Genomic DNA, 111172 nt, shown 5'->3' on the forward strand with positions numbered 1-111172 from the left:
GCATACCTCCCCGCCATCGGGTGATCGGTCTTCGATCCTATGCCGCCGCAGCCGCCCTCGCCTCGAGCTTGCACCCCGGCTGACGATTGACGTATACGTCAACCCGCGATGAACCCAGTCACCGTCGACCGCCGCCATTTCGAGGATCTCGTCGTCGGCGAGACCATCAATCTCGGCTCTATCCTCGTGACCAAGGAGATGATCATCTCCTTTGCCCGCGAGTTCGATCCGTTTCCGTTCCACCTCGATGAAGAAGCCGCCAAGCGGTCGCTGCTCGGCGGGCTCGCCTCCTCCGGGTGGCAGACCGCGGCACTGACCCTGCGCCTGCTCGGCGACAATTTCCTCAGCAAGATCGCCTCGGCCGGCGGACTCGGTTTCTCCGACCTCAAGTGGAAGAAGCCGGTGATGAAGGGCGACACCATCTGGGCCACGGCCACCGTCGCCGAGCTCCGCCGGTCCCGCCACCACCCGCAATGGGGCATCGTCGCCATCGACCTCGACGTGAAGAACCAGAAGGGGCAGCCGGTGATGACCATGCGCCTCGCCAACCTGGTCGAGTCGCGCGACCCCGAGGAAGGCACCCAAGCCCAACCCGAGCAGCCTTATGACGTCGAACACGGTGGACCTGCATGACCCGCTGGTTCGAAGACATCACCATCGACGAGCCGTTCCCGCTCGGCAGCCACACCTTCACCGAAGCCGAGATCCTGAGCTTCGGCCGCGAGTACGATCCGCAGTACTTCCATCTCGATCCGGCCGCGGCCGCGCATAGCCATTTCGGTGGCGTCATCGCCTCGGGCTGGCACACGGTCCTTGTAGGGCACCGCAAGATGGTCGATGCGCTCGATGCCGAGGAAGTCCGTCTGCGCGATCTCGGCCAGGAACCGGGCGTTTCCGGCCCCTCCCCCGGCGTCAACAAGATGGAATTCAAGTCGCCCGTTCGCCCTGGCGACACCGTCACCTACACGCTCACCGTCACCGGCAAGCGGGCGTCCAACTCGATTCCGGGCTGGGGCCTGTTGTTCAACAGCCTCGATGCGGTGAACCAGCGGGGCGAAAAAGTCTACCATGCGGAACTGGTCGGCTTCTCCAAGCTCCGCGACTACAAAATGCCGCCACACTTACGGGTTCTTGAGGCGTTGACCAAAATCCCCGGATTGGGGAAGTTGCTGACCCAACGGAGTTGAGTCACCCAATGCGCCTCACCATCGCTTTTGCCGCCCTCGCGTTCCTCGCCGCGCCCGCCGCTGCGCAGTCGCTGACCGGCGTCGGCGTCGAAGGCAACTGGGGTTGCCGCGCCATTATCGACGGCACCCGCGCCGGGCTACTCACCATTTACGCCGGCTCCTACGGCTACGCCTCGGCCAATTACGGCAGCACGGCCTCGGGCAGCGGCACTGCGGAGATGGCTTCGAACGGCGTCACCTTCCTCGATGGCAATCTCGTCGCCGGCGCCGGCATCACCAGCGCGATCCTCGGCTTCGACGATGCCGGCCGGGACGTCCTGCAGCTCTTCACCGCAGAAAAGAACGTCCTCACCTGCACACCGCGCGGTTGATGCCCAAGGCCACCGGCGTCTCGGAGATCGCCTTCTCCCCTTGTGGGAGAAGGTGCCCGAAGGGCGGATGAGGGGTTCTGTCCGCGCACTCTGTCGCTCGTCGCTTCGCTCCGATCGCGCAACCTTGGGGTTGCGGGTCCCCTCATCCGGCGCTGCGCGCCGCCTTCTCCCACAAGGGGAGAAGGCAAGTGGCGCCGGCCCACCACCCTCCAGCTTGACCTCGCGGCCCTCCAGCGCTAAACAACGCGCCTTCCAGAGGAGTACTGCCCGAAAATGATCTGAGCACTGTTGCGGACGCCCGAGCTATCCCCTCCCTCGCATCGCGAGCGGCGGATGATGCGCGGATGCCGGTCTCAACAACGCTCCAGATGATGGGCTGACTCTGTCCGACGTCCCTGGCGTCCAATCTCCAACTGAACTTCATCGCTAACCTGTGGCAGGTCCGGAGCATTGCTTCGTTGCGCGCCACAACTTGAGCCCGTTCGCGCGTAACTGTCGCGGCGGGCAAGGAGATTGTTCATGCCCAAGTTCATGACCTACCAGCGCCCTACCCCAGTCAACAAGGCCGGCTGGAGCGGCAGACCGGCGGCCAATCCGTACCAGCCGGAGCGCAAGCCCGGGGCGTCGCACGCGGCCCACGAGCGGCAGAAACCGGTACTGCCGATTCTGCCGACGAGCTTCAAACTGCTCTGACCAGGAGCGCCCCGACCAAGCGGCCGGGGCGTCTCATCAGGAGAAAATTGTAACCGAAGATTGCCGCCCCCGGCGCCGGAAAACCCCGGACACCGGGGCTTCATCCCCTTAACGCCCGGTTAACTGCCGCAACGCCCTGCTCATTTGCGGCCGGTCTTCGGCCCGACAATGGAGGTCACACAATGTCGATCAGTGGGGTGGGAAGCGGCGCTGCGTTCATGCGTCCGCTTCAGCCGCCCAGCTTCAGTTCCATCGATAGTAACTCGAGCGGCGATATCACGCTCGATGAGTTGAAGGCCGGCGCGCCCGGCGGCGCCAGCGACACCAAGAGTGCCGCGCGCGCCGAAAAGCTCTTCGCTGCCATGGATGCCGACAGCAACGGCTCCGTCACCAGCGACGAGAAGGATGCGTTCGACGGCAAGCTCGCCGAACAGCGCCAGGCCATGCAGTTCATGACCCAGCTGATGGCGGGCGGCAACCAGCCGCCGAGCAACGAAGATGTCTTCGCGGCTACCGACACCGACAGCTCGGGCTCGGTCAGCCTCGAAGAGTTCTCCTCGAGCGACTCCGCCGAGGGCGTTTCCACCGACGAACTCGCTGAGCTGTTCGCCACCATCGACGCCGACGGCGATGGCGCCATCACCGAGACGGAGTCCTCCGACTTCCTCGATACCCTCAAGTCCGCCATGGGTGACCGTCCGATGGGTCCGCCTCCGGGCGGTCCCGGTGGTCCGGGTGGTCCGCCGCCCGGTGGTCCCCCGCCCGGCGGCAAGAGTGACGAAGCCGAGACCGAGGACGACGATTCGACCCTCGCGCTCGATCTGCTCGCCGCCGCCAAATCCGCCTACTCGGCTCAGTCCAGCAGCGACGACCTGCTCACGACGCTGTCGAAAATCCTCGACGAAGCCGCATGAGTTGCGCGCGGGGTGGCTCATCCGCCCCGCCGCCTCAGGCCGGGGTGGTCCCACCCGAAGCGACCCCGGTCTAGTCGGCAGGTGGCGTGGCTAATCGCAGCCGCACCACCTGCCGCAGCCCGCTCTCCGGCCGGTTGCTGATCTCGATGCTGCCCGCGAACCGCTCGATGATCTCCTTGGCAATCGCGAGGCCGAGCCCAGCCCCCTTGGTGGTCTGCGTCCGCCCCGGATTGACCCGGAAGAACGGTTCGAACACCCGGGGGATCAGTTCGTCAGGAATGCCTGGTCCGTTGTCTTCGATGACCACCCGCGCCTCGCCGGCATCCACCTCGAGTCGCACCCGCGCGCCGCCGCCATGCGTCGCTGCGTTGGTGATGAGGTTGCGCAGCGCCCGCCGCAGCGCCAATGGCCCGGCCGTCACGGTTGCCGGCACGATCTGGCCCAATTCCACCGGCAACCCGGCCTGCGCCAGCTCCGCCGCAGTCTCCTCCACCAGCTTGTCGAGATCGACCTGCCGGCGATCCTCGCCGGCGCCCTCCTCCTTCACCAGCCGGATGGCGCTGTCGGCAATCGCGTCGAGCTCGTCGAGGTCGTTCAGCCAGGCCGCACGCTCCTCCTCAGGGATGAACTCGGCCCTGAGCCGCATCCGCGTCATCGGCGTCCTCAGGTCATGCCCGGCAGCCGCCACGAGCCGCATCCGGCTTTCCATCGCGGCTTTCAGCCGGTCCGACAGCGCGTTGAGCGCCGCCGCCGTCTGCCGCGCCTCACTGCCGCCCGTCTCCGGCACATGCGGCAGCACTCCATCAGGCCCCACCGAGCCGATGGCGCGTTCGAGAATCGCGAAGGGCTGTGTCGCGCGCCAGGCCAGCGCCAGCACCGCCCCCATCACGCCGATCACCACCAGCGCCAGCCAGGCCAGCAGCGCCAGCCATATCTCCGGCGGCGGCCCCATCTGCCGCGGAAACGGGAACAGCATGTAGCGCCCGTCATCGAGCCGCTGCGCCGCCACCCGCTCGCCGCCACTCCGCTCGATCACCTCTACCGTGCGCAGTTCTCCCTCATGCGCCAGCGCGCGTTGCAGCGCCGCTGCCAGCTCCGGCCGCGCTGTTCCGACGGGTAACGCGTCGACCACCTTGTCCAGCTCGTGCGGCGGCTTCGGCGGCGGCTTGTCGCCCTTGGGCGGCCTGCCCTCCGGCCCCGCCGCGATAATGTCGTTGGCGATCGCCATGTGCCGCGCCATCGGTCCCATCAAGCGGTCGGTGTCGCCGACGCTGAGCACCAGCGCCGTGATGGCGGTGGCAACGAACACCACCGCCAGCACCGAGCCGACGAAGATCAGCGCCAGCTTGACCCTCAGGCCGTGCATCAGTCCGGCTCTCCGGCTTCGACCCGCGCCACCAGTTGGTAGCCGCCGTTGCGCACCGTCTTGAACAGCGTCTCGTTGGTCGCCGCGCCGAGCTTGCGACGGATGCGGCTCATCAGCACGTCGATCGACCGGTCCAGCGGCCCAGCCTCTCGCCCCTGCGTATGGCCCAGCAATTGTTCACGCGACAGCACGCGCCCCGGCCGGTCAAGGAACACCCGCAGCAGCTCGAACTCGGCGCCGGTCAGGTCGATCAGCGCGCCATCGGCCGTCGCCACGCTCCGTGACCCGGCATCCGCGAACAGCCCAGCGAACCGATAGTTCGCCCCGGTGGTCGCCCCGGCGGCTCCGCCCGCCGAGCGGCGCAGCACGGCGCGCATCCGCGCCACCAGTTCGCGCGGATTGAAGGGCTTCCCGATATAGTCGTCGGCCCCGATCTCGAGCCCGATGATCCGGTCGACCTCTTCCTTCAGCGCCGTCACGAGGATCACCGGCACGTGCGGGGCGCGCTGCCGCAGGTAGCGGCAGAGATCGAGCCCCGACCCATCCGGCAGCAGCACGTCGAGCACCACGATATCCAACCGCTCGGTCGCCACCCGCTCGAGGAACTCGCGCTTCGAGCCGGCCAGCGACACCTTGAAGCCCTGCTCGCCGAGATAGCGGCCGAGCAGCTTGCGGATTTCCTGGTCATCGTCGACGACCAGCACGTGCGGGGGAGCAGACATAACGGCACAATCCCTTCCGCAAACGCATCTGACAAGCGCGCCTGGAGCACAGATTTGCGGCTGAGTTTTTCCCGATCGGATCGCGGAAACATTGGGCAATACGTCGGATTCCAACCGGCGATGCAGCTGCCGCCCGCAGCGCTGGCCAAGCCGGCTACACCCTATTAACCGAAACAACCGAACAGCTCCCGGCCTGCGGGCACGAATTCCCGCATCCCGGCAGATAACGCGTGGGTAACGCGTATGAGCCGCTAGGCTTTCTATTCAACCCTTTAGTGCTTCGTTATGCGCCCAGGCGCACAATTCGCCTACGACATCTGTTGCCTCACCCGCTAAGCGAGGTCTGCCCGGTATGGAGTCGCCCTGGTATAGCCTGATGACCAATGTGGCCGTGGTCGCATTCTTCGTCAGCGCCTGGACACAACTTCGCGACGTCTTCGAGCGCCTCGGGCCACGTGCCGTCGAAGTCGCTTTCGGCGTCGTCATGGGCCTGGGCGCCGTCACGACCATGCTGTTCCCGGTGTATTTCGCACCAGGTATCTTCTTTGACCTGCGGACCTGCCTGCTCGCCCTTGCAGCCTTCTTCGGCGGCCCCATCTCCGCCGTGATCGCCACTACCTTTGCCGTCGCCTATCGCCTCTCGATCGGCGGCGTGGGCGTGCTTGTAGGCCTCACAGCGATGGGCTTGGTCACCATCACGGCGCTGCTCGCCCATTTGGTCCGCCGCCGGCGCGGTCTCCGCCTCGCTCGCTGGCACTCGCTTGCCCTTGCCCTGTCCACCGCGGGAATAGCCATTGCGGTCACTATACTGGCGCCGACGAGCGTCCGGGCCGCCGACTGGCCGCTGATCGTCGGCGCGCAGAGCCTGTTGCTTCTCCTGGCGGTGCTGTTCTCCGGCCTCGCGCTGACCCACGAGGAGGAACTGCGCGCCGCCAGGCGCGACAACCAGACCTATCGCCAGGTGATCGACGAGTTGCCCGACAGCATCAGCGTCAGCGATCTCGAGGGCCGTTTCGTCGTCGCCAATCCCGCCACTGCGCAGTTGCTGGGTGTTTCCGGACCGGCCGCTCTCATTGGCCATTTGAGCGATGAATTCGGCGCCCGGCCGCCGGCGGGACACTCCCCTGCCACCGGCGGACCCTCGGAGTACCAGCGGGCCGTGGAACACCCTGACGGCACCACCAGTTGGTTGCAGACACTCGAGGTACCGCTCAACGACAGCCGAGGACAGCCGTTCGGCCTCATCACCCACAACCGCGACATCACCAAGCAGAAGCAGCTCGAGATCGAGCTCGACGAGCGCCAACGCGTCCTCTCCTTCGCCATGGCGCAGATGTCCGATGGCGTGGCGATGTTCAATCGCAACGGGCGGCTGCTGTTCTGCAACGCGCAGTACCAGCAGCTCTTCCCCCTCACCTCCGATGTACGCGTCCCGGGCGCCCATATCCGCGACATCCTCGCCGCGGCTGTCGAGCGCCGCGAGCAGCAGGTGGGCGCTTCGACCGCCGACGTGGCCGCCTGGACCGATGAGATCGCCGCCTCGCTCTACCGCGACTCCGAAGAGGAGGTGCACCTGTTCGACGGCAGCTGGCTGCGCGTCTCCACCCGCCCGTCGCCGGATGGCGTATCGATGGTGGTCGTCTCCGATATCACGCGGCTGAAGCGCACCGAACTGGAGCTGCTCGATGCCACCGAGCGGCTCCGCCAGGAAGCCACCACCGACGCCCTCACCGGCCTGGTCAATCGCCGTGCCCTCGATCAGCGGCTCGAGATCGAGATTGCGCGGAGCCTCCGCGCCAATACCGCGATCAGCGTCATCCTGCTCGATATCGATCACTTCAAGGCCTACAACGACACTTACGGCCACCTGGCGGGCGATGCCTGCCTCAAGGCGGTCAGCGAGTGCCTCGGCCAGATGTTCCGCCGCCCGGCCGATCTCGTGGCCCGCTATGGTGGTGAAGAGTTCCTGGTCGTTTTGCCCGAAGTCGATTCAGACGGCGCCGATAGCCTCGCCAACGACTATCGCGATGTCCTCGCTGCGCTCGCCCTGCCGCACGAAGCCAGCAGCACCGGCAGGATTACCGTCAGCCTCGGTATCGCCAGCTATACACCAGGCGAAACCGAGCGCAGCGCCGCCGAACTGATTGGACGCGCCGACGAAGCCCTCTACGCCGCCAAGACCGCCGGGCGCGACCGCGTCAGCGCCTGGCGCCGCCGCTTCCGCGTCGTCCCGCGCAGCCTGCGCGTCGTGCACTGAGAGCTAGTGCCCCTCGAACGGGATCAGGGCCTCGACCTGGACCCCGGTGGCGCGAAGCTTGTCGGCGCCGCCCAGGTCGAACAGGTCGATGACGAAGCCCGAATGCGACACCTCGGCACCCGTCCGCCGCAGCAGCGACACCGCCGCCACCGCCGTGCCGCCGGTCGCGATCAGATCGTCGACCAATAGCACCTTGTCGCCCGGGCCGATCACGTCGGCATGGATCTCGATGGTGTCGACCCCATATTCCAGCGCATAGTTCTGCCCGATGGTCTCGCCGGGGAGCTTGCCCTTCTTGCGCACCGGAATGAAGCCGACGCCGAGCGCAATCGCCACCCCCGCCCCGAAGATGAAGCCACGCGCCTCGATCCCCGCGACATGGGTGATCCCCAGGTCCTTGTGCAGGCCGGCCAGCCGGTCGACGCTCTCGCGGAACCCATCAGGGTCCTCGATCAAGGTGGTGATATCGCGGAACAATATCCCCTTCTTGGGATAGTCGGGGATCGAGCGGACGAGCGATTTGAGGTCGAGCATATGGGTGCTGCGGCTTGTTGGAAAACGAGGGAATGGGTGGTCCGATGCGGACCGGGAACGATTAGCGCCTGGTGCTGTCGACGATCTTCCGCGCCAGCTGCCCGGCCTTGTAGGCCGTGCTGAGGGTCACGTCCTTGGCGGCGGCCTTCACCTTGGGCGTCAGCAGCAGCGGCGCCGCGGCAATGCCGGCGCGCACCATCGGATGGGCGATCACTATGCGGGCAAGGGCGGCGGCCGTGGCGGCGCTGCGAATGATCGACATGTGGGGCCTCCTGCAAATACTGCACCGGCGAATATCAACGATGCGGCTGGTGATCGCAAGGGCTCCGCCGGCCGGAACGACAGAGGGCCCCGCGGGGCCCTCTGGAATTCATATCGTGCGTCGGATCAGTGCTCGATCCTGGACCACAGCTTGCGCTTGACCAGGTACATCAGCGTCGCAAACACCAGGAGGAACGCGATCACCTGGAAGCCCGCTTCCTTGCGCGCCACGAGGTGCGGCTCGGCCACCCACATCAGGAACGCCGCAACGTCGCGCGAATACTGGTCGACCGTCAGCGGCACACTGCCGCTCTCGCTTTCCTCGTAGGTCACGGAGCCGTCGCTGAGCGGCGGCGCCATGCCGAGGAAATGCCCCGGGAAGTAGGTGTTGTAGTGCTTGCCCTCCGGCACCTCGATACCCTCGGGAGCCGGGTCCACGTAGCCGTTGAGCAGCGCATGGATATAGTCCGGGCCGCCTTCCGAGTACGCGGTGAAGTAGTTGAGGATCCACCACGGGAACGGCTGGGTCGTGCCGCGGGCCTTGGCCAGCACAGACATATCCGGCGGAAGCGCACCACCGTTGGCGTCGCGCGCGTCGCGGTCATTGGCGAACGGCGACGGCCAGCGATCCGCTGCAATGCCCGGGCGCTTGCCGCCCTCGGCGTCCGCATCGGCGATCTCGTATTCGGCGGCCAGCGCCTTCACCTGGCCCTCGGTGAACTCGGGACCACCCGGCTCGCTGAGGTTGCGGAACGCCAGCAGGCGGGCCGAATGGCAGCTCGAGCAGACTTCCTTGAAGATCTGGAAGCCGCGCTGCAGCTGGTTGCGGTCATAGGTGCCGAACGGCCCCGCAAAGCTCCAGGCTTCCTTGTGGATTTCCGGGGTGGCGTGCCCCTCCTGCGCAACGGCCGGAACCGCCGCAAAGAGGATGCTCACCAGCAGGGCGCCGATAATGGTTTTGGTCTTGATCATTGCCGTTGGGCCCCGGGTCAGTGCGTCGTCGACGCTGTTGCGGCGGTCGCCGCGACAGGCGCTGCGTGCTTGGCCAGAACCGACTCGGTGATCGAGGTCGGCAGCGGCCGCGGCGTCTCGAAGCGTCCGAGCAGCGGAAGCACGATGATGAAGTAGGCGAAGTAGTACGCGGTGGCGAGCTTCGACAGCAGCACGTAGATGCCCTCGGCCGGCGCCGAACCGAGCCAGGTCAGGAACACGAAGTTCAGGACGAACAGCCAGTAGAACCACTTGAAGATCGGGCGGAACGTGCCAGAGCGAACCTTCGACGTATCGAGCCACGGCACGAAGAACAGCACCAGGATCGCGCCGGCGAAGAAGATCACGCCGCCGAGCTTGGAGTCGATGAACAGGATGTTGAAGTCGATGGCGCGCAGGATCGCGTAGAACGGCAGGAAGTACCATTCGGGCACGATGTGCGCCGGGGTCACCTGGCTGTTCGCCATGATGTAGTTGTCGGGGTGCCCCAGGATATCCGGCGCGAAGAAGGCGAACCACGCGAAGGGGATGCAGAACACCACCACCGCGAACAGGTCCTTCATCGTGTAGTACGGATGGAACGGCACTGCCTCGCGGCTCGACTTCACCTCGACGCCGATCGGGTTGTTGTTGCCCGGCACGTGCAGCGCCCAGATGTGGAGCACCACCACCGCAGCGATGATGAACGGCAGCAGGTAGTGCAGCGAGAAGAAGCGGTTGAGCGTGGCGTTGTCGACGGCGAAACCGCCGCGCAGCAGCTCGAGGATCGGCGTGCCGAGCACCGGGATGGCGCCCAGGATGTTGGTGATCACCGTCGCGGCCCAGAAGCTCATCTGGCCCCAGGGCAGCACGTAGCCCATGAAGGCGGTGGTGACGACCAGCACGAACAGCACGACGCCGAGGATCCAGAGGATTTCGCGCGGTGCCTTGTACGAGCCGAAATACAGCCCGCGGAACATGTGGATGTAGATCGCCGCAAAGAACATCGAGGCGCCCGTGGCATGCACGGCCTGGATGATGCGGCCGCCGTTCACGTCGCGGCGGATGTGCTCCACCGAGTCGAAGGCGAGGCTGACATGCGGGGTGTAGTGCATGGCGAGGATGATCCCCGTCACAATCTGCACGCCGAGCATGAAGGCGAGGATGGCGCCGAACGTCCACCAGTAGTTGAGGTTCTTCGGCGTGGGGTAGTCCATCAGGTGTTCTTTGGACCACCGGATGATCGGCAGGCGGTCGTCGATCCACTTTTCGACGACGTTACCGGGGACGTAGCTGGATTCGTGAGCCATCTGGTCGGGTCCCCTTAACCGATCTGCACAAGCGTGTCGGTGACGAATTCATAGGGCGGCAGCACCAGGTTCTTGGGTGCGGGGCCTTTGCGGATGCGGCCGGCAGTGTCGAACTGCGAACCGTGGCACGGGCAGGCCCAGCCGTCGTAGTCACCCGACTCGCCCACCGGGATGCAGCCCAGGTGCGTACAGTTGGCGATCATGATCAGCCACTGCTCGTGGCCCGGCTTGGTGCGCTGCTCGTCGGTCTCGGGATCCCTGAGATCCGACAGCGGCACCGCCTTGGCCTCGGCGATCTCGGCCTCGGTGCGGTTGCGCACGAACACCGGCAGCCCGCGCCACTTGATGGTGACCGACTGGCCGGTCTGGATGCTCGACAGGTCGAACTCGATGCTGGCAAGGGCCAGCACCGAGGCGTCGGGGTTCAGCTGGTTGATCAGCGGCCAGGTCACCCCGGCTACGCCAACCGCGCCCACGGCGCCTGCCGCGATATAGAGAAAATCGCGCCGTCCCGGATTAGGGGCGTCCTGATGTGCCAGATTGGATTGCGTCGCCAAGGTAAGCTTCCGTCTGTTGTGTCTTGATCAGCGCCTCGGTGCCTGTTGGCATCAGGCACATAGCCAAAGCCAACCCCCGCCCTCAACAGCGCGTGATTTGGGCGTTCTTTTGACACTATGAATGGGGCTTGTCCAGCCGGAGACAGGGTGACTTTCCCCCGATGCGACACTATAGCAACCGCCAAAAAGCTTACCATGGAGGTCAGGAATGATGACGGTCGATCTGGCCCTCTATCAGCCGGATATCGCGCAGAACACCGGCACCCTACTCCGGCTCGGCGCCTGCCTCGGAGTGATGGTGCACATCATCCACCCGACGGGCTTCCAGTTCTCGCCCCGCTCGATCCGGCGCGGCGCCCTCGATTACCTCGAACACGCCCGCTTCACCGAGCACGACAGCTATGCCCATTTCGACGCCTGGCGCCGGGCCGAGGGGCGCCGGCTGGCGCTGCTGACCACCAAGGGCAGCACCTCGGCCTATGAGGTGACCTACGAACCCAACGATGTCCTGCTCCTCGGCCGCGAGTCCGCAGGCGTCCCGGAGGAGGTCGCGGCGGACGCAGACCTCCGCGTCCGCATCCCCATGCGACAAGATATGCGCTCGCTCAACGTGGCCGTCGCCGGCAGCCTCGTGCTAGGGGAGGCGCTGCGACAGACCAATGGTTTTGCAGCCCTGACATGACATTACCCGCCGACATTGAATCAAAGCAGCAACTCGCCACCGCCTGGTTCAGGAGCTTCCGCGACCAGCTCTGCGCCAGCCTTGAGGCCGTCGAGGCCGATGTCACGGGCCCGCATGCCGATCGCCCGGCCGGCAAGTTCGAGATCGAACCCTGGACCCGCGAGGCCGGTGGTGGCGGCGAGATGGGAATGCTGCACGGCCGGGTGTTCGAGAAGGCCGGCGTCCACATCTCGACCGTCCACGGCCACTTCTCCGAGGATTTCGCCCGCCAGATGCCGCATACCGAGGCCGGTGCCGAGTTCTGGAGCGCCGGCGTCTCGGTGATCATCCATCCCTGGAACCCCAACGTTCCGGCCGCGCACATGAACACGCGCATGATCGTCACCGGCAAGTGGTGGTTCGGCGGCGGCGGCGACCTGACCCCCGTGCTCGATCGCCGGCGCACGCAGGACGATCCCGACAGCCTCGCCTTCCACGCCGCCTACAAGGCCGCCTGCGACGCCCACGGCGTCGACTACGCCGCTTACAAGAAGTGGTGCGACGAGTACTTCTACCTGCCCCACCGCAAGGAGCCGCGCGGTATCGGCGGCATCTTCTACGACAACCACAATACCGGGAACTGGGACGCCGACTTCGCCTTCACCCAGGATGTCGGCCGTGCCTTCCTCGACGTCTACCCTGCCCTCGCCCGCCGCAACTTCGAGACGCCCTGGACCGAGGCCGACCGCAACGAGCAGTTGATCCGCCGCGGCCGCTATGTCGAGTTCAACCTGCTCTATGATCGCGGCACCACCTTCGGCCTGAAGACGGGCGGCAACGTCACCTCGATCCTCTCCTCGATGCCCCCGGAAGTGCGCTGGCCCTGACCTCGCGGCGGGCTCTTGCCCGTCCTTGCGCCTTACCAACCTTGCCGAAGCTTAAGCCGCCGGAAACTACCCCCGGCGCGGAGGCACGCCTAGGTTTCAGGGGCCGGTGCAAATGCACCCCCGAACGGTTCCAGCCAGCGCAACGGAACCGCGCTTAGCCCCGCTGTCTGAGGAGTTCCAAATGAACAGAGTTCTCAAAGGCCTGGGAGCCACGGCCATCACCGCAGCCGTTATCTTGGCCGCCGTCCCGGCGTTCGCATCGACGCCCGCATTCAACACCGCCAAGGCGGGTAGCGGCATGTCCGTCGACAACTTTGACCCGCAGGTGCAGATCTTCAACCGCGCCGAAGTCGCGGACCTGCTGCACGCGAGGAACGTCTCGGTGGTGAAGTTCGACACGGCCTGGGCCGATGGCGGCGACGCTTCCAAGGCGTTCGACGCAGTCGATGCCAGCGACCAGTCGATCCACCTGCTGCGCGACGCCCTGAAGGCCGACCCGGCCGCCATGCGGCTGCTCGCCCAGAACCATATCTCCGTCGACCGGGTCATCGACATCACCCCGACCGGTAACGGCGCGGTCCAGCTCTACGTTTCATGAGGCCACAAGCGGTTCGCGAGACCTCTCGCGGACCGCTTCAATCCATCAGCCGGCCGCGCTACATCTGCCTAAGGGCACGAGGGAGCCGGCCGACCGATGACGCTGACCGATGTCGAGATCAAGGGCTTCCGCTCGGTCCGAAAACTCCGCTTCCCGCTCCGCCAGCTGACCGTCCTCATCGGCGGCAACGGCGTCGGCAAGACCAACCTCTACCGCTCGCTCGAACTGGTGCACTCCGCCGCACGTGGCACCCTCGCCGATGAAATCGCCCGCGAAGGTGGCCTCCGGTCGATCTTCTGGGCCGGTGGCAAAAACCTCACGGCCGATGGCAGCTTCAACCCGATGCATCGCACCGACGGCTACCGCGTCCACGAGGGCGGCAACCGGCTGACGCTCGAAGCCCGCCTCGAGCTCGACGACTTCGCCCCGATCTACCGGATCGAACTCGGCTTCCCCGGACCGGACTCCGCTGCCTTTTCCACCGAGGCACAGATCAAGCAAGAAACGATCGAGCTTCGGAAGGGCACTAGGGGCGTCAGCTTGCTCGAGCGGCGCAACAACGCCGTCTTCGCCCGCGGCGCTGACGGTCAGCGCCAACTCATCGATGAGCGAGCGCTGGCGAGCGAAACCGCGCTGTTCACGGTTCGCGGCGGCTATCCCGAGATCGCCGTCGTCCGCCAGGAACTCAGCAACTGGCGCTTCTTCCACGGCTTCCGCACCGACGTCGACTCGTCGCTCCGCCGGCCATCCCGCGCCGTCACCTCTCCAATGCTGACCTCCAACGGCAGCAACCTCGCCGCAGTTTTCGCCACCCTGCGCCATATCCGGCAGGAGACGGTCGACCTCGACGCCGCCATCGAGCTCGCCTTCCCCGGCGCCGAACTGGTCGTGCCGCACCCGGAGGAATTCGCAAGCTTCGGCATGATCTTCCGCGAAACCCCCAAGCGCACCTTCTGGGCACACGAGCTCTCGGACGGCACGCTGCAGTTCCTCACCCTGATGGGCGTCCTGCTCTCCTACCGCCTGCCGCCCTTCATCGCGCTCAACGAGCCCGAGACCAGCCTCCATCCCAGCCTGCTCCCTGCCCTCGCCCGCACCATCGTCAAAGCCGCCGAGCGTGCACAGATCTGGGTGGTCACCCACTCACAGCCGCTGGCCGACGCGATCGCCGAGGAGAGCGGCATCATCCCGCGCGAAGTCATCCGCACCGAGGACGGCACGGCCATCCGTGGGCTCAGCTCGCTGGGCGTGTTCGACGATGATTGACTAGAGCCGCGGTCGGGCGCCGGAGAATCCGCGCACCACCTCGCCGAACGCTGCGGGCAACCCGATGCCGAAGCTCCCGGCCAGCGTCCGCACGGCGGAGTAGTCGACCTTGCTGCTGATCGTCATGTCGACCAGCATGGTCACGGCCTCCTGCGGCGTCCGTGTCTCCTTGTACGGCCGCGTCTCGACCAGCGCCGCGAAGATGTCGCACACAGTGAGAATGCGGGTCAGCGGCGTGATCTGCTCGCCGCGCAGCCCGTCCGGATAGCCGCTGCCATCCAGGGCCTCGTGATGGTGGCGCACCGCGTCGAGGATCATCGGCGATACGCCGCCCTGTTTGCTCAGGTAGTCGAAGCCTGCTCCTGGGTGCAGCTTCACCGCCTCGAACTCTTCCGGCGTCAGCTTGCCGGGTTTGTCGAGGATGTGACGCGGGATCACCGCCTTGCCGACATCGTGCAACAGCGCCGCATTCATCAGCGCGCCCGCCTGCCCGCCACCGAGCTTGCTGCCGCTGGCGTATCCCGCGGCAACGCCGGTCACCAGCAGGCAGTGCTGGAACGTCCCCTCGTGATGCTTGCGCACCGAGGCCAGCCACGCGTCCGCCCCCACGGCCTTGACGGTCGCCAGAACGCCTGCCGCTACCTCGGATACACCCTGCATCGACAGCGGCGCGTCATCCAGCATCCCCTCGAACAGCAATGCTAGCGAGCGTTCCGCCTCAAGGATCGAAACGCCCCCGACATCGGCACGAACCGTTGCTTCCGCCGCCGAGCTCCGGCGCGCCCGCCCGGTAATCGAGTACTCCCGCCGCAACTCCGCCAGCGCGAACTTGCGCATCATGTGACGCGTCGCACCCAGCGCATTGGCCTGCACGCGCAGCAACCGCTCGCCGCGGCCTTCGTCGATCAGGAAAGTCCTGGATTTGATCGCCGGCACGCGGTCGAGTGCATGCTTCAGCTGGCCCACCGACGTCATGTCGCGGAGATCGGCATCGACGACGACCTGCTCGGCATCGGCCAGGTCATCGAGAGTAAGTTCCGAAATCAGGTGAACGGGCGCACCGAGTTGTCCGCCTAGTGCCTTGCCGTGCTCCTCGCAATGCGAGTCGCAAACGAACACGATCGTTCCCCGATCCGTTCGCTCCGACACTTGTGCGTTCTGGTCCATCAACTGGAGTGTAGACGTGATTTCGCTCAACACATCTACGCATCACATTCGTAGATGTTTCGTAAATCACCGAGTAAATTGAATCGATGGCAAGGCCCCGTTCTCGGCCCAGCCCTCGCCGCATTCCCATGGCTTCATATCCTGCCACCAACGATGGAGCAAAGACCATGAAGTCGTTCGAATGTGGCACCCTCGTTCCCGGCTGCACTTGGCACACCCAGGCTGAGGATACCGCGGAAGTCGTCCGCCGCGCCGCGGATCACCTGCGCACCACCCATGGCGAGGAAATGATCCGGCCCAATATGGTCGATGAGATCAAAGCCCGCGTGCACGAAAAGGGCGAGGCGGTACACTAACGCCGCGGCACCGCCATCCCGAGTAGCGCCTGCCGATCGAGGGCGAAACCGCTCTCGATCCAGGCGCGTTCGAGCCGCTCCAGCTCCACCCCAAGCTCGCGCCCCGGCACCATGCCGAGGCCAACCAGGTCGTTGCCGCGCAACGGAAACTGCGGCACGTCCATGCGCTGCAGCTGCTCGACGACGGCGAGCTTGCCCGCATCACCCCAGTTCGACAGCGCCGCCGCTACGTCGATCCCATCGGCCAGCGCCCCTGGGTGGCGGTACGCCGCCTCGTTCAAGTGGAACTCCGCAATCAATCGCGCCGCGGCCAGGATGGCTTCGGCCGTTCCGATGTCGTCATTGGAGAGCCGCCACATCTCCTGCAGCCGATCGGCGCCCAACTCGGACACGAGGATCGCCAGCCGCGCGCTGTATTCGGGCTTCCGCACGCGCCGCTCATAGCCATGCAGCAGCCGCACCGCCGTCTCCGGCAGCGGCAGGATCTCGGCCTCGCGCATCGCCTTGAGCGTATTGGCGACGCGCGGCAGCGCCAGCATCCGTCGCATCTCGGCGCCTACCCGCTCCGCTGCCAGCCGTCCCAGCGTGCCGGCAGCCGCGGTACAAGCCGCCAACCCATCCACGTCGAACTGCTCGCTCGCGTGGCTCGCCGAGAACCGGAAGAACCGGTAGACCCGCAGTCGATCCTCAGCGATCCGCTCCGCCGCCTTCCCGATGAACCGCACCTTGCGTGCGAGACAATCCTCCACCCCGTGCAGGGGGTCGAACAGCGTGCCGTCCATCCCGGCATAGAGCGCGTTGAGCGTGAAATCGCGCCGCATCGCATCGTGCTTCCAGTTGGTCCCGAACTTGACCACCGCATGCCGCCCGTCGGTTTCGACGTCTTCGCGCAGCGTCGTCACCTCGGCAGTGAGCGTGTCGAGGCGCAGCGTCACCGTGCCGTGCTCGATGCCGGTCGGATAGACCGAAAGCCGCGCCCGCTCGGCCCTGAGCGTTACCTCCTCGGGCAGCAGTTCGGTCGCCATGTCGATGTCGGAGTTCTCGCGCGGCAGCTCCAGCAGAGTGTCGCGCACGATGCCGCCCACCACCCGCGTGCGGCCGTCCGCGCCATCGAGCAAAGCCAGGATGCGCTGCGTTTCCGGTCGCATCAGCCACTCGGCGCGCTTCAGGCGATCGTCGATTTCCCCCAGCTTGCTCAACCGGTCTCCGGGCTCCAATCCGTTTCTGGGCTCAACGCCAGATCGTGGAAGCGACGTGTAAGGTTCGCTGTTATCCCCCAGATGACAAGCCCGCTATGTTCGATTTGCCAGGTGCTGTGCTCCTGGCCGTTCCGCTTGATGTGGAAGGTTGAATAGCTGTCGGGCGTCATCAGGTAGTCGAGCGGCACCTCGAATACCGAGCGCACCTCGCCCGGATTGGGGATGAACGGCCGCGTCGGTTCCACCACCGCCACCACCGGGGTGATCAGGTAGTTCGTGCCGGTATAGTAGAGCGGCATGAAGCCCAGTACCCGCGCCTCGGTGCGGTCGAGCTGCACCTCTTCCCATGCCTCGCGCAGCGCCGCGTCCGCCGCATCCTTGTCGGTAGGGTCGACCTTGCCGCCCGGAAACGCGATCTGCCCCGAATGCGAGCGCAGGTCCGGCGAGCGCTCCGTGTAGAGAATCGACAGCCCCTCGGCCCGCCTGACGAGCGCAATCAGCACGGCGGCCGCAACCGGTGGCCGGCCTGGCGGAGTCTCGGGCACCCAATCCGGCCGCAACCCCGCCGCAGCCGTGATCGGCTCGGGTTCACGCAGCAGCCGGCTGGCGATTCTGGTAATAAGCGCGTCGTCGGCCAGGACCGGCACTCCAAAAAGGCTCCCGCCGAAAAATCGCAGACTTTTCAGCCAAGGTCATGCGGCAAATCGGCAAGGGCGCAGATGCGGCTACTTCGCGGATCGTAGAAACGTCCCCGGCAACCAACTTCTCGGCGGACCGGCCGCGTCCGCCGCACGAAATCGAAAAGCTCGCTGAAGTTGGTCTGGCAGCGCGCCGCGCCAGCTACGAACGCATGCGCGCGCCGAACGCCTTGATCGGCCCGGCAAGCCGCACAGCCATCGTCGGATCGTTCGAGTAGACCAGCACGCGGGTCGGATCGACCGGGCCGGGGAACTGGACAGCGCCAAGCTGCGTCGGCACCCAGCCGAGCGGGCAATAATAGTCCCGGTCGCCGACGAGCAGCACGAAGCTGCCCTGGCCGCGCTCCAGCGCAATCCGCGCCACTTCCTTGGCGAGGAGCTTGCCGGCGCCGCGCTTGCGGAAATCCGGATGCGTCGCCAGCGGGCCAAGCATGTAGCCGTCGATGCCGCCGACGCTGATCGGGGTCATCCAGACCGAACCGCAGGCCGTGCCGTTCACTTCGGCAATGAGGCTCAGCGAGGGGTCGATGGGAAACTGCTCGCGCACGCGGAACGCCGTCCGAGCAAAGCGGCCCGGGCCGAAGGCAAGCGCCTGCAGGTCCTCGACGAACTGGTCGTCGGCGGCGGTTGCGAAACGAACGGTGGGCAGGCCAAGTTGCGGAGGCGCTGCTTCAGCAGCGACGGAGACGGAAGGCGCGATCATGTGACTGGTCCAGGAACGAAGAGACGAGGACAAACGTGCCGGCCAACGAAGCCAGCTGCCGACCGATTACGGTCGTCGGGTCACCTGAAAAGCCTTCTCCATCCTGGGCGCCTCCTGACGCCTGAAAAGCGCATTAGCATCACCGCGGCCAATGCGTCCACGCAAAATTATGGACCTGCAGTCGAATTTCAAGACCGCCTCCTCCGATTTTGCCCGCCCGGTCCTCAACGCGTTCTGTGCACAGGGCTATTGGCAAGTCGTGGTGATTTCGAGGCGACCACGCTTGAGGAGGCAGGGCGCGGCCCGGTGGTGGGTCAGAACTGTCCGCCCACCCCTGCTCGCAAGGCGTGCGACTGGCCGGTCGTCGCGATGTGTCCGTCATAGCTGACCGACAGATCGAGGCCGCTGCCGAGGTCCAGGTCGAAGCCGGCCTCGAGCAGCAGGGAGTCGGCGGCGGCGGGGGTGGCCGCAACAGTGAATGGCGAGCCGCCGATAAACCCGAGTTGCGCGGTGGGCGCCTCGCCAAAGCCGCGACGCCAGCCGATGCCACCGCTGAATGTCGCAAGACCACCCTGGCCCACCACGAATTGATACGCGCCACGCAGACCGAGCGTAGCGAAGGATTGGTTCACGACGTCGGCCTCGCCCGAAAGCGCTGCGCCACCGCCGTTGCCGGTCTCCTCGTAGGCATCCGTCGCCTGGACGAGATGGCCCACCCGTGCAAAGGGCGTCAGGCTCGCAGCGCCGTTGTCGAACTCGTGCTCGAGTTCGGCAACCACCTGGCCGGTGGTCGCGCCGTAGTCGGCGGTCAGCGTCTCATTGAGACCAAGGCCCACCTCGCGGGTGATCGAGATGGCGTGCTGCGTCGCCGTGCCGGCGACCGAGAACCCGGTGTCGCCCCACGTCGTCCCGGCATAGAACCCGGCGCCGAGATCGGTGGTCGTCGCGTCGGTTGCGCGGTCGGCAATCGATACGTGGGTCTGCCCAGCCTGCGCAGCGAGACCAATCTGCCAATCTCCAACGGCGGCGTCGGCGCCAAGCAGCAGCCCGCCCGACGACGAGGCGGCGTCCGCCGCGTTGCCGTCGCTGGCCCGATCGCCAAGGCCGCCGTAGAACTGACCCCAGATCGCGTTGCTGCCGCCGTCTTCCGGCAGCGTCGGCAGGGCGGCATACCCGCTGGTGACGCCCGAGGTATCGAGCGTCCGTGCCGCATCCAGCCGCTGCAGCAGCGCGTCCGACACCAGCCCTGCATTGTCCATCAGCACGCCCTTGAGCGTCGCGTGACCTTCACCCGAGAGCGCATCGAACATCGCCTGCGCCTCGGCTTCGTTGAGGCCGAGGATGGTGTTATGGGCAGCGTTGTTCGTGCCCAGTGCCTCGAGCGCCCCGGCGGCGCTCGCCTGGTTCGCGGTCTTGGCGACATCGGCGAACGCCACGTCGTTGCGATTGAACTCGAGCGTCAGCAGGTCGCTGAAGCCATCCGAGCCAAGCTCGAGCTCGGGCGCGACGAAGGCATAGTCCGAGATGACCTCGCCAAAGCTGCCGTAGAACCCGTCTTCCGCGCTGAGGATGATGTAGCCGGCGCCAAGCGCAATTGGCCCCGTGCCGCGCTTGATGGCGATATCCGCACCATCGACATAGGCAATCCCCAGTACCTGGATCAGGTCGCTGGAGCCGGAGTCGATTTCCACTTCGTAGGTCGAACCCGGGCCCATGTAGAGGTTCCCCTCCATTGCCAGTGTACCGATCCCATCGTGACCGGGCGCGATCACCCCGCCGCCAATCACGCTGACATTGCGTACGATGCCGATGCCACTCAGCCGGCCCTTCGAGGTCATGTCGCCGCCGAGCCAGCCATCAACCATCAACTCGCCGTCGAGCAAGCTGATCTCACCGTAGAAGTCGCGGCTGATGCCGGTCAGCAGCGTTCTGCCAGGGCCGAGCAGCTCAATTATCCCGACGCCGTCAATGTCGGCATCGAACGTGTAGTCGGCATCCGTGTGGTTGAAGACGAGCCGCGCGGTGGCAGAAGCCAGGTCTATGCTGTCCGTGACAAGCGTGCCCGCCGCAACTGGCACATCCTCTGGCGCCGCGCCGATGACCAGCGCGCCCGTATCACCGATCGCCACGGCGTCCGCACTGACCGCCGCCCCGTTCGCGATGATCAGACTGCCGCTGCCCTGGTCGCCGATCGTCAGTGTGTGGGCGACGGTCCAGCTCGATCCGACCCCGTCGACGAGCACGCTTCCCGAGGACCCCGCGACTTTTCCAATAAGGGCGGCCGTGCTGCTGACGACGCCCCCATCGGTCATCTCGATCGCGCCCTTGCCTTCCCGCCCTACGGTCAGGTCACCGGTGGACCAGCTCGACCCGGCGCCGTCCACCACGACTTTTCCGTCCCCGTCAGGCAGGAAACCGACATTGGACCATTCAGCGCTCAGCGTGCCCCCGTCCGTGACCTCGATCGTGCCCTTGCCGCTAAAGCCCACTGCGAGGGACACGGTATTAAGGACCGACCCCGGGCCAGTCACCGTAACGAGACCGGTGCCGCCCATGGCACTGTCGTAATTCTGGCCGACAAAGGCCGTGTCGCCGACGCTCACGACGCCGCCGCCGCTGATATCAAGCGTACCGAGGCTATAAACGCCCAGATAGATATTGTTCAGGACCGTGAGGGTAGACCCGGAGCCGCTCACCTCGACGGCGCCGCTGCCACCACCCGTGCCTATGATCACATGGTTGCTCACAGCGTCGTCGCCGCCCGTGACCTGCGCCTTGCCACCATTGTCCACGTACGGGGTCTCGTCCGAGGTCGGAATGCTGCCGTGGTCCCAGTTCGCCGGGTCCAGCCAGTTGCCCGAGCCGGGATTGACCCACCGCACGGCGCTCGGGTCCACGGCGCTCGCCGGCGACGCGCTCAACGCCGTCGCCGCCAATAGCAGCGCCCGCAAGCTGCATAGCCGCCGCGATGCGCGCACCATCCCGGCGTTGCCGGGTGCCGGCCCCCGAGCCCTGTCAGAACGCACCAGTGAGGCCCACACTTGCGACAGCCGATTGGCCGAGTTGATCGTCCAACCGCAACTCGAGGTCACCGAACAGGCTGTCGCCTCCAGCGAGCGCGTAGTCGAGATCGACCCCCGCGAAGCCGCGATAGGTAGTGCCAGCTGCAGCGGAGGCAAACGTGATGTCCTGCCCCAGCAGCTCGGCGCTGACGTCGCCGCGGCGATCGATGGCGTCGGCGCCGGCCCTGAGCGTCCAGGAAGCTTCGCCGGCTTCCGTCGCAACGGGCGTCAGCGCAAGCGCCGCCTGTGCCCTGATCTCCAGCTCGTGCACCGTGCGGGCGTCGACCGCGAGCTCGTCGCCAGAGCCGGCTTCGGCATAGCCGTCGAGCTTCAGCGCGGTATAGCGCAGCCTGAGGCTGGGCGTCAGGATGCCGTTTGCCGTGTCGAGGTCAGCGCCGATGGTGACGGCGGGGTTGAAGAAGGTGCCACCCTCGGTGGCGCTCGCTGTATACAACCCGCCGTCGATCGAATTGTTGGCGACCGTCCGTTCGCTCTCGGTCTCGAGCATGCCCACCGCGGCATAGAAATCGACGAAATAGCCGTCACGCGCGAAGCCGGCATAGCCGCCGGCCACGCCGCCGGAGAGCGCCGTCTCATCTGCCGTGCCGGCGCTGCCGCGTGCCCCTGCGCCACCGATGAACAGGCCGCCGGTGAAGCCGTCTCCCGGCGAGAACTCCACCCCTGCCAACGCCCCACCGTGCCCATATGCGGATGCGACCGAGCTCTCGTCGCCCTCCCGTCCACCGAAACCGCCGAAACCAGCGAGCCAGGCCGTTGTCGAGCAGTCCTCGGCCTCGCCGGATGGCGTACCATCCGCCGCGAGGCAGGTGGTGGTGCCGCGACCAACGGCGCCGGCGATATCGCCGGCCAGCGACAGCGCCATGTCCTCCTTGAGGGCGAAGCCGGTCCGGTCGAGCACGGCGATGGTGTTGCCGTCTATGGCGAACGGGTTGCCGCTGGTCTCGATGGTTCCGGGGATCCCGGCGCCGGTGAAGGTCATCACCGCATTGAGGCGGGGGCCGAAACTCACCGTGTTGCCGGTGCCGGAGAAGAACAACGAGCCCTGTATCGCGCTTCCGCTCAGCAGCTTGAGCGTAGCGTTGCCCTGGCTAAATCGGATCGCCTCGTAGGCGATGATGCTGCCCGAGTTGATAACCGTGGCATCGGCGCCAGCGGCATTGATGCCAGTGCTGATCGACCCCGTTGCCGCGATGCGGCCGGAGTTGGTGATCGTTGCGTTGGCGCCATTAGAGTAGATGCCGTCGCCTACAGCCCCCGTTGTTGCGATGTCGCCGGAGTTGGTGATCGTGGCATCGGCGCCAGCGGAGAAGATGCCGTAACCGAAAGACTGCGTTGTCGCGATACTGCCGGAGCTGGTGATCGTGGCTCCGGCGCCAGCCGAGAAGATGCCATAGCCGAAGGCATCGGCAGTTGTGATGCTGCCGGAATTGTCGATCATGGCGTCGACGCCGAGGGAGTAGATGCCGTAGCCGAACGCTCCCGTCGTCGCGATGCTGCCGGAGTTGTCGATCGTGGCATCGGCGTTTTGGGAGTAAACGCCGTAGCCGAAAGCGCCGGTGGTCGCGATGCTGCCGGCGTTGTCGAGCATCTGGTCGACGGCGCCCATGATGACGCCAGTCTGGCCTGCCGCCGGGCTTACGGTCCCGCCCAGTTCGATCACACCGCTGTCGCCGACATTGAGCATTACCTGCTGGCCGGTCGTCTGGCCGTCGACGACAGTGAAGCTCTGCGCCACGGCTGTGCCAGGCTGCAGTGCCAGGCCGACCACCAGCACAAGCGCAAGAGCCCCGAGACCAGCCAGTGACAATCCTCGGCTGCCAATCGGCAGCCCCATCCCATCAACAGTCACGACATCACCCCCAGAACCCATCGTCAGCCTTGCCGATGCCTGCCCCGCCGCGTCGCGGCTGCGGCGGCGAAGCACCGGCGTCACAGCTTCATCTCATTGCCCACGAGCCAAGTCCTGAAAGCGCCGGGGTGGCGTTCTGAAATTTTTCTGAAATTCGTGTCTTTCGCTCCGGGCGCTTGAATTCCGTAGGGCGCCGGGGCATCGAGAACGCCGGGGGGCCCAGGGGCATGACGGTGTTCCGGTTTGCCGGATTTGAGCTGGACGAAGAGCGCGCCGAACTGTGCGGTCGCGATGGCACGCCTATCCGGCTGCGCCCCAAGACCTTCGAGATGCTCCGCCTGTTCGCCGCCAATCCCGGCCGCGTGCTGAGCAAGCAGGAGCTGATGGAAGCGGTCTGGCCGAACATCCATGTCGGCGAGGACGGGCTGTTCCAGTGCATCCGCGAGATCCGCACCGCGCTCGGCGACGAACAGCGCCAGATGATCAAGCTGGTCTCCGGCCGCGGTTACCTGTTCGCCGCCGAGGTGTCGACCGCCGACGCCGGCCCAGCGGACCTCATGTCGAAAGGCGGCAGCTCGCCCGCCCCCACGCGGTCCGCCTCCCTGTTCGGTTTGCGCAAACCGGTTACCATCGGCACCCTGGCGATCATCGGCCTCGCGGTCGCGGCCTCAGTCTTCGCGCCCGGCCAGACGCTGCAGCGAACACCGCGAATAGTCGCCGTCGTGCCCATCGTCGATGCGAGCGGCGATCCAGGGGGCGGCGCGATGGCCGCCGGCATAACCGCCCGCCTGGTCGACGGACTGGCGAGGATCGACAATATCAGCGTCGTGGCACCCCGGCCCGCCGAAGCCGCAGCCGCAACGCCCTCGGACTACGTGGTACAGGGCGAGCTGCAGAAGGGGCCGCAATCCTGGACGCTCGAAACCCGCCTGCTCAAGACCGCCACCGGCGAAGTCCAGTCCGTCGCAACCGTCTCGGTCGAGGCCGCCCTGCCGGATGTGCAACTGCAGCGCTCGCGGCTCGCCGCCGGAACCGGCGACCCGCTGGCGCGCCAGCTCAACGCGGTGCTCGAGGCTGGCGAGGACCGGCTCGTCTCGGTCGACAACAAGATCGACGTGGTCGTCCAACAGGCCCTGGCCTCGATCAACCACACTACGCGCGAGCGATTTGCCACGGCGCAGACGATGCTCGAGGGCGCACTCGCCGCCCGTCCGGACAACGTCGATGTGCAAGTCGCGCTCGCCGGGCTGCAGCTGCGCGGCATCCAGATGACCTGGTACAGCGAGGCGGAGCGCGCCGCGGCGGAAACCCGCGCGCGGTCGCTGCTGGAGCAGGCGCTCAAGCAAAAGCCCCGCTACATCCCGGTCCTCGAATCCTATTGCCGGCTGCTCTCTGCCACCAACGACTTCGTCGGCAGTCTCGTGGCCTGCGCCAATGCCTTGAGCTTCGATCCATGGAACGGCTCGGCCCTCTACCTCACCGGGCTCGGCCAGCTTCATCTGGGGCGCTTCGAAGAGGCGCTGGCGACCTTCGAGCAGGCGGATCAGTTCGATACGCCGCTGGTCTCGCGCTGGACCTGGCTGCTCGGCGCCGCCTGGGCGAACGAGCTGCTTGGCCGCTACGAGGCGGCGGTGCCCTGGCTGCAGCGGTCGATCGCCATAACGCCGGCGTCGGGGCGCAGCCACCTCCTCCTGGCTGCGGCCTACCAGCAGCTGGGCCGGCACGACGAGGCAAAGGCCGCACTCGCCAAGGCGCTGGACCTGCGTCCTGGATCGACCGCCGTCAACATAAGATCACCGGACCGCAACGCCAGCCCGGTATACATCGCGCGGAACAACCAGATCGTCCAGGCCATGGTCGACGCCGGCCTGCCAGCGCGCTGACCGGCCCCGCTACGCGCCCGGCATCGGTTGAGCGCCGTTGCCCGAAAGGTTCGAGACGAAGCGCTTGGTGCGCTCCCGCGAGGGAGAACCGAACACCTGCCGCGCCGGGCCGGCTTCGACCACCTCGCCGTGATCGAGGAACACCACGTCCGTCGCAATCGTCGATGCCAGCCGCAGGTCATGCGTTGCCATCAGCATTGTGGTGCCTTCGGACGCCAGCTTGGCCAGCACTTCCACCACCTCCGTCGCGAGTTCGGGATCGAGCGCCGAAGTCGGCTCATCACAAAGCAGGACCTTTGGAGCCGGCGCCAGCGCGCGGGCAATGGCGACGCGCTGCTGTTGCCCGCCGGAGAGGTTGGCGGGCCAGGCATCGGCCTTGGCCGACATCCCGACTTTGTCCAGCAGTTCCCTCGCCCGCTCCTCTGCCCTGCCCCGCGGCCATTTCAGCACGGTGACGAGGCTCTCCATCACGTTCTCCAGCGCCGTCAGGTGCGGAAAGAGCTGGAAGTTCTGGAACACCATGCCGGTCTTGCGGCGCAACTCCAGCACCGCGTGGCGCGTCGGCTTTGCCGCAGCCGAGAACTCGATCACTGCATCGTCGATCTCCACCCGGCCCGATTGCGGTCGCTCCAGCAGGTTGACGCAGCGAAGCAGCGTGCTCTTGCCGCTGCCCGAGGGGCCGATCAGCGCGGTGACATTGCCCTCGGGAACCCTCACGCTCACGCGCTTGAGGACCTGCAGGGCATCGAAGCTCTTCTCGATGTTCTCGAGCGCGATCATGACGCGGCCTCGATGTACCCGCCGTAGCGGGAGAGCCGCTTTTCGACGCGCGTCTGAAGGGCCGAAAGCACGGAGCTGACGACCAGGTAGATCAGCGCCACCTGCACGTAGAGGATCAGCGGTTCATAGGTGGTGGCGACGATCCGCTGCCCTGCCCTGAACAGCTCGGGCACCGTGATGGCCGCGGCGAGCGAGGTGTCTTTGACCAGCGAAATGAAGGTGTTGGAGAGCGGCGGCACGGCCACGCGGCCGGCCTGCGGCAGGATGATGCGGCGCATCGCCTGCGCCCAGGTCATGCCGATCGAGTATGCGGCCTCCCACTGCCCCTTCTGCACCGACGAGAGCACCGCTCGAATGATCTCGGAGGTGTAGGCACCGACATTGAGGGTGAAGCCGATGAGCGCCGCCGGGAATGCGTCGAGCACGATGCCGACGCTGGGCAACCCGTAAAAGATCAGGAAGAGCTGCACCAGCAGCGGCGTTCCCCGGATGATCCATACGTAGAACCGCACCAGCATGGCAACGGGAGCAGGAGCGAACAGCCGCGCGAGAGCCGCGACAAATCCGAGCCCCAGGCCGAGCGCGAAGGAAAGCACCGTCAACGGCACCGTGAACAGCACGCACGCCCATAACAGCGAGGGCAGAGACTCGATCATCAGAGAAAGCCAGTGCGGCATGGGGCGGGGTTCCGTCGGCCATGAAAAAGGATCGGCCGAAGCTTCGGCCGATCCACGCGGTTAGTCCAGTGAGGCGGCGTTTACTGCGAAACGTCGGCGCCGAAGTACTTCTGCGAGATTTCGGCGTAGGTGCCGTCGTCCTTGATCGCCTTGAGCGCCTCGTTGATCGCGGCGAGCAACTCGGGCTTGCCCTTGGCGAGCAGCACCCCGGAGAAGTCGGCCTCGGGCTGGGTGGCGGCGATCTTCACGTCGGCGTCCGGCTTCTGCTTCTTGAAGTCGAAGAACGACAGGCTGTCATTGATCGTCGCATCGGCCCGGCCCTGCAGCACCAGGGTGATCGACTGGTCGAATCCCTCGGTGGGGACGATCTCGGCGCCGTACTTCTGCGCGAGCTTACCGAAATTGCTGGTCAGCGTCTGCGCGGAGCGCTTGCCGGAGAGATCCTCGAAGGCCTTGATGTCCGCATTGTCGCCCTTGACGACGAGGGCGGCCTTGGAGGCGATGTACGGCTCGGAGAAATCATATTTCGCCTTGCGCTCGTCGTTGATGCCGACCTGGTTGATCACCACGTCGTAGCGGTTCGCGTCGATCCCGGCGATCAGCCCATCCCACGGCCCCTCGACGAACTCGGCCTTCACCCCGAGACGCTCGGCGATCTGCTGTCCGATCTCGACGTCGAAGCCGACCAGCGTGCCGGTGCTGTCGTGGAAGGTGAAGGGTGCATAGGTGCCCTCGGTGCCGATCCGGAGCGCACCGGCCTGCTTGATCTGGTCGAGCGCCGACTGCGCGAGCACCGGTGTTGCCAGCGCCAGCTGCACGAGGCCGATCGCGGCCAGCCACTTTGAGATCTTCATTCTTGTTCTCCTTGTTGGCCAGCTTGTGCGGTAGGAGCAGCAAACCGGCGTTCGGGCCGCGAAAACTGCCCCTTCCGCCTGAGCGCATCAACTAGCTGGTAGAATCTTTTACTAGCCCGGTGTCGCCGCGATACGGACAACTCCACCTCTCCCCCGCAGTAGACGACAATTACAGGAACGCCGGTCGGGACGGATCCGATCCATTCGGCCTGCCGCCAGAGACAGGCCCGGCCCTGCGCCGGCTGGCGTCGATCACAATCGCGCCCATCGCGTGGCGCCTTCGGCCTATACCTGCTACTTTCGCTTCCTCTGACGAGCAGACCACCCAGTAGATACGAGGCCCGGCCAGCCCAATTCGCACCGATACGGAGCGGAACAACAGAATGGCGAGGCACATCTCCAGTGCACCTGCTTTCTCTCGTCGCCGAATTCTGGCGACCGTCGCCGTAATTTGTGCTGCCGTCTTGTTCGTTGGAGCAGAGGCGTCGTCGAATACGCCCCCCGGCGTGCCGCCGCGACTGCTGTCCGAGACCGGGCTTTACGCCGACGCCAGCGATCTCGTTGTCGATCCGCGTAACCTGCCCTTCTCGCCCCAGTACCCGCTATGGACCGATGGCGCGACCAAGAACCGATGGGTCCGGCTGCCGCCGGGCACCACGATCGACGGTTCCGACCCCGACGCCTGGAAGTTCGCGGTGGGCACGCGATTCTGGAAAGAATTCGCCTTCGGTGGCCGCCGGATCGAGACGCGTTATATGGAGCTGCTGCCGACCGGCCAGTGGCTCTACGCGGCCTATGAATGGACGCCCGACGGGCGTGAGGCGGTGCTCGCCGACGAGAGGGGCTATCGCAACGCCTTCGCCCTCGGCCACGGCCGCTTTCACGCCATTCCGGGCACCACCGATTGCAAGGTATGCCACCAGGGCGGACCAGCCGAGGTGCTCGGGTTCAGCACCTTGCAGCTGTCGCCGGCCCGCGACCCGCATGCCCTGCACGCCGGCAGCGTGCCGGGCGTAACCCTCGATTACCTTATCGGCAACCGGCTGATCGACGGCTACGAGCGCTGGCCCTCGCGCGCTCCGGTAATCAAGGCGGCTACCGAAACCGAGCGGCTGGTGCTGGGCTACCTCCACGGCAATTGCGGCCATTGCCACAACAGCCGGGCACAACTCGCCAATCTGGGCCTTTTCCTGCGCCAGGAGCTGTTGCTCGGGAAGCAGGCCGCCGTCGAAACCACGGTGCGGCAGCCGGTCAAGAAGAGCGCGCCGGGCCAATCGGCCGATGCGCTCTTGCGTGTCGATCCCGGCCACCCGGAACGCAGCGCGCTGTTCGAGCGCGTGTCATCTCGCTACCCGGCGCTGCAGATGCCGCCACTGGGCACTGCGCTGGTCGACGATGAGGCGGTGGCGGTGGTGAGAAAATGGATCATGGAGCTTGGGGCCGATGACGGCCGATAACCAGGGAGGACCAACGATGAAGTGCTTGTTCGGACTTGTAATCCTGTTGCCTATGATGGGGGTGGCGGTCGCCCAGGACGCCGCCAACGCGGACCTCGTGAAGCGCGGCGAGTATCTCGTGAACGCCATGGGATGTCACGATTGCCACACGCCGTTCAAGATGGGGCCGAGTGGCCCCGAACCCGATATGACCAGGGCCCTCTCCGGCCACCCGCAGGACATCGTGATAAGCGCCCCTGCGGCCTTGTCCGATCCCTGGATGGGGGCGAGTTCGGCAACGAACACCGCCCACTCCGGACCATGGGGCGTAAGCTTCACGGCCAACCTGACCTCCGACCCGGAAACCGGTGTCCTGCGCGATTACACCGAAGCCCAGTTCATCCAGATGATGCGCACGGGTCGCAAGCAGGGACAGGGACGGGCCATCCTGCCGCCAATGCCCTGGCCGCCCTTCGGCCACCTGAACGATGACGACCTCAAGGCGATCTTCGCCTATCTCCGGCAGGTCCCGCCGATCAACAACAAGGTGCCCGCTCCACTTCCGCCGACGCAGTAGCGCACAAGCGGCTCCGGTGGCGCGATGCGCGACATCGCGCGACCGGAGTGCCAGCGCCGGACCAGACCCACTGTAGCGACTCGAGCCTGCACGAACTCGCGCTCACCAAAGCGCGGGCACATCCTTCGTTCCGGCCGCGATCTCCGCCACCCGGCGCGCCGTTCCCGGCTGCGTCTCCTCGGGCAGCGCATCGAAGGCGAACCAGCCAATCTCGGCGATCTCACCGTTGGGACTGAACGGCTTCACCTGCCGGAAGGACCGGCCTACGTACACCGCCACATGATCGCGGTTTGTCGCCTCGTGCTTCTGCAGGTACAGGCCCAGCAGCGTCATGGGCCCTTCGACCCGAAGCCCGCTTTCTTCCTCGGCCTCGCGGCGCGCCGCTTCCTCCGCCGTCTCGCCCGGCTCCACCCCGCCCCCGGGGAAGTGCCAGCCCGGCATGTAGGTGTGCCGCAGCAGCAGCACCCTGTCGCCATCCAACAATGCGGCGCGGGCGCCGAGCACCATGCGCCTTCGCACGCCGACCACAAATAGGTGCGCGGACGTCCGTACCCGCTGCCAGCGGCTCATCTTCATGGTGGTCCTCCCGCTAACCTTCAATTGGCCACGGCGCCATTTAGGGCATTTTCTTGCCGCGCGCCGCATGGCATTACGCCCGGCAATGATTACTCTTGCCCACCTATCCGACGTTCACCTGGCCCCGCTCCCGCCCGTCCGGGCGCGCGACCTCATGAACAAGCGGATCACCGGCTTCCTCAACTGGAAGATCAAGCGCGAGCATACGCTCTCCGGCGACAATCTGACCAAGCTCGTCCGCCACATGCGGGAGCAGAACCCGGATTTCACCGCGGTCACCGGCGATCTGGTCAACCTGGCGCTCGATGCCGAGATCAACACTGCCTACAACTGGCTCGAGACAGTCGGCCCGCCCGAGCAGGTCTGCGTCTCTCCCGGCAACCACGACGCCTACCTCAAGGGCCAGTTGCAGAAGGCGATCGATCGCTGGGACGGGTACGTCATGGGCGAGACCGTCGACGACAATGCCTTCCCGTTCGTCCGCCGCGTCGGCGACGTTGCCGTCGTCTCCTGCAACAGCGCCGTGCCCACCGCTCCCTGGATGGCGTCGGGCCGCTTCGAGGAGGACCAGGCGGCGCGCCTCGCCCGCTGCCTCAAGCTGCTCGGCGACGGCGGCTATTTCCGCGTCATCCTGATCCACCATCCGCCCAACCAGGAACAGGCCCACCCGCGTCTCGGGCTCTATGGCGCCAAGGCGTTCCGCCGCGTCATCGCCGAACAGGGTGCCGAACTGGTATTGCATGGCCACACCCATCAGTCCTCGATCTTTGCCATCCCTGGCCCGCACGGCGACGTCCCGGTGGTCGGGGTAGCAGCGGCCGGCGCGGCCCAGGGGGAAACCGGCGGGCACGACCCCGCCCGCTACAACCTGTTCTCGATCCAGCGCCTCGGCACCGCCTGGCAGTGCACCTTGCGCGAATTTGGCTTTCAGCGCCTCTCGACCGATATTGTGCTGAGATTGAGCCTCAGGATCTACTGATCGTGACCGAAGCCTTCACCATCGATCGCCCCGCCTTCGACGCGACGACGGGCGTCGCCACCTTCGGCTATGCCGTTGGCGACCTGGCCTTTACCGAAATCTTGAGGTTCCCCGCCATCAGCGACCCGACGGCGGCCGAAACCTCCTCGTTCGGCAAGCTCCTCGACCTCGCCGCCCTCGTGCTGGGTGTCAGCTACTACAAGCTGCGCGCCCCCTACCTCATTCGCGTCGCCTTTCCGCTCACCACGAGCGAGCGAGGCTTCGCGCTGGATGTCTACGAGAACGGCCTCGGCGAGTTCTACGCGCGCAACGACCTCAAGCGCTTCGGCCTGATCCATATCGAGGCGGAAGAAGACACCCGCGCGGACTTCGTGCCGCCGGTGCTCGACGATCGCGCGCTGCTGCCGATCGGTGGCGGCAAGGATTCGCTGGTCAGCCTGCAGCTGCTGGAGGCCGCGGATGTCGATTTCACTCCGTTCGCCGTCAACCCCAAGGGCCCGATCATCGGCTCGGTGGACAAGATCGGCCGCCCACCCCTCTACGTCACGAGGACGCTCGATCCCGAGATGATCCGGCTCGGCAAGGAGCCCGGCTACTACAACGGGCACGTTCCCTCGACCGCCATCAACTCGATGATCGCGGCGCTGACCGCACTGCTCTTTTCCTACAATCGCATCGTGCTCTCCAACGAGCGCTCGGCGAGCGAAGGCAATGTCGAGTTCGACGGCCGCGAGGCCAACCACCAGCATTCCAAGTCGCTCGACTTCGAAAACCTCATCGCAAAGGTGCTGGAGCACGCTACGGGCGGAAGTTTGAGCTACTTCTCCCTGCTTCGCCCGTACTCCGAGGCACGGATCGCTGCACTTTTCAGCCGAGTCCAACGCTTCGACCACGTGTTCTCGAGCTGCAACGAGAACTTCAAGCTGGCCGGCCACACCGGCCCGCTCTGGTGCGGCAGATGCCCCAAATGCCACTTCGTCTTCCTGATCTTCGCCCCGGTGATGGACAAGCAGCGGCTCATCGGCATCTTTGGCCAGAACCTCCTCAGCCAGCCCTCGCACGAGCGCTCGTTCCGCGAACTCACCGGTCTCGCCGGGCAGAAACCGTGGGAGTGCGTTGGCGAAATCGAGGAAGCAGCGGCCTGCCTCTGGGCCCTCACCAAGCTGCCGGAATGGGCAAATGAGCCAATCGTTTCAATGCTCAAGCCGGACCTGCTGACTCAGTATGGCAGCCAGCGGCTCGAAGATGCTCTTGCCGAACTGCTGATCGATAGCCCAGAACACCTCATCCCGAAGGACATCTTCGAGCGAGTCGCCCCGCATGCGCTTTGACGAACCCGTCCTGCTCTACGGCGCCGGCCGCGAGGCCCGCTCCACCCGCGCCTTCATCAAGGCCAGGTCCCCGCAAGCAAAGGTGTACGTGACGGTCGACAGCGGCGAGGCCGACATCGACGACGCGACCTTCATTGCCCCGGCCGATCTGACGCAAGCCATTGAATCCCGGCTGTTTTCGACCATCGTCAAAAGCCCCGGCGTGTCGCGTTACCGGCCGGTTTTCGCCATGGCGCGGGAGGCCGGGATCGTCGTCACCTCGAACCTCAACCTGTGGGGCGAGGCCTATCGCGAGGGTCGGAAAGTCATAGCAATTTCAGGCACTAAGGGTAAATCGACGACTGCCACCCTGGTGCACCTGATGCTGACCGAGTCCGGCCTCGATGCAGGACTTGCGGGCAATGTCGGGCTGGCGCCATTGGAGATCGCCGACAAACACCAGATCGTGGTGTTCGAGCTCTCCAGCTACCAGACCGCCGACATGGCGTTCACGCCGGATATCGCAGCAATTACAAACCTTTCGCCCGAGCACACCGACTGGCACCGCAGCGTCGAGCGCTACTACCAGGACAAGCTCAACCTGATCGACCGCGATGCCCCTTTCACGGTAGCGCTGGGCGTCGGCGCCCTTGGGCATCCGCTCGTGATGGAGGCCCTGCGCGACCCCAAGCGGCTGATCTCACCGCTCGCGCCGTTCATCCACGATCGCATAGCCTCGGCAGCGACGCGTTCCCGCCTCAAGGGCGAGCACAATCTGAACAACGCGCTGCTGGCGGCTGCCATTGCCATGAAGGCCGGCGCCGATCTCGAGGGCGTGGTGCGCGGCATCGCCAAGTTCGAGCCCCTGCCGCACCGGCTCGAAGAGCATCGGGTCGGCGACACCACCTTCGTCAACGACTCGATCTCGACGACGCCGGAAGCCACCAAGGCCGCCCTCGCCGCCTATGAGGGCACCCGCATCGCGCTGATCGCCGGCGGCCACGAGCGCCACCAGGATTACTCCGAGCTGTCACAGCTTCTGGGTCCGCGTGGAGTCACGGTGCTGGTCTGCCTGCCGGTGACGGGCGACCGGCTGGCGACGCTTACCTATGCCGCAGCGCCCGAGATCGAGGTCATTGAGGCCGGGACGCTCGAGGATGCGGTGAAGGCTCTCGCCGGGCGGCAGGCCAAGTTCGAGACGGTGATCCTCTCCCCCGGCGCCCCGAGCTACGGCCAGCTCGAAACCGCCGGCAAGGTGTTCAAGAACTTCGAGGAGCGCGGCGCCGCCTTCGTCCGCCTCGCCGGCAAGTATTTCGGGGCAGCGGCGTGATCGCCTACCTCTATCTGGGCGTCGCCATTATCGCTGAGGTCATCGCCACCACCGCGTTGCGGGCGTCCGACGGCTTTACCCAGCTCTGGCCGTCGGTGATCTCGATCGCCGGCTACGTCGTGGCGTTCTACTTCCTGTCGTTGACGCTCAAAACCATGCCAGTCGGCGTGGCCTACGCCATCTGGTCCGGCGTCGGCATCGTGTTGATCTCGCTCGCCGGCTGGCTAATCTACAAGCAGTTGCTGGATCTGCCGGCAATCATCGGCATGGGCCTGATCATGGCCGGCGTCGTCGTCATCAACCTGTTCTCGAAGTCGACCGTGCACTGACCCTCAGGTCGGCGGGTCGCGGGGATTGACGATCACCCGTCCGGCGATCTCGCCCTTCAGCATCTGGTCGGCCAGTGCCGGCAGGTCCTCGAGCCGCGCCTCGGTGAGCATCGGCTCGAACGCCGCTGGCACGAACAGCGTCGTCAGCCGGTCCCAGGCCGAGCGCCGCGCCTCGAACGGTTGCATCACCGTATCGATTCCGCAGAGCGAAATGTTGCGTAGGATGAAAGGGATGACGCTGGCATCCCAATTGCGCCCGCCGGCATTGCCGATCGCCGCCACGGTGCCACCGTAGCGCACCTTCTTCAGCAGTTCGCCAAGCAGCGGACCGCCGACGGTATCGACGGCCCCCGACCAGGCTTCCTTGTCGAGCACTTTGCCGGTCGGCTTCAGCACCTCGTCGCGCGACACGATCCGCGTCGCGCCCAGCCGCGTCAGCCGCTCGGCCAGCTCGGCCCGCCCTGTGAGCGCCGCAACATCATAGCCCAGCCGGCTGAGCAGCAGCACCGAGATGCTGCCGACACCCCCGCCGGCCCCGGTGACCAGCACCTCGCCCTCACCGGCTCTGATCCCCTCGGCCTGCAGCCGGTTGATCGCCAGCATCGCTGCGAGGCCTGCGGTGCCGATCATCATCGCGGTGCGGGTGGAAAACCGCTTCGGCAACGGCACAAGCCAGTCGGCGCTGACCCGGGCCCGCTGCGCGTAGCCGCCCCAGTGAAGTTCACCGACGCGCCAGCCGGTGAGGATCACCGCCTGCCCCGGGTGATAGCGCACGTCGCTGCTCTCGATCACTCGCCCGGCAAAGTCGATGCCGGCAACATGCGGATAGCTCCGCACGAGCCCCGCCTGTCCCGTGAGGCACAGCGCATCCTTGTAGTTCAGTCCGGCCCATTCCACCGCCACCAGCACCTCGCCTGGGGGCAGCTGTTCTTCCGGCAGTGTATTGATGCTGTTGCGCAATTCACCGTCGGGGAGCCGTTCGGTGACAAGGGCGCGGAAAGTCATGAGAACTCCGAGACTACAAAATCTGGCCGGTTCAATAAGGCCCGTTAAGGGCAGTCGGATCAATTCCCGCTGCGGCAAGTGCATTGCCGATCTCGGCGCGCAGATCGGCATCGCCCAGCCGCTGGCGAAGCACCGGCAGGATACCGAAACGACGGAACCGCGTCACTTCCAGTAACTGCGCAATATAGCGGTTGAGCACATCCTCCGAGCCCAGCCGATAGGCAGCGACCGCCGCGATGGCCGAAGCCAGTTCGGCGTCCCCTACCGCCAGTACCTCCGACTGCAGCAGCGCTTCGGCATTGTCGCCGTTCCGCAGCGCGTTGACCGCCGGGGCCTCGTGATACCAATAGGGCGGCACCAGCGCGCGACGCAGCGCTTCGGCTGCCATCGCTTCACCCTTCTGCGACTTGCCGCGCAACGACAGCAGCCGCGCGTATCCGGCATATGCATCGAGATTGGACGGATTGAGCTGCAGCGCCGAGATATAGGCGGCCTCAGCCTCCCCAAGCCGGCCGACCGCCTCGAGAAAGAACGCGTACTCCCGCCAAACCGGGCTCGACGTCGGCGCCAGCTTCAGCGCCTCGCCGATCTGCCGCCCTGCCTCGGCAATCGGTTCGGGGTCCTGTCCGCTGGGAGGCTGCGTCCTGAGGGCCCTGTCGAACAGCAGCGTGCCGTTCATCACGAGCGCTACCGCGGATTTTGGCTGCGCGCGCAGCAGGCCGGTCACGCAGAGCCGAGCCCGTTCCCCATCGTCGGCCCGACCGCTCTCGCGATAGCGCGTGAACAGCAGGCCACACAGGTACTCGGTCTCGTTACCAGCCAACTCGGTATTGGTGGCGAGCCATTGAATCGCATCGGCATGCAACGGCCCATCCGTCGCGCCGAGTTGATCCGCAAAGGCCTGGGACAGCCGATCGATGCTGGTGGGGAACTCGGCGGCCGGGATCTTCTGGGTCATGCTCCACACCGCAGCATCCGAACCAGCCCGCTTCAGGCTGGCGGTGATCTGCATCTCGCTGCCTTCCGTCCGAGCTATCCCCGAGAGCTCAAAGGTGGCTCCGTCCACCTGTTGGCCCGTCTCTTCGGAGCGTTGCAGGTAGACTGCATCGATGAAGGGGAACAGGCCTAGGTCGGTCGTCAGTTCCACCGCGAGGCCAGCGACACTTGCGCTTGGCTCCTGGCCCGCGGCTACCGACGTGAACTCGCTGACCGACACCCTAGGCGGTTGCGGCACCACTACGCGCACTGGCCGAGGCAACAGAACCTGGGTCATCACTACCGCGATACCCAGCGCCACGAACACCAGCACGACCAGCAACACGATGTCGTCGAGGCGCGCCAGCCACGACCGCTCCCGCGTTCGGACGGTTGTCCCGGAAGGACCAACGGGCGCTACCGATTCATGCGGGGCCCTTGCTGCATCGTCTTCCGGCGGCCTGAATTCGGGGATGTAACGTCCCACGGGGAGGTAAAATCTGACGGTCTCCGCCGCCCCGTCGCCGGCATAATATTCTTCCAGCGCTGCACGTAGGCGGCGCGCCTGTACACGCACGATCGGATCGCTCTGCGGATCGAAGCTTTGCGGCCGCCCCAGCACGTCCACGGCGATGGAGTAGGCCTTGATTCCGGCCTCGTTTCCGTCGAGCCGCGCGGTCACTATGTAGTTGAGAAACCTCGCGAGTTGCGGCGAACGAGCCAGCCCAGGCCACTCCTGGATTCGCTCCAGGGCCGCCTCGATCTCCGCTCTGGGCGGCATCGTCTGTGACGATGGTTCCCCCACGCGGGCACCTCCTGCCGCAACCTGTGCGATTTACATGTTAATCGCAAGGTGGGTTACGGCGTTGTTACATGCCTTTGCCTACCGCCAGTGTCATCGAACCATCATATGGCCGCTTGTCGCAGCACAGTGCAGTCAGCCTCGAGTGGTTTCGAGGTGGTGAGGGGGAAGCAGCGTGGCTCCCCCCAGCGCTTCCAGGGCCGGCGACGAAATACCGACTTCGTTTCGAGTTTTCGGCCATTGCCACGGCAACGCGGCAACAAGGAACCATCATGGACGCTCTTGGTACCGGCCAGCCCTTCATGGCACTGGTCGACGACGACTCACATTCCGCCCGGCTGATGATCCGGATGCTGCTCGCCCATGGCGCGCCCTCCGTGAGCTGGCTGAACGGCGAACCCTTGGCGGCCGCTGAGATCCACCGACTGCTCGAGGATGATCGGGCGGTTATCCCGGGTCTCGTCATTGTCGATCTCAAAGCCTCGTCCAATGCCACCCTGGACTTTATCGCCAAGCTCCGCGGCATGCGCGACGGGCGCTCGCTGCTGATTGCGGCCATTGCCCCGACGCTCGATCGCGAGCCGCGAGAGGCTCTCCTTTCTGCCGGCGCCGACGCCGTGTTCGAGCGGCACGCCGATATCAATTCCTACCGTCGCGAAGCGGCGGCCATCGTCAGCTTCTGGGTGCGCAATCAGCACCTCGATGCGGTTGGCACGTAATCACTGCGTCCACAGGTTACGTGCCGGACGGGGAGCGCGTTGCATTGAGGCAGGCCACTGCCGATTGCATTCCCAAATGTGCTCCCCGTCTATCCTGACTGGTGGGACCCGACGGGTCCCATGACTGAGCTACCGTCCGGCCGCCGATATCCCTGCGGCGAACTGGGCGGTTCCGGGCCGGAGACCCCAAGCTCCGGCCCAACCGGCGGCTCGTCGCGTTCCCTCACGCGGCGGCCGCCATACGACGGAAAGACGGGGCGCGACCCTCCTGACGCTGCCCCGCCTTCCCGTTCGGTGTTTACCCCAGTTGCGGCGGGCCTCTGGGGCCAGCAGGCAGAGGCGCGGTTGCGGAGACTCTCCCGCCGCAACCACGCTTCGCCTGACCAGCGCGCGCTTGACCGCCAAGGGCGGATCACCGCACTCTCCCGCCTCCCCTGCAGGAGGCCCTCATGCTCAAGATGTCGATGTTCGTGGCCGCCATGATCGGGCTGCTTGCTACCCCTGTGCTTGCGCAGGACGAGGAGGCCGTAGACAACTTCGTGCTGCCCGCCTTCAACGGCATCGCCGTGTCGCAGGCGCCGGAGGCCGGGCTTGGCGTCTGCTTCGGTCCATTCGCCACCGACGCGATGGATTGCGCCGTTGCCCAATGCGTTCAGCAGAGCGGCCTGGGGCCAGAGGACTGCGCCCCCAACCTCTGGTGCTATCCGCACGGCTGGGTCGCCGATATCTTCATGCAGCACAATGAAGGCCCGCACTGGCACAAGTTCGTCTGCGACCAGCAAGATCAGGCGAGCCTGGAGGCGATCGTGAAGACCGAGTGCGCCAAGGATTTTCTCATGAGCTGCGAAGTGGTCCGCATCTGGGACAATGAGGGCCAGCAAATCTTCGGCGAGGGCGCCGATCCGCAGCTGCCGGCGCCCCCTACCGCTATCGAATAGCTAGTTCCTGGTTTCCTTCTTGTGTTCGGGCAGACCCTTACGCTTGGTCTCGGCGAACTCCTCGAGCTGCTTCTCGCTCATCGATTTGTACATCGACTTCGAGGCGCCCTTGAGCTCGCCCACCTTGGTGTCGCCGCGCTTGGCCGACAGGGCGGCGCCGGCCGCCTTCTGTTGCGCCTTGGATGTTGAGGGCATCGCTTCCTCCTAGGGTTGGATGAGGAATCAACGATCCTTCGCAGGCTCCGTTCCCTAGTGAGGCGCCGGTACCGTCAGCTCACGTAGGTGTCCCTGCCCTTGCGCATCAGGCGCCGCGGTCCGGTACCTTCCTTGCTCAGGTAGTCCTCGTGGTTCATCAGCGGGCAACTGATCGTGGACAGGCACCCGCAGCCAATGCAGCCGTTAAGCTCGTCGCGCATGCGCGTCATCAGCACGATTCTCCTATCGAGCTTTTCGTGCCAGACCTCTGACATGGCTCGCCAATCATCCGCCGTTGGGATGTGGCCCACCGGCACATGCTCCAGCGCCTCTGCCACTTCGCTGAGCGGAATGCCGAGCTCCGTGCCCATGCGGATGATGGCCAGCCGCCGCAGCACGTCGCGGTCGTAGCGCCGCTGGTTACCCGAGGTGCGGTGGCTGCGGATCAGCCCCTTCTTCTCGTAGAAATGCAGCGCCGACACCGCAAGGCCGCTGCGCTCGGCCACCTGGCCGACCGAAAGTTCACGCGACATTCTGCAGAATACCTCTTTACCTCAACCACACTTGAGGTTGTAAAGCCTCACCGACAATTTGAACAGCCCAGCAGGATTCGACATCATGACGACCACTCAAAACGGCTGGCGCGACCTGTTCGCGGATGGCCGGGCCCTCGCCGTGACCGTGTTTATCGGCGGCGTCGGCATGAACGCCATCGAAGTCTATATCGGCTCGACCCTGATGCCATCGGTGGTGGCCGAGATCGGCGGGCTCGACCTGTTCGCCTGGGTGACGACGGTGTTCATCGTCGCCTCGATCATCGCCTCGATCTTTGCCGCGGTGCGGCCGTTCGGGCTCGGCCCGAGGCAGAACTACCTGATCGCCACGGGCATGTTCGCCCTGGGCAGCCTGATCTGCGGACTGGCGCCATCCATGCCGGTGCTGCTGCTCGGCAGGGCGCTGCAGGGCTTTGGCGGCGGCCTGCTGGCGGCACTCACCTTCATGATGGTCCGGCTGGTGTTCCCGCAGCACCTGTGGGCCCGGGCCTTCGCGCTGGCTTCCGCCATCTGGGGCATCTCCACGCTGGTCGGCCCATCCATTGGCGGGATCTTTGCCGAGCTCGGCATCTGGCGTTGGGCCTTCTTCATCCTCGTCCCCTTTGCGGGGCTGGTCGGCCTGCTGGCGGTCAAGGTGGTGCCGGCGAGGAGCAGCGAGGCGGGCATGAGCAGCCTGCCGGTCCGCCAGATCGGCCTCATGGTGGTCGCAGTGCTGCTACTGTCGACCGCTGGCGCGGTGTCTGGCGACGTGATGCTGGCGGCCGGCCTGACGGTAGTCGCGATTCTCGCGCTGATTGCGCTTGCGATGATCGAGCGGAGCGCCACGCAGAAGCTCCTGCCGACCGGGACCTTCCGCTTCGGCACGCTGCTCGCCTCGCTGTTCGGCGTCATGGTGCTGCTGCAGATGGCGATCACCAGCGACATCTTCATTCCGCTGTTCCTGCAGACGCTACACGGCATGGGCCCGCTCGCTGCCGGCTACATGGTGGCGCTGGTCGCGGTTGGCTGGAGCTCGAGCTCGATGCTCACCGCCGGCTGGACGGAAGGCCGGGCGCGCCTCGTGATCTCCGGCGGGCCATTGCTGGTGCTTGTCGCAGCGGTTGGCCTGGCGCTGTCCGTTGGCCACGCGAACCCATCGGGAAGCCTCGCCTTTATCGTTCCGATCGGCCTGTCGCTGCTGGTCATGGGCGTCGGCATCGGCACCGCCTGGACCCAGCTCACGCCGCGCGTGATGCAGGCCGCGCCAGATGGTGAGCACGATGTCACGTCGGCGGCACTGAGCACCATCCAGCTCTTCGCCTCGGGCCTTGGCGCAGCCCTGGGCGGCCTTATCGTCAACCTCGCCGGCCTCGCCGGCGCGACCCCGACACCTGTCGCGGCGGCCAACTGGCTCTACGGCCTGTTCATCATCGTCGCGATTGCGGCGGTGCCGATCGGCTTCAGCATCGCGAGGACGGAGGCGCGGATCGCGGCCGTGCCACAACCGGCGGAATAGCCGGACTGACGGAATTTGCTACCGACTGGCGCCCCGGCGCCTCCTCGGCGGCATCCATCCTGACCGGCGGAGCGATGCTGCCTGCTCCTCCGGTCGGACTCGCGGTGCCGGCGATCATCGCGCTGGGCGTGATCGACCGGCACCGCGAAAACCAATTGCTCCACCACCCGCGGAGCCTGCATGGCGGGTCACATCTTCTTGTAACTCAAAGCCTTTTGGAACCAGCCGGCTGCCATGACGTTCGATAGGGACTGGTCCCTGACGGGATCGCTTCTCTTGGAGGCTCGAATGGAAGGACTTGGTTGGATCCTCAGCATCGTCATCGGTGCTTTGGCCGGTTGGATCGCCGAAAAGATCATGAAGACGAACCAGGGACTGCTGATGAACATCGTCCTCGGTATCGTGGGTGCAATCGTCGGTAACTTCCTCCTGATGTTGATCTTCGGCGCTACCATGGGCGGCATCGTCGGTCAGTTGATCGTCGCGGTAATAGGCGCCTGTCTGCTCATCGCCATCGTCCGCGCGTTCCGCGGCCGGCGCACGGTCTGATACCTCCGCGAGGGGCGCCGATTGGCGCCCCTCGCGCTCACACCGTCTTCAGCCAGCCGCCATCGACGAAATAGGTCGAGCCGGTCGAGTAGCTGGCCTTGTTCGAGCACAGGAAGATGAAGAAGTTCGCCATCTCCTCGGGGGTGGCGAAGCGCTTCATGCCCCCCGCTTCGTCGGCAACGCTCTGCAAATGGGCCTCAAACCCGTCTTCGCCCGCGAGCTGCTTGGCGGTTTTCACCCAGTCGGGCGTCCGCACCAGCCCGGGGTTCACGGTGTTCACCCGGATATTGTCGCCAACCACCTCGTTGGCGAGGGTCTTCGAAAACATCATCAGCGCCGCTTTGGTGGTGTTGTAGATCGGCTCGTACCACAGCGGCTGCACCGCGCAGATCGAGGCGTTGTGGAGGATCGCGCCGCCGCCATGGGCCTTCATCTGGGGCACCAATCCGCGACCGAGCCGCACCGCGGCCATCACGTGCAAGTCCCAGTAGTACTGCCACTTGGCGTCATCGGCCTCGGCGATCGTCTCGTTCGAGCCGGTACCGGCATTGTTGACGAGGATATCGGCGCCGCCGAGCCGCTCTGCGGCTGCGATCACGCGGGCGCAGCCCTCAGCCGTCGCGACATCCGCCGCAACGCCATGGGCCTCTACGCGGTACTTCGCACCGATCCGCGCCGCCTCGGAATGGAGCCGCTCGCTGCCCCGCGCCGTGATCAGCACATTGGCGCCCTCCGCGGCAAAGCCTTCCGCCACCGCCAGCCCGATGCCGACGCTGCCGCCGGTGATGACGGCGAGTTTGTTCTTGAGCCCGAGGTCCATTCTTTGATTCCCCTAGAAGACCCCTCACCCGCCCCGGCTTCGCCGGTCTCCCTCTCCCCGTCGGGGAGAGGGATTGGTGCCCTGATCGAACCGCAGCGTATCTTTCTCCCCGTCTGGGAGAAGGTGGCGCGAAGCGCCGGATGAGGGGGCTAAGCGTCCATCAATATCTGCAGCTTCACATCCGTCGGCCGCCCCTCGACCGCGCGGTCGAACGCCTTGATCGAGTCCTCGAACGTGAACGTCTCGGAGATCAGCGGCCTCAGGTCCACCCGACCCGAGGCCATCAGCGCAATCGCGCGGTCGTATTGGTGGGCGTAGCGGAACACCGAGGCGATGGTGATTTCCTTCACCGACAGCGACGCGATGTCGAAGTTCACTGGATCGACGGGCAGGCCGACCACCACGATAGTGCCACCCGGGCGGACCACGTCGACAATGCCCTGCCAGGCGCGCGGGCTGCCGGAGCACTCGAACACCACGTCAGCGCCCCAGTTCTCGGTCAGGCGGTTCACCTCGGCAAGGAGGTTCTGATCCCTGACGTTGACCGGGATGATGCCCTGGTACTGGGCGGCGATATCGAGCTTGGGCTGTGCCAGGTCGGTGATGATCACCCGCGAACAGCCGCCGGCCAGTGCCGCCAGAGCCACCATGGTGCCGATGGGGCCGGCGCCCATGACGATCGCCGTGTCGCCGGGAGTGATCTTGGCTTTGGTCGCCGCCTGCATGCCCACCGCAAACGGCTCGACCATCGCGCCTTCGGCAAAGCTCACATTGTCCGGCAGCTTGAACGTGTAATTGGCCGGATGCACCACGTAAGGCGTCAGTACGCCGTGGATCGGCGGTGTGGCCCAGAAGGTCACCGCTGGGTCGATATTGTACATGCCAAGCCGCGACGCCTTGCTGTTCGGATCCGGCACGCCCGGCTCCATGCAGACCCGATCGCCGACCTTGAGGTTGGTGACCCCTTCGCCGACTTCGACGATGGTTCCCGCAGCCTCATGCCCAAGCACCATCGGCGCGTTGACCACGAACGGGCCGATCCTGCCGTGGGTGTAGTAGTGCACATCGGAGCCGCAGACGCCCACCGTATGGAGCTTGATCTTCACCTGCCCGGGGCCGACTTCAGTCGGAAGATCGATGTCACGGAGTTTCAGTTCGTGCTGCTTCTCGAGCACGAGCGCGCGCATTTTAGTCATTGGACCTGAGAGACTTCCTCGCCGACTTTGTAGTGATGCGTCGGACCTGTGGCGCCTTCGACCGGCGGCTTCATCGCCCCGGTCATGATCGCCACGGCGTCCGACATCGAAAATTCCTTGGGGTTGATTATCGCGATGCGCTTGCCGAGCCGGTGAATATGGATCCGGTCGGCCACCTCGAACACATGCGGCATGTTGTGCGAGATAAGCACGATCGGCAAGCCGCGGCGTTTGACATCGAGCATCAATTCCAGCACCCGCCGGCTCTCCTTGACGCCCAGCGCCGCCGTGGGCTCGTCCATGATCACCACGCGCGAGCCGAACGCCGCGGCGCGCGCCACCGCGACGCCCTGGCGTTGACCGCCGGACAGCGTTTCGACCGACTGGTGGATGTTCTGAATGGTGAGCAGACCCAGTTCGCTCAGCTTGTCGCGCGCGATCTTGGCCATGCCAGACCGATCAAGCCGCCGGAACCACTGCCCGCTCCAGCCAGGCTTCCGCAACTCGCGCCCGAGGAACATGTTGTCGGCGATCGACAAAGCCGGCGAAAGCGCGAGGTTCTGGTACACCGTCTCGATGCCGGCTTTGCGCGCGTCCATCGGCGACTTGAAATGCACCGGCTGGCCATCGAGCAGGATCTCGCCGCTGTCGGGGATCACGGCACCGCAGAGCGCCTTGATCAGCGTCGACTTGCCCGCGCCGTTGTCGCCGATCACCGCGAGGATCTCGTTGCGGCGGAGGTTGAAGTCCGCGTTGTCGAGCGCCACGACGCGGCCATAGCGCTTGTTGAGGCCCCTGCCCTCGAGAACAATGTCCCCAGCGTTGCCGGACGGCACGCCACCCATACTGATCGTGTCGCTCATGCCGAAATCTTCCTGATCCACTGGTCGATGGTAACGGCGACGATGATCAGCACGCCGACCGCGAAGTCCTGCCACAGGAGGGCAAGGCCCGAGAGGGCCAGCCCGTTGCGGAACACGCCCACGATCAATGCACCGAACAGGGTGCCCACGATCGAGCCGCGTCCACCGAAAAGGCTCGTGCCGCCGATCACCACGGCGGTGATCGAGTCGAGGTTGGCGGTCTGGCCGGCCTGCGGACTGACGCCGCCGATGCGGCCGATCAGGACCCACGCTGCGATGGAGCAGATGAGTCCGGCAAGCGCATAGACCGCCAGCAGCACGCGGTTGGTATTGATACCCGACAGCCGCGCCGCGTCAGGGTCGTCGCCGGTCGCATAGACATGCCGACCAAAGGCGGTGCGCCCCAGAATGTAGCTGAGAATGATCGCAACAACGATCATCAGGATCGAGCCATAGGTCACCACCCAGCCCCGCAGCCAGGGCAGGTCGAGACCGAAGAACAGCCCGATATCGTAGAGCTTGAAGAGCTTCCCCAGCCACAGGAGGAACGGCGCAGCCGCCTCCATGTCCTGCGACCGGATGGTCTCGCTGTTGGAATAGAAGGTGTTGAGCGCGCCGAAAATGCTCCACGTGCCCAGCGTCACGATGAACGGCGGCAGCCGTAGCATGGTGACCAACAGGCCATTGAGGTAGCCGCAGGCGAGGCCAGCGAGCAGGCCCAGCGGGAAGGCGAGCCAGACCGGCACACCGAACACCACGGCCGTACGGCCCATGACCACCGAACAGAGGATCATGATAAGACCGACGCTCAGGTCGATGCCGGCGGTGAGGATCACCAGCGTCTGGGCCATGCCCAGGATGGCGACGATGGTCACCTGCTGCAGCACCACCGAGAGGTTCAGGGGCGACAGGAATTTGCCGGGAGCCGCGATGGCGAAGATCACGCTGCTGACCACGAGCACGATCAGCGGAATCATCGTGGGGTACTCGTGCAGTATCCCCTGGATGGTCCGGATGATCCCCTTGCGGTCTTCCTCGAAGCTCGCAACCTCCGTTGCGGCGCCCTTCAAGCCAGTTTCAGCCGTTGCCGAGCCGGTGGCGTCGTCACTCATCGTGTCCCCTCTCCCCTAGGACATGTCTACCAGAAGTCGGCCCCCGCGTGGAACGCGGGAGCCGGATGGTGTCAGGCTAGACGATCAGCCCCAGCAGAGCTCGGCACCCTTGGTGGTGTCGATAGACTCCACCCCGGCGACCGGCTTGTCGGTGACAAGCGTTGCACCCGTGTCGAGGAAGCCCATCGCCGGATCGATTGGCGGAATGGTGCCGCTAACGATCGCGTCGAGAGCCATCGAGGCCATCTTCAACGGGTACTGCTGGCTGGTGGCGCCAATCACGCCCGACTTGACGTTGGCGACGCCCGGGCAGCCACCGTCGACCGAGACGATCAGCACCGAGCCATCATCCTTGCCAACAGCTTTCAGCGCTTCGTAAGCGCCGGCCGCTGCCGGTTCGTTGATGGTGTAGACCACGTTGACGTTCGGGCACTTCTGCAGCGCATTCTCCATCGCCGTGCGGCCCTTTTCCTGGTCGCCCTGGCTGATCTCGTGCGTGCAGATGCGCGCGTCGTCCTCGTCGCCGTACTTGTTGGGATCCTTCACGTCGATGCCGAAGCCGGCCATGAACCCCTGGTCGCGCAGGTAGTCGACGGTCGGCTGGTTGGTAGCGAGGTCGAGAGCAACGATTACAGCGTCCTTGGCCTTGTCGCCCAGCGTGCCTGCAGCCCACTGGCCGATCAGCATGCCGGCCTTGCGGTTGTCGGTGGCGAAGGTCGCGTCGGCCGCGTCCATCGGATCGAGCGGGGTGTCGAGCACAATGACTTTGAGACCGGCGTCACGTGCCTTCTGGATGGTCGGCACGATGGCCTTCGAATCCGAAGGGACGATGGCGAAGCCCTTGGAGCCTGCCGAGATCTGGTTCTCGATGCAGGCGACCTGCCCATCATTGTCGCCGTCGAACTTGCCGGCGCAGGCGATGAGCTTCACCCCGAGTTCCTTGGCTTTCGCCTCGGCGCCTTCGCGCATCTTCACGAAGAACGGGTTGGTCTCGGTCTTGGTGATGAGACCGACCGTAACGTCCTGCGCATAGGCCGTGCCGGCCATTGCCACGGCCATCACGGCGCCGGCCAGCGTCAGCTTAAGAAAACCGAATTTTCCCATAAATTCCTCCCAATGTTGCGTTGCCTGCCTCGCCTGCCGGTTGGCTCCGGAAGCTGGGCAGAAGGCAAGGGCGACGTGCTGTTGCACGCACTCCTCCCCGAGCCGAACGCGATATTCAGCGCAACGGCTGCGGGCTGTCAATAAATTAATCCACTTGATTTATTAATTGACACGCGGGACGCGACGGATAATCCTTTCGTTCGGGAGGGGGTGCGAACCCCATGTAATCGATTGCACTTTTGTCTCCATCGTGGCTTCACTGCGCGCGACGGAGAACGGACGAATTGTCAATAAATGCAGTCGAAGAGAGGTCGGGAGCAGTGGTTAGCGGGCCCAGCACCAGAGAGGCCGGATTGAAGCCGGGAGCCGCCAGCCGCGGCACCAACCAGACCGGCGTGCGCCTCTACAACGAGCGACTGGTGCTGTCCCTGATCCGTCGGCACGGCGACCTGCCCAAGGCCGACATCGCCCGGATGACCGGCCTGTCGCCGCAGACCATCTCGATCATCACCAACGCGCTGGAGGCCGACGGGCTGCTGCTGCGGGGCAAGCCGTTGCGCGGCAAGGTGGGCCAGCCGCTGGTGCCCTATTCGCTCAACCCCGAGGGGGCACTGAGCTTCGGGCTGAAGATCGGGCGGCGCAGCGTCGATCTCTATCTCATCAATTTCACCGGTGAGATCCTGAAGCTCCTGCACAAGACCTACCCCTACCCCACGCCCGACGGCATCCGTGAGTTCGCCCGTGCCGGCATCGACGAACTGCTCGAAGGTATGCCGGCGCCACTGGTGGCGCGCATCGCCGGGCTCGGCATCGCGGCGCCCTACGAGATGTGGACCTGGCATGAGGAGATCGGTGCGCCCAAGGCCGAGATCGACGCCTGGCGGCAGGTCGATGTGCGCAAGATGATGGCTGCGATCTGCCCCTGGCCGGTGTATTTCGCCAACGACATCACCGCTGCATGCGCCGCCGAGCTGATGTTCGGTTCGGGTGCCGACCACATCGACTATCTCTACGTTTTCATCGGTTCGTTCATCGGCGGCGGGCTGGTGCTCAATGGTCACCTGTTCCCTGGCCGCACCCAGAACGCCGCCGCGCTCGGCTCGATGCCGGCGCGCGATCCCGGCCATGTCGTGCCCGCTGGCCGCAGCCCACAGCTGATGAATGTCGCCTCTATCTACGTGCTGGAGCGCGAACTGCTGGCCAGCGGACGCAACCCGGAGATTCTCTGGCAATCGCCCGATGACTGGGGCGACGACCTGGGCGACGTGCTCGAGCGATGGATCGACGAGGTGGCCGAAAGCCTCGCCTACTCGATCGTTGCGGCCATCGCGGTGATCGACGTCGAGACCGTGCTGATCGATGGCGCCTTCCCCAGCCATGTGCGCAGCCGCATCATCGAGCGCACCGACGCGGCGATCGCCCGGCTCAACCGGCAGGGGCTATCGCAATTCAAGCTGCTGCCCGGCAGCATCGGCAACGCCGCTCGCGCCATGGGCGGCGCTTCGCTGCCATTGCTGGCCAATTTCACGCAGGACCGCGAAGTCCTCTTCAAGGATAATGCTTAGTTTCCAGGCGTAGCGGGGAAGCGCGCCACGCAGTAACGACTTCCAAAGCTTCCGGTGTCAGTGTCTGGGCACCACGACTACGGCCACCATGTCAGACACAGAACGTGCCAAGCCAGGACGATCCTTCCCACTAGTCGTGATGACTTCAGTGCTGATCGTCTTTGCCGTTACCGTGGCGCTACTCGGTGCCTTCGTGCTCTGGACCGCCGGCGAAGTCGACGCGGACGCGCTCAACCGGCAAAGCATGCGGGTGGCGCATTCGGTCCGCGACCAGCTCGAGACCGTCCCCTACGACCAGCAGAGCGTGACCATCTGGGACGACACGATCGAGGCGGTCGAGCGGCACGACTACGCCTGGCTCGACAACAATATCGGCGGCTGGACCTACGAGTATTTCGGCCACGACGAGAGCTACATCCTGCTCCAGGACGACGAACCCGCCTACGCCTCGGTCGACGGCAAACGACGCGAGCCCAGCGCCTTCGCGTCACGGGCCGAACAAGTGCTCCCCTTTGTCACCGAGGTTCGCGATCTGGCGCGTGCCGGCTATGCCGACAAGCCACCATCGGTGAGCGATTTCGCCCTCATCGACGGCAAGCCGGCGATTGTCAGCGTCACCCCGATCGTCTCCGATACCGGCAACATCCAGCTCGCGCCCGGAACCGAGCCCATCCTTGCCAGCATCGCCATGCTCGATCTCGACTACGAGATGTGGCTCATCGAAAAGTACCTGGTGGAAGTCGGCAGGTTTACCTCGACCCCGGGCAGCTCGGCATTCGACGCGTTTCCGGTGACCAACCGGGCCGGCCGGATCGTCACCTTCTACGAGTGGGAGCCGTACCGGCCGGGCGAAACGCTGCTGCAGCGTACTGCCCCAGCGCTTGCTGCCGGCTTCCTGGTCATCAGCGTCGTCGTGGCGCTGCTGCTGCTCGGGCTCTGGCGCTCCTCCAGCGCCCTCGAGACCAAGAGCGCTGAGGCCGAGCGCCGCGCCACCGAGGATTCGCTGACGGGGCTGCCCAACCGCCTGAGCTTCGACCGCCAGTTCGAGGGTCGGCTCGCGGCCGCCAAGCTGCGCGATCCGCCGCTGGCGCTGCTGATGCTCGATCTCGACCGCTTCAAACAGGTCAACGACACGCTCGGCCACCATGCCGGCGACGATCTGATACGGGCCGTCGGAGACCGGCTGCGCGATGTCGTCGGTCCGACGGACGTGCTGGCGCGGCTGGGGGGCGACGAGTTCGCCATCCTCCATTCCTGTCACGGCGGCACCAACGAAGTCTCCGGTCTCGCCCATCGCATCGTCGAGAGCATCGCCAAGCCGTTCCGCATCCAGGGTAGCGACGCCTTCGTCGGTGTCTCGATCGGCATCGTCGTCGCCAGCGGCAACCAGCGTGACAGCCGCGACCTCAGCCGCAAGGCCGATATCGCGCTCTACGAAGCCAAGTCGGCCGGCCGCAACCGCGCCGCGGTCTACGAGGAGACGATGGATGAGCAGGTGCAGAACCGGCACATCATCGAGGCAGAGCTGCGCGAGGCGTTGCGCAGTCCCGGCCAGCTCTGGGTCGCCTTCCAGCCGCTCTGCGACAGTAACGAGGTGATCGTCGGTGCCGAGGCGCTGCTGCGCTGGACCAACCCGAAACTCGGAGTAATCGCGCCATCGCGCTTCATTGCCATCGCCGAGAGCACCGGCCTGATCGAGCAACTGGGCGAGTTCGTGCTGCGTCGTGCCGCCGAATTCGGCGCCCGCTGGCCCGGCCGCACCATTGCCGTCAACATCTCGCCGGCGCAGTTGCGCAACCCGACCTTCGTCGATCGCGTCTTCAGCTTGCTCGCCGACACCGGCATGCGGCCCACTGACCTTGAATTCGAGATCACCGAGGGCATCCTGCTCGACGATGAATTGACCGCCGCGAACACTATTCAGAGCTTCCGCGAGGCCGGCATCCGGATCGCCCTCGACGATTTCGGTACCGGCTATTCCTCGCTCAACTACCTCAAGCGCTATCCGGTTGATCGCATCAAGATCGACCGCTCGTTCGTCGCGCAGTTGTCGACGGCCAATGCATCCAACGCCATCGTCCAGGCCATGGTAACATTGGCCCACGCCCTCGGCATCGAGGTCACCGCCGAGGGGGTGGAGACCGACGAGCAGTTCCGCGTCCTAGTCGCGATGGGCTGCAACACCTTCCAGGGTTTCCTGTTCTCGACCCCGCTCGCGGTTGGCGACATCGACGCCCGCTTTGCCGGACCGCTCGCCGCCTGAGCCTAGCCGGCCGCGTCGAGCACCGCCGCCAGCCGTACCTCGCGCTGCCTCACGCCATTGGCCCCGTCTCCGCCAGCGGCCCACAGCGCTGCCAGGCGACCGTTTTCGAACAGCGCATAAAGACAGGGGGCGACATAGCTGTTGCGGGAGATGGCCGGCGTGTTCTGGAGGAACGCCGCCACCTGTTTGGTCACTGCCGCCATCTGCCGCTTCCGCGCCCTGACCGACTCTGCGGGCTCGAGTTTTGCCAGTGCTTCGCCCGCCAGCGCGCTCGCGTGCAGCGTCCGGAAGTCCTTCGCGGTCACGGCCACGCCGGCGATCTCGCGCAGGTAGCGGTTGAGGTCCTCGGTGCGTATGGCGCGGGCTTTGCCATCATCGTCGCGATACATCAGCAGACGGCGGCCGGGGATGGACTTCACCTCGAGTATTGCCGCAGCCAGCCTCGGATCGGTGAAACCGTAGCTGGCCTTCTTGCCGCTCTTTGCCGGAAAGCCGACATGAACCTCATCGCCATGCACGGTGACATCGCGGCTATAGAGCGTACCGGCGCCGCGCGTCCCGTGAGCGTCGAGATAGCGCTCGCGCCCGACCCGCATGGCCGTCCGGTCGATGAGCGCCACGCCGATGGCAAGGGCCAACTCCTTGCTGCCGGCCTCTGCCTCCAGCCCCTCCCGTACGCGCCGCCGGAGCCGTGGGAGGGCCGCAGTCAGCAGCGTCAGTTGCTGCTGCTTGTGCCGGGCACGACGCGCCTCCCAATCGGGGTGGTAGATGTACTGGAGGCGCCCGGCGGCGTCGGTGCCGAACGCCTGGATGTGAGCCCGCGGGTTGGCGGCGATGCGCACGTCGGTCCAGGCTGGAGGGATGCCAAGCCCGCGCGCCCGCTCTCTGATCTCCGGGTCGCGGATCAACTCGCCTTCAGCGTCGGTAAACCCGAAAGTGCGTCCGTGTTTTCGGCGGCGGATAGTCAGATCATCGCGTCCGACGCGCTTCAGTCGCGTCACTCGCCCTACACGCCCGTAGTGGTGTTGGGCGGCGGCGCTATCAGGAAAAACACCAGGTAGATCAGCCCGAAGGCGAGGACGATGCCGATGAAAGACCAGATCAGCACGCGGAAGTTCATCAGCCGCCGGCTGCCCTGGCGAACTTCCGTCGTAGACTTTTGAGCATCAAACGTTCGCATGGCGCTACTCGCTTGCAGATGAATGTGAAAATCAACGTTCCCACCGACCCGCGGTTCCGTCCCCACTTGACCGTGACGACCTGAACGCAGACTTTGGGACATGCTGATCACGGCCGCGTCATGACCATTTCCCCCGAGCTTCTCACCCGCATGATCAAGGCGGGCGCCGGCGAGGTTCCGGCCGATGTAGTGATCAAGAACGTCCGCCTGCTGGACGTGATCTCCGGATCGATCACCCACACCGATATCGCCATCGTCGCCGATCGCATCGTCGGTACCTACGGCTACTACAACGGCGCCCGGCTGATCGAAGCCGACAACCGTTTCGCCGTCCCCGGCTTCATTGATACGCACCTGCACATCGAATCCTCGCTGGTGACGCCGTTCGAGTTCGACCGCTGCGTCCTGCCCCACGGCGTCACCACGGTGATCTGCGATCCTCATGAGATCGCCAACGTGCTTGGCGCGGACGGCATCCGGTACTTTCTCGAGTGCGCTGAGCGCACCGTGATGGACATCCGGGTCAACCTCAGTTCCTGCGTGCCGGCGACGCCCTTCGAAACCTCGGGAGCTCGGCTCGAAATCGCCGACCTCGAGAAGTTCCGGCATCACCGGCAGGTCATCGGCCTCGCCGAAGTCATGAACTACCCCGGAGTGCTGTCAGGCGATCCCGGCATCATCGCGAAACTGGTCGCCTTCCAGGGCGGGCACATCGACGGCCACGCGCCGCTGGTCACCGATCTGGCGCTGAATGGCTATCTGGCCGCCGGCATCCGCACCGACCACGAGTCTACCACCGCCGTGGAGGCGCGCGAGAAGCTGAGCAAGGGCATGGCCATCCTGATCCGCGAGGGCTCGGTGTCCAAGGATCTCGAGGCCCTGGCCGAGATTCTCGATGCCAATACCTCGGCTTACGTGGCTCTGTGCACGGATGACCGCAACCCGCTCGACACGCTGGAGGAGGGCCATCTCGACAGCTCGATCCGGCGCCTCATTGGCCGTGGCAGGCCGCTGCACCATGTGTACCGGGCCGCCTCCCACTCGGCCGCGCGCATTTTTGGGCTAAAGGACCGCGGCCTCGTTGCCCCCGGCTACCGCGCCGACATCGCCCTGCTCGATGACCTCGAAGGCTGTCGAGTCGCCGAGGTGATCTCCGGCGGCCGCCTGGTCCGCCCGGAGTTGTTCGAGGCGCGACAGCCGGTGCCACCGGTTGGGCTCGCCTCGATGAAGGCGCAACGGGTCGGCCCATCGACGTTCATCGTGCCGCCAAACCCTCGCCAGAACGAAACGCCGGTGATCGCTGTCCGACCGGGTCTGATCCTCACCTATCGCGAAAGCGCTACCCTCGAAGTCTCGGACAAGGGCACCCTGCCCGACATCGAGAACGACGTGATCAAGATCGCGGTCATCGAGCGGCACGGCATCAACGGCAACGTGGCGCTGAGCTTCACCAAGGGGTTCGGGTTGAAGCGCGGCGCTATTGCGTCGTCGGTCGGCCACGACAGCCACAACATCACGGTGGTCGGCGCCGACGACGAGGACATGGCCGTGGCGGTGAACCGGCTGATCGAACTGGGTGGCGGCTTCGCCGTGGCCGACGGCGGCCGGGTGACCGCCGAGCTGGCGCTGCCGATCGCCGGGTTGATGAGCCTCCTCAGCTTCGAGACCGTCGCCGACAAACTCCACCACCTGCGCCAGGCGGCATTCGCGCTCGGTTGCACCCTGCCGGAGCCGTTCCTGCAGGTGGCGTTCCTCGCCTTGCCGGTGATCCCGCACCTGAAGATGACCGACCGGGGGCTGTTCGACGTGGACAAGTTCGACTTCGTCAAATGAGCTTCGCGAGCCGCTTCGTCGCCGACCTCTACAAGCTGCCCAAGCGCAAATGCGGCATCTTCCGCACCCGCAATATCCGCGTGCCCATGTATGACGGCATCGCGTTGGCGACCGAGCACTTCGCACCCAAACTGCCGGGCAAGCACCCGACCATCCTGATGCGCGAGCCCTATGGTCTGTCGGGCTTCGCCACCATCGGCGAGGTCTATGCCGAGCGGGGCTTTCATGTGGTGCTGCAAGCCTGCCGCGGCACCGACAAGTCGGAGGGTGAGTTCGACCCGTTCGGGCATGAACGCGACGATGGGCTCGCGACCATCGACTGGATCAAGGCGCAGCCCTGGTTCGATGGCCGCCTCGGCACGTCCGGCCCGAGCTACCTCGGCTATGCCCAGTGGGCGATCTGCGATGCGCTCCCCAAGCAGTCCGCGATGGCCATCAAGGTGACCAGCGCCGAGTTCCGCTCCATCGTCTTTCCCGGCGGCGGCCTCGCCGTGGGCCTGTGGCTCAGCTGGATCCAGACCGTCGAAGGCTTGCGCGGCAACCCGCTGCGGACCGCTCAGCGCATGTTCACCGGCGGCATCGAGCGCGCCACCCTCCGCGCGACCATGAAGTTGCCACTGCGCGATGCCGACAAGCGCGTTACCGGGCGCGAAGTGCCGTTCTGGCGCCGCTGGATGGACGAGGCGATCGGCAACGACGCGTTCTGGCAGCCACTTGACCATACCCACCGCATCGGTAGCCGCACCCCGCCGGTGAGCTTCACCTCGGGCTGGTACGATTTCATGCTCGACCAGTTGCTGCGCGACTACGCAACGCTGGTCGATGCCGGCCACACGCCGCAGTTGACCATCGGCCCATGGTTCCACGTCAGCTCGGACCTGCAGATGGAGAGCGTCAAGCAGACGCTCGAGTGGATGAACGCCAAGCTCCTCGGCGACGCCAGTGGGTTGCGCTCCAAGCCTGTGCGGCTCTACGTCTCCGGGCTCGACGAGTGGCGTGATTTCGACAGCTATCCGCCGGTGCAGCCGGACAACCAGATCTGGCATATCCACCCCGACAAGGTGCTATCGCAACGCCCGGTCCGCGCCTCGCCGCCCGATACCTATACCTATGACCCCGCCCATCCGACGCCTGCCGTCGGCGGAGCCATGTTTGCCTTCAACGGCGCCGGCCCGGTCGACAACGCGCCGCTGGAGAAGCGCGACGACGTGCTGGTCTATACCTCGGAGCCGCTGTTCAACCCGATCACTATCCTCGGCCAGGTCCGCGTTGCGCTGCATGCGCGTTCGACGCTGACCAATACCGATTTCTTCGTGCGGCTCTGCGATGTGGACGAGAAAGGCATCTCGACCAACATCTGCGACGGGATCATCCGCAAGACCTCGGCCGATCCGGCGGTGACGGACGACATCTGGAAGCTCAACTTCCGCATGCACGCCACGGCGCACCGCTTCAATCGAAACCACAGGCTGCGCGTCATCGTCGCCAGCGGCGCCCACCCGCGCTACGCTCGCAACACCGGGACCGATGAACCGCTGGGCGAGGCATCGCACCTCGCAACGGCGGATATCGAGATCTTCCACGATCCGGCGCGCCCAAGCGCCATCCACCTGCCGGTCGTGGAACTCGATCGGGCTTAGTTATAGAAGCCTGCCTCGCGACAGTCCCGGATCGAGATCGTATCGAGGTTGATCTTGGCGAGCGCCGCGTCCATGCCGTCGGCATGCTCCGCCCAGTAGCTCGAGGGATCAGCCACGATCACCCCAGCTGGCGGCTCTTCCGGCGTATTGGACGCCAACGAGTCCGCCTGCCGGAACCGCAGCGCGTCGCACTGGCGATCCACCCGGGCAGCATCCGTCGGCGAAAGCTCGATGCCCTTGATGGCGCTCTGCGCCATGGCGGGAGTGGCCAGCCCGGCAAGTACGGCGATCAGCAGAATCTGCTTCATCTTCATTCTCCTGCACGAACCATAACCGCGCCGCTGGCGAAGTTCATTGCCAACATATGAAAAGGGCGCGGTGTCTGCACCGCGCCTTGTGTGTCAGTCTTAGTTGGCCGTCACTTCACGAGGCCGGCATCCTTGCAGGACTCGTAGGTCAGCAGGGCCAGATCGATGCTCTTCGTGGTCGTGGCATCGATACCGGCATCGGTTTCACCCGAGGTAGCGTCGGTGCTCGTCTCGGCACTAGCGGCGGTGTCGGTGCTGGTAGCACCGCTATCCGTCTGCGCCTTGGCAGCCAGCGTGTCGCACGCCGCCTGAACCTTGGGTAAATCCTCTGCCGACACAGTAACGCCGCCCACCACCGTCTGCGCAATCGCAGCGCCGGAGAACAACATCGCACCAGTCAGGGCCATGGCGGAAATAAAGGAACGAGTCATTGAAAGTCTCCTACCGTTCTTTTCTTTTGAGGCCCAGGGAGTGGCCTGCCCCGAGAACGGCAGAGGTTGGGCATGGTTGCCCATTGCAAACATTTGTGACCAGGGAACCTACACGCTCGCCAATTTGATCTTTTCGCGCGCCGCGTGGAGAATTGGCTCTGTATAGCCCGATGGCTGCGATGCGCCTTCGAGCGCCAACGCCAGCGCCGCCTGGTAGGCGATCGACGTATCGAAGTGCCCGGCCATTGGCAGATACAGCGGATCGCCGGCGTTCTGCCCGTCGACCACCGCCGCCATTTTCTCGAACGAGCTCTTGACCTCGGCCTCGCTAACCAGCCCGTGCTTCAGCCAGTTTGCGACCGCCTGCGAAGAGATGCGGCAGGTGGCGCGGTCTTCCATCAGCCCCACATTGTTGATGTCGGGCACCTTGGAGCAACCGACGCCCTGATCGACCCAGCGCACGACGTAGCCGAGAATGCCCTGGGCATTGTTGTCGAGCTCGCGGATGATCTCGGCCTTCGTCAGCGTCCAGGCATCGAGCACCGGCATCGAGAACAACTCGCCTAACCCCGGCGTCGCCTGGTTGTGGCGGCGCTTCTGCGCCTCGAACACGTTGATCTGGTGGTAGTGGAGCGCATGCAACGTCGCCGCCGTCGGCGACGGCACCCAGGCGGTATTGGCGCCAGCATTGGGATGCGCCGCCTTGCTCGCCAGCATCGCCGCCATATCGTCCGGCCGAGCCCACATGCCCTTGCCGATCTGCGCCTTGCCGGAGAACCCGGCAGCGAGCCCGATCAAGACGTTCCGGTCCTCGTAGGACTGGATCCACTTTTCGGCCTTCACGTCGTCCTTGCGCAGCACCGGACCGGCCAGCATCGAGGTGTGGATCTCGTCGCCGGTGCGATCGAGGAAACCGGTGTTGATGAAGAACACCCGGCGACGCGCCGCGTGGATAGCAGCCTTGAGGTTGGCAGAGGTGCGTCGCTCCTCGTCCATGATGCCGATCTTGATTGCTTCGGGCTTGAGGCCGAGCATTTCCTCGACCGCGCCGAAGATATCGCAGGCAAACTGGACCTCGTCCGGCCCGTGCATCTTCGGCTTCACCACGTAGATGGCGCCGGTGGTCGAGTTGACCTTGTCACTGAGCGCGCAGAGCGCCGTCACCGCCGCATCCATCAGCCCTTCGCCGATCGGCTGGCCGGCCGGGTCGAGCACTGCCCTCGTGCTCATCAGGTGGCCGACATTGCGCACCAGCAGCAGTGCCCTGCCCTTGAGGGTCAGCGGCTGGCCGTTGATGTCCTTGTACTGCCGGTCGGCGTTTAGCTTGCGGGTGAGCGGCTTGCCGCCCTTCTTGAACGTTTCGCTCAGGGTGCCGTTCATCAGCCCGAGCCAGTTGCGATAGACCCCAACCTTGTCCTCGGCATCCACCGCCGCGACGGAATCCTCGCAGTCCTGAATGGTGGTCAGCGCAGACTCGATCACGAGATCAGCAAGGCCGGCCTTGTGCGAGGCGCCGATGGTGTTCGACGGGTCGATCACCATCACCACGTGTAGCCCATTGTGGCGCAGCACCAGCTCGCCACGCTCCTGGGTACCGCCGTAACCGACGAACTGCGCCGGATCCTTCAGCACAACGCGGCCGGCAGCGGTGTCTGCCACGAAGATTCTCTGTTCGCGCGTGCTGTCGGTGTGATTGCCAAGGATGTCGGAAAAGACCTCCCGGATGGTGCCCGTGACCACGTGGTAACCGGTGACGTCACGATGGCTACCCGAGGAGAGCGGGAACGACGCATCGAGGAACTCGGCAGCCCGCTCAACCACCGCAGCAGCGCGCGCTGCGTTGAAGCCCTTGCCCGGCGCCAGTTCGTCCTCGCGCGAAATCGCATCGGTGCCGTAGAGCGCGTCATAAAGGCTGCCCCAGCGGGCGTTGGCGGCGTTCAGCGCATAGCGCGCGTTCGACACGGGCACCACCAGTTGCGGGCCGCAGATCGATGAGATTTCAGGGTCCAGCCCCGTCGTCTCGATGGTGAAATCTTGAGGTTCGGCGACGAGGTAGCCGATCTCCTTGAGAAACGACTGGTACTTCGCAGGATCGGCGCCGACCGGGCCGTTGGCCTTGTGCCAGTCATCGATCTGGGTCTGGATCCGGTCACGGATCGCCAGCAGTTCGCGGTTCCTCGGCGCAAAATCCCGCACCAGCCCGGCAAGCCCGCTCCAGAACTGCTCGGCACTTACCGCGGTCCCCGGAATGGCTTCCTTTTCGACGAAATCGACCAGCAGCCGATCGACCTTGAGGCCGGATTTCTCGATGTAGTCAGCCATTTCTATCCTCAGTCTTTCCGCACCCGCCGGGTAATTCCCGCGAAAGCGGGAACCTCTGTTTCCTTCGCTTGCCGAGAGATTGCAAACGGAGTTTCCTGCTTTCGCGGGATGAACCCGTGCGAGCGGCAAGTTACGCGGCAAGCGCCGACTTCATCGGCTTGCCCATCACGTAGGTCTCGACCACCGCGCGGTCGTCGCCGCAGGTCTGCAGCAGGAACAGCTCCTGCTCCAGCGAATTGCAGGTTTCCATCCGCAGCGCCATCTGCGGCGTTGCGCCGGAGTTCAGCACTACGATGTCGGCTTCCTTGCCCGCCTCCAGCGTGCCGATGCGCCCGTCGAGGCTCATCGCCCGGGCGTTGCCCAGCGTCATATGGAAGAACGAGCGGAACGGCGTCAGCCGCTGGCCGCGCAGCTGCATCACCTTGTAGCCCTCGTCCATGGTGCGCAGCATCGAATACGAGCTGCCGCCGCCCACGTCGGTCGCCGTAGCGATCCGCACCCCGCGCTCATGCTGCCGTTCGTAATCGAACAGGCCGGAGCCGATGAACAGGTTCGAGGTCGGGCAGAACACCGCTACGGACCGCGTCTCCGAGATCACCTCGGTCTCGCGATGGCTGAGGTGGATGCAGTGCCCGAGCAGCGTCTTGGGTCCGAGTAGGTGGAACTTCTCGTAAATCCCGACATAGTCCCCGTAGTTCGGGAACAACTCGTTGGCGTAGGCGATCTCGGCGAGATTCTCGCTGACATGCGTCTGGATGTGGAGGTCCGGAAACTCCCGCGCCAGCGCCTCGGCCATCGCCATCTGCTCGTGCGTCGAGGTGATGGCAAAACGCGGCGTGATGGCGTAGTGCGCCCTGCCCCGCCCATGCCACTTCGCGATGCCGGCCTTGGTATCGTCGTAGCCCGACTGTGGCGTATCCATCAGGCCCGGCGGCGCGTTACGGTCCATCATCACCTTGCCGCCGACCATCAGCATGTCGCGCTTCTCGGCCTCGCCGAAGAACGCATCCACCGATTGCGGGTGCACCGAGCAATAGGCGGCCGCCGTGGTGGTGCCGTGCCGGATCAGCTCGTCGAAGAAGCGCGAAGCGATACGGGTCGCGTGCGCCTCATCCCCGAACCGCTGTTCCTCGACAAAGGTGTAGGTGTTGAGCCACTCCAGCAGCGCCGCCGCATAGGCGCCAATCACCTGCATCTGCGGGAAATGGATATGCGGGTCGATGAACCCCGGCATGATCAGGTGCGGCCGGTGGTCGATGATGTCGGCCGCATCGTGATGTGACGCAGCGCGCTCGTTCCACTCGCCCACCATGACGATCTTGCCGTCGCCGATCACCACGGCGCCGTCCTCGATGTAGCGATACGAGGCGTGGTCGTCCCGCCTCCGCGGCTCCTCGACGAAGGTCAGCACGCGCCCGCGAAGAATGGTGATCTTCACTGCGAGCCCTCGCGGAACCAGGCGACGATCAGCGCGCGCTCCTCGTCGGTCATGTCGGTGACGTTGCCGGGCGGCATGGCGTGCGAATAGCCGGCCTGCATCGCCACCTGCTCGGCGTGGTTGGCGACGGCAATGTCGTTGTCGAGGATCACGTTCTTGGGTGCCTCGGCGATGCCCTCCCACGCCGGCTCGGCGGTATGGCACATCGTGCAGCGGGTCTGCACCACATCGGAAGCAGCGCGGAAATGCGGCGACTGCATCAGCAGCGTCGCCTGGGGCGAAGCAACCGTTTCCGCCCCGGTCGGCAGCTTCGGGCCGCTCGATAGCCAGGCGCAGAGGATGAAGATCACGATCACCAGCGGCCAGGTCCAGGTCGGGTTGCCCTTACGCGCATGGCGAGTGTTGAAGAAGTGCCGGATCAGCACGCCCTCGAGGAAGATCAGCGAGGCGATCAGCCAGTTCCACTGCGTGGCGAAGGCCAGCGGGTAGTGGCTCGATAGCATGAAGAAGATCACCGGTAGGGTGAGGTAGTTGTTGTGCAGGCTCCGCTGCTTGGCGATCTTGCCGTACTTGGCATCCGGCACCCGCCCCGCCTTCAGGTCCGCCACCACGATCTTCTGGTTGGGGATGATGATCATCGCGACGTTCGCTGCCATGATCGTCGCGGTGAACGCACCCATGTGCAGCATCGCGGCCCGGCCGGTGAACACCTGCGTGTATGCCCAGCTCATCGCCGTGAGGATGGCGAACAGCACCACCATCAGCCCACCGGTCGAGTTGCCGATCCGCGACTTGCAGAGCAAGTCGTAGGCGTACCAGCCGAAAACGATCGAACCGAGCGAGATGAGGATCGCCTGCCAGTTCGCGATGTCGAGCACGTGCCGGTCGATGAGGAACAGGTCGGCGCCGAAATAGTAGACGACGACCAGCAACATGAACCCAGAAATCCAGGTGAAATAGCTCTCCCACTTGAACCAGGTCAGGTGCTCGGGGAGGAAATCCGGCGCCACCAGATATTTCTGGATGTGGTAGAAGCCGCCCCCGTGGACCTGCCACTCCTCGCCATGCGCCAGCGGCGGCAGGCTCGGCGTCTTCCGCAATCCCAGGTCGAGCGCGATGAAGTAGAAGCTCGAGCCGATCCAGGCGATGGCGGTGATTACGTGCGTCCAGCGCACCGCAAAACTCAGCCATTCCCAGAAGATTGCGTAGTCGGTCATCGGTTCCCTAGTCCCTGCCAACCCCACCGGTGTCATTCCCGCGAAGGCGGGAAGCGGGGTCGTCCCAAATGCCCTGGTGCGGCGGTTGGTCCGCACTAGCTCCCGCCTTCGCGGGAATGACGCTAGGTGATGGACACCACCCGTGAAAAGAGGCGGACTCGCGCCCGCCTCCTCTCAGTTCATAGCGAAATCAGGCAGCGCTTTCGACGCCCTTGACGAACCAGTCCATCACCGCGAGGTCGGCGTCGGAGATCACTTCGCCTTCCTTCACCTTCAGGTTGCCGTCCTGGTCGTAGATCGGGCCGGTGAAAATGTTGAACGTGCCGTCCTTGTAGCCGGCCTGAATCTTGTCCGCCTCGGCGACGACGTCCGCCGGGACCGCCTTGTTGTAGGGCGAAATCACCACGGTGCCTTCCTTGAAGCCATCCCAGGTGTCGGTCGAAGTCCAGGTGCCATCGACGATCGCCTGGGCGCGCTCGATGTAGTACGGGCCCCAGATGTCCTCGATGGCGGTGAGGTGGGCGTTCGGCGCGAAGCTCGACATATCTGCGCCCTGGCCGAAGCCATGGAGGCCCTTCTGCTCGAGGATCTGCAGAGCCGCCGGACTATCGGTGTGGGTGGTGACGATATCGCAGCCGAGGTTGATCAGCGTCTCGGTGGCCGCGGCCTCCTTCGGCGGGTCGAACCAGCTGTCGATCATCACCAGCTTGACCTTGGCGTCGGGGTTCTTCCGCTGCGCCGACAGCGCGAACGAGTTCACGCCCAGCACCACTTCGGGCACCTTGTACGAGCCGAGATAGCCGAGCGTCCCGGACTTGCCCATCATCCCCGAGATCGTGCCGAGCACGGCGCGGCCTTCGTGGAACTTGGAGTTGTAGGTCGAGACGTTGTCGGCGCGCTTGAAGCCCGTGGCGTGCTCGAACTTCACGTCCGGGAATTCCTTGGCGACTTCGATGGTCTGATCCATGTAGCCGTAGGAGGTGGTGAAGATCAGCTTGCAACCCTGCTGGGCCAGGTCGCGGATCACCGGGATGGCCGAGGCGTCTTCAGCGACGTTCTCGACATAGATCGTCTCGACCTTGTCGCCGAGCGCGGTGTTGACCGCTTCGCGGCCCTTGTTGTGGGCCCAGGTCCAGCCATAGTCGCCGATCGGCCCGAGGAAGATGAAGCCGATCTTGATCTTTTCCTGCGCGAAGGCAGTACCGCCGACCAGCGGCAGGGCCGCGGCGGCTGCGCCTGCGGCAGCGATGAAGTGGCGGCGATTGAGATTTGCCATGGACGTCTCCTGTTACGTTATTGGCGTTTCTACGTTGCGGGAAGAAAGGGCTTGCCGAGGCAAGCAGGCGCGTTGAGGCCGACCCGATCCCGCATGGAGATCAGCGTCAGGACCACAACGGTCATGAGGTAGGGCATCGCTGCCCAGAACTGCGACGGCAGGATCGAGAACCCCGCCGCCTTGGCGTAGAGCTCGAGCGCCATCAGGATGCCGAAGAAGTACGCCCCGGCAAGCAGCCGACCAGCGCGCCAGCCGGCGAACACAACGAGCGCCAGCGCGATCCAGCCACGGCCCGCGGTCATCCGCTCGGCCCACATCGGGGTGATCACCATGGAGAAGTACGCCCCGCCTATGCCTGCCATGGCGCCGCCGAAGGCGACCGCTGCGTAGCGCACGCCGACCACTGAGTAGCCGATCGAGTGCGCCGAAAGGTCGTTCTCGCCGACCGCGCGCAGGATCAGACCCGAACGGGTGGATTTGAGGAACCAGCCGACCGCGAACACCATGATCAGCGCGAAGTAGACGATCGGCGAGTAGCCGAAGAACACTTTGAGTAGCGGATCACGGGCCAACTCGGGCGGGAAGATCGAGCCGAACTGCGGGATGATCCGGCCGACGAAACTAAGGCCGGTCAGCGAAGAGAGACCCGTGCCGAAAATGGTCAGCGCCAGGCCGGTTGCTACTTGGTTGGAATTCAGCGTCAGGACGAAGAAGCCGAACAGCGACGCAGCAAGCGCTCCCGCGACCCCCGCGCCGAGCACTCCGAGCCACGGGTTTCCGGTCACGACCGTCGCCGCGAACCCGGCGATTGCGCCGACCAGCATCATGCCTTCGACGCCCAGGTTGAGGACGCCCGATTTCTCCACCACCAGTTCACCGAGCCCCGCAAGCAGGATCGGTGTCGAGATACCGACGATGGTGATGATGGCTGCGATGATGAAATCCATGCTCATCGCTATTCCCCCGCTGCCGGCTGCGGAGCAGCTTTGACCGACGGAACCACTCGCACGCGGTAGCGGACCAAGATGTCGCTCGCGAGGATGAAGAACAGCATCATAGCCTGGAAGATGCCGGCCGTGGCGTTGGGAATATGCACCGTGGTCTGCGCCACCTGCCCGCCGACATAGGTGACAGCCAGCACGATGCCGGCGATCAGACACCCGATCGGATGCAGCCGGCCGAGGAATGACACGATGATGGCGGTAAAGCCGTAGCCGGACGGGAAGCCGAGATTGATCGCCTTCAGCGCACCGGCAAACTCCAGCGCCCCGGCGAGGCCCGCCATGCCGCCGCCGATCAGCATGGCGAGCCACACCGTCTGGTTGCCATCGAAGCCGCCATGGCGCGCCGCATTGGGTGCCGAGCCGACGACGCGGATCTGGTAGCCGAACACCGAGCGCGACATCAGCAGCCAGAACACAAACGGCAGCACTACGGCGATGGCGACGCCGAGATGGACGGTGCTGCCGGGGAACAGGATCGGCAGCGTCTGGTCCGGCTGCAGCGGCGCGGTGGCCGGGAAGTTGCGGCCGTTGGGGTCCTTCCACGGGCCGCCAACCAGATAGCTCAGCACCTGCAGCGCCACATAGGTGAGCATCAGGCTGGAGAGGATTTCATTTACCCCGAAGCGGGTCTTCAGCGCCGCCGGGACCGTGGCCCAGGCGCTGCCGCCGACGATGCCGGCGAGGATCATGGTGACGACAATGATCGGCCCGCCCGCCGTGCCCGCGGCAAGGCCGATGCCGGCGGCACACAGGGCTCCGATAATGTACTGCCCCTCGGCGCCGATGTTCCAGACATTGGCGCGGTTGCCGATGGAAAGGCCGAGCGCGATGATGATGAGCGGCGCGGCTTTCACCGCCACATCCTGCCATTTGTACGACGCGAGCAGCGGCGTAACGAAGATGTCGATCACCGCCCGCTGGCCATCGATGCCGAGCAGGTCGAACACCACGACGCCGACCAGCATGGTGAGCAATACCGAGGCGATCGGCGTCACCACCTGCATCAGCTTGCTCGGCTCCTGGCGCTTCTCGAGCTTAATGCGCATGGGCCAACTCCAGCTCCGCGTCAGCAGTCGGCGTCGTCGGCGCTTCGCCGTGAATGCCGCCCATCAACAGGCCGATCTCCTCGATATCGGCGCCCGCGACCTGCATCGGCCGTGACAACCGGCCCTCGTTGATCACCGCCAGCGTGTCGCAGAGCGATAGCAGCTCATCGAGATCCTGGCTGATCACCACCACCGCCGAACCAGCGGCGGCGAGGTCGACGATAGCCTGGTGGATCGCCGCCGCAGCCCCTGCGTCGACGCCCCAGGTTGGCTGGCTGACCACCAGCACGCTCGGCTTCTGCAGGATTTCGCGGCCCATGATGTATTTCTGCAGGTTCCCGCCCGACAGCGAACCGGCTGTCGCACCGGGCCCCAGCGCCTTTACCGCAAAGGCGGTAATCACCTCGCCGGCATAGGTCTTGGCGGCCCCCGCCTTGATCAGCCCGGCGCTGACCATGCCGAGTCGGTCGCGGGCGGTGAGAATGGTGTTGTCCGCGAGGCTGAACTCGGGCACCGCGGCGTGGCCGTTCCGCTCTTCCGGCACGCTGGCGAGGCCCTTGAGCCGCCGCGACTTGGCCGGCAGCTGGCCGACCGGCGCGCCGTCGATGGTGATCGCCTCGGCGTCGCCCGACAGCACTTCGCCCGAAAGCGCCAGCAGCAGCGCATTCTGGCCGTTGCCAGCAACACCCGCGATGCCGAAGATTTCTCCGGCCCGCACCGTGAAGCTGATGTTGCGCAGCGGAATGCCGAACGGCCCTGCTCCCGGGATGGTCAGCCGGTTGACCACCAGCTTCTCCTTGCCGAGCGAGCGCCCGGCCGGCTTGCTGATCTCCTTGAGGCCCGCGCCGATCATCTTCTCCGCCATCGAGCGCGAGGTCTCGACCCTGGGATCAAGCGTATCGACGAGTTTGCCGCCGCGGAGGATCGTCGCGGTCTCACACAGCGCTTTAATCTCGTGCAGCTTGTGGGAGATGTAGAGGATCGAGCAGCCCTCGCTCGCCAGCTGGCGCAGCACCACGAACAGTTGCTCCACCTCCTGCGGGGTGAGCACCGAGGTGGGCTCGTCCATGATGAGCAGCGACGGGTTGAGCAGCAGCGCGCGCACGATCTCGATCCGCTGGCGTTCGCCGACCGACAGCGTCGAGACCGTGCGATGCGGGTCGAGCTTCAGCCCGTACTGCGTCATCACCTCGGCGATCTTCTTTTCGAGATCGCGGGCGTGGATCTTCGAATCCATGCCCAGCGCGATGTTCTCCAGCACCGTCATCGCCTCGAACAGCGAGAAATGCTGGAACACCATACCGATACCGAGCTTGCGGGCGGCCTTGGGGTTGGTGACGGTGATCGGCTGGCCGTTCCAGCGGATCTCGCCGGCATCCGGCTGCATGATCCCGTAGATCATCTTGACCAGCGTCGACTTGCCGGCCCCGTTCTCGCCGAGCAATGCGTGAATCTCGCCGGGCAGGACGGAAAACGAAACGCTGTCGTTGGCGAGGACGCCGGGAAAGCGCTTGGTGATACCCGTCAGTTGCAGACGCGGCGCGATGCTACTGTCCAACAGCGGCTCCCGACTTCGTTACGGTGGCCGGCCGCGCCTTAATGTCTTCGACTTCCCGCCGGCCAATGTGGACCAGAATTTCTGCCGCCGCCAGCGCCGCGATCACTTCCGGCCGCTTGTCCCCAAGCCCATCGGGGAACGCCTTGCCGCCGATCGGGAGGACCAGTCGCTCGAGCGGTGCTGCGGGATAGTTCTCGTCGAGATACCAGTTGCGGAACCGGGCCTTCTTGGTCTTCGAACCGACCATGCCGATGTACGGCGCGTCGGCCCGCTGCAAGGCTTCCGCGGCGATCAGGAAATCCAGCGCGTGATCGTGGGTGAGGATGACGTAGGCGCTGCCGGCTGGGGCAGAACGCACCACCGCCTCGGGCATTGCCACCGCGTGGGTTTCGACGTTGTCGGGGAGGTTCACCAACTCGTCCGGTCGGGTATCCACCACGTGCACCCGTAGCGGCAGCGCCGACAGTGCGCGAGCTAGCGCATGGCCGACATGACCGGAACCGAACAGGTAGACATGCGGGCGCGTCGCGAGCTCGGCCTCTAGCCGCGCGACCAGCGCCTTGGCAATCGCAGGAGTCAGCCGCTTCAGCGACACATCCACCCGACCACCGCAGCATTGGCCGATCTCGGGGCCGAGCGGGATATCGAGGCTGTCTTCGTGCTCGCCGCCACGCAGCACCTGCCGCGCGCGGTCGATCACCATGTATTCAAGCGCCCCGCCGCCGATGGTGCCGGTTTGCGCCTCGGACGAAATCAGCATGAACGTCCCCGCCTCACGCGGCGACGAGCCACGAACGGCAGTGAGTTCGGCGACAATGGCCGCTGGGTTGGCGGCGAGAAAGGTGCGTATCTCCTGCCGGGAGATGCTCACGCTGCGCGCCCTTTCCGCATCCGCTCGACGCCCATCAGCACGCGCTCCGGCGTCGCCGGCATGTCGAGCTGCGGCGCGATCTTGTAGTCGGCGACGGACGCCACAGCCATCGAGAGCGCCTCGACCACTGAATAGCCGAGCACCAGCGGCGGCTCGCCGACGGCCTTGCTCCGGCCGATCGCCGGCTCCTTGTTAATGCTCCACTCGGCAAGTTTCACATTGAAGATGCGCGGCACATCGGAAGCGACCGGAATCTTGTAGGTCGAGGGCGCGTGGGTGCGCAGTTGCCCCTTGTCGTCCCACCACAACTCCTCGGTCGTCAGCCAGCCAACACCCTGGATGAAGCCGCCCTCCACCTGCCCGATATCGATCGCCGGATTGAGCGAGCGGCCGACATCCTCAAGCACGTCGCACCGGTCGATCTGGTACTCGCCGGTGAGCGTGTCGATCGTCACCTCGGACGCCGCGGCACCATAGGCGAAGTAGTAGAACGGATGCCCGCGGCCGGTGGCGCGATCCCAATGGATCTTCGGCGTCTTGTAGAACCCGGCGGCCGAAAGCTGCACCCGGTTCATCCAACACGAGGTCGCCAGTTCATCGAACGGCACGAACTGCTGGCCGGCGCGAATACCGCCGAACTCCCACTGCACTTCCGAGGGCTCGACCTCGTAGATGAACGCCGCATGCGCGGCCATCCGCGCCTTGATCTGGTTGGCCGCGTCCAGCGCCGCCATGCCGTTGAGATCGGTGCCCGACGAAGCAGCCGTAGCTGAGGTGTTGGGCACCTTGCCGGTATTGCTCGCCGTGATCTGCACCCGCTCCACCGGCACGCCGAAGGCATCGGCGACCACCTGCATCACCTTGATGTGGAGCCCCTGCCCCATCTCGGTGCCGCCGTGGCTGAGATGGATCGAGCCGTCGCGATAGACATGCACCAGCGCGCCGGCCTGGTTGTGCCAGGTGGCGGTGAACGAGATGCCGAACTTCACCGGCACCATCGCGATGCCCTTCTTGAGCACCTTGCTGGTCTTGTTGAACGCGAGGATCGCAGCGCGGCGCGCGTGATAGTCCGAACTCTGCTCGAGGTCCTCGATCACCCGGTGGATGACATTGTCCTCGACCACCTGATGGTACGGCGTCACATTGTTGGTGTCGGTGCCGTAGAAATTGGCCTTGCGGATCTCCAGCGGATCCTTGCCGAGCGCATAGGCGATGTCCTCGATCCACCGCTCCGCTGCGATGATCCCCTGCGGACCACCGAACCCGCGGAAGGCGGTGTTGGAGACCGTATTGGTGAACAGCGGCAGCGAGTTCACCCGCACCGCCGGGTACCAATAGGCATTGTCGCAATGGAACAGCGCCCGGTCGGTCACCGGGCCCGAGAGGTCGGCCGAATAGCCGGAACGCGCCGCGTAGGTCGCCGTCACCGCCTGGATCTTGCCGTCCGAATTGTAGCCGACATCGTAGTCGACGACGAAGTCGTGGCGCTTGCCGGTGATCTGGAAATCGTCGTCGCGGTCCGGACGGATCTTCACCGCCTTGTTGAACTTCTTCGCCGCCACCGCAGCGACCACCGCGAACAGGTTCCCCTGCGTTTCCTTGCCGCCGAAGCCGCCGCCCATGCGGCGCATGTTCACTGTCACGGCAGCATGCGGCACGCCCAGCACCTGCGCCACCATCACCTGGATTTCGGTCGGGTGCTGGCTCGAAACCTGCAGCGTGACTTCGTCATCCTCGCCCGGAATGGCGAGCGCCGCCTGGCTTTCGAGGTAGAAATGCTCCTGCCCGCCGATCCGCACCCGACCCTTGGCCCGATGCTGCGACCCCGTGAGCCCCACATCGACATCGCCGCGCTCGAGCTTCAGCGGCTCGGTGACGAGCTTGCCGCCCGCCGCTACCGCCGCATCCACATCGGTGACATGCGGCAGGTCGCGATACTCGATCTTCACCAGCTTTGCCGCCCGCCGCGCCGCTTCACGGGTCTTGCCGATCACCGCGAACAGCGGCTGGCCCCAGGTGACGACATGGGTCGACGCAAACACTGGCTCGTCGTGCTTGTGCACCGAGCTGATGTCATTCTCGGCCGGGATGTCCTCGGCGGTCAGGACGCCGATGACTCCGGGCGCCTTGCGGACCGCATCGAGGTTCATCGAGGCGATTTCGGCGTGTGCCTTGGTCGAAATGCCGAGATAGGCGTGCAGCGTGCCCTCGGGCTCGACCAGGTCGTCGATGTAATCGGCTCGCCCGGCCACCTGCTTGATTGCGGAGTCGTGTGGCGCGGAAACATGCAGCGGCGAGGTGGTGATCGGAGATTGCTTGTTCATGCCACCTCCCTCGTCAGCCGCTGGCGCTCGCCAGTTGTCTCGAGGAAGAATCGGCGCAGCAGGTTCTGCGCGGCCAGCAGCCGGTACTCGGCCGAAGCGCGCATGTCCGTCAGCGGCTGGTAGTCCTCGGCAAACGCCGGGATTGCGGCTTCGACCGTCGCGACATTCCACGCCTTGCCCAGCAGCGCCGCTTCAACCGCCTTGGCCCGCTTCGGCGTCGCCGCCATGCCGCCATAAGCAATGGTGACTGCCGCGACCTTGTCGCCATGGAGCTTCAGCCGGAACGCGCCGCACAGCGCAGAGATGTCCTCATCCTTGCGCTTGGTGATCTTGTAGCAGGCGAACAGTTCGCCCTCGGGCAGCGACGGGATGGTGACGCTCTCGACGAACTCGCCGGGCTGCCGGTCCTGCTTGCCATAGGCGATGAAGAAGTCCTCGAGCCTCACCTCGCGGCGTACATCGCCCTTCCGCAGCGTGATCGAGGCGCCCAGCGCCATCAGCGGCGGCGGCGTATCGCCGATCGGCGAACCATTGGCGATGTTGGCGCCGATGGTACCCATGTTGCGCACCTGCGCGCCGCCAATCCGCATCCACAGCTCCTCGAGCTGCGGGAAGCGTCGGATAATCGCGCCGGTCGCTTCGGTGTAGGTCACCCCTGCCCCAAGCTTCAGCGCGCCATCCGTCTCTTCGATCCGGTGCAATTGCGGCACCTCGCCGATGAAGATCATCGGTCCAATGTCGCGCATGAATTTGGTGACCCAGAGGCCAACGTCCGTAGCGCCCGACACCAGCGTGCCGGTCGGGTTGGCCGCATACACCTCGGCCAGATCGTCGGCTGAAGCCGGGACGATCAGCCGGTCCTTGCCCTCACCAATCTCCACCCGCCTGCCGTCGCGCATAGCCTGCAACCGCGCCTTGATCGACTGGCGCTCGGTCTCCAGCGGATCAGCCGCCAGCGCCCCGTAGCTCGATATCGCCTTGCCTGCCTTGATGATCGGCGCATAGCCGGTGCAGCGGCAGAGGTTCCCCTGCAGTGCCGTCTCGATGGCGTTGGTGGAGGGGTTGGTGTCCTGCATCCACAGCCCATAGAGCGACATCACGATGCCCGGCGTGCAGAAGCCGCACTGGCTGCCATGATGATCGACCATCGCCTGCTGCACCGGATGCAGTGGGCCATTGGCGGCCGAGAGGTGTTCCACGGTCACTACATGCGTCGCATCAAGAGATCCAACGAAGCATATGCAGGCGTTGACGGATTCGTAGACCAGCTCATCGCCGCTAAGCCGCCCTACCAGCACCGTGCAGGCCCCGCAATCGCCTTCGGCGCAGCCTTCCTTGGAGCCAGTCATCCGCCTGTCGAGCCGCAGGAAATCCAGCAGCGTGCGCGTCGCCGAAATGCTTTCCAGCACGACGTCCTGGTCGTTGAGGATGAACCGTAGCTGGTTGCGAATCTCGGTCATTCAGCTCCCCCGATAGGTCGAGTACCCATAGGGCGAAACGAGCAGCGGCACATGGTAGTGCGCCATCTCGCTAAGTACGAAACGGACCGGCACCGTGTCGAGGAACGGGGTAGCGAGATCGACGCCCAGCCGCTCGAAATACTGCCCCACATGGAAGATCAGCTCATAGCTGCCCAGATGGAAGCGGTCGCCTTCCAGCAGCGGTTGGTCCACCCGCCCGTCGGCATTGGTGTGTCCGGACCATATATGGTGCGTGTGGTCGCCGTGTACCATGAGCAGGTCGAGCCGCATTCCGGCGGCCGGCTTGCCATGTGTAGTGTCGAGTACGTGCGTCGTCAGGCGTGCAGGACCCGCCATATGTAACTTCCTTCGCCCCTCGTTGGGCCGCCCGAACAGCCGCCGCTTGCCGTTGAGGCACTCGTTCAAGATTGCCCGACTATTGAGCATATTCGGCTCCGTTCCAAGGGGGTCGCCGTCGGAATTTTACCAACTGGTCCACTTTTGCTGCCCTTGCGGCGGGCCGCCGCCCCGGGCCATAAATTCCTGACGAACTACGAGGTGTACTCATGCGCTATCCCCGCAACCTGCAGGGCTACGGCCCGAATCCCCCGGACGCGCAATGGCCGGGCGGTGCGCACATCGCGGTGCAGTTCGTCCTCAACTACGAGGAAGGCGGCGAGAACAACATCCTCCACGGCGATGCTGCGTCGGAAGCGTTCCTCGTCGACGTGATCGGCGCCGCTCCCTGGCCGGGCAAGCGCCACTGGAACGTCGAGTCGATGTACGAATATGGCGCCCGTGCCGGCTTCTGGCGCCTGCACCGGTTGTTCACAGGGCTCAACCTGCCGGTCACCGTCTACGGCGTCGCCACCGCGCTGCAGCGCTCGCCCGAGCAGGTGAAGGCCATGCTCGACGCCGACTGGGAGATCGCCAGCCATGGGCTGAAGTGGATCGACTACAAGGACTACGACATCGAGCACGAGCGCGAGGACTTGCACGCCGCGATCAAGCTCCACACCGAGGTCGTCGGCAGCCGCCCGACCGGCTGGTATTGCGGTCGCACATCGGTCAACACCGTCGACCTCGCCAGCGAGGAAGGCGGCTTCGCCTATGTCTCCGACACCTACGACGACGACCTGCCCTACTACCGCGAGCATTTCGGCGCGCCGCAGTTGATCATCCCCTACTCGCTCGCCACCAACGACATGCGCTTCACCACGCCGTCCGGCTTCGCCAATGGCGACGAATATTTCCAGCTGCTCAAGGACAGTTTCGACGTTCTCTACGAGGAGGGCCAGGCCGGCTCGCCCAAGATGATGTCGCTCGGGCTCCACTGCCGCCTCGTCGGCATGCCCGGCCGCTTCGCCGGGCTGAAGCGCTTCGTCGACTACATCATAACCAAGGAGAAGGTCTGGATCGCCAAGCGTATCGATATCGCCGAGCATTGGCTGAAGACACACCCCTATGTAGAGCAGGAGATTGTCCCGTCCGAACTGGCGCTGGACGATTTCACCCAGCTGTTCGGCAACGTCTTCGAGCACTCGGAGTGGGTTGCCGCCCGCGCCCATAAGCGTGAGATGGGACCGGCGCACGACACGGCCACCGGTCTCCATGCGCTGATGTGCCAGGTGTTCCGCTCGGCCACCGACGAGGAGCGGCTCGGCGTGCTCAATGCCCACCCGGATCTGGCCGGCAAGCTGGCGGCCGCCAAGCGGCTCACCTCGGAGTCCGAAGCCGAGCAGGCCTCGGCCGGCCTCGATGCGCTCACTGACGCGGAACGCACGGCGTTTGGCGACATGAACCACGCCTATGTGGAGAAGTTCGGCTTCCCCTTCATCATCGCGGTGCGGGACAACACCAAGGCGCAGATCATGCAGGCCTTCGAGAAGCGGCTGGCCAATGATCGGGACGTGGAGTTCGCCACGGCCTGCCGGCAGGTCGAGCGGATCGCGGAACTGCGGATCCGGCAGATTCTGGGCGCGTAAGCCGAGGCAGACGGCCCCCTCCCATCCTCCCCCACAAGGGGAGGTGTCTCATCCAGTTCTTGGCACCATCAAGCCTGAGCACCGGCCCTTCTTCACCTCCCCTTCATGGGGGAGGCCGGGAGGCGCCCGTCCGCTTCCGCTTGCCCGGACGAAATCCCGCACCACCCGCTTGACATCCTCTCCGACATCAATGATAACCATATTGTTATATAGCGAACAGGTTATGAAATGCCCGCGACCCAAACCCAGCTCGATCTCACCTTCGCCGCCCTTGCGGACCCGACGCGGCGCGCCATCCTTGCGCGTCTGGCCGAGGGCGACGCGTCGGTGAACGAACTGGTCGAGCCCTTCAACATGAGCCAGCCGGCCATTTCCAAGCATATCAAGGTACTGGAAGCTGCCGGGCTGGTGTCCCGTGGCAAGGACGCGCAGCGCCGCCCGGTGCACATCGAGGCGTTGCCGCTGGCCGATGCGGTGGGCTGGCTCGAGAACTACCGCAAGTTCTGGGAGCAGAGCTACCAGCGCCTCGACAACCTGCTCGACGAGTTGCAGCGCTTCGCCCCCAAGGGCGACAAGAAGAACTGAAGCAAGCGGAGGAGCCGCCCATGTTCAAGCCCCTGTCCATCACACTGCCCTCCGACCGCGAGATCGCCGTGACGCGTGAATTCAACGCCCCACGCGACCTCGTCTTCGATTGCTGGACCATCCCGGCCCTGATCAAGCGCTGGCTTGGCCCTGCCGAATGGGTACTCCAGACCTGCGAATTCGATGCTCGCGTGGGCGGCAAATGGCGCTTCGTCGCTGTCGGTCCCGGGGGCTATGAGATGGCGCATGGCGGCGTCATTCAAGAGATCACCCGTCCCGAATGGATCAAGTCGACCGAGCGCTTCGATATCGACTGGACCGGCGGCGAGACCATCAACACCAACGCCTTCACCGAGGAGGGCGGCAAGACGCTCTCCGTCCTGACGGTGCTCTACGCCAGCAAGGAAGCCCGCGACGGCGCCAAGGCCACCCCGATGGCCGAGGGCATGGAGATGGGTTTCAAGCGCCTCGACGAATTACTGGCGGAGCGGCTGACCGCTTAGCCCAGCGCCCCATTAACCCGACGACCACTACGACCATTCCCGCCGCTGCACGTTACCCGTGCAGTGAACGAGAGAACTCAACCCCAACGAGGAGACGTCAAATGCCCAAGATCATGCCCTGCCTGTGGATAGACGATCGCATTGAAGAGATGGTCAACTTCTACATCAAGACCTTCAAGGACGGCGAAGTCCACAAGGTGGACCGCTATCCCGATGGTCGCATCATCACCATGACTTTCCGCCTGAAGGACCAGGAATTCATGGCACTGAACGGTGGCCCGATGTTCAAGTTCACCGAGGCGATCTCCTTCACCGTCGATTGCGAGGGCCAGAAGGAAGTCGACTACTATTGGGACGCGCTCACCGCCGATGGCGGCGAGGAGAGCCAGTGCTCCTGGCTGAAGGACAAATATGGCCTCAGCTGGCAGATCGTCCCCAAGCAACTCGGCGAGCTCCTCGGCGGTAGCGACCGTGCGGGCGCCGCCCGCGCCATGCAGGCTATGCTGCAGATGAAGAAGATCGTGGTGGCCGACCTCGAGAAAGCCTACGCCGGCAAGTAAGCCGGCCCCTACCCCCACAACCCATCGCGAGCCGGTTTTCACCGCGTGCACCCAGCAAGCGGGCGGGACCGGCTTGCCCAAAAAAGGAGTGCAAGATGCGCCGCCGAACCCTGATCCTTGCGGCAACGAGCCTCGCCGCCCCGTTCCTGCCGATCCGCAACGCGCTTGCCGAGGAGACGACTGCCATGCCCGAGCTGATCACCCACGATGTCGCCGTCGCCCGCACCTTCAATGCCTCGCCCGCGCGGGCGTGGGCCGCCTGGACTGAGGACGCCCAGGTGATGAAGTGGTGGGGACCAAAACCCTGGACCTGCCCGGAAGCCCGCATGGACGTGCGCGAGGGCGGCGCCTCGATCGTCTGCATGAAGTCGCCTGAGGGTTTTGAGATCTGGATGCGCTGGGACTACAGCAAGGTCGTGCCCAACGAGCGGATCGAATACACTCAGAACCTCTCCGACAAAGACGGCAACCTGATCGAGCCGACCAGCATCGGCATGCCCGCCGAATTCCCGCGCAACGTCGGGACCGTGGTGACGCTCGTTCCCGAGGGCGAGAAAACGGTCGTCACCATCACCGAGCACACCACCACGACACAGGCACTGATGGACGGCTCGCAACAGGGGCTGGAGATGGTAATGGATCAGATGGGCCAGACCTTCTGAGGGGCAGATGGACCTCACCGCCGACGCCGTCCTCGCGCGGCTGCACGAGTTGCAGTCGGGCGAGGAGCTGAAGAAGTACCAGCGCTATTTCAAGTTCGGAGAGGGCGAGTACGCCCATGGCGACACCTTCATCGGCGTCCGCATGGGCCACGTCTTCGCCCTCGCCAAGGAATTCATACTGACCCCACCGGCCGAGATCGAAAAGCTCATGGAGTCGGACATCCACGAGGCCCGCGCGGCCGCCATGAGCATCATGGCCAAGCAGTACGCGGCGAAGAAAACCGCGCCCGAGCGTCGACAGGAGCTGTTCGACCTCTACCTCCGCCGGCACGATCGCATCAACAACTGGGATCTGGTCGACCTCGCCGCCTACTACGTGATCGGCCCGCACCTCGTCGATCGCCCGCGCGACATCCTCTACCGGCTGGCAAAATCCGGCAGCATATGGGAGCGCCGCACCGCCATCCTCGCGACCTTCTCGTTCATCCGGCGCGGCCAGCTCGACGACGCTTTCGCCATCGCCGAACTACTGATCGACGACCGCGAGGACCTAATCCACAAGGCGGTCGGCTGGATGCTGCGCACCACGGACACCAATCGCCCGGCGCTGAACGCCTTCCTCGACAAACACGCCGCCCGCATGCCGCGCGTCATGCTTCGGAACGCACTCGAGCACTATTCCCCGGAAGAGCGCGCCCGCTACCTGGCGATGGGCAAGGCGAAATGACCTGCGAGCGCTACTGAGCCTCAGTCGCCGCCGCCACCGCCATCACCGCCACCCCCGTCCCCATCCGAGTCGCCGAACGAGAAGTCGCCGCCCCCTCCACCGCTATCTCCGCTGCCGCCGCGACGGGCTCTGTGGACCATGCTGCCGAACAGCCAGCCGAGGGCCACCAGCGCGATGACTGCCAGCACAGGCCAGAACGTGGTGAGAAATCCGTAGACCGGCTCCCGGAACGACTGCTGAAAGTCGCGGAGCCAATCCATCGGTCAGTGCCCCGGAGACAACCCGTCGCGCCGATCGTCCCTGGGTTCGCCGTCTTCCCAGTCGATGTCGGTGTTGACCTGCGGCTCGGCATGGCCGAGCAGGCGGTCGATCCACTGTCTCAGTGCACGTCCAGCCTCCTCGAGCTGGATCGGATCGAGCAGCGGGCGATGTGGGTCATCGTGCGGTTGCGTAGCCATGTACGGAGTCTGCGCCCGATTCCTAAACTTTTTCTGACAGTGGCGCTTCGTCTTGGCCCACGCCCGTTAACGGCCGCGGCGCTACTTGTAGAACCCCTCGCGCAGGTTGAAGCCGTGCTCGAGATAGACCTTCATGGCGCACAGCATCCCGGTCCACCCCTCGGTGTTGCCGATGCAGGCCTCCAACGCCCTTCTGCGATTCCTTCCAACCCTCCTCGGTGATCGTCACCAGCGTACGGGTCCCCTCTCTTGCGATTTCTAAGGCTTGGCAAACGCTAAGCCCAAGAAATCGCTTTCTCCCCCGCAAGGGGGGAGATGACCCCGCGGCGTCCGTGCTAAGACGACTCGTCTTCCACAACCATTGCGTCCCATGGCCCCCAATACCTACGCCAGCCCGATGGCCGGCCTGCCCGATCAGACCGCGCTGCACACCGGTCGCGCCGTTTTCACAGAGGCCTATGCCGTGATTCCGCATGGGGTCATGCGGGACATCGTCACCAGCTACCTACCGCACTGGAAGGACACCCGCGCCTGGATCATCGCCCGCCCGATGACGGGCTTCTCCGAGACCTTCTCACAGTACATCGTCGAAGTGTTCCCCGGTGGCGGCAGCGACAAGCCAGAGCCCGATGCGGGCGCCGAGGGTGTGCTGTTCGTCGTCGATGGGCAGGCCACGCTGACCCTCGAAGGCAAGACCCACCTGTTGAAGGCCGGCGGCTATGCCTTTCTGCCGCCCGGCACGCGCTGGGCCCTGACCAACAAGTCGACTGCGCCGGTCCGCTTCCACTGGGTGCGCAAGCGTTACGAGGCCGTCGAGGGCATCGATACGCCCGCCGCGTTCGTCGCCAACGAGCAGGACGAGCCGATCATCTGGATGCCGGGCACCGATAGCCGCTGGGGCACCACCCGCTTCGTCGATCCCACCGACGTCCGCCACGACATGCACGTCAACATCGTGACACTCGAACCAGGTGCGGTCATCCCCTTTGAGGAGACCCACGTCATGGAGCACGGCCTTTACGTGCTCGAGGGCAAGGCGGTCTACCGGCTCAACCGCGACTGGGTCGAGGTCGAGGCCGGCGATTTCATGTGGCTGCGCGCCTTCTGCCCGCAGGCCTGCTACGCCGGACCGGGTCGCTTCCGCTACCTGCTCTACAAGGACGTCAACCGGCACATGAAGCTCACGCTCTAGCCGCTCCGGGGGGAAACAGATGAAACGCCTAGCATATGCCGCCGTGTTCGTTCTGGCGTTCGGCTCCACCTCGCAGGCCGAGGATCTGACGCCGCAGACCTACCAGAACCTCCTCACGCCGCTGCTGCAAAGCGGCAATGACGTGCTGGGTGCGCCCCTCGCCTACCCCGAAGGCACGCCCAACGTCACCGCCGCCATCGTCACCATCCCGCCCGGCGGCGAGACGGGCCTGCACGAGCACGAGGTGCCGCTGTTCGCCTACATTCTCGAGGGCGAGCTGACAGTCGACTACGGCGACAAGGGCAAGAAGACCTACCGCGCCGGCGACGCGTTGCTCGAAGCCGTCGGCTGGCCGCACAACGGCACCAATACCGGCACGGTGCCGATGAAGCTTGTCGCCGTCTACATGGGTGGCGGCAGCAAGGCCAACACCATCAAGATCGCCCCGTGAGCGGCCGGGCTTTCGCCACGCGGCACATCGGCTAAGTTTGGCGCGAGAGAGTCGCAATGTCAGCCGGCCGCACCATTTTCATCGAACCGCTGACCCGCGAGGCCTACGCGCCGTTCGGCCAGGTGATCGAGACCGAAGGCGCACACCACTATCCGATCAATGGCGGCATGACCGAGCGCTACCACGATCTCGCCAAGGTGGAGCTCGGCGGCGTGCATCCTCGCCCGCTGGTGTCGATCGCCCGCGGGCAACACTACCCCCTGCCGCTGACGCTGAAGATGGTGGAACGACACCCGCTCGGCAGCCAGGCATTCTATCCGCTGTCGCAGCGGCCGTTCCTCTCCATCGTTGCGCCCGACGAGGGCGGCATGCCCGGCACTCCGCGTGCCTTTCTCGCCGCGCCCGGACAGGGCATCAACATGGCGATGAATACCTGGCACGGCGTGCTGACGCCGCTCGGCGAGACCTCTGATTTCCTGATCATCGACCGCGGCGGCGAAGGCAACAACCTCGAGGAATACTTCTTCGACGAGCCGTACTTGGTAGCGCAACGCGGCTGAATTCTTTACCGAGACGTCCGTTCCCCGTCGCAACTACGTTGCAATTGCTCCATAATCTAACCCAACAGACTGAGGGTGGAGGCATTTCCATGCGTATCGTTCTGGCCATCGCGGCGCTGCTGCTGGCGTTCGCGAGCCCTGCGCTCGCCGCCAAGGTGACCCTCAAGGGCGACGTGACTTATCGCGAGCGGATCGCGCTGCCGCCCGGTGGCACGCTCATGGTGTCGCTGATCGACCTCGCCACGCCCGACGAGCCCCGCGTTTCGGCCAAGGCGCCGATTGCGAGCCCCGGCCAGGTGCCACTGACCTTCACCCTGAACTTCGATGAAAACGTCATCGTCGCCGGCCACACCTACGCGCTGGTCGCCGAGATTTCCGGCGAGGGCACGGTGTGGTTCCGCAACGCCGAACCCTACGCCATCGACCCGCTGGCGCCGGCCGCCCCGATCCTCATCATCGTCAACATGGTGCCCGCCGACGAGGCTGTCGTCGAGCCCGAGGTCGCTCCGCCCCCGCCGCCAATCCTCGACATCACCTGGCAGGCCGAAACCATCAATGGCGCGCCCGTAGCCCGCGGCGTCGTCTCCTCGCTGTCCATCGCTTCGGACATGCGTGCCGGCGGCCGCGGGGGCTGCAACTCGTGGTTCGCCCAGGCCGAAGTGAATGCCGAGCGGCTGATCTTCAGCGCCGTCGCAGCCACCCGCATGGCTTGCCAGTCCGAAGACGCCACCAAGCAGGAAGACAGCTTCTTCGCCGCCCTCGCCGACACTCGCTTCTGGCGGCTGGACAAGGACCACCTGGTGCTGATCGACGGTGCCGGGATCGAACTCGCGAGCCTCGCCAAGTCACGCTTCTAGGTTGACGTTCCGCGCCGCTCTCGACAGGTTCGAAGCATCGAACCGGAGACCCGCATGCATACGCCCGACCTGATTTCCCGCCTGCTCGACGTCATCGAGCTCGACTTGCTGCCGCTGACCAAGCGCGGCGTCGGCGGCGGCAACAAGCTGTTCGGCGCGGCGATCCTCAGAAAATCCGACCTGTCGCTGGTCGTCGGAGAGACCAATAACGAGACCGAGAACCCGCTCTGGCACGGCGAAATACACGCCATCAAGCGCTTCTACGAGCTGCCAGCCGACCAGCGCCCCGTGCCCCAGGACTGCCTGTTCCTCGCCACGCACGAGCCCTGCTCGCTCTGCCTCTCGGGCATTACCTGGTCCGGCTTCGACAATTTCTATTATCTGTTCAGCTACGAGGACACGCGCGACAGTTTCGGCATCCCGCACGACATCCGCATTCTAAGGGAAGTCTACGCCGTGCCGGACCCGGACCGCGACTACGTCCCCGAGGACCGCCCGCTCTACAACCGCAAGAACGCGTTCTTTCAGAGCCACGACATCCAGCAGATGATCGCCGGCCTCGACCGTTCATCGAAGGAGCGGCTCGTGGCGCGCGTCGATGATCTCAACGCCGCCTACAATGACCTCTCGGCCGTCTATCAGAGGGACAAGGGAAACAAGGGTATCCCGCTGAGCTGACGCTCAGCCTGCTGAGCCAAGGCTCAGACCAGCACAACGCTCGCTGCGGCGAAAGCCAGCACGGCGAGCGCCGTGGCGAACAGGACAAGCAGCAGGATCTGGGTGGTGCTGTTCATGGTGGCCGGCCGGGTGCGGCCGTGCTCCCGATCGGTGGTCATCTCGGCCTCAGCCGAGATCGGCGAGCTGGGTGGTGACCGGGGCCACTTCGACCGGCAGGGCGGAGGCGGCGATGGTCAGCGTCGCCATCGACATCACGAACATTGCAACGAGAGTGAGCTTCAGCATTTGGGCCCCCTGGGGCGATGCGGCCTTTCGGCCAGCGGTTCATCTTGAGGGCAATAATGCGGCAGTGCGGTTGAACGTTCCCGGAATCTGGCGTTTAGCTGGCGTTCAGAAATGACCGCTTCCGCCACATTTCGAAGACTTAATGCAGCTCTCCAACTTGTAACGCAGGGATCGCCCGGCCCCTTCCTACATCGGGCTCGTACCCAAACGGAGACGATCGATGCCCACTCCATTGAACCGCCGCGATGCCCTGCGCCTCGTCGTCGTCACCGCCGCCGGTGGCGCGCTGATGAGCCAGAGGGCATTCGCCCAGGAAGCTAGCGCCGAAACTACCACTGGCCTGATGCCCGGCGCTGATGTCTGCGTGCTGACGCCGGAGGTGACCGAAGGGCCCTATTATTTCGATCCGTCGCTGGAGCGCGCCGATATCACCGAGGGCACGCAGAAGGGGGTCGCCACGACCGTGCGGCTGCAGGTCGTCGACGGCAGCTGCAAGCCCATCGAAGGCGCCCGCGTCGATATCTGGCACTGCAATGCCGAGGGGCTCTACTCGGGCTATGCCAACCAGACCGGCGGTGTCGACACCACGGGCCAGACGTTCCTGCGCGGCACCCAATTCGCCAGCGCCAGCGGCATCGTCGAGTTCCAGACTATCTACCCGGGCTGGTACGCCGGCCGCACCACCCACATCCACTTCAAAGTCTTCCTCGACGACAAGACCGTGCTCACTGGCCAGCTGTTCTTCCCCGACGCCCTGAGCCAGTTCCTCTACCAGAACGTCGAGCCCTACACCTCGCACGGTCACGATCGCGACACGCTCAACGCCAACGACAACATCGCCAGCCAGGCCACCCGCGCCTCCTTCGCCTATGTGAAGGAACTGGAGGAGCGCTACCTCGTCGCCATGATCGTCGGCGTCGACCCCACGGCCGAGTCCTCGACCGGCTTCGGCGGCGCGCCGGGCGGCGCAGGTGGCGAACCTCCGAGCGGCCCGCCGCCCGATGGCGCGCCGGCCGACGGAGCGATGAGCGCACCGTCGACCGAAACCAGCGTCAGCCTCGTACCGGGCGTGACCAGCATCCGATAAAGCAAAGGGGCGGCCCACTGGACCGCCCCTGATACTTTCAGCAATGCGCCGGGGACTTAGCCCGCTGCGCGTTCGCCTTCAGTGCGGCGCTGCTTGCCGGCGTCCTTCTGCTTCTTGTTCCAGCGCTGCTTGGGAGCGGGCGTGCCCTGCCCCGTCGGCTTTTCCCACCAACCGGGCGCGGTCGGCGCGGCGCCGCCATTGCGCGAGACATTGCTGCCGGTGCCGGCACCACCGCGCACCTGCTGTGCGTTGCCACCGGAGGCAGCGTGGCTGGCGCTGGGGGCGTGAGCATGCCCCTCGCCATTGGTACGCTTGCGGCCATCGACGATCGCCGCCTTCTTGGCGCCGGAGAAATGCCGGCCCGCATTGGCCTGCTTGCGCTGGCCATCCGGACGCGGGGCCTGCGGACGCGGGGCCTGGCGCTGGGCGCGAACCTTGGCCGCGTCGATAACTTCGCCGCCATTGCCCTTGAGCTCGCCGGTGGTCGGCAAAGTCTTGCGGATCAGCCGCTCGACATCGCGCAGTTTACCGCGCTCCGTGCCGTCGCAGAGCGTGATCGCAAAGCCCGAAGCGCCGTTACGCGCCGTGCGGCCGATGCGGTGCACGTAGTTCTCCGGGTCATCGGGCAACTCGTAGTTGATCACGTGCGAGATGTTCTGCACGTCGATGCCGCGGGCCGCGATGTCGGTGGCGACGAGAATGCGCACATTGCCGGTGGCAAAGCCCTTGAGGGCGGCCTGACGGGCATTGTTCGACTTGTTGCCGTGGATCGCCGCGGCCTGATGGCCGTCGATCTCGAGGTTCTTGGTGACGCGATCGGCACCGTGCTTGGTGCGCGAAAAGATGATGACGCGGCTGAGGCTCTCGTCCTTCAACAGGTCGTTGAGCACCATGCGCTTTTCCTTCGAGCCGGCGAGGATCACCCGCTGATCGATGGTGCCGACGGTCTGCGCCGCCGGGTTGGCTTCAACACGCACCGGGTCGTTCAGCAGGCCCTTGGCCAGCTCGGCGATTTCCGGGGCCATGGTGGCCGAGAACATCGCGGTCTGGCGACGCGGGCCGATGGCCCGTGCGATTTCCTTGACGGCGTTGATGAAGCCCATGTCGAGCATGCGGTCGGCTTCGTCCAGCACCAGCCAACGGGTCTCGCTGAGCTTGAGCTTGCGGTCGTCGACCAGGTCCTTGAGACGGCCCGGCGTCGCGATCACAACATCGACGCCGCGGGCGATCCTCTGGATCTGCCCGCCGCGCGAGGCGCCGCCGAGCACCAGCACGGTGGAGAGCTTCGAGCCCGCCAGCTTGTGCAGCACTTCGTCGATCTGCACCGCCAGTTCGCGGGTCGGCGCGAGAATCAGCGCGCGGGTCGTCATCGGGTTGGCACGGCCGCCCAGCTGGGCGAGGCCCGCAAGGATCGGCAGGCCGAACGCCGCAGTCTTGCCCGAGCCGGTCTGGGCGATGCCCATGATGTCACGGCGCTCGAGCTGCGGCGGAATGGCTTTCGCCTGGATCGGCGTCGGCGTAGTGAACCCGGCTGCCGTGAGCGCGCTGACGAGCTGCGCCGAAAGGCCGAGTTCTGCGAATGAATTGGTCAATGGTCAAACTTTCATTTGCGCGCTCCGGGCCAATCGGTGCGCGAGGGTCGCCGGAGACCCATTTCGGGCTCGGCGTGATCATAGATGCAATGGCGACGGGATTGCCGCACGGTTGCGCTGTCTCCCGGTGTTCCCACGTTCTAACGCGGGGGACATTTCCGGGGCACTTCGCCGCTCACCGTTTTGGCCAGTAAGAAGAGAAGTCCATCGCCATCATCGCGCCAAATCCCCTTCACGGGGACAACTGGGCGGGGCGAATGGTGCGCATATGGGGGATAAACCGCGGATTGGCAAGGGAAAACGGGAAATGAGCGCGCAGGGGAGCTATGCGGACTCTGCCTCTCGCACCATATCAAAGCGTAGTTCGGACAGCTGAGGAGTACGTCTCTCGTGATGAAAGCGCTGCGAGTGCTTGCTTTAGCGCTCTCCCTAACATCGATCGGAGGATTGGCCTTCGGGTCGGAATGGAATGTATGGACGGCCCAGCCGCTACCACGACCGTCCGTCAAAGGACTGCAGATGCCTACAGCGCCTCCGGTGGTCAGTCGCGACCTTCTTCCTAGTCTCGCTGAGCAAACTGGTCGTCTACGTTATGTTGGCCACATGTATGCGAAGGCAGAGTGGTGCGTCGCAACCAATGATCCAAACTTCGTGGAGGCTAACCTCAAAGAACTTGAGCGCCTCTGGAAAATGAACTCAGAGGGGCTCTCGGACGAAGTCATTTGGCCGATCTACTACGGCGTTATGCACTGGGCGCAAGGCGACAGCGTGCTGAGTGTAGCGAGTTGCCTAGATGCAAGAAGTTGGCTAGCCGAGGACTTTCCTGCCTTTCGACCAGCTACCGGGAGCGCAGTCGACTCAACCAACCCCTAACCTCGCAAGTGCCCGGCCGCGCTAAATCCCGCCGTACCAGTCATACCCATGATCCTCCCAGTACCCGCCCTGCCCCAGGCCGTACTGGCTGAACCCATCCACCAACTCGATCGTATGCACATATTTCGGCTGCTTGTAGCCCAGCGCCCGCTCGATCCGGATGCGCACCGGCGCGCCGTTGGCCACCGGCAGTATGCCGTTGTTGAGCCCATACGCCGCGATCGTCTGCGGATGGAACGCGTCGATCAGGTCAGAGCTCTCGTAGTAGGCCTCTGGCTTCGATAGCCCCCCGCCCATCTGGTCGTAGCAATGGTAGACGACGAACTTCGCCGTCGGCTTCACCTTAGCCTCGTCGAGCAGCCGGCTCAGCGGCACGCCGGTCCACTTGGCGATGCAGCTCCAGCCCTCGACGCAGTCGTGCCGGGTGATCTGCGTGCGCGACGGCATGTTCTGCAGTTCGGTCAGCGAGTACTCCTTCGGCGTCTCCACCAGCCCGGTGATCTTCAGCTTGTAGGCGGCAAAGCCGGTGGCCTCGAGGTTGCGGTACTCCTCGATGCCGGATCGCGGGTCGGTTGAGCCGTTCGGCCGCTGCCCCTGCCGGATCTCGCTTTCCGAGAACTCCTTGGCCAGCGCCTGGTCGCCCACCAGCGCGCGCTGCGCCCCATAGGTCAGGCTGTTGGCGCGCTCGAGGAAGTCGCGCACCGGATCGTTGCGCTGCCCGAGGAAATCGAACTGGTCGCACCCGGCGAGCACCAGCGAAGCGCCGGACGCCGCGCCGAGCCCGATCAGCCGGCGGCGATTGAGGATCAGGTCAGCCATTGGACTTGTTGCCCTTCTGCTTGTCGGGTTCGGTGCCCGGGCTGGTGCGGTAGTAGCCGGTGATCATCGAGCGCAACTCGTTGATCGGTCCCGCCAGCACCACCATGACGATGTGGACGACGAAGAACAGCACGAGCAAAACCATCACGATGAAGTGGATGGTCCGCGCCGTCTGCCGCCCGCCGAACAGCTCGACCAGCCAGGGCCAGCCGGCATTCATCGTCGGCGACATCGACAGTCCGGTGAGGATGATCAGCGGGAACAGCACGAGGAACACCCCGAAATAGGCGACCTTCTGCAGCGGCGTGTAGCTGCGCCCGTGGTGAAACTTGAACGTGACGTGCTGCCAGATATCCCCGGGCAACTCGCGAAAATCGCGCGGCTTCAGGATGATGTCGCGCCACAGATGTCCGTTGAAGAGGCTCGAGATCAGCCAGATGCCGATCGCCCCGAGGAACACCCAGACGAAGAAGAAGTGCACCACGCGCCCCGTCGCGAGATCGCGGAAAGACGGGATCGTCGCCCAGTCGGGAAAGCCGATGAAATCCGGCTGCGCCTCGGTACCACTCATCCCCAGCACGCCGGTGGTATCGAACTTCTGCCCGAACACGGTGGTGAAGCCGCGTGGTCCGGCATCGGTGTTCTCTGCGCCGATCTTCAGGATGGCGTTATCGAACTCGAAGCCCGACTGCTGCCCGATATAGAGCGCAGGATGGGCGTTCCATATCTGCAGCCCACTGAGCAGCAGGAAGAACATCGCGATCGCCCACACCCAGTGGGTAACGCGCGTCAGGATCGCCTGCCGATAGATCAGCGGGCCTTTGAGTTCCTGGGGCGCCTCGACCCCGTTTTCGGTGATGCTTGCCATCGTTCTCCCCTGGCATTCGGAGAGAAGAACGGCACCGTTTCCTGCGAAGTTTCAAGTCACGTATGCAGCACGCAGACGTGACGCCACTCCTTGTCCGGCTCAGCCCTCGTCGCGCGCCGCCCAGTTGATGCCGCGACGCAGGATCGTCGCCATCTGCGGGTTCTCGAACTCCTTGGCCTGGTGCCCCAGCGTCGAGTGGAACACCTTGCCGGCGCCGTACTGCCGCTTCCACACCACCGGCATCACCACGCCCTTGGTCCAGGCGGCGTGCTGGCCCGAGAAGGTCGTCGTTGCCAGCACTTCGACCGAGGGGTCCATGTGCATGTAGTACTGCTCGGACGTGTAGGGGAACGAGGCCGGGATGCCCTGCATGATCGGGTCATCGGGCTTGGTCACGTCCACCGTGTAGTCGATGATATTGCCCGGATGCGCCACCCACTGCCCGCCGACCACGAACTGGTAGTCGACCGCATCGCGGAACGCGTCGCTCATCCCGCCATGGTGCCCAGCAAGGCCGACGCCGCCCTCGATGGCTTTCACCAGGTTGCCGAGCGGCTCCTTCTCGATCTTGCTCATGGTGTAGATCGGGATGATCAGGCTCAGCTCATGGATCGCCGGATCGGCGAACACCGCGAGGTCGGTTTCCACCCGTACCGAGTAGCCGTCTTCGTGCAGCCAGCGCCGGTAGATTGCTGCGCATTCCTCTGGGTCATGCCCGTTCCACCCACCCCAGACGATCAAGGCACTACGCATAGTCGACTCCCCGCATAAAGCGGGCGGAGAGTAACCGAACCGGCCGTTCATGGAAGCCCAAAAGCGCCGCGCCACGCCCTTCCGCTATCCGATGATCTGTTGTTAACTCCCGGCTCCACTGGAGTTGCAGGTGGCACAAGGAAGGGGCGCCTGCGCTGTTACACCGGCGTTGCAAAGCGGTGGGAAAAGGGTCCGGGCCAATCGGACCGCCACGAAAGGACAGGGATATGAAGAAGCTATTGTTCGGCGCCGCGGCGCTGGCACTCACTGCCGGTTTTTCCGGTGCGGCCTTTGCCGATTTCTCCCTCACCATCCTCCACATCAACGATTTCCACTCCCGCTTCGAATCGATCACCGGGACGGACTCGACCTGCAACGCCGAGGGCGAGACCAAGGGCGAGTGCTTCGGCGGTATTGCCCGCCTGAAGACCGAGATCGACGCCAAGCGCGACGAGGCCAAGGCGGCCGGCGAGAACGTCGTGCTGTTCTCCGCCGGTGACGAGTTCCAGGGCTCGCTGTTCTATACCCAGTACAAGTCCGAGATCGTCGCCAACTTCATGAACGACATGGGCTTCGACGTGGTGGCCACCGGCAACCACGAGTTCGATGACGGCCCGGCCGAGTTCGCCAAGTTCATCGCCTCGGCCAAGTTCCCGATCATCGGCGGCAACTTCGACACCACCAAGGACCCAGACCTCAAGGGCCTGCCCAAGGGCGTGATCGTCCTCAACATCGGCGGCGAGAAGGTCGGCGTGATTGGCGCCACCACCGTTGACACGCCCGATATCTCCTCCCCCGGCACCAACGTCGCCTTCGAAAGCGTCACCGAATACGTCAAGGGCGCCGTCGGCGCACTGGAAGCCGCCGGGATCAACAAGATCGTGGTGGTCAGCCACATCGGCTACAAGGTCGACCAGGATCTGGCCGCGGCCGTCTCCGGCGTCGACGTGATCGTGGGCGGCCACAGCCACACTTTCCTCGGCACCGGCAAAGGCGAGGCGGGCCCCTACCCCACCCTCGTCAAGAACCCCGATGGCGTCGACGTTCCGATCGTCCAGGCCGGCCAGTACGGCAAGGCGCTGGGCGAACTCAAGGTTGCCTGGGACGATGCCGGCAAGGTTGTCTCCGCCACCGGCGCCCCGATTCTTCTCGATGCCTCGGTGAAGCCTGACCAGGGCTTCCTCGACCGCGTCGCCGAACTCGGCAAGCCCCTCGAAGCCCTGAAGGCCGAAGTCATCGGCACCGCCACTGCCCCAATCGAAGGCAACCGCGACGTCTGCCGCGTCTCCGAATGCTCAATGGGCAACCTTGTCGCCGACGCACAGCTCGATCGGGTCGCCGACCAGGGCATCACCATCTCGATTGCCAACTCGGGCGGCCTCCGCGCTTCCATCGACGCCGGCGAGATCACCATGGGCGAAGTGCTCACGGTGCTGCCGTTCTCGAACACGCTCGCGACCTTCCAGCTCACTGGCGCCGACCTCGTCGCCTCGCTGGAGAATGGTGCCAGCCAGATCGAGGAAGTCGCTGGCCGCTTCCCGCAGGTCGCCGGTCTCAAGTACACCTTCGACAAGTCCAAGCCCGCCGGCTCGCGTATCAGCGACGTGCTGGTCAAGGACGGCGACAACTGGGTGCCGATCGACCCCGCCAAGACCTACGGCATCGTGACCAATAACTACGTGCGCGGCGGTGGTGACGGCTACGAGCTGTTCGGCAAGAACGCCATCAACGCCTACGACTTCGGACCGCCGCTCGAGAAGGTTGTGGCCGACTACATCGCCAAGCTCGGCGGCGCCTACACGCCCTACACCGACGGCCGCATCACCGATGCCTCGCCGGCCCCGGCGCCCGAGCCCGCTCCGGCCGAGGCCCCTGCGGCCCCCGCTGCGACGGAAGCTCCGGCAGCGGCTCCTGCCGCTCCCGCCGAGGCGCCTGCGATGGAAGCTCCTGCAATGGAAGCCCCGGCGACCACGCCGGCGCCGGCAGCTCCCGCGGCGCAGTAAGCTCGCCACTGATTGTGAAAGGGCGCCTCTCGGGGCGCCCTTTTCATTTCACCTGGCGCTCGAACAGCACGACCTTGTCATCGGCGTAGATCGTCCGCGCGAACTCCTTGAAGCCGAGCCGTCCGGCCACCCGCATCGAAGCAAGGTTGTCGACATTGATCAGGCAGGTCATCCGCCGGCCCGGGAATGTTGCTTCGGCCCAGCCGATGGCCGCCTGCATCGCCTCGGTGGCATAACCCCAGCCCTGCGCCGACGGCATCAGCGCCCAGCCGGCTTCGAGTGTGCCCTCGAGCGGTGGCTCGATGATGCGGCGCGCCTCGTGAAAGCCGGCCTCACCCACGAGCTGCCCGGACTCCTTCTCGAACGTCGCGAAGAACCCGAAGCCCAGATGCTGCCACCCGCCGGCCCGCGTCAGGAAGCGTTGCCACGATTGCTCGCGCGTAAACGTCCGTCCGCCGATGAAATGCACCACGTCGGGATCCGCCCACATGGCGGCGAAGGCGTCGAAATCCGCCGGCGTATAGCCGCGCAGGATCAAGCGCTCGGTCTCGATGGTTGGGATGTCCATGGCGTTAGCGCGGCCGCGCCAGCTGGCGCCAGATCAGCAGTACGATGATCGAGCCGAGGATCGCGCCGAAGAAGCCCGCTGCTTCACCTGCCCGGTACCAGCCGATCGCCTGTCCCAGATACGTCGCGAGCAAGGCGCCGACGATGCCGAGCACCGTGGTCAGGATGAAGCCACGCGGCTTCGGGTCTCCCGGCGTAATCAGCTTGGCGATGACGCCGGTAATAAACCCGATAATGATGGCGCCCAGAATGCCCATAAGCCCCTCCGATTCCTCGGTTTCATAAATGGACCCGAGGCGGTTGGGTTGCAATGGCGACGCTGGAGCTTTCAGATCCAGCCGAGCTGCCGGAAGAAATCGAGCGAGCGTCAGTATAGTTCTCCGCCGCACGGACCGACACGGGCTTTGGAGCAGGCAAGAGAAAGCCCGGACACCACCTCCGTGGGACCCGGGCTTCTGCCTTCGCGACGATCGATAGGCCTGGTGGTCAGGCCTTGTTCTTGTTGTAGAGGTCGAAGAACACCGCAGCGAGCAGCACGATGCCCTTGATCATCTGCTGCCAGTCGATGTTGACGCCCAGGATCGACATGCCGTTGTTCATCACGCCCATGATGAAGGCGCCGATGACGGCTCCCGCCACCTGGCCAACGCCGCCCAGCGCCGACGCACCGCCGATGAACACGGCCGCGATCACGTCGAGTTCGAGCCCCTGCCCTGCCTTCGGCGTCGCCGAGTTGAGGCGCGCCGCATAGATCATGCCGGCGAGCGCCGCCAGCGCCCCCATGATGGCGAACACGTAGAAGGTCAGCCGCTCGGTCTTGATACCCGACAGGGCCGCCGCCTTGAGGTTGCCGCCAATCGCATAGATGCGACGACCGAAGGTCAGCCGCTTAGTGATGAAGACGAACAGCCCGATCAGGAGGGCCATCACCACCAGCACGTTCGGCAGGCCTTTGTAGGATGCGAGCATGTAGGTGAAGAACAGTACCAGCGCGGCGATCACCACGTTCTTGATCACGAACAGCGCGAACGGCTCCGACTCGTAGCCGCGTGCCTTGCGGCGGGCTCGCCCGCGCAGCGACAGCAGCACCATGGCGACGACGCCAATGATGCCCAGCACCAGGGTCGCGCCGTGCAGCGCCAGCGGCTGCACGCCTTCGCTGGCCGGGACCAGGGTGATCTTGCCGACGAAGTCCGGAATGAACCCTGCCGACAGCAACTGGAACTCGGCCGGGAACGGACCCACCGATTTGCCGGCCAGAATGGCGAGCGACAGGCCCTTGAAGATCAGCATGCCCGCGAGGGTCACGATGAAGCTTGGGATGCGGTAATAGGCGATCAGCCAGCCCTGTACTGCCCCGATGGCCGCGCCGATCACCATGCAGATGATGCCAGCGACGATCGGATTGGCGAGGAAAGCCAACTCCGGCGGGAACTTCCAGCCGATCATCAGCATCGCGGCGAGCGCGCCGATGAAGCCCGATACCGAGCCGACCGACAGGTCGATGTGGCCGGCGACGATCACCAGCAGCATGCCCAGCGCCATCACGATGATGTAGCTGTTCTGCAGCACGATGTTGGTGAGGTTCACCGGCTTGAACAGCGTGCCGTCCGTCGTCCACTGGAAGAACAGCATGATGAGGATGAGCACCAGCAGCAGGCCGTAATCACGGATATTGGCCTGCAGCGCCCCCCAGATCGTGAGTTCCTGGGTCTTGCCGGCCTCGGTCGGCGCTGCCGCCGCCTGCGATGCGGTTTCTGTGGTCATGATGCTGCTTTTCCTTCGGCGCGAACGATGGCGCGCATGATCTTTTCCTGGCTGGCTTCACTGGTCGGCATCTCGCCGACCATCCGCCCTTCGTTCATCACGTAGACGCGGTCCGTGATGCCTAGCAGTTCCGGCATCTCCGACGAGATGACGAGGATTGCCTTACCCTGCGCGGCCAGTTGATTGATGATGGTGTAGATTTCGTACTTGGCCCCGACGTCAATGCCGCGGGTCGGCTCGTCGAGGATCAGCACGTCCGGGTTGGCGAACAGCCACTTCGACAGCACGACCTTCTGCTGGTTGCCGCCGGAGAGGTTCCCCGTCACCTGGTAGACGCTGGAGGACCGGATGTTGGTCTTCTTGCGATAGTCGTTGGCCACGTCGAGCTCGGCCAGGTCATCAATGACGCCCCAGCGCGACACGCCGACCAGGTTGGCGATCGTCGTGTTGTGTTTGATGTGGTCGATCAGGTTGAGCCCGAAGGTCTTGCGGTCCTCGGTGGCGTAGGCGATGCCGTGCGCCACGGCCTTCTCGACCGTCGAGGTGTCGATCTTCTTGCCGTTGAGGAACACCTCGCCGGTGATCTTCTGGCCGTACGACTTGCCGAACAGGCTCATCGCGAACTCGGTGCGGCCCGAGCCCATCAGCCCGGCGATCCCGACGACCTCCCCCTTGCGGATGTTGAGGTCGATGTTCTTGATCACCTGCCGGTCGCGGTGCTGCGGATGATAGACCGACCAGTTCTTCACCTCGAGCACCACATCGCCAACGTGTGGCGCACGGGGGGGATAGCGGTCCTCAAGCGAGCGGCCGACCATCAGCGTGATGATGCGGTCCTCGGTGATCTGGTCTTTGTTCAGCGTCTCGATGCTGTGGCCGTCGCGGATCACCGTGATCCGGTCCGAGACCTTCGAGACCTCGTTGAGCTTGTGCGAGATGAGGATGCAGGAGATGCCCTGGTTCTTGAACTCGAGCAGCAGGTTGAGCAGCGCCTCGCTGTCCTTCTCGGAAAGGCTCGCCGTCGGCTCGTCGAGGATCAGGAGCTTCACCTCCTTCGACAAGGCCTTGGCGATCTCGACCAGCTGCTGCTTGCCGACGCCGATATTGGTGATCAGCGTGTCTGGATCCTCATTGAGGCCGACCTTGCGCAGCAGCTTGCGAGCGCCCTCGCGGGTTTCATCCCAGTCGATCACGCCCGCATGGGATTGCTCATTACCGAGATAGATGTTCTCCGCGATCGACAGAAGCGGCACCAGGGCCAGCTCCTGGTGAATGATCACGATGCGCTTGTGCTCGCTGTCGCGGATCGATTTGAACTGGCATTCGTGGCCTTCATAGATGATCTGGCCTTCGTAGCTGCCATGCGGATAGACGCCGGAGAGCACCTTCATCAGCGTCGACTTACCGGCGCCGTTTTCGCCCACGATGGCGTGGATCTCACCGGCCCTGACATCGAGATTGACGTTCTGGAGCGCCTTCACACCGGGGAAGGTCTTGGTGATGTTCCGCATCTCCAGGATGGTGTCGGTCATAGCGGTCCTTCAGCTGGGTCCGGTCGCTCGGGTGGCGCCGCAGACCCCTGGATATTTACTTCATGTGAGTAGAATGGCGAAAGGGCCTCGCGCTGCCGCGAGGCCCCTCCGGAATACCTGGATTACTTCAGGTCTTCGGCCTTGATGTAGCCCGAACCAACAACGAGAGCCTCGTAGTTGGTGACGTCCACGTCATGCGGAACCAGCAGGATCGACGGCACGACCTTGACGCCATTGTCATAGGTCTTGGTGTCGAGGCCTTCCGGGGTACCGCCGGTGAGGACGGTGTCGACGAGGCCGGCAGTGGTCTTGGCCAGTTCGCGGGTGTCCTTGAACACGGTCGAGTACTGCTCGCCGGCGATGATCGCCTTGACCGACGGGGTCTCGGCGTCCTGACCGGTGACGATCGGCCACGGCTGATCGGCAGAACCATAACCAACGCCGCGCAGCGACGAGATGATACCGCGGCTCAGCCCGTCATACGGGGCGAGAACGCCGTGCACCACGGTGCCGTCCGAGTAGTTGGCCGACAGGATGTTGTCCATGCGGGCCTGCGCCACGGCGCCGTCCCAACGGAGCGTACCGACCTTGTCCATGCCAGTCTGGCCGGACTTGATCACGATCGAGCCGTCGTCGATCAGCGGCTGCAGCACCGACATCGCGCCGTCATAGAAGAAGAAGGCGTTGTTGTCGTCCGGCGAACCGCCGAACAGCTCGACGTTCCACGGCTTCACGTCCGGGAAGCGCTCCTTGAGGCCCTTCACGAGGGAATTGGCCTGGAGGACGCCGACCTGGAAGTTGTCGAAGGTGGTGTAGTAGTCGACGTTGCCGCTGTCGCGGATCAGGCGGTCATAGGCGACGACCTTGATGCCGGCATCGGCAGCCTGCTGCAGCACGGCCGAGAGCGTCGTGCCGTCGATCGAAGCGATGACGAGGGCCTTCACGCCCTTGGTCACCATGTTCTCGATCTGGGCGAGCTGATTCGGGATGTCGTCCTCGGCATACTGCAGGTCGACGCTGTAGCCCTTCGCCTCGAGCGCGGCCTTCAGCTCGTTGCCGTCTGAAATCCAGCGCAGCGACGACTGGGTCGGCATCGCGATGCCGATGGCGCCCTTGTCCTGGGCAAACACCGAACCGGTGAGCGCGATCGCGCCAACCGTCACGGCGGTCATAAGAAGTTTCAAGGCTTTCACTGGTTTCCTCCCGGGTAAACCGTTGTGTTGGAGCCACTGCCGGACCAGCCAGCGTGGGGAGGATTTGGATGGAGGTCATTCATCGGGTCTTGAGCTACGCACGGCAACACCGTCTCGCCCGACCTGTCGAAGCCTCCCAAACGCCCTGCTGCCAAGGCGTTCGCACGTCCTCCAACGCGCGGCCGGAACCTAGAGTAATCAGATACCAGTGTAAAGATGTCCGGCGAGCGCCGCCGAACTGACATACTAGTTGCGCGCCGGACCTTGCTCCACACCTCCCGTTGACGCTACATCTTCGCCCCGAGGAGCACGGCGGCAGCGAAGAGAACATTCGCGTCGCTGATGAAAACATATCAGATAGGTCTAGGGGCATGGCAAGCAGTGACGGCAACGTCGGCCGAGAGGAACATGCATCGACGGCGGCGGAGAACGTCGCCAATGCCCTGGCCGATATCGTACTTCAGGATTTCGCCCCCGGCGCCAGCATTCCAAGCGAAGCAGACCTCGCCGTCCGCTTTGCGGTGAGCCGGCTGACGATCCGCGAAGCCGTCAAGATGCTGGTCGGCCGGGGACTGCTGGATATCGGCCGCGGCCGCCGCGCCGTGGTGCGCGAGCCGGACAGCTCGGTCTTTGCCGGGCTGTTGGTGTCGATCGTCCGCAACGACCCGAAGGGCCTGTTCGACCTCATCGAGCTTCGCATGGCCATGGAGACCCTTGCCGCCGGCCTCGCCGCCAAGCGCGTCAGCCGCGCCGGGGTCCAGGCCATCGAGGGCGCCATGCTGGGCATGCGCCTCGCCGCCGCCGACGCGGCCAACGGCGCAAATGCCGAGGGGGAAGCGCGATTCCACGAATGGGACCTGCAGTTCCACGAGGCCATCGCCACCGCCAGCGGCAACCGGGTCATCGCCTTCATCTTCGAGGCCATGGCGCAGCCACTGCGGGAGAGCTTCGTCATGAGCCGTCGTGGCCAGACCCTCCGCTACGCCGGCCGCGAGGAAACGCTGAACGCCCACCAGGGAATCCTCGACGCCATCCGCGCCGGCAACCAGCGCGGCGCCGTCGAAGCCATGCGGGGCCATCTCAAGAGCACGGAACTCGATATCCGCTCGCATCTCGCCAGCGGCAACGCCACGGCGCCCGCGCTTTAGGGCGCCGGCCGTCAGCCGTGGTTGATCATCACGTGCCGGACGGCCGTGTAGTCCTCCAGCGCGTAGACCGACATGTCTTTCCCGTAGCCCGACTGTTTCAGCCCGCCATGCGGCATCTCGTTGACCAGCATGAAGTGGGTGTTGATCCAGGTGCAGCCATACTGCAGCCGCGCCGCCGTCTGCATCGCCTTCGAGATATCCTTGGTCCACACCGATGAGGCGAGGCCGTAGTCGCTGTCGTTGGCCCAGGCGATGGCATCCTCAGGGTCGGTGAAGCGGGTGATCGACACTACCGGCCCGAACACTTCGCGCCGCACGATCTCGTCCTGCTGCAACGCCCCGGCAATCACTGTCGGCTCGTAGAAGAACCCCCGGTCGCCGGACACATGGCCGCCGGCGGTGATCTTGATATGCGGCAGCTCCGACGCCCGCTCGACAAAGCTCGCCACACGATCGCGCTGCCGTTTCGAAATTAGCGGTCCGATCTCGTTGAGCGTGTCGTCCGCCTGGTTGTACTTGATCGAGTTGACCGCCGAACTGAGGTCCGCCACCAGCTTGTCGTGGATCTTCGGTCCCGCGTAGATACGGCACGCCGCCGTGCAGTCCTGCCCGGCATTGTAGTAGCCGAAGGCCTTGAGCCCGCTCACCACCGCCTCGATGTCCGCGTCGTCATAGACGATCACCGGCGCCTTGCCGCCGAGCTCGAGATGCGTGCGCTTCACCGACTTGGCGGCCGCTTGCAGCACCTTCTTGCCGGTGGCGACGTCGCCGGTGATCGAGATCATGTTGATCTTGGGGTGGTTGATCAGCGCGTTGCCGACGCTCTCGCCGCGCCCGAGAATGACATTGACCACGCCTTCCGGCAGCACGTCGGCGAACACCTTCGCCAGCTTCAGCGCCGTCAGCGGCGTCTGCTCGGATGGCTTGTAGACCACCGTGTTGCCGCCTGCGATCGCCGGCGCCAGCTTCCACGCCATCATCATCAGCGGGTAGTTCCACGGCGCGATCGAGCCGACGATGCCGATCGGATCGCGCCGTACCATCGAGGTGTGGCCCGGCAGATACTCCCCGGCGATCGAGCCCTGCATGTTGCGCACCGCGCCGGCGAAGAACCGCCAGCAATCGACGATCGCCGGAATCTCGTCGTTCTTCACCGCATTGATCGGCTTGCCGCAGTTCAGCGCCTCGAGCGCCGCGAAGCCATCGGCATCGTCCTCGATCGCCTGCGCGATCCGCAGCAGGTAGTTCGAGCGCTGCCCGGGCGTCGTCCGTGACCAGGTCACAAACGCCTTCTCGGCAGCCAGCACCGCTGCGTTGATCTGGCTCTCTGAGGCTTCCGGGATACCCTTGATCAGTTCCCCGGTCCTGGGATTGAGCACCTGCTCCTCGGTTTCCGTCCCCGCCTCGAAGCGCGAGCCGATCAGCATCTCGGTATTCATTAGTCTCTCTCCCGAACGAATTGGGTCATTTGCCCATGCCGGCGACGGTCTGGTCGCCGCCACGGCTGAAGTAGAACGCGAGCAGGATCGGCAGCAGCGTCACGATCACCACCACCATGGCGACCACGTTGGTCACCGGGCGCTGCCGGGGTCGTACCAGTTCCTCGAGCATCCAGATCGGCAGCGTCTGCTGCTGGCCGGCGGTGAAAGTGGTGACGATCACCTCGTCGAAGCTGAGCGCAAAGGCCAGCATGCCGCCCGCCAGCAGCGCCGTGCCTATATTGGGCAGGATGATGTGGCGGAAGGTCTGGAACTTGTCCGCGCCGAGATCCATCGCCGCCTCGATCATCGAGCCCGATGTCCGCCGGAAGCGGGCGACGGCGTTGTTGTAGACCACGACGATGCAGAAGGTCGCGTGGCCGAGGACGATCGTCCAGAACGAGAACGGAATCTCCATCAGGCTGAACGCCGACCGCAGAGAGATACCGGTGATGATGCCGGGCAGCGCGATGGGCAGGATTACCAGCAGCGAGATCGTCTCTCGTCCGAAGAACCGGGTGCCCGACACCGCCGCGGCACAGAGCGTTCCCAGCACCAGCGCGATCAGCGTCGAGATCGATGCCACCTGTACCGACAGCGTCAACGCCTGCCAGACGTCTGGCCGGTTCCACGTCACCTCGAACCACTTGAGCGTCAGCCCCGGCGGCGGCCACTGATAGGTCCGCTCCTCCGACGAGAAGGCGTACAAGAAGATCAGCGCGATCGGCGCCAGCATGAAGAACAGCCCTGCCGCAGCGGCGAGCTTCAGGCCCCACGGTGCGCGAGCCACATCAGAGCGCATCGAACGCCCCCATGCGCTTGGCCATCCACAAATACAGCCCCATGATCACGATCGGCACCACCGTGAAGGCTGCGGCCAGCGGGATGTTTCCGGCCGTTCCCTGATGCGCATAGACCGCCTGGCCGATGAAGAAGGCCGACGTGCCGATGATCTGCGGGATGATGTAGTCGCCCAGCGTCAGCGAGAAAGTGAAGATCGAACCGGCGACGATGCCGGGCAGCGCCAGCGGGAAGATCACCTTCCAGAACGTCTGCATCGGCGTCGCGCCGAGATCGGACGAGGCATCGAGGAGGTTGGTCGGCACCCGTTCGATCGCCGCCTGGATCGGCAGGATCATGTAGGGCATCCACACATAGAGGAAGACGATGAAGGTGCCGGTGTAGCTGATCGAGAGTGAATTGCCGCCGATCACCGGCAGCGAAAGCCAGGCGTCCAGCAGCCAGGTCAGGTGCAACTGCGCGAACACCCAGTTGAGGATGCCTTCCTTCGCGAGGATCAGTTTCCACGCATAGACCTTCACCAGGTAGCTGGCCCATAGCGGCAGCATGATGCCGAGGTAGAACAGCGCCTTCCATTTCCCCCGTGCATAGCGCGCCGCCATGTAGGCAATGGGAAAGGCGATCAGCGCCGAGGCGACGGTGACGGCGGAGGCCATGATCACCGTGCGGAGGATCACGTCGAGGTTCTGGGGCTTGAGCAGCTCGGCATAGGTCTTGAGCGTGAACTCGTAGTTGATCAGCCCCGAGAACTCGTCGATCGAGAAGAAGCTCTGCAGCAGCAGCGCGAACAGCGAGCCGATGTAAACAATGCCGAGCCACAGCAGCGCCGGCAGCAACAGCAGGAAGACGAACAGCTTCGGCTGGCGCCAGAACCGGTCGCTGAGCGAGCCGAGCCAGCCCCGCTGGTTGCTGAGGATGGCACCCGAAGCGGTGGCGGCGACCACACTCATCCGGCGTTCTCCATCAGGTGCAGCGCATCCTTGGCGAAGCCGATGGTGACCCGTTCCCCCTCAGTCGGCAGATCGTCGGTGGACGGAACGACCGCATGCAGCAGCGTGCCGTTGAGATCGACCGCAAGCCGGGTGGTCGCACCGAGATACGATCGCGCCGTGACCGTGCCGGTTAGCGCATTCTGGCCGCCATCGGCCCGGATGACATGGATCGCCTCCGGTCGCAGCGACGCCCAGCGCCGCTCGCCGGCGATGGCATGCACGAACTCGGGCCCGAGCACGTTCGACGAACCGACGAAATCGGCGACGAAGCGCGAGTTCGGTTGTCGATAGATCTCCTCGGGCGTCCCCACCTGGATCAGCTTGCCGAAATTGAACACTGCCACCCGGTCGGCCATCGACAGCGCCTCACCCTGGTCATGGGTGACGAAGATGAAGGTGATGCCGAGCGTCTTCTGGAGCGCTTTCAACTCTTCCTGCATCTGCTCGCGCAGCTTCAGGTCGAGCGCCCCAAGCGGCTCGTCGAGCAGCAGCACCTTGGGCTTGTTGACGATGGCACGAGCCAGCGCCACGCGTTGTCGCTGCCCGCCGGACAATTGCCCCGGCCGCCGGTCGCCATAGCCGCCGAGCTTCACCAGTTCCAGCGCCGCCTCGGCCTCCCGGGCCCTCGTTGCCTTCTCGACCTTGCGCAGCATCAGCGAGAACTCGACATTCTCCCGCACGTTCATGTGCGGGAACAGCGCGTAATCCTGGAACACCGTGTTGACGTTGCGCCGGTAGGGCGGCACGCCTTCCACCGCATCGCCGAAGATCCGGAGCTGGCCCAATGTGGGCTGCTCGAAGCCGGCAATCAGCCTGAGGCAGGTGGTCTTGCCCGATCCAGAAGGGCCGAGCATGGCAAAGAACTCCCCTTCCCCCACCTCGAGATCGACCTCATCAAGGGCTCTCACCGCCCCGAAGTGGCGGGAAACGCGTTGGAGGGAAACGGCGGATGTCATCGGGAATACCTTCGGCCCTGATACTCGTCATCCCCGCGACAGCGCAGGCCCCGGCTCGCCGTGGACGCGAGGTTACGTCCGGGGCTCGCTGCCGCGAGAATGACATCGTGGTGGAGGCGGAGCATGCCCCGCCCCAGCGCGCTTACCGCCCGCCGATCACCCCGACATAGTCGCTAACCCAGCGATAATACGGCACACACTCGCCGGACTCGCATTTGGCAGTAGGGGTCCGCCAGAAGCGGATTTTGTCGAAGTTCTCGTAGCCATTCATCGTGCAGCCCTCGTCGGTGAGCAGTTCGTTGCCCTTGCAGGCAGCGGGGACTGACGGCACCGTGCCGAACCAGGCCGAGACGTCACCCTGCACCTTGGGCGCAAGCGAGTGCTCCATCCACATGTAGGCGCAATTCGGATGCGCGGCTTCGGAATGGAGCATGGTGGTATCGGCCCAGCCGGTGATCCCTTCCTCGGGGAAGGTCGAGGCCACCTTGGCGCCTTCGGCTACCAACACGTTGACCATGAACGGCCAGGACGACGACGCGACGACGCCTTCGTTCTTGAAATCGTCCATCTGGATATAGGCGTCGTGCCAGTAGCGGCCGACCAGTGTCCGCTGCACGCGCAGCAGGTCGAGCGCCGCCTTGTACTGGTCTTCGTTCAGCGCGTACGGGTCCTTGATCCCGAGTTCGGGCTTGTGCGCCATCAGGTAGAGCGCGGCGTCGGCGATGTAGATCGGCCCGTCATAGGCCTGCACCCGGCCCTTGTTGGACTTGCCGTCGGGCAGGTTCATCTCCTCGAACACCACGTTCCAGCTGGTCGGCGGCCCGTCCTTGAACACGTCGGTATTGTACATCAGCACGTTGGCGCCCCAGACATAGGGCGTGCCGTAGTGCGTACCGTCGACCGTGTGCCAGGCGGCGTTCTGCAGCCGCTCGTCGATGGTCGACCAGGACGGGATCAGCGCCGTGTTGATCGGTTGCACCCGCTTGCCGGCGATCAGCCGCAGCGAAGCGTCGCCGGAAGCGGTGACGAGGTCGAAGCCGCCTTCGTTCATCAGCGCGACCATTTCGTCCGAGGTATTGGCGGTCTTCACGCTCACCTTGCAGCCGGTGTCGGCTTCGAACTTGGTGACCCAGTCATAGTTGGGGTCGGTCTCACCGCGTTCGATGTAGCCGGCCCAGGCGACGATCGAGACTTCGCCCTCGCCCGCGCCGAGCGACTGCAGCATCTCCTGCGCAGCCACCTGGCCGGTGAAGGTCGCAACCATGGTCAAGGCCGTACATGTCTTGAGGATGGATTTCATCGATTTCTCCCTGCTCGGGCAGCGCTCCCAAATGCGCAGCATGCCCTTGATTGGAAGCTTATCGGGCGCCTTGCTATTCGCAAATGCATTCGGCCGGGGGGAGATATCGGAAAAACCGATATGACAGCGTAGCTGACGTTCCTCAATCGCCCATCTGTAGAAAGATGAACGGCCTCTGATGGCAGTCTGAACGGTGAATCAGCGCTCCTGCGCCGCCCTGCCCCGTGGCGAATGCTGCTGCTGCGCCAGCCCGATGAAATCCCGCGCCGCTTGCGTCAGCTGGCTGCCGCGCCGCCACACCATCCCCACCTGCACCACCGGCAACGCCCCCGAAATGTCCCGGCTCTCGATCCGGTCGCCTTCGAGCGACCACGGCCGGTAGACCAGGTCGGGCAGCAGCGCGATGCCGGCGCCGGTCGCAACCAGACTGCGGACCGCCTCCACCGATCGCGTCCGAAATGCCACGTTCGGCCGCGCACTGAAAGCCGCGAGGAGCTTGCCAGTATTCTCCTCGGTCTCGTCCACCGTCAGCATGATCAGCGGCTCCGGCACGATGTCCGAAACCGAAATGATGTCCGCCCCGGCCAAGCGGTGCCCCAGCGGCAGCCATAGCCGATACGGCGAAGTCTCGAATATCTCCGCCTGCAGCGCCACGCGGTCGCGGAGGTTGGAGATCACCATCACTGCCACATCCAGCTCGCCGCCGATCAGCAGGTGCTCGAGGTAGTCGCCATTGTCCTCGATCGCCGAGACATTGACGTTGGGATAGGCCCGCCGATACCGCGCGAGAAGGTCCGACAGCACGTAGCCCGCCACCAGCGAAGTCACGCCCAGCTGCAGCGAGCCCGCCGCCGGCGCTTCCGCCTCGCCAAAACTCCGCCGTGCGTCCGAAACGCTGGCAAGGATCCGCGCCGCGTGCCGGTAGAACTGATGCCCCGTATGCGTGATCGTCAGCCCGCGCCGGTGCCGCTCGAACAGCGTCACCCCGAGGTCCGATTCCAGCTCCTTGATCGCATCGGTCACCGCCGACTGGCTGATCGAGAGGCTCTGCGCTGCCCCCGACACCGTCCCCTCCTCGGCGACCGAGATGAAATACTGCAGTTGCCGGAGCGTGAAAGCCATGTCCCACTAAACCATTGCCCCATCCGGCGCTCAATCGGCCGATTGCCTCTTGCCCACGCCGATCAGCACGCTATTTGAACATGGAACTCAATCCAGGGGGATAAGCCATGGGCAGCCGCGCCAACACCCTCGCCGCCATCGAGCGCCGCGTCCGTCGCATCGGCCGCCCGTTCGGGGTCAGCCTGCTCATTGCCGAGAAGCGCACCCCCAAGATCGAAGCCCATGGCGGCTACATGCTGCGCGACGACGACACCTTCGAGATCGTCTTCGGCAATGCCGGCTACGACTTCTCCGCCAGCCTCGAGGAAATCGAGGAGTTCCTGATGGAATCGCGCACCGCGATGCGCGAGGAGATCAAGGGCAAGAAGAAGCGCTAGCGCAGCGACGCCAGCAGCCCGCGCAGCCACTCCCGCGCGCCGCGCACCCAGCCGACCGCCGCCTGCCACGCTGCCGTCGACTTCGCCCAGCCGATCGCCCGGTCGCGCAGCCCGAACAGCCAGCCCAGCAGCGCCTTGAGCCAGCCAATCCGCATCAGCGGCTCATAGGCCGCATGAAAGATCCGCTCGCAGATCAGCAGTGACAGCACCTGCGCGATGAGCAGCAGGATGGTCCCCTGCACCACGTGCCCCGTGGCGCCCCAATACACCGCGAACAGCTTCGCCGGCTCGATGACCACGAACGGCACCGCCAGCAGCGCCAGCGCCACATAGGGCGGTAGCCGCCCGATCAGTGCCCCCAGCCGCTGGAACAGCTGCAAGTGCCCGAGCCACCGGATCAGCGGCCGGAACAGCGGGAACAGCAGCTCGTCGAGCAGCGTGTAGATGACCACTGCGATGGTCACCACCGCCCGCCCGATGCCGCGAATGACGCGCCGCCACACGGGGATCGCCTGCTCGTCTGTCATGTTTGCTCTGTCTCGCGAAGGCTAGCCGCGCCGATCTTCTATGCTATCGTCGGCGTGGGAAGTTTCTGTGCCTCAGTAGCGAGCATCCGACCGCATGTCGATTAAAGCCGCGATCTATCACCTGACGCACTACAAGTACGATCGTCCGGTAGTCCTCCAACCCCAGATCATCCGGCTCCAGCCAGCGCCGCAGAGCAAGACCAAGGTGCTAAGCCACTCGCTGCGGGTCTCGCCGTCGAACCATTTCGTCAACGTCCAGCAGGACCCCTACGGCAATTACCTCAGCCGCCACGTCTTCCCCGAGCCGGTCACCGAGCTGAAGATCGAGGTCGACCTCGTCGCCGACATGACCGTCTACAACCCGTTCGATTTCTTCGTCGAAGAGCGGGCCGAGACCTGGCCGTTCGAGTATCCCGAGGAACTGCGCGACGATCTCTCGATCTACATGAAGCCGCAGCCGGCCGGCCCGCTGCTGCTGGAGTTCCTGCGCCAAGTCGACCGCACGCCGATGAACACGGTGAACTTCATCACCGCGCTCAATGCCCGGGTGCAGCGCGAGATCGGCTATATCGTTCGCCTCGAAACCGGCGTGCTGGAACCCGACGAGACGCTGACCCGCGCCCAGGGCTCGTGCCGCGATTCCAGCTGGCTGCTGGTGCAGGCGCTGCGACACCTCGGCTTCGCCGCCCGGTTCGTCTCCGGATACCTGATCCAGCTGAAGCCGGACCTCGTCTCGCTCGACGGTCCCGCCGGCACCGACCATGATTTCACTGATCTCCACGCCTGGTGTGAGGTCTACCTCCCGGGCGCCGGCTGGGTGGGGCTCGACCCCACCTCCGGCCTTCTCGCCGGCGAGAGCCACGTGCCGCTCGCCGCCACGCCGCACTATAGCAACGCCGCGCCGATCTCGGGCTTCACCAGCTTCGCCAATGTCGAGTTCGCCTTCGACATGAAGGTCAGCCGCGTCGCCGAGCACCCGCGCATCACCATGCCGTTCTCCGACGAGAGCTGGAACCGGCTCAACGTGCTGGGCAAGAAGGTCGACGAGGAACTGGTCGCCAACGACGTCCGCCTCACCATGGGCGGTGAGCCGACTTTCGTGTCGATCGACGATTTCGAGGCCGGCGAGTGGAACGCCGATGCGGTCGGGCCGACCAAGCGCGCCAAGGCCGACGCGCTGATCCGGCGCCTGCGCGAGCGTTTCGCCCCGGGCGGCCTGCTGCATTACGGCCAGGGCAAGTGGTACCCGGGCGAAACGCTGCCGCGCTGGACCTTCTCGCTCTACTGGCGCCGCGACAACAAGCCGGTGTGGCGCGACGACAAGCTGTTCGCCCACGAAGGCGTGCCGACAGCGGCGAAGCCCGGCGACGACCAGCGCCTGCTCACCGAGATCGCCAACAATCTCGGCGTCGGCACCGAAACCATCGACGCTGCCTATGAGGACCCGGGCGACTGGCTGGTGAAGGAAGCCCGCCTGCCGCCCAATGTCGATCCTGCCAATTCCGAGCTCGCCGATCCCGAGGCGCGGGCCCGCATGGCGCGGGTGTTCGACAACGGCCTCAACAACCCGACCGGCTACGTGCTGCCGGTGCAGCGCTGGAACGCCCTGCCCGACCGCACCAACCGCTGGATCACCGAGAAATGGCGCACCCGCCGCGGCAAGCTGTTCCTCGCCGCCGGTGACTCGCCCGTCGGCTACCGCCTGCCGCTCAGTTCGCTGAAGCACGTTGAACCGACCGCCTACCCGCACGTCGTCCCGCGCGACCCGCTGATCGCTGTGCTCGACCTGCCCGAAGTCGAGGAACTGCTGCAGCAGCCGGTCGAGGTCCGCGTCGGCCATCACGCCCAGCCCTCGACCTTCACCGCCGATCCGACAATCAACCAGGACGTCACCGAGCAGGTGCTCGACGAGATCGATTCCGTCGTCCGCACCGCCGTGACGGTCGAGTTGCGTGAAGGCCGCCTCTGCGTCTTCCTGCCCCCGGTGTCGACGGTAGAGGACTACCTTGAACTGATCGCCGCATCCGAGGAAGCGGCCAAGACCCTCGGCCTCCCCATCCATGTCGAGGGCTATGCCCCGCCCTACGATCCACGGCTCAACGTCATCCGCGTGGCGCCCGATCCGGGCGTTATCGAAGTGAACATCCACCCGGCCTCGAGCTGGGAAGAGTGCGTCGCCACCACCACTGCGGTCTATGAGGAAGCGCGGCAGGCCCGGCTCGGCGCCGACAAGTTCATGATCGACGGCAAGCATACCGGTACCGGTGGCGGCAACCACGTGGTGGTCGGCGGCTCGACCCCGGGGGACTCGCCGTTCCTGCGCCGGCCCGACCTGCTTAAGAGCCTGATCCTCCATTGGCAGCAGCATCCGTCGCTGAGCTACCTGTTCTCTGGCCTGTTCATCGGGCCCACCTCGCAGGCGCCGCGCTTCGATGAGGCCCGCCACGACAGCCTCTACGAACTCGAAATCGCGATGAAGCAGGTGCCGCTGCCGGGCGAAGGTATCCCGCCGCGGCCGTGGCTGGTCGACCGGCTGTTCCGCAACCTGCTGGTCGACGTCACCGGCAACACCCACCGCTCCGAAATCTGCATCGACAAGCTCTACTCCCCCGACGGCCCGACCGGCCGGCTCGGGCTGGTGGAGTTCCGTGGCTTCGAAATGCCGCCCAATGCGCGGATGAACCTCGCGCAGCAACTGCTGGTCCGCGCCCTGATTGCGCGGTTCTGGAAGGCACCCAAAGAGGGCAAGTTCACCCGCTGGGGCACCACCCTGCATGATCGCTTCATGCTGCCGCAGTTCGTCTGGGCCGATTTCCTCGACGTACTGCGTGATCTCAAGGACAACGGCTTCGACCTCGACCCTGAGTGGTTCGCGGCGCAGCTCGAATTCCGCTTCCCGTTCTGCGGCGAGGTCGAAATCGAGGGCATGAAGCTGACGCTCAACCAGGCGCTCGAGCCCTGGCATGTGATGGGCGAGCAAGGGGCCATCGGCGGCACCGTGCGCTTCGTTGATTCATCGGTTGAACGACTTCAAGTGAAACTTGAGGGTCTCAACCCCGGCCGCTACCAGGTCACCGTCAATGGCCGCGCTGTGCCGCTGACCGGCACCTGCGAGGCGGGCGTCGCAGTGGCCGGTGTCCGCTTCAAGGCCTGGCAACCCGCGTCGGGCATGCACCCCAACCTGCCGGTCAATTCGCCGCTGCATTTCGACATCTACGACACCTGGTCGGGCCGCTCGATCGGCGGCTGCACCTACCACACCGCCCACCCGGCGGGCCGCAACTACGAGACCTTCCCGGTCAACGGCAACGAGGCCGAAGCTCGCCGCCTGTCCCGCTTCGAACCGCGCGGCCACACCCCGGGAGCCTTCGTGCCGCCCACCGAGGAGCGCTCGGCGGAGTTCCCGCTGACGCTGGATCTACGGGTGCCAACCTAGCGCTGCGCTGTTCAGTATGACGAACTGACACCCGGATTTTGACCATCCAGTTCAATTCCCACTTGCCATTCCATCCGCTTCCGCTAGCGCTATCTCCTCATGGATAAGCGGAATCAACGGCAGGTGAGAAAGCGCGGGGCGCCAAGCCTTATCGCCGACTACAAGCTGTTGCCGGGCGTTCCGGACGAGATGATCGATCCCGGTGGCAGCATCCGCCCCGGCTGGACCACACTGATTTCCGCTCTCGACGAGCTTGGGCACGACGAGCTTGCCGGCCGCTTCGAGCGCGCCGACCAGTATCTGCGCGACGCCGGCGTCTACTATCGCAAGTACGACGGCGCCGAGGGCAAGGAGCGTGCCTGGCCGCTGGCCCATGTCCCGCTGATCCTCGATGAGAGCGAGTGGCTCACCATCACGCGCGGGCTGACCCAGCGCGCCGAACTGCTCGAAACCATCGTGGCCGACATCTACGGCAACAACGAGTTGGTGCAACGCGGCCTGCTGCCGCCCGAGCTGATCGCCCGCAACGACGAGTTCCTTCGTCCCATGGTCGGCATCAAGCCGGCGAGCGGGCACTTCCTCCATTTCTGCGCCTTCGAACTCGGCCGCGGTCCGGATGGCGGCTGGTGGGTTCTGGGTGATCGCACCCAGGCACCGTCGGGCGCCGGTTTTGCAGTCGAGAACCGGGTGGCGACGACGCGTGCCCTGTCCGACATCTATGGCAAGATGCATGTGCATCGGCTGGCCGGTTTCTTCCGCGGCTTTCGCGATGCGCTGAACGGCCTGGCGCGCTCCGGTGATGGTCGCGTCGGCATCCTGACGCCGGGCCAGCATAACGAGACCTATTTCGAGCACGCCTATATCGCGCGCTATCTCGGCTTCACCCTGCTTGAGGGCGAGGACCTGGTGGTGGACAATGGCCAGGTGATGGTGCGCACTGTCTCCGGCCTGAAGCCGATCAGCGTCTTGTGGCGCCGCATGGATGCCAGCTTCGCCGACCCGCTGGAGCTGCGCTACGACAGCCGCATCGGCACGCCCGGCCTCACCGAGGCGTTGCGACAGGGCAGCATCTCGATGGTCAATGCGCTGGGGACCGGCATCCTCGAGACCCGCGCCTTCTCGGCGTTCATGCCCAATCTCTGCCGCGCGCTAACCGACCGCGACCTGGAGCTGCCATCGATCGCCACATGGTGGTGCGGCGGCGCGGCCGAACGGCAGCACGTCATCGATCACTTCGACACCATGATGGTCGGCTCGGCCTTCGCCACCGGCCTCGCCATCGAGGACCCGCGCGGCACCATCGTCGGTGGCATGCTGCCGGCGGCTGAGCGGCAGGCCATGCTGGCCCGGCTCGAGGCCCAGGGTGGCGCCTTTGTCGGCCAGGAGCAGGTGCAGCTCTCCACCGCCCCGGTCTATGTCGGCGGCAAGCTTGAGCCGCGGCCGATGACGCTGCGCGTCTACGCCGCCCGCACCCGCGACGGCTGGACTGTTATGCCGGGGGGCTTCGCGCGCGTCGGCTCGACCCAGGATTCGACCGCCATCGCCATGCAGCGCGGCGGCCAGGCGGCGGACGTGTGGGTGGTCAGCCCCAAGCCGGTGGAGCGCGTCACGCTGCTCCCCACCGAAGGCGAGAAGCTGGTGCGCATGTCGGCGGGGAGCCTGCCGAGCCGCGCTGCCGACAACCTCATCTGGCTGGGCCGCTACGCCGAGCGCTGCGAAGCGATGGTCCGGATTCTCCGCGCCTACAACGCGCGGCTCGCCGAAGTCTCGAACCCCGACCAGGCTATCCTCAAGGACACCCGCGCCTATCTCGACGGCATCGGCGTCGATGCCTCGGTGCCGCTGCCGCCCGGCCTGCTCGCCGCCATCGACAGCGCTGTGCATAGCGCGAGCCAGATCCGCGACCGCTTCTCGCCCGACGGCTGGCTGGCGCTGACAGATCTGCGGAAGACCGCCCGCAGCTTCGCCCAGCGCGTGCAGTCGGGCGACGACGCGACCCGCGCCATGACCGTGCTGCTGCGCAAGCTCGCCGGCTTCTCCGGCCTCGTTCACGAGAACATGTATCGCTTCGCCGGCTGGCGCTTCCTCGAGATCGGCCGCCGGCTCGAGCGCGGCATCCAGATCGCCGGCAGCGTCGCCTGGTGCACCCGCAAGGGCGCGCCGGAAGGGGCGCTCGACCTGCTGCTCGAAGTCGGCGACAGCGTCATGACCCACCGCCGCCGCTATGCGGTGAGCGCCGGCGTCAACTCCTATGTCGACCTGTTGGTGCTCGACCCGCTGAACCCGCGCTCTGTGCGCTTCCAGATCGCCGAACTGCATCAGCAGCTCGAGCAACTGCCCGGCGGCCTTGAGGATGGGCACCTGTCCACCGCTGCCAAGGCGGCGCTGTCGCTCGATACCGAGCTGCGCGTCACCGAGCCTGAGGACATGTCGACGGCAAAACTCAACCGGCTGGGCATCGAGATCGGCAACCTCGCCGGGCTCATTGCCGACGCCTACTTCGTCTGAGGAGGCGGGCCGTGCTCTACGACGTTCGGCTCGAACTGCACTACGACTACAAGGCCTCGGTGCATGGCGACCGGCACCTGGTGCGTGTCGCGCCGATCTCTATCCCGAACGTCCAGCGCGTCATCGCCTCGTCGCTGTCCTTCGAGCCGCGGCCCGAGCAGGAAACCACCTTCGCCGACTATTTCGGCAACCTCGTCACCACCATCGCCTATTCGGGGAGGCACGATCACCTCGACGTGCGGCTGACCGCCCGCGTGCAGGTCGAGGACCTGCATAGCCCGGTCGACCTCTCCCCCACTCTCGATGGGTTGAAGGAGGAACTCGCCGCGCTCTGGTCGCTGGCGCCGGATTCGCCGCAGCACTTCCTCAGCGCCTCGCCGCGCATTCCTCTCGATGCCGCAATAACGGACTATGCACGAACTTCCGTGGGCGACAGCCAGTCCATCTACGCGGCAGCGATGGACCTTTGCATGAAGATCCACCGCGATTTCCGCTACGACAAGCACGCCACCAAGGTCGATACCGGCCCCGCCGAGGCCTTCGCCCTGAAGCGCGGCGTCTGCCAGGACTTCGCCCACGTGATGATCGCCGGCCTCCGCGGCCTTGGCATCCCCGCCGGCTATGTCTCTGGTTTCCTTCGCACAATCCCGCCGAAGGGCAAGCCGCGGCTCGAGGGCGCCGACGCCATGCACGCCTGGGTCCGCGTCTGGTGCGGCCAGCACGCTGGCTGGCTCGAGTTCGACCCCACCAACGCCATGCTCGCCGGCCCCGACCACATCACCATCGGCCACGGCCGCGACTATTCCGACGTCTCCCCGATCGTCGGCGTCCTGCGCACCAGCGGCGGCCACACGGCCAAGCAATCGGTCGACGTCGTCCGCGTCGAATAGCCGTCGCCTACTTTTCAGCATCCCCCTGCAACCAATTGTGGCGGTACCCGTTGTTGGCTCAGACGCACCATTGAGGCTGCGTGTCTGCCGGTCCTCCACCGGTAGTGAGAAGGAACGAGAGCGATGACCAGACTTGAGATCGCCAACCTCGAACACGCCGCCCACTCCGCTACCGCCTGGATGCCCGAAGGATACGATGGTCGGGTGCACTACAGCGCGGTGCTGGCTGCAATAGTCCCAGCGGTCGGCATCCTCGCCGTGGCCGCGACTTTGCTGCTCTCTATTCTTTAGGAGCGTCCCATGACTTTAAGCACGATCATCATCATCCTGCTGGTCTTGCTTCTCATCGGCGCCATACCGGCCTGGCCCTACTCCCGCTCCTGGGGAGCTTACCCCTCCGGTATTCTTGGCGTCGTGCTCGTCATTGTCATCATCCTTGTGTTGATGCGCGTATTCTGACGGGCCCTCTGCGAGCCAAGGTCGCCCCCCTTACGGCTCGCCACAGCACCCCGGTTCGCCCCCGAACCGGGGTGCACTCTTTTTGGGCAGAAGTAGCTGCACCCGGCCTCACCCGGAACCCCTTGAACTGTTTGTGCGTTGAACAGCAACCACAGAGGAGCGACCAATCATGGCATCCACTACCGATATGGCACCCAACCGCACCGCCGCCAAAGCCCCGGCCCGCCGAGCTGCGAACGGCCCGCGTCGCGCTGCAGCGCGCCAGAGCCGCGAGGACGAGCTATCCGCCCAGGTGCACCAGTTACAGACCGACCTGAAGTCGATCGCTGCGACTCTGGCAAATCTCGCCGAGGACAAGGTCAGCGACGCCCAGCGGCTGGCCAAGCGCGAGGTAAAGAACCTTGCCAAGAATGGCCAGCACGCCGTGGAAGACATCCAAGACGAGTTCGGCCAGCTGGAAAAGCAGATCAAGGACACCATCCGCGAGAAGCCGCTGACTGCCGTCGCTGGCGCCATCGCGCTCGGCTTCGTACTCGCCGTCGTTTCGAGGTAGCTCCATGCACCTCTTGGCGCTGGCGGCTTCGGTCCTCGGGATCGAGGTCGACGAGTTGCTCGAACACTTCAAGAACAACGCCATGGCCTGGTCGGCCGTGGCGCTTTTCGCGTTGATCGGGCTCGCGTTCCTGCTCGTCGCGCTCCACGCCTGGTTCGCGTTGATGTGGGGACCCATCGTGGCTCCGCTGGTCATCGGCGCCGGTGCGATCGTCGTGGCGCTGGGAATCTATGCGGCTATCGCCATAACCGACAGTATCGCCAAACGCCGTGCAGCGCAGCGGCGTAACGCGGCCGAAAAGACTGCGCTCGTCACCACGGCGGCCCTGACGGCGCTGCCTTTGGTGCTGAAGTCCGACATCATGAAGAAGGTCGGCATTCCGATCGGCGGGGCACTGGCCGCAGCCTATCTGCTGGCCAAGCCAGGTGGCGGCTCGCATGGCGAGCGGCACGGCAACGGCCACGATCCGGACTGATCACTTCGCCACATTTCAGGGAACCCCGCCCAAGGGGCACACGTTATCTAGATCACCTGCAGTTGCGGTTCGAGTAGTGCAGGTCAGGCCAACGAAGGATTTCCAGGAGTGTGAGCTATGACCCACATCAAACGGAAGATCGTGACCATTCTGACCGACGACCACATCGCGGATGCTGAGAAGATCACCATCCTGCGTCAGCTCGAGGCGGACTCGCTCTCCAAGGAGCGCAGCGCCACCGAGGGCATGACCCCGGTCGACGGCGATGACGGCGAAGACCTCAAGACCATCGAGAACGCCCTGCGAAAGCTGGGCCAGCAACCGGTGGAGGGCGGCGCCGCCAGCCTCTGACAGAAACGCACCGAGTAAGAGCGCCCCGCCCGGACATCCGCGGCGGGGCGTCGCTTTGTCAGGCCGCCTCGATGGCGGGATTGGCGGCCTCGGCCGGCTTGTTGGTGGCCGGCCGCACGACGCGCAGGCCCTGGGCGTGGATCCTGAGGTCCGTCAAACGTTCGAGCGGGATCAACTCGCCATCGATTACCGCCAGCGCCGAAGCTTTGCGCCTGGGGAAATAGAGGCTGACCTGCGTCACCTCCCGCTCCGATACCAGCGGATGCGCCTTCCAGTTGCCGAAGACGAGCGACAGGGCGAGCCGCGCCAGCTCAGCCGGCGGCATCGGCCTGACGACATAGATTCCGAGGACGCCCCGATCGACGACCTCGGCATAGGGTACGTGCCCTTCGCCCAGGACGTTGTTTGAAACGGCAATGGCCGTGGCCTTGCGCCGCTCGGTGCCCTGCCGGGTGCTGATCTCCGCGTCGAACACCAGCGGTCGCGACAGCGCCAGCCCGACTGCCCTGAGGCTCGCCAGGATCTTGCCCCAGCGGCTGTGATAGGTGAGTTCGTTGCGGATCCGAACCAGTCGCGAGTGTAGCCCCACCGAGAACTGGTGGACGAACGGACGGCCATTGGCAGTCGCAATGTCGACAGCGGCCACCTCGCCCCGCGCGATGGCCTCCAGCGCCGCCTCGAGCTGCAACGGCACGCCCAGCGACCGGGCGAACAAGTTCATCGTACCGGCGGGAAGCACTGCGAGCGCCATCTTGTGAGCAAAGCAGATCCCGGCCGCTGCCGAGATCGTGCCGTCCCCGCCGCCGGCCAGCACGACGTCGGATGCCGGGTCTCCGGCAG

General features: G+C 65.1%; 111 protein-coding genes (2 of these 111 cut by a window edge). 50 read left to right on the plus strand and 61 right to left on the minus strand.

Annotated elements, in window-relative coordinates; translation table 11 throughout:
• The 6 genes from AC1DYL_RS01440 to AC1DYL_RS01465 form a co-directional block, all read left to right on the plus strand.
• Nucleotides 1-24: the 3' portion of a poly-gamma-glutamate hydrolase family protein gene (locus tag AC1DYL_RS01440; protein WP_477172023.1), read on the plus strand. It extends 501 nt beyond the left edge of the window; the window shows 24 of its 525 coding nt (coding positions 502-525); its start codon lies off the left edge, out of view; the stop codon is at nucleotides 22-24.
• Between the two features lie 84 nt (nucleotides 25-108).
• Nucleotides 109-633 carry a MaoC family dehydratase gene (locus AC1DYL_RS01445; RefSeq protein ID WP_477171778.1) on the plus strand — a complete coding sequence of 175 codons (525 nt, stop codon included), beginning with the start codon at nucleotides 109-111 and terminating at the stop codon, nucleotides 631-633.
• Nucleotides 630-1187 (plus strand): MaoC/PaaZ C-terminal domain-containing protein, encoded by a 558-nt coding sequence (locus tag AC1DYL_RS01450; RefSeq protein WP_477148787.1) that lies wholly within the window; start codon nucleotides 630-632, stop codon nucleotides 1185-1187. The genes AC1DYL_RS01445 and AC1DYL_RS01450 overlap by 4 nt, the downstream gene beginning before the upstream one ends.
• 8 nt (nucleotides 1188-1195) lie before the next feature.
• Entirely contained in the window at nucleotides 1196-1558 is a 363-nt protein-coding gene (locus AC1DYL_RS01455) for a hypothetical protein (RefSeq protein WP_477148786.1), read from the plus strand.
• Nucleotides 1559-2077: 519 nt separating this feature from the next.
• Nucleotides 2078-2251, plus strand: a complete 174-nt coding sequence (locus AC1DYL_RS01460) for a hypothetical protein (protein ID WP_477171779.1) — start codon at nucleotides 2078-2080, stop codon at nucleotides 2249-2251.
• A 182-nt stretch (nucleotides 2252-2433) separates the two neighbouring features.
• Nucleotides 2434-3165, plus strand: a complete 732-nt coding sequence (locus AC1DYL_RS01465; protein WP_477171780.1) for an EF-hand domain-containing protein — start codon at nucleotides 2434-2436, stop codon at nucleotides 3163-3165.
• 70 nt (nucleotides 3166-3235) lie between these two features.
• Here AC1DYL_RS01465 and AC1DYL_RS01470 read toward each other — a convergent pair whose 3' ends face one another.
• The gene (locus AC1DYL_RS01470; RefSeq protein ID WP_477171781.1) at nucleotides 3236-4531 is read right to left on the minus strand and encodes an ATP-binding protein; all 1296 of its coding nucleotides are present in this window, start codon (nucleotides 4529-4531) and stop codon (nucleotides 3236-3238) included.
• On the minus strand, nucleotides 4531-5253 hold the full coding sequence (locus AC1DYL_RS01475; protein ID WP_477171782.1) for a response regulator transcription factor: 723 nt from the start codon (nucleotides 5251-5253) through the stop codon (nucleotides 4531-4533). Before AC1DYL_RS01475 ends, AC1DYL_RS01470 begins: the two co-directional genes overlap by 1 nt.
• A gap of 376 nt (nucleotides 5254-5629) precedes the next feature.
• Here AC1DYL_RS01475 and AC1DYL_RS01480 point away from each other — a divergent pair, with 376 nt between their 5' ends.
• Complete coding sequence (locus AC1DYL_RS01480) at nucleotides 5630-7510, plus strand: sensor domain-containing diguanylate cyclase (protein ID WP_477171783.1); 1881 nt, start codon at nucleotides 5630-5632, stop codon at nucleotides 7508-7510.
• A gap of 3 nt (nucleotides 7511-7513) precedes the next feature.
• Here the strand turns inward: AC1DYL_RS01480 and AC1DYL_RS01485 are convergent, their stop codons facing one another.
• The 5 genes from AC1DYL_RS01485 to petA all read right to left on the minus strand — a co-directional run bounded on the left by AC1DYL_RS01485 (nucleotide 7514) and on the right by petA (nucleotide 11123).
• On the minus strand, nucleotides 7514-8044 hold the full coding sequence (locus AC1DYL_RS01485) for an adenine phosphoribosyltransferase (RefSeq protein WP_477148784.1): 531 nt from the start codon (nucleotides 8042-8044) through the stop codon (nucleotides 7514-7516).
• 61 nt (nucleotides 8045-8105) lie between these two features.
• Nucleotides 8106-8306, minus strand: a complete 201-nt coding sequence (locus AC1DYL_RS01490) for a hypothetical protein (RefSeq protein ID WP_477171784.1) — start codon at nucleotides 8304-8306, stop codon at nucleotides 8106-8108.
• A 125-nt stretch (nucleotides 8307-8431) separates the two neighbouring features.
• On the minus strand, nucleotides 8432-9277 hold the full coding sequence (locus AC1DYL_RS01495; protein ID WP_477148782.1) for a cytochrome c1: 846 nt from the start codon (nucleotides 9275-9277) through the stop codon (nucleotides 8432-8434).
• A 17-nt stretch (nucleotides 9278-9294) separates the two neighbouring features.
• Complete coding sequence (locus AC1DYL_RS01500) at nucleotides 9295-10584, minus strand: cytochrome b (RefSeq protein ID WP_477171785.1); 1290 nt, start codon at nucleotides 10582-10584, stop codon at nucleotides 9295-9297.
• Between the two features lie 14 nt (nucleotides 10585-10598).
• Nucleotides 10599-11123, minus strand: a complete 525-nt coding sequence (petA, locus tag AC1DYL_RS01505; protein ID WP_477149059.1) for a ubiquinol-cytochrome c reductase iron-sulfur subunit — start codon at nucleotides 11121-11123, stop codon at nucleotides 10599-10601.
• A 229-nt stretch (nucleotides 11124-11352) separates the two neighbouring features.
• On the opposite strand from petA, the gene AC1DYL_RS01510 reads away from it, so the two are divergent.
• The 4 genes from AC1DYL_RS01510 (at nucleotide 11353) to AC1DYL_RS01525 (ending at nucleotide 14553) form a co-directional block, all read left to right on the plus strand.
• Nucleotides 11353-11823, plus strand: a complete 471-nt coding sequence (locus AC1DYL_RS01510; RefSeq protein WP_477172024.1) for a tRNA (cytidine(34)-2'-O)-methyltransferase — start codon at nucleotides 11353-11355, stop codon at nucleotides 11821-11823.
• Nucleotides 11820-12689, plus strand: a complete 870-nt coding sequence (hemF, locus tag AC1DYL_RS01515) for an oxygen-dependent coproporphyrinogen oxidase (protein WP_477171786.1) — start codon at nucleotides 11820-11822, stop codon at nucleotides 12687-12689. The genes AC1DYL_RS01510 and hemF overlap by 4 nt, the downstream gene beginning before the upstream one ends.
• Nucleotides 12690-12870: 181 nt before the next feature.
• The gene (locus AC1DYL_RS01520; protein ID WP_477156579.1) at nucleotides 12871-13287 is read left to right on the plus strand and encodes a hypothetical protein; all 417 of its coding nucleotides are present in this window, start codon (nucleotides 12871-12873) and stop codon (nucleotides 13285-13287) included.
• 96 nt (nucleotides 13288-13383) lie between these two features.
• Entirely contained in the window at nucleotides 13384-14553 is a 1170-nt protein-coding gene (locus tag AC1DYL_RS01525; RefSeq protein ID WP_477171787.1) for an AAA family ATPase, read from the plus strand.
• Here AC1DYL_RS01525 and AC1DYL_RS01530 read toward each other — a convergent pair whose 3' ends face one another.
• Nucleotides 14554-15672: an HD-GYP domain-containing protein gene (locus AC1DYL_RS01530; RefSeq protein ID WP_477171788.1), complete on the minus strand. Its 1119-nt coding sequence runs from the start codon at nucleotides 15670-15672 to the stop codon at nucleotides 14554-14556.
• Between the two features lie 215 nt (nucleotides 15673-15887).
• Between AC1DYL_RS01530 and AC1DYL_RS01535 the strand changes: the two genes are divergently transcribed.
• Nucleotides 15888-16076 carry a DUF1059 domain-containing protein gene (locus AC1DYL_RS01535; protein ID WP_477171789.1) on the plus strand — a complete coding sequence of 63 codons (189 nt, stop codon included), beginning with the start codon at nucleotides 15888-15890 and terminating at the stop codon, nucleotides 16074-16076.
• On the opposite strand, the gene AC1DYL_RS01540 is transcribed toward AC1DYL_RS01535, so the two are convergent.
• The 5 genes from AC1DYL_RS01540 to AC1DYL_RS01560 form a co-directional block, all read right to left on the minus strand.
• Nucleotides 16073-17275: a CCA tRNA nucleotidyltransferase gene (locus tag AC1DYL_RS01540; RefSeq protein ID WP_477171790.1), complete on the minus strand. Its 1203-nt coding sequence runs from the start codon at nucleotides 17273-17275 to the stop codon at nucleotides 16073-16075. The genes AC1DYL_RS01535 and AC1DYL_RS01540 overlap by 4 nt on opposite strands.
• Nucleotides 17272-17922 carry a CoA pyrophosphatase gene (locus tag AC1DYL_RS01545; RefSeq protein ID WP_477148774.1) on the minus strand — a complete coding sequence of 217 codons (651 nt, stop codon included), beginning with the start codon at nucleotides 17920-17922 and terminating at the stop codon, nucleotides 17272-17274. The genes AC1DYL_RS01540 and AC1DYL_RS01545 overlap by 4 nt, the downstream gene beginning before the upstream one ends.
• A 193-nt stretch (nucleotides 17923-18115) precedes the next feature.
• Nucleotides 18116-18676 carry a GNAT family N-acetyltransferase gene (locus AC1DYL_RS01550; protein WP_477171791.1) on the minus strand — a complete coding sequence of 187 codons (561 nt, stop codon included), beginning with the start codon at nucleotides 18674-18676 and terminating at the stop codon, nucleotides 18116-18118.
• A gap of 314 nt (nucleotides 18677-18990) precedes the next feature.
• A complete protein-coding gene (locus tag AC1DYL_RS01555; RefSeq protein WP_477171792.1) occupies nucleotides 18991-21597 on the minus strand; it encodes an autotransporter outer membrane beta-barrel domain-containing protein in 2607 nt (868 codons plus the stop codon).
• Nucleotides 21598-21691: 94 nt separating this feature from the next.
• Nucleotides 21692-23608 (minus strand): autotransporter domain-containing protein, encoded by a 1917-nt coding sequence (locus AC1DYL_RS01560; RefSeq protein WP_477171793.1) that lies wholly within the window; start codon nucleotides 23606-23608, stop codon nucleotides 21692-21694.
• Between the two features lie 227 nt (nucleotides 23609-23835).
• Between AC1DYL_RS01560 and AC1DYL_RS01565 the strand changes: the two genes are divergently transcribed.
• Nucleotides 23836-25491, plus strand: coding sequence for a tetratricopeptide repeat protein (locus AC1DYL_RS01565; protein WP_477171794.1), 1656 nt, complete (start codon nucleotides 23836-23838; stop codon nucleotides 25489-25491).
• A gap of 9 nt (nucleotides 25492-25500) precedes the next feature.
• Here the strand turns inward: AC1DYL_RS01565 and AC1DYL_RS01570 are convergent, their stop codons facing one another.
• From AC1DYL_RS01570 to AC1DYL_RS01580, 3 genes are all read right to left on the minus strand, one after another.
• Nucleotides 25501-26271 (minus strand): amino acid ABC transporter ATP-binding protein, encoded by a 771-nt coding sequence (locus tag AC1DYL_RS01570; RefSeq protein WP_477171795.1) that lies wholly within the window; start codon nucleotides 26269-26271, stop codon nucleotides 25501-25503.
• Complete coding sequence (locus AC1DYL_RS01575) at nucleotides 26268-26948, minus strand: ABC transporter permease subunit (protein ID WP_477156569.1); 681 nt, start codon at nucleotides 26946-26948, stop codon at nucleotides 26268-26270. Before AC1DYL_RS01575 ends, AC1DYL_RS01570 begins: the two co-directional genes overlap by 4 nt.
• An 80-nt stretch (nucleotides 26949-27028) precedes the next feature.
• A complete protein-coding gene (locus tag AC1DYL_RS01580) occupies nucleotides 27029-27802 on the minus strand; it encodes an amino acid ABC transporter substrate-binding protein (RefSeq protein ID WP_477171796.1) in 774 nt (257 codons plus the stop codon).
• 506 nt (nucleotides 27803-28308) lie between these two features.
• On the opposite strand from AC1DYL_RS01580, the gene AC1DYL_RS01585 reads away from it, so the two are divergent.
• Both AC1DYL_RS01585 and AC1DYL_RS01590 read left to right on the plus strand, forming a co-directional pair.
• A complete protein-coding gene (locus AC1DYL_RS01585) occupies nucleotides 28309-29259 on the plus strand; it encodes a hypothetical protein (RefSeq protein ID WP_477171797.1) in 951 nt (316 codons plus the stop codon).
• A gap of 16 nt (nucleotides 29260-29275) precedes the next feature.
• A complete protein-coding gene (locus tag AC1DYL_RS01590) occupies nucleotides 29276-29815 on the plus strand; it encodes a c-type cytochrome (RefSeq protein WP_477171798.1) in 540 nt (179 codons plus the stop codon).
• 102 nt (nucleotides 29816-29917) lie between these two features.
• On the opposite strand, the gene AC1DYL_RS01595 is transcribed toward AC1DYL_RS01590, so the two are convergent.
• The gene (locus AC1DYL_RS01595) at nucleotides 29918-30391 is read right to left on the minus strand and encodes an NUDIX domain-containing protein (RefSeq protein WP_477171799.1); all 474 of its coding nucleotides are present in this window, start codon (nucleotides 30389-30391) and stop codon (nucleotides 29918-29920) included.
• An 85-nt stretch (nucleotides 30392-30476) separates the two neighbouring features.
• Here AC1DYL_RS01595 and AC1DYL_RS01600 point away from each other — a divergent pair, with 85 nt between their 5' ends.
• Genes AC1DYL_RS01600 through AC1DYL_RS01615 form a run of 4 tightly spaced genes read left to right on the plus strand, consistent with a single transcriptional unit; the run spans nucleotide 30477 to nucleotide 34339 of the window.
• On the plus strand, nucleotides 30477-31370 hold the full coding sequence (locus AC1DYL_RS01600; protein WP_477171800.1) for a metallophosphoesterase family protein: 894 nt from the start codon (nucleotides 30477-30479) through the stop codon (nucleotides 31368-31370).
• Nucleotides 31371-31372: 2 nt separating this feature from the next.
• The gene (locus AC1DYL_RS01605) at nucleotides 31373-32701 is read left to right on the plus strand and encodes a MurL-like N-terminal domain-containing (RefSeq protein WP_477171801.1); all 1329 of its coding nucleotides are present in this window, start codon (nucleotides 31373-31375) and stop codon (nucleotides 32699-32701) included.
• Nucleotides 32691-34010, plus strand: coding sequence for a UDP-N-acetylmuramoyl-L-alanine--D-glutamate ligase (gene murD / locus AC1DYL_RS01610; protein ID WP_477171802.1), 1320 nt, complete (start codon nucleotides 32691-32693; stop codon nucleotides 34008-34010). The genes AC1DYL_RS01605 and murD overlap by 11 nt, the downstream gene beginning before the upstream one ends.
• The gene (locus tag AC1DYL_RS01615; RefSeq protein ID WP_477171803.1) at nucleotides 34007-34339 is read left to right on the plus strand and encodes an SMR family transporter; all 333 of its coding nucleotides are present in this window, start codon (nucleotides 34007-34009) and stop codon (nucleotides 34337-34339) included. The genes murD and AC1DYL_RS01615 overlap by 4 nt, the downstream gene beginning before the upstream one ends.
• Nucleotides 34340-34342: 3 nt before the next feature.
• Here AC1DYL_RS01615 and AC1DYL_RS01620 read toward each other — a convergent pair whose 3' ends face one another.
• Together AC1DYL_RS01620 and AC1DYL_RS01625 are read right to left on the minus strand one after the other, a co-directional pair.
• Nucleotides 34343-35344 carry an acrylyl-CoA reductase family protein gene (locus AC1DYL_RS01620; protein ID WP_477148759.1) on the minus strand — a complete coding sequence of 334 codons (1002 nt, stop codon included), beginning with the start codon at nucleotides 35342-35344 and terminating at the stop codon, nucleotides 34343-34345.
• Nucleotides 35345-35375: 31 nt separating this feature from the next.
• Nucleotides 35376-37124 carry a tetratricopeptide repeat protein gene (locus tag AC1DYL_RS01625; protein WP_477171804.1) on the minus strand — a complete coding sequence of 583 codons (1749 nt, stop codon included), beginning with the start codon at nucleotides 37122-37124 and terminating at the stop codon, nucleotides 35376-35378.
• A 269-nt stretch (nucleotides 37125-37393) separates the two neighbouring features.
• On the opposite strand from AC1DYL_RS01625, the gene AC1DYL_RS01630 reads away from it, so the two are divergent.
• Entirely contained in the window at nucleotides 37394-37840 is a 447-nt protein-coding gene (locus tag AC1DYL_RS01630) for a hypothetical protein (RefSeq protein WP_477171805.1), read from the plus strand.
• 449 nt (nucleotides 37841-38289) lie between these two features.
• Complete coding sequence (locus AC1DYL_RS01635; protein WP_477171806.1) at nucleotides 38290-38778, plus strand: hypothetical protein; 489 nt, start codon at nucleotides 38290-38292, stop codon at nucleotides 38776-38778.
• Here AC1DYL_RS01635 and AC1DYL_RS01640 read toward each other — a convergent pair whose 3' ends face one another.
• Both AC1DYL_RS01640 and soxR read right to left on the minus strand, forming a co-directional pair.
• Nucleotides 38779-38973, minus strand: a complete 195-nt coding sequence (locus tag AC1DYL_RS01640; RefSeq protein ID WP_477171807.1) for a DUF3008 family protein — start codon at nucleotides 38971-38973, stop codon at nucleotides 38779-38781. It lies immediately after the preceding gene.
• A gap of 74 nt (nucleotides 38974-39047) precedes the next feature.
• The gene (gene soxR, locus AC1DYL_RS01645) at nucleotides 39048-39506 is read right to left on the minus strand and encodes a redox-sensitive transcriptional activator SoxR (protein ID WP_477171808.1); all 459 of its coding nucleotides are present in this window, start codon (nucleotides 39504-39506) and stop codon (nucleotides 39048-39050) included.
• An 85-nt stretch (nucleotides 39507-39591) separates the two neighbouring features.
• Between soxR and AC1DYL_RS01650 the strand changes: the two genes are divergently transcribed.
• On the plus strand, nucleotides 39592-41022 hold the full coding sequence (locus AC1DYL_RS01650; RefSeq protein WP_477171809.1) for an MFS transporter: 1431 nt from the start codon (nucleotides 39592-39594) through the stop codon (nucleotides 41020-41022).
• Between the two features lie 288 nt (nucleotides 41023-41310).
• Nucleotides 41311-41571, plus strand: a complete 261-nt coding sequence (locus tag AC1DYL_RS01655; RefSeq protein WP_477171810.1) for a GlsB/YeaQ/YmgE family stress response membrane protein — start codon at nucleotides 41311-41313, stop codon at nucleotides 41569-41571.
• A gap of 37 nt (nucleotides 41572-41608) precedes the next feature.
• Here AC1DYL_RS01655 and AC1DYL_RS01660 read toward each other — a convergent pair whose 3' ends face one another.
• From AC1DYL_RS01660 to AC1DYL_RS01680, 5 genes are all read right to left on the minus strand, one after another.
• Nucleotides 41609-42391, minus strand: a complete 783-nt coding sequence (locus AC1DYL_RS01660; RefSeq protein WP_477171811.1) for an SDR family NAD(P)-dependent oxidoreductase — start codon at nucleotides 42389-42391, stop codon at nucleotides 41609-41611.
• Between the two features lie 149 nt (nucleotides 42392-42540).
• On the minus strand, nucleotides 42541-43587 hold the full coding sequence (locus AC1DYL_RS01665; protein ID WP_477171812.1) for an NAD(P)-dependent alcohol dehydrogenase: 1047 nt from the start codon (nucleotides 43585-43587) through the stop codon (nucleotides 42541-42543).
• Nucleotides 43584-44450 (minus strand): ATP-binding cassette domain-containing protein, encoded by an 867-nt coding sequence (locus AC1DYL_RS01670; protein WP_477171813.1) that lies wholly within the window; start codon nucleotides 44448-44450, stop codon nucleotides 43584-43586. Before AC1DYL_RS01670 ends, AC1DYL_RS01665 begins: the two co-directional genes overlap by 4 nt.
• Complete coding sequence (locus AC1DYL_RS01675; RefSeq protein ID WP_477148748.1) at nucleotides 44447-45562, minus strand: ABC transporter permease; 1116 nt, start codon at nucleotides 45560-45562, stop codon at nucleotides 44447-44449. Before AC1DYL_RS01675 ends, AC1DYL_RS01670 begins: the two co-directional genes overlap by 4 nt.
• Before the next feature lie 84 nt (nucleotides 45563-45646).
• The gene (locus tag AC1DYL_RS01680) at nucleotides 45647-46666 is read right to left on the minus strand and encodes a substrate-binding domain-containing protein (RefSeq protein ID WP_477171814.1); all 1020 of its coding nucleotides are present in this window, start codon (nucleotides 46664-46666) and stop codon (nucleotides 45647-45649) included.
• Between the two features lie 353 nt (nucleotides 46667-47019).
• On the opposite strand from AC1DYL_RS01680, the gene AC1DYL_RS01685 reads away from it, so the two are divergent.
• The gene (locus AC1DYL_RS01685) at nucleotides 47020-48231 is read left to right on the plus strand and encodes an ROK family protein (protein ID WP_477148747.1); all 1212 of its coding nucleotides are present in this window, start codon (nucleotides 47020-47022) and stop codon (nucleotides 48229-48231) included.
• 139 nt (nucleotides 48232-48370) lie between these two features.
• Complete coding sequence (locus AC1DYL_RS01690) at nucleotides 48371-50494, plus strand: bifunctional diguanylate cyclase/phosphodiesterase (RefSeq protein ID WP_477171815.1); 2124 nt, start codon at nucleotides 48371-48373, stop codon at nucleotides 50492-50494.
• Nucleotides 50495-50496: 2 nt separating this feature from the next.
• Here the strand turns inward: AC1DYL_RS01690 and AC1DYL_RS01695 are convergent, their stop codons facing one another.
• Together AC1DYL_RS01695 and AC1DYL_RS01700 are read right to left on the minus strand one after the other, a co-directional pair.
• Nucleotides 50497-51495 (minus strand): DNA topoisomerase IB, encoded by a 999-nt coding sequence (locus AC1DYL_RS01695; protein WP_477171816.1) that lies wholly within the window; start codon nucleotides 51493-51495, stop codon nucleotides 50497-50499.
• Between the two features lie 5 nt (nucleotides 51496-51500).
• Nucleotides 51501-51674, minus strand: coding sequence for a hypothetical protein (locus AC1DYL_RS01700; RefSeq protein WP_477171817.1), 174 nt, complete (start codon nucleotides 51672-51674; stop codon nucleotides 51501-51503).
• Nucleotides 51675-51794: 120 nt separating this feature from the next.
• On the opposite strand from AC1DYL_RS01700, the gene ade reads away from it, so the two are divergent.
• Together ade and AC1DYL_RS01710 are read left to right on the plus strand one after the other, a co-directional pair.
• Entirely contained in the window at nucleotides 51795-53507 is a 1713-nt protein-coding gene (gene ade / locus AC1DYL_RS01705) for an adenine deaminase (RefSeq protein ID WP_477171818.1), read from the plus strand.
• On the plus strand, nucleotides 53504-55147 hold the full coding sequence (locus AC1DYL_RS01710) for a CocE/NonD family hydrolase (protein ID WP_477171819.1): 1644 nt from the start codon (nucleotides 53504-53506) through the stop codon (nucleotides 55145-55147). Before ade ends, AC1DYL_RS01710 begins: the two co-directional genes overlap by 4 nt.
• Here the strand turns inward: AC1DYL_RS01710 and AC1DYL_RS01715 are convergent.
• From AC1DYL_RS01715 to uraH, 13 genes are all read right to left on the minus strand, one after another.
• Nucleotides 55144-55455 (minus strand): hypothetical protein, encoded by a 312-nt coding sequence (locus AC1DYL_RS01715; RefSeq protein ID WP_477148741.1) that lies wholly within the window; start codon nucleotides 55453-55455, stop codon nucleotides 55144-55146. The genes AC1DYL_RS01710 and AC1DYL_RS01715 overlap by 4 nt on opposite strands.
• 110 nt (nucleotides 55456-55565) lie before the next feature.
• Complete coding sequence (locus AC1DYL_RS01720; protein WP_477171820.1) at nucleotides 55566-55886, minus strand: hypothetical protein; 321 nt, start codon at nucleotides 55884-55886, stop codon at nucleotides 55566-55568.
• A gap of 108 nt (nucleotides 55887-55994) precedes the next feature.
• Entirely contained in the window at nucleotides 55995-58208 is a 2214-nt protein-coding gene (locus tag AC1DYL_RS01725) for a malate synthase G (RefSeq protein WP_477171821.1), read from the minus strand.
• A 130-nt stretch (nucleotides 58209-58338) separates the two neighbouring features.
• Nucleotides 58339-59646: a guanine deaminase gene (gene guaD, locus AC1DYL_RS01730; protein WP_477171822.1), complete on the minus strand. Its 1308-nt coding sequence runs from the start codon at nucleotides 59644-59646 to the stop codon at nucleotides 58339-58341.
• A complete protein-coding gene (locus AC1DYL_RS01735) occupies nucleotides 59643-60863 on the minus strand; it encodes a urate hydroxylase PuuD (RefSeq protein WP_477148737.1) in 1221 nt (406 codons plus the stop codon). Before AC1DYL_RS01735 ends, guaD begins: the two co-directional genes overlap by 4 nt.
• 190 nt (nucleotides 60864-61053) lie before the next feature.
• Entirely contained in the window at nucleotides 61054-62139 is a 1086-nt protein-coding gene (locus AC1DYL_RS01740; RefSeq protein ID WP_477156545.1) for a BMP family ABC transporter substrate-binding protein, read from the minus strand.
• A gap of 29 nt (nucleotides 62140-62168) precedes the next feature.
• Nucleotides 62169-63086, minus strand: a complete 918-nt coding sequence (locus tag AC1DYL_RS01745) for an ABC transporter permease (RefSeq protein WP_477172025.1) — start codon at nucleotides 63084-63086, stop codon at nucleotides 62169-62171.
• A gap of 8 nt (nucleotides 63087-63094) precedes the next feature.
• Entirely contained in the window at nucleotides 63095-64189 is a 1095-nt protein-coding gene (locus AC1DYL_RS01750; RefSeq protein WP_477156544.1) for an ABC transporter permease, read from the minus strand.
• Nucleotides 64179-65747 (minus strand): ABC transporter ATP-binding protein, encoded by a 1569-nt coding sequence (locus AC1DYL_RS01755; RefSeq protein ID WP_477171823.1) that lies wholly within the window; start codon nucleotides 65745-65747, stop codon nucleotides 64179-64181. Before AC1DYL_RS01755 ends, AC1DYL_RS01750 begins: the two co-directional genes overlap by 11 nt.
• Nucleotides 65737-66618, minus strand: a complete 882-nt coding sequence (xdhC, locus tag AC1DYL_RS01760) for a xanthine dehydrogenase accessory protein XdhC (protein ID WP_477171824.1) — start codon at nucleotides 66616-66618, stop codon at nucleotides 65737-65739. Before xdhC ends, AC1DYL_RS01755 begins: the two co-directional genes overlap by 11 nt.
• Complete coding sequence (gene xdhB, locus AC1DYL_RS01765) at nucleotides 66615-68942, minus strand: xanthine dehydrogenase molybdopterin binding subunit (protein WP_477171825.1); 2328 nt, start codon at nucleotides 68940-68942, stop codon at nucleotides 66615-66617. The genes xdhC and xdhB overlap by 4 nt, the downstream gene beginning before the upstream one ends.
• Nucleotides 68939-70402: a xanthine dehydrogenase small subunit gene (gene xdhA, locus AC1DYL_RS01770; protein WP_477171826.1), complete on the minus strand. Its 1464-nt coding sequence runs from the start codon at nucleotides 70400-70402 to the stop codon at nucleotides 68939-68941. Before xdhA ends, xdhB begins: the two co-directional genes overlap by 4 nt.
• Nucleotides 70403-70759 (minus strand): hydroxyisourate hydrolase, encoded by a 357-nt coding sequence (gene uraH, locus AC1DYL_RS01775; protein ID WP_477171827.1) that lies wholly within the window; start codon nucleotides 70757-70759, stop codon nucleotides 70403-70405.
• A 209-nt stretch (nucleotides 70760-70968) separates the two neighbouring features.
• Between uraH and puuE the strand changes: the two genes are divergently transcribed.
• From puuE to AC1DYL_RS01805, 6 genes are all read left to right on the plus strand, one after another.
• Nucleotides 70969-72387 carry an allantoinase PuuE gene (gene puuE, locus AC1DYL_RS01780; protein ID WP_477171828.1) on the plus strand — a complete coding sequence of 473 codons (1419 nt, stop codon included), beginning with the start codon at nucleotides 70969-70971 and terminating at the stop codon, nucleotides 72385-72387.
• Between the two features lie 228 nt (nucleotides 72388-72615).
• Complete coding sequence (locus tag AC1DYL_RS01785; protein WP_477148728.1) at nucleotides 72616-72972, plus strand: ArsR/SmtB family transcription factor; 357 nt, start codon at nucleotides 72616-72618, stop codon at nucleotides 72970-72972.
• Between the two features lie 20 nt (nucleotides 72973-72992).
• Nucleotides 72993-73475 (plus strand): SRPBCC family protein, encoded by a 483-nt coding sequence (locus tag AC1DYL_RS01790; RefSeq protein WP_477148727.1) that lies wholly within the window; start codon nucleotides 72993-72995, stop codon nucleotides 73473-73475.
• 101 nt (nucleotides 73476-73576) lie between these two features.
• Nucleotides 73577-74035, plus strand: coding sequence for a VOC family protein (locus AC1DYL_RS01795; protein WP_477171829.1), 459 nt, complete (start codon nucleotides 73577-73579; stop codon nucleotides 74033-74035).
• Nucleotides 74036-74130: 95 nt separating this feature from the next.
• Nucleotides 74131-74697, plus strand: coding sequence for an SRPBCC family protein (locus tag AC1DYL_RS01800; RefSeq protein ID WP_477171830.1), 567 nt, complete (start codon nucleotides 74131-74133; stop codon nucleotides 74695-74697).
• 7 nt (nucleotides 74698-74704) lie between these two features.
• Nucleotides 74705-75424 carry a DNA alkylation repair protein gene (locus tag AC1DYL_RS01805; protein ID WP_477171831.1) on the plus strand — a complete coding sequence of 240 codons (720 nt, stop codon included), beginning with the start codon at nucleotides 74705-74707 and terminating at the stop codon, nucleotides 75422-75424.
• A gap of 20 nt (nucleotides 75425-75444) precedes the next feature.
• Here the strand turns inward: AC1DYL_RS01805 and AC1DYL_RS01810 are convergent, their stop codons facing one another.
• Complete coding sequence (locus AC1DYL_RS01810; RefSeq protein WP_477171832.1) at nucleotides 75445-75684, minus strand: hypothetical protein; 240 nt, start codon at nucleotides 75682-75684, stop codon at nucleotides 75445-75447.
• 3 nt (nucleotides 75685-75687) lie between these two features.
• A complete protein-coding gene (locus AC1DYL_RS01815; RefSeq protein WP_477171833.1) occupies nucleotides 75688-75882 on the minus strand; it encodes a hypothetical protein in 195 nt (64 codons plus the stop codon).
• A 370-nt stretch (nucleotides 75883-76252) separates the two neighbouring features.
• Here AC1DYL_RS01815 and AC1DYL_RS01820 point away from each other — a divergent pair, with 370 nt between their 5' ends.
• From AC1DYL_RS01820 to AC1DYL_RS01840, 5 genes are all read left to right on the plus strand, one after another.
• Entirely contained in the window at nucleotides 76253-77074 is an 822-nt protein-coding gene (locus tag AC1DYL_RS01820) for a bifunctional allantoicase/(S)-ureidoglycine aminohydrolase (RefSeq protein ID WP_477148720.1), read from the plus strand.
• A gap of 19 nt (nucleotides 77075-77093) precedes the next feature.
• Nucleotides 77094-77525, plus strand: a complete 432-nt coding sequence (locus AC1DYL_RS01825; protein WP_477171834.1) for a cupin domain-containing protein — start codon at nucleotides 77094-77096, stop codon at nucleotides 77523-77525.
• A gap of 56 nt (nucleotides 77526-77581) precedes the next feature.
• Nucleotides 77582-78085 (plus strand): ureidoglycolate lyase, encoded by a 504-nt coding sequence (locus tag AC1DYL_RS01830; protein ID WP_477171835.1) that lies wholly within the window; start codon nucleotides 77582-77584, stop codon nucleotides 78083-78085.
• 89 nt (nucleotides 78086-78174) lie between these two features.
• Nucleotides 78175-78942: an META domain-containing protein gene (locus AC1DYL_RS01835; RefSeq protein ID WP_477171836.1), complete on the plus strand. Its 768-nt coding sequence runs from the start codon at nucleotides 78175-78177 to the stop codon at nucleotides 78940-78942.
• A 54-nt stretch (nucleotides 78943-78996) separates the two neighbouring features.
• Complete coding sequence (locus tag AC1DYL_RS01840; protein ID WP_477171837.1) at nucleotides 78997-79620, plus strand: nucleoside deaminase; 624 nt, start codon at nucleotides 78997-78999, stop codon at nucleotides 79618-79620.
• Between the two features lie 23 nt (nucleotides 79621-79643).
• Here AC1DYL_RS01840 and AC1DYL_RS01845 read toward each other — a convergent pair whose 3' ends face one another.
• Nucleotides 79644-79778 carry a hypothetical protein gene (locus AC1DYL_RS01845; protein WP_477171838.1) on the minus strand — a complete coding sequence of 45 codons (135 nt, stop codon included), beginning with the start codon at nucleotides 79776-79778 and terminating at the stop codon, nucleotides 79644-79646.
• Nucleotides 79779-80125: 347 nt separating this feature from the next.
• On the opposite strand from AC1DYL_RS01845, the gene AC1DYL_RS01850 reads away from it, so the two are divergent.
• Nucleotides 80126-80992, plus strand: a complete 867-nt coding sequence (locus AC1DYL_RS01850) for an intradiol ring-cleavage dioxygenase (RefSeq protein WP_477171839.1) — start codon at nucleotides 80126-80128, stop codon at nucleotides 80990-80992.
• 56 nt (nucleotides 80993-81048) lie between these two features.
• Here AC1DYL_RS01850 and AC1DYL_RS01855 read toward each other — a convergent pair whose 3' ends face one another.
• The 4 genes from AC1DYL_RS01855 to AC1DYL_RS01870 form a co-directional block, all read right to left on the minus strand.
• Nucleotides 81049-82584 (minus strand): DEAD/DEAH box helicase, encoded by a 1536-nt coding sequence (locus AC1DYL_RS01855; protein WP_477171840.1) that lies wholly within the window; start codon nucleotides 82582-82584, stop codon nucleotides 81049-81051.
• Nucleotides 82585-83478: 894 nt separating this feature from the next.
• Nucleotides 83479-84276 carry a molybdopterin-dependent oxidoreductase gene (locus AC1DYL_RS01860; protein ID WP_477171841.1) on the minus strand — a complete coding sequence of 266 codons (798 nt, stop codon included), beginning with the start codon at nucleotides 84274-84276 and terminating at the stop codon, nucleotides 83479-83481.
• Entirely contained in the window at nucleotides 84269-85144 is an 876-nt protein-coding gene (locus AC1DYL_RS01865; RefSeq protein WP_477171842.1) for a cytochrome b/b6 domain-containing protein, read from the minus strand. Before AC1DYL_RS01865 ends, AC1DYL_RS01860 begins: the two co-directional genes overlap by 8 nt.
• 99 nt (nucleotides 85145-85243) lie before the next feature.
• Nucleotides 85244-85897: a ThuA domain-containing protein gene (locus tag AC1DYL_RS01870; RefSeq protein WP_477171843.1), complete on the minus strand. Its 654-nt coding sequence runs from the start codon at nucleotides 85895-85897 to the stop codon at nucleotides 85244-85246.
• A 227-nt stretch (nucleotides 85898-86124) separates the two neighbouring features.
• On the opposite strand from AC1DYL_RS01870, the gene AC1DYL_RS01875 reads away from it, so the two are divergent.
• On the plus strand, nucleotides 86125-87900 hold the full coding sequence (locus tag AC1DYL_RS01875; protein ID WP_477171844.1) for a bifunctional metallophosphatase/5'-nucleotidase: 1776 nt from the start codon (nucleotides 86125-86127) through the stop codon (nucleotides 87898-87900).
• 43 nt (nucleotides 87901-87943) lie between these two features.
• On the opposite strand, the gene AC1DYL_RS01880 is transcribed toward AC1DYL_RS01875, so the two are convergent.
• The 5 genes from AC1DYL_RS01880 to chvE form a co-directional block, all read right to left on the minus strand.
• A complete protein-coding gene (locus AC1DYL_RS01880) occupies nucleotides 87944-88468 on the minus strand; it encodes a GNAT family N-acetyltransferase (RefSeq protein ID WP_477148705.1) in 525 nt (174 codons plus the stop codon).
• Between the two features lie 4 nt (nucleotides 88469-88472).
• The gene (locus tag AC1DYL_RS01885) at nucleotides 88473-88724 is read right to left on the minus strand and encodes a GlsB/YeaQ/YmgE family stress response membrane protein (RefSeq protein ID WP_477156526.1); all 252 of its coding nucleotides are present in this window, start codon (nucleotides 88722-88724) and stop codon (nucleotides 88473-88475) included.
• A 229-nt stretch (nucleotides 88725-88953) separates the two neighbouring features.
• On the minus strand, nucleotides 88954-90234 hold the full coding sequence (mmsB, locus tag AC1DYL_RS01890; RefSeq protein WP_477171845.1) for a multiple monosaccharide ABC transporter permease: 1281 nt from the start codon (nucleotides 90232-90234) through the stop codon (nucleotides 88954-88956).
• Entirely contained in the window at nucleotides 90231-91766 is a 1536-nt protein-coding gene (mmsA, locus tag AC1DYL_RS01895; RefSeq protein ID WP_477156525.1) for a multiple monosaccharide ABC transporter ATP-binding protein, read from the minus strand. Before mmsA ends, mmsB begins: the two co-directional genes overlap by 4 nt.
• 122 nt (nucleotides 91767-91888) lie before the next feature.
• Nucleotides 91889-92938 carry a multiple monosaccharide ABC transporter substrate-binding protein gene (chvE, locus tag AC1DYL_RS01900; RefSeq protein ID WP_477149055.1) on the minus strand — a complete coding sequence of 350 codons (1050 nt, stop codon included), beginning with the start codon at nucleotides 92936-92938 and terminating at the stop codon, nucleotides 91889-91891.
• 392 nt (nucleotides 92939-93330) lie between these two features.
• On the opposite strand from chvE, the gene AC1DYL_RS01905 reads away from it, so the two are divergent.
• Entirely contained in the window at nucleotides 93331-94107 is a 777-nt protein-coding gene (locus AC1DYL_RS01905; RefSeq protein WP_477171846.1) for a FadR/GntR family transcriptional regulator, read from the plus strand.
• Between the two features lie 11 nt (nucleotides 94108-94118).
• On the opposite strand, the gene AC1DYL_RS01910 is transcribed toward AC1DYL_RS01905, so the two are convergent.
• The 6 genes from AC1DYL_RS01910 to AC1DYL_RS01935 form a co-directional block, all read right to left on the minus strand.
• Nucleotides 94119-95546, minus strand: coding sequence for a gamma-aminobutyraldehyde dehydrogenase (locus AC1DYL_RS01910; RefSeq protein WP_477171847.1), 1428 nt, complete (start codon nucleotides 95544-95546; stop codon nucleotides 94119-94121).
• Between the two features lie 25 nt (nucleotides 95547-95571).
• Entirely contained in the window at nucleotides 95572-96387 is an 816-nt protein-coding gene (locus tag AC1DYL_RS01915; RefSeq protein ID WP_477148699.1) for an ABC transporter permease, read from the minus strand.
• Nucleotides 96377-97336, minus strand: coding sequence for an ABC transporter permease (locus tag AC1DYL_RS01920; protein WP_477156522.1), 960 nt, complete (start codon nucleotides 97334-97336; stop codon nucleotides 96377-96379). The genes AC1DYL_RS01915 and AC1DYL_RS01920 overlap by 11 nt, the downstream gene beginning before the upstream one ends.
• Complete coding sequence (locus tag AC1DYL_RS01925; RefSeq protein ID WP_477171848.1) at nucleotides 97333-98334, minus strand: ABC transporter ATP-binding protein; 1002 nt, start codon at nucleotides 98332-98334, stop codon at nucleotides 97333-97335. The genes AC1DYL_RS01920 and AC1DYL_RS01925 overlap by 4 nt, the downstream gene beginning before the upstream one ends.
• Nucleotides 98335-98476: 142 nt before the next feature.
• Nucleotides 98477-99634, minus strand: coding sequence for an ABC transporter substrate-binding protein (locus AC1DYL_RS01930; RefSeq protein WP_477171849.1), 1158 nt, complete (start codon nucleotides 99632-99634; stop codon nucleotides 98477-98479).
• Between the two features lie 198 nt (nucleotides 99635-99832).
• Nucleotides 99833-100756 (minus strand): LysR family transcriptional regulator, encoded by a 924-nt coding sequence (locus AC1DYL_RS01935; RefSeq protein WP_477171850.1) that lies wholly within the window; start codon nucleotides 100754-100756, stop codon nucleotides 99833-99835.
• A 107-nt stretch (nucleotides 100757-100863) separates the two neighbouring features.
• Here AC1DYL_RS01935 and AC1DYL_RS01940 point away from each other — a divergent pair, with 107 nt between their 5' ends.
• The gene (locus tag AC1DYL_RS01940; RefSeq protein WP_477171851.1) at nucleotides 100864-101133 is read left to right on the plus strand and encodes a hypothetical protein; all 270 of its coding nucleotides are present in this window, start codon (nucleotides 100864-100866) and stop codon (nucleotides 101131-101133) included.
• Here AC1DYL_RS01940 and AC1DYL_RS01945 read toward each other — a convergent pair.
• Nucleotides 101130-101660: a hypothetical protein gene (locus tag AC1DYL_RS01945; RefSeq protein WP_477171852.1), complete on the minus strand. Its 531-nt coding sequence runs from the start codon at nucleotides 101658-101660 to the stop codon at nucleotides 101130-101132. The two genes, AC1DYL_RS01940 and AC1DYL_RS01945, sit on opposite strands and share 4 nt — an antisense overlap.
• A gap of 94 nt (nucleotides 101661-101754) precedes the next feature.
• On the opposite strand from AC1DYL_RS01945, the gene AC1DYL_RS01950 reads away from it, so the two are divergent.
• From AC1DYL_RS01950 to AC1DYL_RS01985, 8 genes are all read left to right on the plus strand, one after another.
• The gene (locus AC1DYL_RS01950; RefSeq protein WP_477171853.1) at nucleotides 101755-105096 is read left to right on the plus strand and encodes a transglutaminase family protein; all 3342 of its coding nucleotides are present in this window, start codon (nucleotides 101755-101757) and stop codon (nucleotides 105094-105096) included.
• 99 nt (nucleotides 105097-105195) lie between these two features.
• A complete protein-coding gene (locus AC1DYL_RS01955) occupies nucleotides 105196-107604 on the plus strand; it encodes a circularly permuted type 2 ATP-grasp protein (RefSeq protein WP_477171854.1) in 2409 nt (802 codons plus the stop codon).
• A gap of 11 nt (nucleotides 107605-107615) precedes the next feature.
• Nucleotides 107616-108494 (plus strand): transglutaminase family protein, encoded by an 879-nt coding sequence (locus tag AC1DYL_RS01960; protein ID WP_477171855.1) that lies wholly within the window; start codon nucleotides 107616-107618, stop codon nucleotides 108492-108494.
• A gap of 123 nt (nucleotides 108495-108617) precedes the next feature.
• Nucleotides 108618-108785, plus strand: a complete 168-nt coding sequence (locus AC1DYL_RS01965) for a hypothetical protein (RefSeq protein WP_477156518.1) — start codon at nucleotides 108618-108620, stop codon at nucleotides 108783-108785.
• Between the two features lie 9 nt (nucleotides 108786-108794).
• Nucleotides 108795-108953, plus strand: a complete 159-nt coding sequence (locus AC1DYL_RS01970) for a DUF3309 family protein (RefSeq protein ID WP_299643463.1) — start codon at nucleotides 108795-108797, stop codon at nucleotides 108951-108953.
• Between the two features lie 169 nt (nucleotides 108954-109122).
• Nucleotides 109123-109506 carry an ElaB/YgaM/YqjD family protein gene (locus AC1DYL_RS01975; RefSeq protein ID WP_477148688.1) on the plus strand — a complete coding sequence of 128 codons (384 nt, stop codon included), beginning with the start codon at nucleotides 109123-109125 and terminating at the stop codon, nucleotides 109504-109506.
• Nucleotides 109507-109510: 4 nt separating this feature from the next.
• Nucleotides 109511-109981: a hypothetical protein gene (locus tag AC1DYL_RS01980; protein WP_477148687.1), complete on the plus strand. Its 471-nt coding sequence runs from the start codon at nucleotides 109511-109513 to the stop codon at nucleotides 109979-109981.
• A 117-nt stretch (nucleotides 109982-110098) separates the two neighbouring features.
• Nucleotides 110099-110332, plus strand: coding sequence for a hypothetical protein (locus tag AC1DYL_RS01985; RefSeq protein WP_477171856.1), 234 nt, complete (start codon nucleotides 110099-110101; stop codon nucleotides 110330-110332).
• Between the two features lie 58 nt (nucleotides 110333-110390).
• On the opposite strand, the gene AC1DYL_RS01990 is transcribed toward AC1DYL_RS01985, so the two are convergent.
• Nucleotides 110391-111172, minus strand: partial view of a diacylglycerol/lipid kinase family protein gene (locus AC1DYL_RS01990; protein WP_477171857.1) — the 3' portion only. It continues 160 nt past the right edge of the window; only the last 782 of its 942 coding nucleotides appear in the window; its start codon lies beyond the right edge, outside the window; the stop codon is at nucleotides 110391-110393.

Source organism: Devosia sp. P1_H9, assembly GCF_056405135.1.

What these genes read in the sequence shown, in the direction of transcription:
- AC1DYL_RS01455 (WP_477148786.1), top strand. Translation starts at nt 1,196, where the DNA reads ATGCGCCTCACCATCGCTTTTGCCGCCCTCGCGTTCCTCGCCGCGCCC.
- soxR (WP_477171808.1), bottom strand. Translation starts at nt 39,506, where the DNA reads ATGTCGCGTGAACTTTCGGTCGGCCAGGTGGCCGAGCGCAGCGGCCTT.
- hemF (WP_477171786.1), top strand. Translation starts at nt 11,820, where the DNA reads ATGACATTACCCGCCGACATTGAATCAAAGCAGCAACTCGCCACCGCC.
- AC1DYL_RS01800 (WP_477171830.1), top strand. Translation starts at nt 74,131, where the DNA reads ATGCGCCGCCGAACCCTGATCCTTGCGGCAACGAGCCTCGCCGCCCCG.
- AC1DYL_RS01520 (WP_477156579.1), top strand. Translation starts at nt 12,871, where the DNA reads ATGAACAGAGTTCTCAAAGGCCTGGGAGCCACGGCCATCACCGCAGCC.
- xdhB (WP_477171825.1), bottom strand. Translation starts at nt 68,942, where the DNA reads ATGAACAAGCAATCTCCGATCACCACCTCGCCGCTGCATGTTTCCGCG.
- AC1DYL_RS01460 (WP_477171779.1), top strand. Translation starts at nt 2,078, where the DNA reads ATGCCCAAGTTCATGACCTACCAGCGCCCTACCCCAGTCAACAAGGCC.
- AC1DYL_RS01750 (WP_477156544.1), bottom strand. Translation starts at nt 64,189, where the DNA reads ATGCGCATTAAGCTCGAGAAGCGCCAGGAGCCGAGCAAGCTGATGCAG.
- AC1DYL_RS01880 (WP_477148705.1), bottom strand. Translation starts at nt 88,468, where the DNA reads ATGGACATCCCAACCATCGAGACCGAGCGCTTGATCCTGCGCGGCTAT.
- chvE (WP_477149055.1), bottom strand. Translation starts at nt 92,938, where the DNA reads ATGACCGCCGTGACGGTTGGCGCGATCGCGCTCACCGGTTCGGTGTTT.
- AC1DYL_RS01485 (WP_477148784.1), bottom strand. Translation starts at nt 8,044, where the DNA reads ATGCTCGACCTCAAATCGCTCGTCCGCTCGATCCCCGACTATCCCAAG.
- AC1DYL_RS01850 (WP_477171839.1), top strand. Translation starts at nt 80,126, where the DNA reads ATGCCCACTCCATTGAACCGCCGCGATGCCCTGCGCCTCGTCGTCGTC.
- AC1DYL_RS01475 (WP_477171782.1), bottom strand. Translation starts at nt 5,253, where the DNA reads ATGTCTGCTCCCCCGCACGTGCTGGTCGTCGACGATGACCAGGAAATC.
- AC1DYL_RS01635 (WP_477171806.1), top strand. Translation starts at nt 38,290, where the DNA reads ATGCTCAAGATGTCGATGTTCGTGGCCGCCATGATCGGGCTGCTTGCT.
- AC1DYL_RS01570 (WP_477171795.1), bottom strand. Translation starts at nt 26,271, where the DNA reads ATGATCGCGCTCGAGAACATCGAGAAGAGCTTCGATGCCCTGCAGGTC.
- AC1DYL_RS01580 (WP_477171796.1), bottom strand. Translation starts at nt 27,802, where the DNA reads ATGAAGATCTCAAAGTGGCTGGCCGCGATCGGCCTCGTGCAGCTGGCG.
- AC1DYL_RS01575 (WP_477156569.1), bottom strand. Translation starts at nt 26,948, where the DNA reads ATGCCGCACTGGCTTTCTCTGATGATCGAGTCTCTGCCCTCGCTGTTA.
- AC1DYL_RS01660 (WP_477171811.1), bottom strand. Translation starts at nt 42,391, where the DNA reads ATGGACCTCGGGCTCAAGAACAAACTCGCCGTCATCACCGGCGGCAGC.
- AC1DYL_RS01495 (WP_477148782.1), bottom strand. Translation starts at nt 9,277, where the DNA reads ATGATCAAGACCAAAACCATTATCGGCGCCCTGCTGGTGAGCATCCTC.
- AC1DYL_RS01820 (WP_477148720.1), top strand. Translation starts at nt 76,253, where the DNA reads ATGGCCCCCAATACCTACGCCAGCCCGATGGCCGGCCTGCCCGATCAG.
- murD (WP_477171802.1), top strand. Translation starts at nt 32,691, where the DNA reads ATGCGCTTTGACGAACCCGTCCTGCTCTACGGCGCCGGCCGCGAGGCC.
- AC1DYL_RS01445 (WP_477171778.1), top strand. Translation starts at nt 109, where the DNA reads ATGAACCCAGTCACCGTCGACCGCCGCCATTTCGAGGATCTCGTCGTC.
- AC1DYL_RS01860 (WP_477171841.1), bottom strand. Translation starts at nt 84,276, where the DNA reads ATGGCTGACCTGATCCTCAATCGCCGCCGGCTGATCGGGCTCGGCGCG.
- AC1DYL_RS01500 (WP_477171785.1), bottom strand. Translation starts at nt 10,584, where the DNA reads ATGGCTCACGAATCCAGCTACGTCCCCGGTAACGTCGTCGAAAAGTGG.
- AC1DYL_RS01905 (WP_477171846.1), top strand. Translation starts at nt 93,331, where the DNA reads ATGGCAAGCAGTGACGGCAACGTCGGCCGAGAGGAACATGCATCGACG.
- AC1DYL_RS01680 (WP_477171814.1), bottom strand. Translation starts at nt 46,666, where the DNA reads ATGGGAAAATTCGGTTTTCTTAAGCTGACGCTGGCCGGCGCCGTGATG.
- mmsA (WP_477156525.1), bottom strand. Translation starts at nt 91,766, where the DNA reads ATGACCGACACCATCCTGGAGATGCGGAACATCACCAAGACCTTCCCC.
- AC1DYL_RS01930 (WP_477171849.1), bottom strand. Translation starts at nt 99,634, where the DNA reads ATGAAATCCATCCTCAAGACATGTACGGCCTTGACCATGGTTGCGACC.
- AC1DYL_RS01510 (WP_477172024.1), top strand. Translation starts at nt 11,353, where the DNA reads ATGACGGTCGATCTGGCCCTCTATCAGCCGGATATCGCGCAGAACACC.
- AC1DYL_RS01740 (WP_477156545.1), bottom strand. Translation starts at nt 62,139, where the DNA reads ATGGCAAATCTCAATCGCCGCCACTTCATCGCTGCCGCAGGCGCAGCC.
- AC1DYL_RS01845 (WP_477171838.1), bottom strand. Translation starts at nt 79,778, where the DNA reads ATGACCACCGATCGGGAGCACGGCCGCACCCGGCCGGCCACCATGAAC.
- AC1DYL_RS01595 (WP_477171799.1), bottom strand. Translation starts at nt 30,391, where the DNA reads ATGAAGATGAGCCGCTGGCAGCGGGTACGGACGTCCGCGCACCTATTT.
- AC1DYL_RS01490 (WP_477171784.1), bottom strand. Translation starts at nt 8,306, where the DNA reads ATGTCGATCATTCGCAGCGCCGCCACGGCCGCCGCCCTTGCCCGCATA.
- AC1DYL_RS01565 (WP_477171794.1), top strand. Translation starts at nt 23,836, where the DNA reads ATGACGGTGTTCCGGTTTGCCGGATTTGAGCTGGACGAAGAGCGCGCC.
- AC1DYL_RS01790 (WP_477148727.1), top strand. Translation starts at nt 72,993, where the DNA reads ATGTTCAAGCCCCTGTCCATCACACTGCCCTCCGACCGCGAGATCGCC.
- AC1DYL_RS01920 (WP_477156522.1), bottom strand. Translation starts at nt 97,336, where the DNA reads ATGAGTGTGGTCGCCGCCACCGCTTCGGGTGCCATCCTCAGCAACCAG.
- AC1DYL_RS01970 (WP_299643463.1), top strand. Translation starts at nt 108,795, where the DNA reads ATGACTTTAAGCACGATCATCATCATCCTGCTGGTCTTGCTTCTCATC.
- AC1DYL_RS01955 (WP_477171854.1), top strand. Translation starts at nt 105,196, where the DNA reads ATGGATAAGCGGAATCAACGGCAGGTGAGAAAGCGCGGGGCGCCAAGC.
- AC1DYL_RS01935 (WP_477171850.1), bottom strand. Translation starts at nt 100,756, where the DNA reads ATGGCTTTCACGCTCCGGCAACTGCAGTATTTCATCTCGGTCGCCGAG.
- AC1DYL_RS01480 (WP_477171783.1), top strand. Translation starts at nt 5,630, where the DNA reads ATGACCAATGTGGCCGTGGTCGCATTCTTCGTCAGCGCCTGGACACAA.
- AC1DYL_RS01870 (WP_477171843.1), bottom strand. Translation starts at nt 85,897, where the DNA reads ATGCGTAGTGCCTTGATCGTCTGGGGTGGGTGGAACGGGCATGACCCA.
- AC1DYL_RS01875 (WP_477171844.1), top strand. Translation starts at nt 86,125, where the DNA reads ATGAAGAAGCTATTGTTCGGCGCCGCGGCGCTGGCACTCACTGCCGGT.
- AC1DYL_RS01885 (WP_477156526.1), bottom strand. Translation starts at nt 88,724, where the DNA reads ATGGGCATTCTGGGCGCCATCATTATCGGGTTTATTACCGGCGTCATC.
- AC1DYL_RS01785 (WP_477148728.1), top strand. Translation starts at nt 72,616, where the DNA reads ATGCCCGCGACCCAAACCCAGCTCGATCTCACCTTCGCCGCCCTTGCG.
- AC1DYL_RS01675 (WP_477148748.1), bottom strand. Translation starts at nt 45,562, where the DNA reads ATGAGTGACGACGCCACCGGCTCGGCAACGGCTGAAACTGGCTTGAAG.
- AC1DYL_RS01915 (WP_477148699.1), bottom strand. Translation starts at nt 96,387, where the DNA reads ATGCGCTCTGATGTGGCTCGCGCACCGTGGGGCCTGAAGCTCGCCGCT.
- AC1DYL_RS01810 (WP_477171832.1), bottom strand. Translation starts at nt 75,684, where the DNA reads ATGGATTGGCTCCGCGACTTTCAGCAGTCGTTCCGGGAGCCGGTCTAC.
- AC1DYL_RS01725 (WP_477171821.1), bottom strand. Translation starts at nt 58,208, where the DNA reads ATGGCTGACTACATCGAGAAATCCGGCCTCAAGGTCGATCGGCTGCTG.
- AC1DYL_RS01745 (WP_477172025.1), bottom strand. Translation starts at nt 63,086, where the DNA reads ATGGATTTCATCATCGCAGCCATCATCACCATCGTCGGTATCTCGACA.
- AC1DYL_RS01640 (WP_477171807.1), bottom strand. Translation starts at nt 38,973, where the DNA reads ATGCCCTCAACATCCAAGGCGCAACAGAAGGCGGCCGGCGCCGCCCTG.
- AC1DYL_RS01985 (WP_477171856.1), top strand. Translation starts at nt 110,099, where the DNA reads ATGACCCACATCAAACGGAAGATCGTGACCATTCTGACCGACGACCAC.
- AC1DYL_RS01720 (WP_477171820.1), bottom strand. Translation starts at nt 55,886, where the DNA reads ATGACTCGTTCCTTTATTTCCGCCATGGCCCTGACTGGTGCGATGTTG.
- AC1DYL_RS01980 (WP_477148687.1), top strand. Translation starts at nt 109,511, where the DNA reads ATGCACCTCTTGGCGCTGGCGGCTTCGGTCCTCGGGATCGAGGTCGAC.
- AC1DYL_RS01910 (WP_477171847.1), bottom strand. Translation starts at nt 95,546, where the DNA reads ATGAATACCGAGATGCTGATCGGCTCGCGCTTCGAGGCGGGGACGGAA.
- AC1DYL_RS01465 (WP_477171780.1), top strand. Translation starts at nt 2,434, where the DNA reads ATGTCGATCAGTGGGGTGGGAAGCGGCGCTGCGTTCATGCGTCCGCTT.
- AC1DYL_RS01795 (WP_477171829.1), top strand. Translation starts at nt 73,577, where the DNA reads ATGCCCAAGATCATGCCCTGCCTGTGGATAGACGATCGCATTGAAGAG.
- AC1DYL_RS01835 (WP_477171836.1), top strand. Translation starts at nt 78,175, where the DNA reads ATGCGTATCGTTCTGGCCATCGCGGCGCTGCTGCTGGCGTTCGCGAGC.
- AC1DYL_RS01945 (WP_477171852.1), bottom strand. Translation starts at nt 101,660, where the DNA reads ATGACAGACGAGCAGGCGATCCCCGTGTGGCGGCGCGTCATTCGCGGC.
- AC1DYL_RS01650 (WP_477171809.1), top strand. Translation starts at nt 39,592, where the DNA reads ATGACGACCACTCAAAACGGCTGGCGCGACCTGTTCGCGGATGGCCGG.
- AC1DYL_RS01665 (WP_477171812.1), bottom strand. Translation starts at nt 43,587, where the DNA reads ATGACTAAAATGCGCGCGCTCGTGCTCGAGAAGCAGCACGAACTGAAA.
- AC1DYL_RS01620 (WP_477148759.1), bottom strand. Translation starts at nt 35,344, where the DNA reads ATGACTTTCCGCGCCCTTGTCACCGAACGGCTCCCCGACGGTGAATTG.
- AC1DYL_RS01965 (WP_477156518.1), top strand. Translation starts at nt 108,618, where the DNA reads ATGACCAGACTTGAGATCGCCAACCTCGAACACGCCGCCCACTCCGCT.
- AC1DYL_RS01450 (WP_477148787.1), top strand. Translation starts at nt 630, where the DNA reads ATGACCCGCTGGTTCGAAGACATCACCATCGACGAGCCGTTCCCGCTC.
- AC1DYL_RS01710 (WP_477171819.1), top strand. Translation starts at nt 53,504, where the DNA reads ATGAGCTTCGCGAGCCGCTTCGTCGCCGACCTCTACAAGCTGCCCAAG.
- AC1DYL_RS01940 (WP_477171851.1), top strand. Translation starts at nt 100,864, where the DNA reads ATGGGCAGCCGCGCCAACACCCTCGCCGCCATCGAGCGCCGCGTCCGT.
- AC1DYL_RS01525 (WP_477171787.1), top strand. Translation starts at nt 13,384, where the DNA reads ATGACGCTGACCGATGTCGAGATCAAGGGCTTCCGCTCGGTCCGAAAA.
- AC1DYL_RS01950 (WP_477171853.1), top strand. Translation starts at nt 101,755, where the DNA reads ATGTCGATTAAAGCCGCGATCTATCACCTGACGCACTACAAGTACGAT.
- AC1DYL_RS01865 (WP_477171842.1), bottom strand. Translation starts at nt 85,144, where the DNA reads ATGGCAAGCATCACCGAAAACGGGGTCGAGGCGCCCCAGGAACTCAAA.
- AC1DYL_RS01840 (WP_477171837.1), top strand. Translation starts at nt 78,997, where the DNA reads ATGCATACGCCCGACCTGATTTCCCGCCTGCTCGACGTCATCGAGCTC.
- AC1DYL_RS01550 (WP_477171791.1), bottom strand. Translation starts at nt 18,676, where the DNA reads ATGATCGCGCCTTCCGTCTCCGTCGCTGCTGAAGCAGCGCCTCCGCAA.
- AC1DYL_RS01975 (WP_477148688.1), top strand. Translation starts at nt 109,123, where the DNA reads ATGGCATCCACTACCGATATGGCACCCAACCGCACCGCCGCCAAAGCC.
- AC1DYL_RS01470 (WP_477171781.1), bottom strand. Translation starts at nt 4,531, where the DNA reads ATGCACGGCCTGAGGGTCAAGCTGGCGCTGATCTTCGTCGGCTCGGTG.
- AC1DYL_RS01735 (WP_477148737.1), bottom strand. Translation starts at nt 60,863, where the DNA reads ATGACCGACTACGCAATCTTCTGGGAATGGCTGAGTTTTGCGGTGCGC.
- AC1DYL_RS01700 (WP_477171817.1), bottom strand. Translation starts at nt 51,674, where the DNA reads ATGCGAACGTTTGATGCTCAAAAGTCTACGACGGAAGTTCGCCAGGGC.
- puuE (WP_477171828.1), top strand. Translation starts at nt 70,969, where the DNA reads ATGCGCTATCCCCGCAACCTGCAGGGCTACGGCCCGAATCCCCCGGAC.
- AC1DYL_RS01925 (WP_477171848.1), bottom strand. Translation starts at nt 98,334, where the DNA reads ATGACATCCGCCGTTTCCCTCCAACGCGTTTCCCGCCACTTCGGGGCG.
- AC1DYL_RS01600 (WP_477171800.1), top strand. Translation starts at nt 30,477, where the DNA reads ATGATTACTCTTGCCCACCTATCCGACGTTCACCTGGCCCCGCTCCCG.
- AC1DYL_RS01815 (WP_477171833.1), bottom strand. Translation starts at nt 75,882, where the DNA reads ATGGCTACGCAACCGCACGATGACCCACATCGCCCGCTGCTCGATCCG.
- AC1DYL_RS01655 (WP_477171810.1), top strand. Translation starts at nt 41,311, where the DNA reads ATGGAAGGACTTGGTTGGATCCTCAGCATCGTCATCGGTGCTTTGGCC.
- AC1DYL_RS01535 (WP_477171789.1), top strand. Translation starts at nt 15,888, where the DNA reads ATGAAGTCGTTCGAATGTGGCACCCTCGTTCCCGGCTGCACTTGGCAC.
- ade (WP_477171818.1), top strand. Translation starts at nt 51,795, where the DNA reads ATGACCATTTCCCCCGAGCTTCTCACCCGCATGATCAAGGCGGGCGCC.
- AC1DYL_RS01630 (WP_477171805.1), top strand. Translation starts at nt 37,394, where the DNA reads ATGGACGCTCTTGGTACCGGCCAGCCCTTCATGGCACTGGTCGACGAC.
- mmsB (WP_477171845.1), bottom strand. Translation starts at nt 90,234, where the DNA reads ATGACCACAGAAACCGCATCGCAGGCGGCGGCAGCGCCGACCGAGGCC.
- xdhA (WP_477171826.1), bottom strand. Translation starts at nt 70,402, where the DNA reads ATGACCGAGATTCGCAACCAGCTACGGTTCATCCTCAACGACCAGGAC.
- AC1DYL_RS01805 (WP_477171831.1), top strand. Translation starts at nt 74,705, where the DNA reads ATGGACCTCACCGCCGACGCCGTCCTCGCGCGGCTGCACGAGTTGCAG.
- AC1DYL_RS01830 (WP_477171835.1), top strand. Translation starts at nt 77,582, where the DNA reads ATGTCAGCCGGCCGCACCATTTTCATCGAACCGCTGACCCGCGAGGCC.
- AC1DYL_RS01590 (WP_477171798.1), top strand. Translation starts at nt 29,276, where the DNA reads ATGAAGTGCTTGTTCGGACTTGTAATCCTGTTGCCTATGATGGGGGTG.
- AC1DYL_RS01825 (WP_477171834.1), top strand. Translation starts at nt 77,094, where the DNA reads ATGAAACGCCTAGCATATGCCGCCGTGTTCGTTCTGGCGTTCGGCTCC.
- AC1DYL_RS01670 (WP_477171813.1), bottom strand. Translation starts at nt 44,450, where the DNA reads ATGAGCGACACGATCAGTATGGGTGGCGTGCCGTCCGGCAACGCTGGG.
- AC1DYL_RS01715 (WP_477148741.1), bottom strand. Translation starts at nt 55,455, where the DNA reads ATGAAGCAGATTCTGCTGATCGCCGTACTTGCCGGGCTGGCCACTCCC.
- uraH (WP_477171827.1), bottom strand. Translation starts at nt 70,759, where the DNA reads ATGGCGGGTCCTGCACGCCTGACGACGCACGTACTCGACACTACACAT.
- AC1DYL_RS01690 (WP_477171815.1), top strand. Translation starts at nt 48,371, where the DNA reads ATGACTTCAGTGCTGATCGTCTTTGCCGTTACCGTGGCGCTACTCGGT.